Raw genomic sequence first — 115,343 nt, 5'->3', positions numbered from 1 at the left:
GGTCACCACAGATCCGTATGTTAGTGTGACGATGAAAAAGTTAGTTGTGACATTGGCAGAGCCGGTTCGGCAGAATGGTCAGCTTATCGGTGTTGTCGCATCGAATCTGGCATTGGATCAATTAATCAATGACGTCTTAAACATGAAAGTGTTGGGTGACGGTTATTCGATTTTGGTCAACAAGAAAGGGACGGTCGTTGCACATCCGAACAAAGAATTGATTCTCAAACCGATCAGCGAAGCGATCCCACAGTTGAACATTCAGTCGCTGTCTCAGGCCTCTGATTCAGGAAAGCCACTGTTCGTCGATATTGGTGGAAAAGATAAAGTGGTGATGGGGCAAAATATTGCACACACGGACTGGATGTTGCTGATGATTATGGATCAGGCAACACTGGAAAAACCGATGAATTCATTGCTGCTCAATCAAATCATCATCGCTATCGTGATCCTTGTCGTGATTGCATTACTCACATCCTGGGTTCTTTCCCGACAACTCAAAGCCATTGGTGATATTGGTGACGCACTGGCTGAAATTGCGGAAGGGAATGGCGACCTGACAAAACGACTGGACGTGGATCGTAAGGATGAAGTCGGCTTGCTGGCAGAACGATTTAACAAGTTTGTTGATCGGTTGCATACGATGGTCAAAAAAGTTCACGATGTGTCAATCGCGCTGAATCAGAAAGCAGACTCGGCTGCATCGGCGGCAACCACACGTAGTCAGCAACTGAAAACTCAGCAGGATGAAATCACGATGGTTGCGACGGCTGTGACGGAAATGGCTTCTGCAACCGCTGAGATTGCCGGTAATGCTGAAAACACGGCGAAGAGTGCCAACCAGTCGGTTGAGTTGGGTGCCGAGGGTTATGAGCAGATGCAAAAGAGCATGACATCGATTAACCAACTGGCCGAAGAATTGACTCGTGCTGCTGGGATTATTGGTGATCTTGAAGTACATGCGAATGAAATATCGACCATCTTATCGACCATTCGGGCGATTGCAGAACAGACGAACCTGTTAGCCTTGAATGCGGCAATTGAAGCGGCTCGTGCAGGTGAACAAGGTCGTGGGTTTGCGGTCGTGGCTGATGAAGTCCGGGTGCTGTCGCAAAGAACACATGCTTCTACAGAAGAGATTCAGTCGAAGATCGAAGGGCTGCAGAAAGTGACCAACAATGCTGTCAGCGTGATGCAGGCCAGTCATCATTTGGTTGAGAATAGTGTGCAAGACTTCAATCATACCGGTGACAAACTACAGATGATCAGTGAATCGATTACCATGATCAGTGATATGGCAACGCAGATCGCTTCAGCCGCAGAAGAGCAGTCTCTGGTGACAGCCGACATTAATGGCAATACTGAATCGGTCCGTGAAGTGAGTGACCAGATGACTCATGAAGCTCAGTTGGCGGCAGAAGAAGCCCAAGAGTTCCATCGTCTTGTCACCGATCTGGGCCGGGAGATCTCTCGTTTCAAACTCTGAAACAGGGTCAATCACGCCATGGCTGTTTGCTAATCCAAAGCCCTGATCATGTGTGATCGGGGCTATTTTTATCCATCGAATGGACATGCAAATAAGGTCGTTATAAAAAACGTCGTGATAAACACAATGATAGGGAAGTCAGAGATGAAAATTATTAATGCGCGTTTAAGAGACGCTGAAGGACTTTACACCATTCAAATTGAAGGTGGCATGTTTCAGAAGATTCAGTTGCAGCCACATCGGATTGATGACGTAGCTGATATTGATGCTATGGGAAAGTTATGTTGCGCGCCATTTGTTGAACCTCACATTCATTTAGATGCCGTTCTGACCGCTGGTGAACCGCGCTGGAATATGAGTGGGACGCTCTTTGAAGGGATCGAGTGCTGGGCGGAAAGAAAAGCGCTGCTGGATATCGATGATGTCAAACGACGCGTGCTGACTGCGGCTGAGTTGTTAATTGCTAACGGCGTTCAGTATGTTCGTACGCATGTGGATGTGACGGATCCTGAATTAACGGCACTGAAAGCGATCAATCAACTGAAACCTATCCTCCAACCTTATCTTGATTTACAAATTGTTGCGTTTCCTCAGGAGGGGATATTTTCTTACCCGAACGGCAAAGCATTAATGGAAAAGGCACTAGATATTGGTATTGATGTTGTCGGTGGGATTCCTCATTTTGAATTTACCCGGGAATATGGTGTTGAATCGATGCACTGGGTGGTCGATTTTGCCCGCCGCCACGGAAAACTGGTCGATGTTCATTGTGATGAAATTGATGATGAAAACTCCCGGTTTCTTGAAGTGCTGGCAACGGTAGCACTGGAACTGAATATGGGCCCTAAAGTGACCGCCAGTCATACAACCGCGATGCATTCATATAATAATGCCTACTGTTCGAAATTATTTCGGTTACTGAAAAAGTCACAAATTAATTTCGTCTCTTGTCCGACGGAAAATATGCATTTACAGGGACGCTTTGACGAATTTCCGAAACGGCGAGGAATCACCCGGGTCAAAGAACTTCATCGGGCGGGGATCAATGTCGCTTTGGCTCAAGACTCGATACAAGACCCGTGGTACACCTTGGGAAATGGCAAACTATTGCGTGAATTAGATTTTGCGATTCATGCTTGTCATATGATGGGATATGAGGATTTAGTGACTGCATTAAGCTTTATTACCGACCATGGTGCCAGAGTGCTGAATATTAGCGATCAATACGGAATTGCTGAAGGCAAGCCGGGGCATTTGATTATTTTAGATGGGACCGATGATGTTTCTGTTTTGAGAAATCAAAGTGAAGTGCTTTGGTCCGTCAGAGCCGGAGAAATTATAATTGAGCGTCAGCCTGCAATATTGAAACACAGCGTTAAAATGAATTCCTGTACTTAATATTGTTGATGATTTTCTAACCCAAACAAGTTAACCTGCTACAAATAAGAATATTCTTATTCAATAATAAACTGACAATCTACGTTCTATTACGACTCCTGCGAACACTGGGGAGCGGTTAAAAAATAATGCTAATATGATTTGAGAATTTGCGGCTATGAGTAGTGCTAATTCGCCTTTGGGAAATGAGCGACATTTATTGTGGATTATTCAACTGGCGCCAATATTTGTCGTTGGTTGTCTGGCACTGGTGCTAAATAGCTATCTGTATGAAGCGGACCGGCAACGATTAGCTGAAAATAGCAGTGCGCTGTACCATGAGATGATGCTTTCAGAGAAGTTGTTAACCCAACAACATGTCGCATTGATCCACAAAGAATTCGGCCGACAAAAGTCCTATCTGATGCAACATCTTCAGTTTCAGGTTCGTCAACGGGTTTATGACGCGTATGAACTCATCAGTCACCTCTATGATCAGGATAATGCCCTGTCTCCGGAAGAGATTAAACTTGCTGTGACACAGGCACTTCAATCTCAAGGTGAACTCCCTCGTTCCAGTTATTTTTTCATTCAGTCCCGTCACCAATCGGGCATGTTGAGTCAACCGCCTGAACATATTCAGGTTTTACCTGCCTCACTTCATCCCGATACGCCCGTCTCCGAAGATTTTTTAAAACAGATTGAACGTCAGGGAGAATCTTTTTTTCGCTGGGATGTACAGTCTCAGTTCCCTTCATCGTTATCGGAGTCCAGTCAGAGAGAGAAAATGGGATTCGGTAAGTATTTCTCTCCACTGGGATGGGTCATCGGAGCGGTCGAGAATGTTGCCGATATGGAACACAGCGTTCAACAGTCATTACTCAAATGGATTGATCAATATCCTTATGAACATGTTCGTCACCAAAGTGGTGGCACGTATATGATCTCGGTCGTTGACCAGAATGGGCGGGTGCTGGCCGATAATGAATCTATCTATGTCGGCAGACAGTTGAAAGATATCTTACTTCCCGAAGGGCATACCAATACCTGGCAATCATTCTCACAATCTCATCTGCCAAGTCGTTTTGTTCAGGGACGCATGGTATTCAGTCAAGGTTCGATGAGCGATGACTCGATGTTGTATATCGAGAGTCTGGGGGATTGGGGCTGGTATGTTGTCGCTGGATTTCCGATGGCGCGTTTTGACAGTTACTTCCAGCAGAAATTCGAACAGATCAAACAGAAAAGTGATCAAGCCTTGTCGAATATCGTTATTTTCAGCGTATTGTTTTCGGGGATCGTTTTACTGTTGTCTTTTTATATTGGCCGGCTGATCGCAGGCCGGTTCTACCGATATCAGGAAAAAATTCGTCAGCATATTGAGCATGTTGAAGATAGTCGGGATCAGATGCATTTTATGGCCATGCATGATGTGCTGACTTCGTTGCCCAATCGGATGATGTTCTTAAAAGGGATTAAAAAGGAAATTTTCAGGCTGCGCTCTCAATCCCAGATGCAATATCTGGTGATTGTGTTTGTTGATCTCGATGAATTCAAAAAAATTAATGATACATATGGTCATGCGATGGGCGATCAGTTGTTGATGAGTGTCGCAGAACGTTTCCGTCACTTACTGGGTAAACATGATTTGGTTTCGAGGTTCGGTGGCGATGAATTTGTCTTTTGCTTCTCGGCACTGAGCCAAAAATCGGATGCAGAACATAAAGTCTCACGGATACAACGGGTATTCGATGAGCCTTTTGAGCTGGGTGCCGTTCAATTACAAACAACATGTAGTATCGGTGCCAGTTTATATCCCGAGGACGGCAAATTAGCTGAAGAGTTATTAAATAAAGCGGATGTGGTGCTTTATCAGGCGAAGAAAAAGCAGCGGGGCAGTGTGGTGTTCTATAATCAGGAGATTCATGCTCATCTGCAACACTTTCTGGTGATTGAAGCCCAGTTGCAACATGCTTTGCGTAAACATGAAATGTTTATTTGCTATCAGCCATTAGTGCATGTCAAAACCTGGAATGTGCTCGGTGTTGAAGCTTTGGTTCGGTGGGATAACGATGTGCTCGGGGCGGTGAAGCCGGAAGAGTTCATCCATATTGCTGAAGATGTCGGTCTGATTTATACATTGGGCAACTATATCTTTGAACGGGCTTGCCGCGAGGTTTTAGCGCTGAGTCCGAATGGTCTTTATGCGTTAAGCCTGAATGTCAATGTTTCGGCAAAGCAGCTGCTGACCCCGGGATTTGTGAATGACATTACAGCAATCATTGAGCATGTCGGTATTGATATCAGCCGAATTCATATTGAAATTACGGAGAGTGCTTTTATTCGCGAATTTCAACAAGCCAGAGAGGTCTTATTCTCTTTGAGACGGGCTGGTCTTCGCATCTCGCTGGATGACTTTGGTAAAGGTTATGCTTCTTTGAGTTATCTCAATCAGCTGCCGATTGATGAAGTGAAAATTGATAAAAGTTTTATCGACAAGATGTTATGTAGTGAAGAGAGTTGCTCTCTGATCAAAACCATACTGGCGATAGGGCAGTCAGCACCTTTCCGTGTTGTGGCGGAAGGCGTAGAAACTTACGCACAATTGCTGGCATTGACCAATCATACGGCGACCGGCTGTCTGGTTCAGGGCTATTATTTTGACAAGCCAATGAGTGTCGAAATGATTCAGCAAAGAATGCGCTCTTCAAAACGTTGGGACTGCGGTATTCCGTCTGACTGAACGAAATCGATCAACAGCCCCTAGACAGCCGGTTCTCCTTGTAGCAAGATAAATTCGCATGTTATTGATATAAAATATGCTACTTATCAAAAGGAGAGTTCATGTATAGTCACATCGTCGTTGGTTCAAACGATATTGAAAAATCAAAAAAGTTTTATGATGCTATTTTGACGGTTTTAGGTTATCCGGCTGGCGTGATCGAAAAAGATCGCTGTATATATGCCAATGAGGAAGGGGTGTTTATCGTCACACCACCGGTTAATGGTGAGGAAGCGACTCACGGCAATGGCATGACCATCGGCTTTAAAGCTGCAAGCCCGGAACTTGCCGAGGCATGGCATCAGGCCGGTATCGAAAATGGTGGCGTTACCTGTGAAGATCCACCGGGCGTTCGTGAATATCCAACCCGGAAATTATATTTAGCCTATCTGCGGGATCCGGCTGGCAATAAACTTTGTGCGGTTCATCAGATTGCTTAATCTGCGTTTAAGTCCGCCTCATAAAATTCATCCCGGATGACCGGGATGAATTGTTTCCAACCAAAGATTGAGAGCACATCATTAAAAGGATGAATGGCCGAACGGACAAATCAAAGTACCGCTGCAATCGCTTTACACAGGGGTAACATGTTGTTCTTTGTCATCCCTGCGACACTGATTCGGCCAGAACCGACAATATAAATCCCAAACTCATCTTTTAGCTGTGCCACTTGCTCAGGATTCAGCCCGGAGAATGAGAACATACCGTTTTGACGGGCAATGAAACTAAAGTCTTGCTGCACGCCTTGCTCTTTTAAGGTCGCTACAAACAGATCGCGCATTTCCTGAATGCGATCACGCATTTCAGCGACTTCCTGAATCCACTCGGCATACAGTTCCGGATGACTCAGAATTGTGGTGACGACGGCAGCACCGTGCGCCGGTGGGTTTGAGTAGATTGCGCGAATAATACTCTTCACCTGAGAAAATGAAGTGGTGGCAACGTCTTTAGATTCAGCCACAAGTGTAAATGCGCCGACACGCTCGTTATACAGCCCGAAATTCTTGGAGAATGAACTGGCAACGAGTAGCTCTTGATTGTAACGGGCAAAGATACGCAGACCGGCGGCATCTTCTTCCACCCCTTTTGCAAAGCCTTGATAAGCAAAATCGAAAAGCGGAATCAGGCCTTTCTCTGCCACTAGCTTCGCGAGGGTTTCCCACTCTTCAGTGGTTGGGTCGATCCCGGTCGGGTTATGACAACAACCGTGTAATAAAACGATATCACCGGCATCGGCACCTTGCAGGTCGGCAACCATCGCTGAAAAATCTTTATCTTTGGTTTCTGCGTTATAGTAACTGTATTGAGCCGTTTCAAGGCCGGCTGCTTTGAAAACGCCATTATGGTTCGCCCAAGTCGGATTACTAATCCAGATTTTATTGCTGCTCAGGTGACGTTTGATGAATTCACCGGCAACGCGCAGTGCACCGGTTCCGCCCGGCGCCTGAGCGGTTTTGGCTCTTTGACTGGTGACAATGTCTGCATCAGCGCCAAACAGTAGTTTTTGTACTGCCAGTGCATAGTCAGCCATTCCTTCAATGGTAAGATAAGATTTGGTTTTCTCTGACTCGAGCAGTATGGCTTCCGCTTTTTTTACTGTCGCGAGGATTGGGGTTTGACCGGATTCATCTTTATAGATACCAACCCCGAGATTAATCTTCTCTGAACGGGGATCGCTTTTGAACTCTTCAGTGAGTCCGAGAATGGGGTCAGCCGGTGCTGCGACAACTTTTTCAAACATGTTTTTCATCCGTGTAAAATTGAAAGGAAATGGTGAATTTTTATGCCAGTTTCATGACATCGTCATGCAATTATTTATACATCTATGGCGATCTTGTTACAACCGTCCCTCGATGAAAAAAGTAAATAATTTCCGATTCTGTTTTTCTGGCATGGCAAAATGGTTTTGTGTCAGCAATCGCTGGAAATCCGTTGTAAGCAATGACAGGAAGGGATAATAAAAATGCCATCGTGATGATGGCATTTTCGGGCTGATGTAATTTCCGATACCAACTTGTTTCGGATTAGAAGTTCGCTGAACGCGGGGTTCTCGGGAATGGAATCACATCGCGGATGTTACCCATACCTGTGACATAAGAGACCAACCGTTCGAAGCCGAGACCGAATCCTGAATGAGGAACAGTGCCGTAACGGCGTAAGTCACGATACCAGTTCATACTTTCCGGTTCGATGCCCATATCGAGCATCCGCTGATCAAGAATATCCAAACGCTCTTCACGCTGAGAACCGCCGATAATCTCACCGATTCCCGGTGCAAGCACATCCATTGCAGCAACGGTTTTACCGTCATTATTCATCCGCATATAAAATGCTTTGATATCTTTCGGATAGTTTTTCACAACCACGGGTGCTTTGAAGTGCTCTTCCGCCAGATAGCGTTCATGTTCCGAAGACATATCGATGCCCCATTCAACCGGGAACTCAAACTCCTTACCGGAATCGAGCAGGATTTGAATTGCATCGGTGTAATCAACCTGTGCGAAATCTGACTCGACAAAGTTTTCAAGACGACTAATCACCTCTTTATCAATTCTTTGGGCAAAGAATTCCAGATCATCACGTCGCTCTTCAAGCACGGCTTTAAAGACATACTTCAGCATGTCTTCTGCAAGTTTGGCGATATCATCCAGCTCAGCAAAGGCCACTTCGGGCTCCACCATCCAGAACTCTGCTAAGTGGCGGCTGGTGTTTGAGTTTTCAGCACGGAATGTCGGCCCAAACGTGTAGATTTTGCTCAGGGCACAAGCATAGGTTTCACCGTTTAACTGACCTGAAACGGTCAGAAATGTCTCTTTGCCGAAGAAATCTTCATTAAAGTCTACATGACCTTGCTCAGTCAGCGGCAGGTTGGTCAGATCCAGTGTTGAAACCCGGAACATTTCACCGGCACCTTCACAGTCAGCGGCTGTAATCAATGGTGTTGAAACCCAGAAAAAGCCCTGTTCATGATAGAAACGGTGAATGGCCTGAGAAAGACAGTTTCGCACGCGAGCAACCGCACCAATCACATTGGTTCGAGGACGCAGGTGAGCCACTTCGCGCAGGTATTCAATCGAGTGGCGCGTTTTCGCCATCGGATAAGTGTCCGCATCTTCGACCCATCCAACGACTTTGACGGCTGTTGCTGCCAGTTCAAAATCCTGACCTTGTGCCGGAGATGCCACAATCTGACCGGTGACTTCAACGGAACAGCCGGTTGTCAGCTTTAAAACTTCGTCATTGTAATTATTGAGATTATTCGGGACCACGGCCTGAATCGGGTCGAAACAAGAGCCGTCATAAATGGCGAGAAACGAAATTCCGGCTTTGGAATCACGACGTGTACGGATCCAGCCGCGGACAGTCACTTCACTGTCAACTGCAAGCTTGCCGCTTAATACGTCAACAACAGGCGCGTACGTCATAGTAGTGTTTGTATCCTTTAGTTAATTAATTATTACAAATCAAAAAGTTATGCAGAAAGTGTTGGGGACGGTTTCTGACAGTCAGCGTTCTCCAGCACCAGTATCTCTTAACAATACACTAAAATTAGTGACTCTTGAATGGTTTAGGGTCAAGAAAGCCGGAGAAGCGTATCCTTTGATGACATTTTTAAGACATCTTGGACGATAATGGATGAACTTTGTGCAATCTTAGCGGGGGAAGGTTTCTATCCTCATGGTCAGTCATGCACGCATAGACTGACCGAACCATGACAGAGCGGCAGCAAGTTGTCTCGCCCTCTGCTATAAAATAGGGATAAAGAACTTATCATGGGTTGACTTTATTCCCTGTCTTGTCGATATCCGTGGTCAGGGGGCGTTTTAACGGGGGCCGTCATGGTCTGCACCGCGAATCATTCAGTATTCAATAAGGCCCGGACTTTTGTAGGAGCGAGTCATGAGTATCAGCGTATTTGATCTGTTTAAAATCGGGATAGGGCCGTCCAGCTCTCACACGGTCGGTCCGATGCGGGCCGCCAGCCTCTTTGCTGAAGCGCTGGTGAGTCAGCAACTGTTGGAGCGTGTTGAACGGGTTGAAATAAAATTATATGGCTCGCTCAGTGCTACGGGGATCGGCCATCGTACTGATAAAGCTGTCGTCATGGGACTGATGGGATATCAACCGGATACCATGGATCCCTCGACAATTGAACCGACCATCCAAGCGACGATCGATACAGGCACATTACAGCTGGCGAAACAGAAGACGATTACCTTCGACTGGCATACCGATTTACAGTTTATGGATGAAACCTTACCGTATCACCCTAACGCGATGTATCTGGCGGCTTACAGTCGGGATCAGACGGTTGTGACCGACAATACTTATTACTCGGTCGGTGGTGGGTTTGTGTTGGATGACGCGTCCATTCAGCAGGCGGAATATGTCACACCACAGATTGCACTCCCTTACGAGTTTACGACAGCGAAAGCGTTACTTGAGATTTGTCATCAGCACAAACTACGGATCAGTGAGTTGGTGATGAAAAATGAGCTATCCTGGCGAACGTTACCGGAAATCAATGCAGGGATTGCTCAGTTGTGGCAAGTGATGCAGGCATGTATTGCCAATGGGATCGCTCAGGAAGGGATTTTGCCCGGAGGACTTCAGGTGAAGAGACGAGCGGCCGCTTTATATCGTTCTTTGACCCAAACCGGTAATGACAATGTGATATACAGCTCATTGAGTGGTATGGACTGGGTCAATCTGTATGCGTTGGCGGTCAATGAGGAAAATGCTGCCGGTGGGCGGATGGTAACAGCTCCGACAAATGGTGCCGCAGGGATTATGCCCGCAGTATTGATGTATCACATGCGCTTTCATCCGAAGGCCAAGGCAGAAGATGTTCATCAGTATTTTCTGGCAGCCAGTGCGATAGGGGCTTTGTGTAAAATGAATGCTTCGATATCCGGTGCCGAAGTCGGATGTCAGGGGGAAGTGGGGTCTGCCAGCGCTATGGCTGCTGCTGGACTGACGGAGGTGCTTGGTGGTACTCCGGGGCAAGTAGAAAATGCTGCTGAAATCGCTCTGGAGCATAATCTGGGGCTAACCTGCGATCCCGTCGGAGGATTGGTTCAAGTCCCCTGCATTGAACGCAATGCAATTGCAGCGGTGAAATCCATCAATGCCGCCAATATGGCGTTACGTGGTAACGGAGAGCATTTTATTTCTCTTGATAAAGTGATCCGCACAATGAGAGACACGGGGCGGGATATGCAGGATAAATATAAAGAAACATCTCGTGGCGGATTGGCGGTCAACGCAGTAGACTGTTAAGCCATTGCACGCGACGGCTGAAGATTCACTTTCCATCATCGATGCAGGTGATACCTGTCAGGGCTGCCATGTCGCAGCCCGTTTTATCCGAGTCTATCAATCATGATATGCATGAAAGGGGATTTTGAACCCTGAACGGCATCAACTGACGATTATATTAGTTTGATCAACTTAGCATGTGACAAGAGCGCGTTTTCGCGTATAATAACTTGCTTGTTTTTATTTTAAGTTATTGATATTTATAGAGTTTAAGATGATCATATATAAAGAGTTTACATTTGAAGCCGCCCATCATCTGCCTTATGTTCCTGAAGGCCACAAATGTGGACGTCTTCATGGGCACTCTTTTCTGGTCCGAGTTTCCGTGGAGGGAGAGGTTGATCCTCAAACGGGTTGGGTGATTGATTTTGCCGAAATTAAGGCTGCATTTAAACCCATTTATCAACGCCTCGATCACTATTATCTGAATGAGATAGAAGGGTTGGAGAACCCGACCAGCGAAGTCATTGCGCGCTGGATTTGGCACGAATTGAAACCAAATCTGCCGTTGCTCAGTCAGATCGAAGTGAAAGAAACCTGTACGGCAGGATGTGTTTATCGCGGCGAGTAACTGCTAGCGAATAGATGAGAGCGTCTGACGAAAAACGCCCTTATGATAAAGGGCGTTTTTCATGGATGCGTCATTCGGGGGCAGCTCGGTGTCTGGTGTTGGCTTGCCATATCTTGGCAAGCCGCTTTGTTTAAGTCAGTTACCTTTGGCTTAGCAAGTTACTTTGACGGCCAGACCACCTTGTGAGGTTTCGCGATATTTGGCATTCATATCTTTGCCGGTTTCAAGCATGGTCTCGATGACCTTATCGAGAGAAACCCGGGGCGCAGAAGAACGTCGTAGTGCCATCCGTGTGGCATTGATGGCCTTCACCGCAGCAATCCCGTTTCTTTCGATACACGGAACTTGAACCTGACCCGCAACCGGGTCACAAGTCAGACCGAGGTTATGCTCCATCGCAATTTCTGCCGCCATGCACACTTGTTCCGGACTACCGCCCAATAGCTCGGCCAGACCTGCTGCGGCCATTGAACAGGCGACACCCACTTCGCCTTGGCAACCGACTTCTGCACCGGATATCGATGCATTACGTTTGTAGAGCCCGCCGATAGCGCCGGTGGTTGCCAGATAGCGAATGTAATCTTGTTCATGTACGGTCTGAATAAACTTATCGTAGTAGGCCAGTACCGCAGGGACGATACCGCAAGCACCATTGGTTGGTGCGGTAACGACGCGCCCGCCGGCAGCGTTTTCTTCATTGACGGCAAACGCATACATGTTGACCCAGTCAATGACCGCCATCGGATCGTTCGACGTCCGCTCTGATGTTTGCAGCTGCTGGTTGAGCGCTGCTGAACGGCGAGGGACGCGTAAGGGCCCGGGCAGAATGCCTTCGGTTTTCATGCCTCTGGCGATACAGTCTTTCATGGTCTGCCAGACTTTGCTCAGATGCGCATGAATCTCTTCTTCGCTTCGCAGTGCTTTCTCATTTTCTAACACCAGTGTACTGATAGATAAGCCCGATTCACGGCACTGACTTACCAATTCTGAGGCACTGATATAAGGGTAAGGAACTTCGTCAGAGGATTCGATCGACAGGCCAAAGTTTTCTTCATCGACAATGAACCCACCGCCGATTGAATAATAGGTCTTGGAGTAGAGTCGTTCATCGTTCTGCCAAGCGTGAATTTTCATCCCGTTCTCATGCAGAGACAGATTACTGGTATGAAACGTCATGCCATCCGCTTTGAGGAAATCAACCTGATGGTCATAGCAGGTGATCGGGAGTTTTTCCGTCTGTTCGACCTGACGGATAAAGTGGGGAATCTGATCGATTTCTACAGACTCCGGGCTATACCCAGCCAGTCCGAGAATGGTTGCAGTGTCGGTTTGGTGGCCTTTCCCTGTCAGTGACAGAGAGCCGTAAACATCAACCGTAATCTTGGTCACATTGGGTAAAATTGCTTTCTGGTATAGCTCGTCAATGAACTGTTTTCCGGCCTTCATTGGCCCTACCGTATGAGAGCTTGATGGCCCTATGCCGATTTTAAAAATGTCAAAAACACTAATCATAGATGGCTTACTCACAAACAGCTTATATTAACAAACAACAGTAAATGATCATTTCATCCTGTATGACGCAAAGCAACTCGGTCTGGGCAGGATGAAATTGCGGTGGGAGAGTACATGACTCCTCGGGTCTGCACAACTGATAATCTACTTAATCTGCGGTTATTTTTAGGATATATGAACGGCCTCAAAATGCTAAAAACTCAGCCCGATATATGCGCCATACATCTGGTATTCATTCTTACCGCTGTTTGCCGTTCGATAGTAGCGGGCGTAGGTTGCCAGTTTGAGATTGAACAGCGATAGTTCGACGCCAACCTCAGGATAAACCCCGACGGTCAGATCTGCATCACAATCGGTGTAATCATAGCGATTGCTGGTATTGTTATATTGTCTATCGCACATTTTATTCTGTCCGGCAAAAACGCCGGCACCCACGTAGCCTTTTAAAAACGGTGTGCCAGTCGTGAGGTTCATGCCTGCGTTAACGCCTTCATAAAGGTTTTGATCGTGGGCAAACCACATGGCTGCGACGTTCAATTCCGTAAACTGCGAAGTCGGGACTCGGACGCCAAGTTCAAAAACACCGCTCTGGTTGATATTTTCATGCAGATATCCCATGTAATACGTGCCTTTTTCTTCATTGGCATTGTTCTCTTCGGCTGCATTGGCATCGAGTGAGGCAAAACATAACAGGAGCAGTAAAACATACTTGTTGTTCATGGGGCGATTTCCAATTATCTGGATTAAATGAGTTTAATCATGCTTTCCAAAAATGAAAGTGTGATAGGTAACTTATTGATGTGCCGCAGTTTATACTATATATGCGCCTTGATTTCTACTAGAGATCAAATGATGAGTTGTTTTTGTAGAGCATGAACGATCTGAGCCGTCGCCCCCCAGATAAAATGCCGTTGGTAAGGGATCGCAAATACCCGGTGGCGGGCATTTTTCAGGACAAATGTGGCATGGTGAAGATTTCGGGGATGGAGTAAATAATCCGCCGGAACTTCAAAGACTTCTGCAACTTCATTGGGATCGATGGTGACTTGGTAGTGGGGAGAGGCAAACGCCACAACCGGTGTCACGGAAAAGCGGCTGACGGTTTTTAATTCCGGCAGGCAGCCAATTAATTCAACTTGCTGTTGAGTCAGACCGATCTCTTCATGTGCTTCCCGCAGCGCGGTTGCGTAGACTGATTCATCCCACTGTTCACATTTGCCGCCGGGAAAGCTGACCTGACTCGGGTGATGTTTCAGATGTGCCGCACGTTTGGTAAAAATGACATTTAATCCGGTGGGACGTTCAACGAAAGCAACCAATACCGCGGCTTTGCGTAAGTTTTGCCCGGAAAGATGTCTGGTCCGCGACAACGATTCTGAGGCATAGTCGCTGGGTTGACGGAGTTGAAAATCTCTTAAGATGGTTGTTCGGGTCAGGTGCATTTTTAGTCTCGTAATGGCAGATTATGACGATAAGACCGGTAATATTCGACTCAGTTTATCGAATGTTTCCTGATATTCGCTGGCAGGTTCACTATCGGCGACGATACCGCCACCGGCCCAGACGTAAAGTTGCTGGTTGGTCGCAATCAGGGTACGAATCGTAATGCTGGTATCCATCTGACCATCACGGCTGATATAGCCGATACTGCCGCAATACACACTTCTGCGCTGAGGTTCCAGTTCTTCGATGATTTCCATCGCCCGGATTTTCGGAGCTCCGGTAATCGATCCGCCCGGAAAACAGGCGCGCAGCAAATCTGCTGATGTATAACGTGCATCCAACTCGGCTTTGATGGTACTGACCAAATGGTGAACCGCCGGAAAACTTTCAATCGCGAATAAATGGGGAACATGGACACTGCCCGGTTTTGCCACCCGGCCAATATCGTTGCGTAATAAATCGACAATCATCAGGTTCTCGGACTGATTTTTTTCCGATGCGGCTAAGGTCTGCGCATACTGCTGGTCAAGGGCTTGATCAGCGCTGCGAGGCATCGTTCCCTTAATCGGTTTGGTCTCAATTACCGGCACTTTATAGTGTAGAAAACGCTCCGGAGAAATACTTAAAATGACCCCGTCTTCAATCCGAAGGTAAGCCGAAAACGGTGCACGATTTTCATGTTCCAGTCGTTGATAGGCTTGCCATTCACTGCCCGTATAACCAGCTTGGAAACGTTGCGTCAGGTTGACTTGATAGCAGTCACCGGCACCCAGATAGTCATGAATTGCGTTGATTTTATCGTGGTACTCATGCTCAGTCATGTTGGCTTGCCAGTCTGACGTCAAATGAAACGGGGACTGTTCTGTGGTTTGCTGTGCATCGAGCCATTGCTCAGCCGCGTCTGTTCCGATCCCAACCAATGCTGCCGTTTGCTGCTGATGATCAACAACCAGTGCCCAAGTATAAATACCCACGGCCATTTCCGGCAGGGGGATGTCCTGCACCGCCTGTGCGGGTAATTGCTCGATACGCCGCCCCAAATCATAGGCAAAATAACCCAGCGCGCCGCCAACGAAAGGGAAGACGGTTATTTCATCGAGCGCAGGGAGATATTGATTTTGGTAGCGTGTCAACAGCTCAAACGGATCATCGGGGGATTCGGTTTGACCGTCTTCAGTTTGAATCTCGGTCACCGCGCCGTATGTCTTTAACGTGGCAACGGGCCGGGCAACAAGAATATCGTAGCGACTATCGACATGTTCTGCCGGAGAACGCAGTAACATCGACCAAGGCAGATGCTCAATACGAGCAAAATACTCGATAGCGAGCCGGGGGTGATAGATGAGTGATTTGTGTTCAATATCTCGGTCAGTTGCATTCTTCATGGTTGTTCATTTGTATAAACTGTGACGAAAAGTCCGATCGTCGCATAGCTTGTTGGTGCAACCAAGAGTATCATAAAAAGCAGTAACTATAAGTAATATAAGCCCGTGAAATCTCCGGTAAATGACAGTTTTTGATGCGCGACAGTCTCATATTCTGTCGCCTGAAATGACTCCGGAAGCATAAATAAAATGAGGTAAGCAATGACGCTAATTCGAAAAGAAGATGTCATCAGTAGTGTGGCTGATGCGCTTCAGTATATCTCTTATTACCATCCGCTTGATTTTGTTCAGGCGTTAAAGAAAGCCTATGACCGCGAAGAAAGTCAGGCTGCGAAAGATGCGATCGCTCAAATTCTGATTAATTCGCGCATGGCTGCGGAAGGGCATCGTCCGATCTGTCAGGATACCGGTATTGTGACGTGTTTTGTCAATATCGGTATGAATGTTCAGTGGGAAGGTGATATGACCGTTCAGCAAATGGTTGATGAAGGGGTTCGTCAGGCATATACCAATCCGGAAAATCCACTTCGGGCCTCTGTATTGCACGATCCTGCGGGAAAACGGATCAACAGCCGTGACAACACACCGGCTGTTGTTCATATCAATATGGTTCCCGGTGATCAGGTTGAAATCCAGATTGCTGCCAAAGGCGGTGGTTCTGAAAACAAAACGAAAATGGTGATGCTCAATCCGTCAGATGATATTGCTGAATGGGTTGAAAAAACACTCCCCGCGATGGGCGCTGGCTGGTGTCCGCCGGGTATGCTGGGCATCGGTATCGGTGGGACGGCAGAGAAAGCGGCTGTACTGGCCAAAGAATCCCTGATGGAACATATTGATATTCAAGAGCTGATTGATCGCGGCCCGCAAAATGCCGAAGAAGAGTTGCGTCTGGATATCTTCAACCGGGTGAATCGTTTAGGTATTGGTGCGCAAGGTTTAGGCGGATTAACCACCGTTGTTGATGTGAAGATCAAAACTGCCCCGACTCATGCGGCATCGAAGCCGGTTTGTCTGATTCCGAACTGTGCGGCAACGCGTCATATCCATTTCACATTAGATGGCAACGGACCGGCTGAGTTTGTGCCACCAAAATTGGAAGACTGGCCGGATATTACATGGGAAGCCGGTGAAAATACACGTCGTGTGAATCTTGATCAGGTGACCAAAGAAGATGTCCGTCAATGGAAGAGTGGCGAAACCCTGCTGTTGTCCGGCAAAATTCTGACCGGACGCGATGCGGCCCATAAACGGATTCAAACCATGTTAAGCAATGGGGAAGGTTTGCCGGACGGGGTGGATCTGAAAGGTAAGTTTATCTATTACGTCGGGCCGGTTGATGCCGTGGGTGATGAAGTCGTCGGGCCGGCAGGGCCGACAACCTCAACACGGATGGACAAGTTCACGGATATGATGCTGGAAGATGTCGGCGTGATGGGTATGATTGGTAAAGCTGAGCGCGGTGCTGCTACGGTTGAATCGATCAAAAACCATCAGGCGGTCTATCTGATGGCCGTCGGTGGTGCCGCTTACTTAGTGGCAAAAGCGATTAAGAAAGCGCGGGTTGTGGCATTCGAAGACCTAGGGATGGAAGCCATCTACGAATTTGAAGTCGAAGATATGCCGGTGACTGTGGCGGTTGATTCACATGGTGTCAATGCGCACCAGACCGGTCCGGATGTCTGGAAAGTGAAAATCGCAGAAGCCGAGCAATAAACACTTTGCTGTCAGCAAAAAAAGCCTCTGAACTAAACAGAGGCTTTTTTTCGGGGGAGAACCCTGTTTCAAGATATATCACTCACATCGGAATGGTCAGATATTGCTGATATTGATTGACTTCAGATCCACTTGATTATTATTACCAGTGTAATCATCTTTGCTATCGGTAAATGTACCTTGGCTGAATACATCTTTACCGGGAATATAATCTGCACTGCTGACGCCATCACTGAATTCAATATTAAATGGGGTCGCACTGGAAATTTTATTCAGACTTTGTTTGACCAGCGGGGCGTCTGCATCGCTTGAAGTAAAGGCCCGGTTGATTCTGAATATCAGATGATTACTGACAAACGTATCGTTGAATGTGGTGAGTCTGTAGGAGACTGAGCCAATATCGTTGGTCAGAATATTACTCCCGCCCACAATAACACCGCTGTTTGGCCGTACGGACAAGATCGTTCCGGCTTTGTTATATTCGACAATAAAGTCACCGACAGTCCAGCCCGTCTCATAGTAAACATTGGGGATGCCTGATGTATTGCCGACTTTAATCCGAATATCGCCATCATCAAATGTGGAATTATTGTTAATGTCGAATGTGATCGTGGCATGGTCTTTTTCTATCTTGTCTTCATCCAACAGATTATATAAGTGAACGGTGATATCGAAGCCATCGGTGATATCACTGAATCCTGAACCATTGGACTGGTAATTGACGAGGGCGTTTTTACCATCCCCATCGGAGCCACCGCAGCCAACGAGTGAGACGATTAATATGGTACTGCCAATTATTTTTTTCATTTTTTATATTCCGTTAAATAATAACTTCGTAATTTTCGGAAGAACGATGTTGGATCATCTATTGATTAAAGAGTGTTGTAGTACTCGTTATTTATTGTACTCATCAATATGCTCAGGGATTTTATCATCTATATATCAATATCTGTTCAGTGAAAATACCTATGATTTAATTATAAAATGAGCAGTGTCAATAAGATGGACTATTGGTGGCTGGCTATGTGACAGATTGTGACAGGTTTTTCATAAAATCTGTGTCGTATCGTTGTCTGACATGACGAAACACTTTCAATTTTTATCCAGTTTGGTATGGTTTGCTACCGATTTTTATTTTACGAGAATAACCATGCAGTGGTTAAAAAAAATCATCCTGATTGCCGCGATTATTGCTGCCAGTCTCTATATGGCGAGCGTCGGATTTCTGACCTATCTGTTTTCTTCTGCTGACGATGATGAGTCACAAGAACAAGAGCAGATCTCTGAACAGGTGTCTGTTTCAGCACCCTCCGCAACATCCCATGACCGGTTATGGCTTGGCTAGTGATTGGATTTGTGTCTGAGCCTCATGGATGAGGGGGCGGGATCTGATAGACGGCTTCTTCGATCACCGCCGCCATATTGAGGAACGTTTCATAAGTCGAGCTCAACAAGAGTTTATTTTCCAGCCATAGCGGCATATGACCAGCAGCACTGCCCTGACCTTGATACGAGATCTGAGTCTGCTGGTGATTCAGTTGAATGGCTTGCCATTCTCCACTCACATGTTTCATGCGCACATAACCGCGTTCAAGAGGGTATTGCTCACCCACATCTTGTACGCTAATCGTGATTTTTCGGGCTTGCGGATCATAGTGAATGACGGAATCAATGACCATGTCCCGATCTTCAACAGGCCAAGGCGCACTGTAATAAACATGGATGATTCGTTCATGGTCGGACTTAGTTTCAATCACGACACGGCGGCAGTTGGCAATCCATTCGGGACCACGTTGTGCATCATGCAATAAGGCAACTAATGCACCGGGAATGGCTTGAACAACGGCGACAGCTTTGACTTCCAGATGGTCGGCTGCCGTTTTGTGACTGTATACTCTGACGTTGCCATGCTCTTTATAGATGGACCATGTCGCTGTCGCTGATTCTGTTGCATGAGTGAATGTGGGTAGGTTCAGTAACAACACAGCCAGGGCAATCAATCTCATAAGATGTCCTTGATGATCCTGAGGGATATCCTCCGCTTCGTGTTACCATCATAGCGATGCTGTCACCCGTTAGCGAGGGGAAAAATTCATATTCCCCTCACAAGGATATTGTTGGCAACGCATCGATGTTTTTTGCTGCAATGACGATCAGCACCGAGCGAGTCTGAGACGCTGTCCGAACAGATTAATCAGCGCACCGGAAACAATGAGGATGCCGCCGATCAACGTCCAGAGCGATGGAATTTCATCAAACACCGCGATACCGAGCAAGACAGAAATGACGATTTGTACATACGCAAATGCGGAGGCTCGGCCTGCATCTTGTGTTTGCATCGCTTTGGTCAGCCCGTATTGCCCCACCTGTGTGAACACACCGACTAAAATCAGCAAAATAGTGAGATTAAAATCAGGCCAGACAAAATCATCACCAATGAGTAAAGATGCGATTGGCAGTGCAACCAGCGGGAAATAAAAAATAATGACTGAGCTGTCTTCGGTCGGACTCAGTTTTTTGACAATAACATAAGCTACAGAACTGCCGAGTGCCCCCATGAGCGCGAATGCGACACTCAATAAAGGGAGCGGGGTCGACGACGCGGAAGACATATCGGACTGTAAGATAAAGTAAAGTCCGAGCAGGCAGGTCACAATACAGATGATCGTGGCCGGCTGAACCCGTTCTTTCAAGAAAAACACTGCTAACAGGGCGGTAAATACCGGATGGATATACTGTAAAATGGTTGCTTCAGCCAGAGGCAGGGTGGTCACGGAATAATAGACGCACATCAGTGCGACCGTACCGACAGCGCCGCGTGCAAACAGCAGCGGTTTATTGTGGCCCCAGACGGAAATTTTTTTACGTTTGACATCGGCATAACTGATGACCAGAGAAACCAGTGCCCGGGCAGCAACAATCTCGAAAACGGGAATGCCATACTGACTGGCTGATTTGACACATGCCGTCATCAGGGCAAATCCTAAAGCAGACAGAAACATAAATCGGACACCGATGGGAAAAATCGGTTGTTGGGATGATTTCATTTTTATAACAGCTTATATTGGTCAGAAGATTGGACAAAAGAGAGACATCGCATTTTAGCTTGGTTAGCGTGATTTGTCTCTCTTTTTGCTGGTTGATCGCCAATGGATAGCTGTTCAGTTTGAGATGTATTTTTTATGACTTTAGATGAGTACAATGCATTCTGTCATGCATTACCTGCGACGACTTATGTGGTGCAGTGGCACCATTCTCATGTCTGGAAGATCGGTGGGAAGGTGTTCGCCATCGGGAGTTTGAATCGCGAGGGGCAGCCGGCGTTTACGTTTAAGACCTCGGTGCTGAATTTTGATTTTTTAAGCGAGCATCCGGGATACAGACCTGCGCCTTACTTTGCTTCCCGCGGGATGAAGTGGATACAGCATGATCACAGTACAGCCGAAACGGATGAAGCGTTGCGTTATTATCTGACCGAGTCTTACCGAATCGTTTCATTGGGGCTGAGTCAACGCATGCAACGGGCGCTCGGACTGAACCAGTCCCCGTCATCCTGATTGTTCAGCACTGTATTTTAGATGGCTTGGGTCTGTCATTGTCGTTCATGAGAATTGTCGTTCATGAGGATTGACGCCAATGACGAACAGGCATGATTTGCAACAATCGCTTAAAAGAATAAAGGTGGTATCGATGCGACAGATTGGTCAGGATGTTTCGGAATTGATTCAGCGAGGGTTGGACGCGAATATCAAAATCGCGGTCACAGGATTGTCGCGGGCCGGAAAAACGGCTTTTATCACCTCATTGCTCAATCAAATTCAGTATCTTTCGACACATCGCCATTTGCCTTTTCTGGCTGCGAGTCAACAACAACGTATTATCGGCACCAAACGGATTCCGCAACGCAATTTGATGGTCTCTCGCTTTGACTATGAAAAGGCGATCTCTGCGATTCAGCACCAGCCTCCGTTTTGGCCGGAGCCTACCCGGGATGTCAGCGAAACAAGAGTTGCGGTTAAATACCGACCGGCAAAACGAAGTAAACGTCTTCTGGGTAAGTCGCTGACATTGTCGATTGATTTGATCGACTACCCGGGAGAGTGGCTACTCGATTTACCGTTATTAGAGATGAGCTATGAACAGTGGTCAGCACAGCAGATTCAACAGCTCAGCGGTCACAGAAATGCGTTGGCTGAGGCGTGGCTGGAACAGAGTCAGGCTCTGGATCTGAATGCCGAAGCCGATGAGCAACGACTGGCAGACATTGCAACCATATACACCACGTACCTGCACCGTTGTAAAGCGGAAGGATTTCACTGGGTACAGCCGGGGCGTTTTGTTTTACCGGGAGAACTGGCCGGTGCGCCGGTCTTGCAGTTCTTTCCGTGTTTCCCGCCCGAGGAACAGGGGGCTCGGCGTTCACGGTCACAACGGCATATCACCAACTATGACATGCTCAAAGCGCGTTACCACGAGTATCAGACCAAGGTGGTGCGCCACTTTTACCGGGAATATTTTTCCACGTTTGATCGTCAAGTGGTGTTGGTGGATTGCCTGAGTCCGCTTAACGCCGGACATGATGCATTTGTCGATATGCAACATGCGTTGGTACAGCTGTTGCAAAGCTTTAAATATGGCCGGAGTGGTTTGTTGTCCCGGCTGTTTTCCCCAAAAATCGATAAGGTGCTGTTTGCTGCCACCAAGGCCGATCATGTGACACCGGACCAACATGTCCATTTGCTGCATTTGCTGAATCAGATGATTCAGCCGGTCTGGCAGGATGTCGCTTATGACAATGTGGCGATGGAATGTATGACTTTAGCGTCTGTTCAGGCGACACAAGCTGGATATATCTCAGCACCGGAAGGGCGTATGCACGCGATTCAGGGGACGACACTTAGCGGAGACAATGTCACCCTGTTCCCGGGAGAAGTCCCGGACAAACTCCCATCCCCGGCATTTTGGCAATCACAGCAGTTTGATTTTACCGAATTCCGCCCACAGATATCTGACTCCCGGCAGCCGCTTCCTCATATTCGTCTGGATACGGTACTGGAGTATTTAATCGGAGATAAATTGCGATGACACCTTATCAACCGAAACGAGTCTTTCAACAAGATTTGGAATCCTCACATGACAAAACCGCATCGCTGTTGGCGCAACAGCAGTTTGATGAGGCCACATTTACACCTGAATCGGTGTCACCATCGTTACTGACTGAATCAGATGACGTCGATCTCGACACAGTGATTCGGCCCCGGAATCAATCCCCTTGGTTCTGGCGACTGAGTGGCAGTGCTTTTATTGGTCTCGTCGGTTGGCAAGCTGTTGACACGATTACGGCGGCATATCAGAACGGTGAATGGTTAACACTGGGATGGGCGGCGCTGGTGACAGCGATCGCCGGCGTTGGCCTCAGCCAGTTGCTGAAAGAGTGGTTCACGCTGCGCTCATTGCGAAAACACTTCACTCGCCAAGCGGAAGCCGAAGCCTTGATTCAGTCACAGCGTGTCGGTCAGGCGACGGAATTATGCCGTAAAATGATTGATGAGGCGGGCTCGAATGGTTCAGCGCCGGCGATTGAATCTCAGCATGTGGCTGAATGGGAAAAGCATCTGAATGCAGCGTACAACGATGGGGAAGTTTTGGCCTTATTTGATGTCTTTGTCCTCAAGCATCTTGATGACAAAGCGATCCAGCTGATTTCCCGCTATGCCACTGAATCTGCTGCACTCGTTGCGGTCAGCCCGTTGGCGATCACCGATATGTTGTTGGTGGCGTGGCGTAATCTGGCGATGATTAACCGGCTGTCTGATTTGTACGGCGTGCGGCTGGGTTATTGGTCACGGATCCGGTTATTGCGAACCATGTTTGTCAACATGGCCGCTGCCGGTGCCAGTGAAATTGCCATTGATGCCGGAACCGACCTGCTTTCGGCAGGACTGGCCGGAAAAATATCAGCCCGGGCCGGGCAAGGGGTCGGGGTTGGGATTCTTACCGCACGTCTAGGACTTCAGGCGGTCACACTACTGCGGCCATTGCCATGGGTTCCTGAGCGGAAAGCGAAACTGACCCGTGTCAGAAAAGCGATTGTTTCGAGAGTGCTTGCACTGGTGAAAAAGCCTTAATCAAATCATACGATCCGATCGATTGATGACCATCCCGGTCGTGCCCGGATGGTCATTTTATGATTGGTCATACCTTGCATTCGGTTGATCGACAAGCGATGTAATCAGGAAGCCTCCCTTGAAATTGTGATATTTATGCATCGATCTTTATCGGGGCATGTTTGTCACTTGACGGAGATTCAGTGTTGATAGAAACTACTGTCAACTTTTCCTTACACATTTGGGTTGCTTTTTGTGCGTCTAGAAGTCTTTTGTGAAGACCGGCTCGGCTTGACCCGAGAGTTGCTGGATATTCTGGTCTCCAGAAATATCGATTTAAGAGGGATTGAAATTGATATTTCCGGCATTATTTATCTGAATTGCCCGGATATTGATTTCGCGACGTTTAGTGAACTGATGGCTCAAATTCGGATGATTTCAGGCGTGAAAGATGTCCGGAAAATTCAGTTTATGCCAATGGAACGACATAACACGGAATTGGTTTCACTGCTGAATAACCTACCGGATGCCGTGTTGGCTATTGATTTAAAAGGCTTTGTCGATACGGCCAACCATGCCGCTTTATCATTGCTGAATAAGTCGCAAAACGAAGTCATCGGTCATGCCATTTCAACCTTGGTTCATGCCTTTAATTTTGCCCGTTGGCTTGAGGGGAGTAAATCCCGTCAGCGCGAGGACATTGTGCTGAATGGTCTGGACTATGTATTAGAAATCATGCCTGTTTACATTCAGAGTGAGTCGAAGGAGTCCATTCTGGCCAGCGCTATGGTGATCCTACGGGCGAGACAGCTCCATCATGAGATACAATATCCACAATTACCGATTCACAGTGAGCTGGGATTTGAACATTTCGTCGGAATTTCCAACCGACATAAGCATCTGATCAATCAGGCAAAAAAACTGGCAATGCTGGACCAACCTTTGCTGATTGAAGGCGAGACCGGTACCGGCAAAGAAATGCTGGCGAAAGCTTGTCATAATCGTTCGGAACGTTCATCGAGACCATTTCTGGTGGTGAGCTGTGCGTCGATGCCGGATGATGTCGCCGAAACTGAATTATTCGGTCATGCCCCGGGGTCTTTCAATCATCGTGAAGGGCACAAGGGCATTTTTGAGCAGGCGAATGGTGGCACCGTGTTTCTTGATGAAATCGGTGAAATGAGCGCACATCTTCAGATTAAGCTTTTACGTTTTCTTCAGGATGGGACATTCCGCCGGGTCGGCGAAGAACATGAAATTCACGTTGATGTCCGGGTGATCGCTTCAACGCGACATAATCTGGCGACTTTGGCCGAATCGGATAAGTTCCGTGAAGACCTGTTTTATCGCTTGAATGTGCTGACCTTGTCGATTCCGCCACTGCGTGACCGGCCCAGTGATGTGCAGCCATTGCTGGAACTCTTTATTGCCAAGCATGTCCGCCATATGGGAATGGCCAAACCTCACTACGATGAATCACTCATTGAACAGCTGTCCCACTATCAGTGGCCCGGTAACATGCGCCAGTTGGATAATATGGTGCTAAGAGCCTTGACTGAAATGCCGGATGACGAGTTAAAAATCGACTATTTCCATCTGCCCGGTGTGGAAGCCGTCAATGGCGGAATCGGACTGGTGAACCTCGATGGTTCTCTGGATGACATCATGAAAGACTATGAAGCCAAAGTGTTAGAGCGGCTCTATCAGTCATTCCCTTCAAGTCGCAAGCTGGCAAAACGATTGAATGTCTCTCATACCTCAATTGCCAATAAATTGCGGGATTACGATATTCGGAAACATTAATCGCTTCGGGATAGCAATTGCCTTGGATTGAGGCGGACTCTCCCGGAGCGACAAGCAACAAGGACGCGAAATAATTTATGTATAAACAAGTCTATGATGTCGATGGTGATATCGTGCTTCGTTCGGCCCGTATTGATGATGCCAGAACGATTGCCCGGTATTTCAATGTGAACCGTCGCTACCTGACACCGTGGGAGCCGAAGCGGGACGAGGAATTCTTTCTTGAGCAAGGCTGGGCACAGCGTCTGATTAAACTCCGGGAATTAGAAACGATGGCGCTTGGGTTTTATCTGCTGATTTTCGATATGTCTACCGATGAAATGGTCGGAACGATCTCATTTAGCCAAATTTCACGGTTTCCGGTTCATAGCTGCTATGTCGGTTATTCATTGGCTGAAAGTGCACAGGGCAAAGGGATTATGACCCGGGCATTAACCATGGCTTGTCGGTTTATGTTTGAAGCGCAGCACATGCACCGGATCTGCGCAACATACATGCCGCGAAATCAACGCAGTGAAGCTGTGCTGAAGCGGCTCGGGTTTCAGTATGAAGGAGAGATGAAAGATTTTCTGTTGATTAATGGTCAGTGGGAAGATCACTACCTGACCTCATTGATTAATCCTGACTGGAAAGCTAAACCCGCCGCCTGACCCCCATTGAGTGATCGCTGGATTGTTGAGCATGCAGGAACATATCATGGTTCAGCGTTGTTTATTTTCAGCGATTTTTTATCCCTCCTTTGCTCTGTTGGGTATTGACCATAACAGAGCAATCAAGACCATCTCTTGCGGTCAGTCAAATTTTGTATTGCACAGCTCTCAGTTTCATTTTTTCGCATCATTCATATCCACTCATATCCATTCACACCAGTAACGATTGACTTGATCGGTACCTGACCTGTCCGTGATGTCGATATGCATATAAAGTCGATGAATTCGGTTATATTGTTGACAATTTTTAGCGGGTGTGTGTTTGCTTAAAATTATCTTATTGTTTTTATTTAATTTATGCATCTCGTTATTTTTGTATCAAATAATAATGGTTAGACATTAGTCTAAATTGTCAACAATTTGCTTGCGCTCAGGTCCGTGATTCGGCTATTTTTTAGGCATGTTCAGTTAAAAGACCTCATCAAAAGCGAGATAACAGTGGATCAAGCGACCGATTTAATTCAGCCAGAGAAAGACAATACCAAATCAGAACATCTGACGGATTATTTGATTGAAGCGATTGTTCAGGGTGAGATTGCCCCCGGCAGTAAAATCTCCGAACCCAGCCTTGCCCGCCAGTTTCAGGTGAGCCGTGGCCCATTGCGGGAAGCATTAATGCGACTGGAAGGGCTTGGCCTGATCGAACGGATCCCGCATGTCGGGGCGAGAGTGATTGCACTGTCTTATGAAAAATTGATTGAGCTGTATGCGGTGCGGGAAGCCCTCGAAGGCATGGCCGCCCGACTTGCTGCCCGATATATGACTCCGGCGGAGTTGATCAATTTAGAAGCACTGTTAGAAAAACATGCGCAACATCTCAGTCACATCGAAGGTGCATCCTATTTTCATCAGCATGGCGACTTCGATTTCCATTATTGCATTATCAAAGCCAGCCGTAATCAACAGCTTATCCGACTATTGTGTGATGAGTTGTACCATCTATTACGCATGTTTCGTTATCAATCGCCCCGTGCTCACAGTCAGCCCGAAGAAGCGCTCGGGGAGCACCAGTTTATCCTGAAGGCAATCCGGGAAGGGGATGAGGAGTTGGCGGAAATGTTGATGCGGCGTCATATCGCGGGCAGTCGGAAACTGATTGAAGTCCATATGCTGTCCGAACAGGGAGAACCATCATGAAGAGTCCGGGTAACAAATTCAGAGCCGCCGTCAGGGACAACCAGCCGTTGAAAATCGTCGGTACGATTAATCCGTATTGTGCCATGATGGCGCAACAAATCGGACATCAGGCGATTTATCTTTCCGGTGGCGGTGTTGCCAATGCATCTTACGGAGTGCCCGATCTCGGGATCACGACACTCAATGATGTGTTGGTCGATGTTGAACGGATTACCAATGCAAGTGATTTACCGCTGCTGGTGGATATCGATACCGGATTCGGCGGCGCGTTCAGCATTGCCAGAACCATCCGGGCGATGGAAAAAGCAGGGGCCGCGGCAGTTCATATTGAAGACCAAGTGCTGCAAAAACGATGCGGGCATCGCCCCAATAAAGCGATAGTCAGCTGTGATGAGATGGCCGACAGAATTAAGGCCGCAGTGGATGCGCGTACCGATGATGATTTTGTCATCATGGCGCGAACCGATGCTTTAGCCGTTGAGGGGATGGAAAAGGCGATTGAACGGGCGATCGCTTGTGTTGAAGCCGGTGCCGATATGATTTTCCCCGAAGCGATGGTCGAACTGGGGCAATATGAACAGTTCGCGACGGCACTGGAAGATGCCGCAGGCAGACCGATTCCGATTTTGGCGAATATCACCGAATTTGGCCAGACACCACTGTATGACTGCGACGTATTAGCCGGGGCAAAAGTGAGTATGGTGCTTTATCCGTTGAGTGCATTCCGGGCCATGAATCAAGCGGCAGAAATGGTGTATCAACATCTGCTCACAACCGGCAATCAGCAGGCCTTACTGCCGCAGATGCAGACCAGACAGGCGCTGTATGACTATCTGAATTATCACACTTATGAGGACAAGCTGGATCAGCTGTTTTCTGACCGGCATCCGTAAATTTATATCCATCACGTGAAATTAACCCGGCCGACTGAATCATGGCCCCGTGCGGGGACAATAATTATCCGTCAGAGAGCAGCGGCAGGGAACATAAGGAGCTCAACATGCCAAACAAGCAATTGGGAGGCGCAGGGTTGCGGGGGCAGAGTGCTGGCACGACTGCTTTATGTACTGTCGGTAAAACCGGAACCGGGTTAACCTACCGGGGTTACGATATTACAGATCTTGCCAATCATGCGCAGTTTGAAGAAGTGGCGTACCTGCTACTGAAAGGTAAGCTGCCAAACCAACAAGAGTTGGATGCCTACACCACCCACCTGATGCAGTTACGCGGATTGCCGCAGGTACTCAAAGACGTTTTAGAGCGTTTACCCGCCGAAACTCATCCGATGGATGTGATGCGCACCGGCTGCTCGGTACTGGGTAATCTTGAGCCTGAGACTGACTTTTCACAACAATTATCCGCCACTGAACGACTATTAGCCTGCTTCCCGGCGATCATCTGCTACTGGTATCGTTTTAGTCACGATGGGGTGCGAATCAATACGGAAGATCGGTGTGAAGCATCGATCGGGGGCTACTTTCTGAAGATGCTGTCGGACCGCGAACCCGATGAGCTATCTCGTCAAGCGATGCATTGTTCCCTGATTTTATATGCTGAGCATGAATTCAATGCCTCTACATTCAATGCCCGGGTGTGTGCTTCGACGCTATCGGATCTCCACTCCTGTATTACGGGAGCGATTGGCACGCTTCGCGGTCCGTTGCATGGCGGTGCCAATGAAGCGGCAATGGCGATGATTTCACAGTGGCAGACTCCTGAACAGGCAGAAGCCGGTTTATTGGAAAAACTGGCCCGGAAAGAAAAAATCATGGGGTTCGGGCATGCCGTTTATCGGGAATGTGACCCCCGTAATGCATTGATTAAACAGTGGGCGCAACGTCTTTCTCAACAAGTCGGAGATCGCCACCTGTATGCCGTTTCAGAGCGGGTAGAAGCTGTGATGAAACGGGAGAAAGGACTGTTTTGCAATGCCGACTTTTATCATGCTTCCGCTTATCACTTTATGGGAATTCCGACGCCACTGTTTACGCCGATTTTTGTCATCAGTCGTTTGACCGGTTGGGCCGCTCATGTTTTCGAACAGCGGGACAATAACCGGATTATTCGTCCGAGTGCCGATTATCAAGGCCCGGAACATCAGCATTGGATTCCGATTGAACAGCGTTAACCAAGGACAGACTCATGAGTCAGAATGTAGATTTTAATCAACGGCAACAACCCGATGAACTCTTGGTACAAATTGCCGATTATGTCGATCAGCAGCCCATCACGTCACCTGAAGCATATCAGACCGCACGCAATTGCCTGATCGATACGCTGGGCTGTGGCTTGCTCGCATTACGTTTTCCTGAATGTACCAAGCATTTAGGTCCGACCGTGCCGGGAACGACCGTTGTCAATGGTGCCCGGGTGCCGGGGACCTCCCATGAACTGGATCCGGTCACCGCCGCCTTTAACATTGGGTGCATGATTCGCTGGCTGGATTTCAATGACACATGGCTGGCTGCCGAATGGGGCCATCCCTCCGATAATCTGGGAGCCATTCTTGCCACCGCCGATTATCTGAGCCGCGTCGCCGTCTCTCAAGGAAAGCCGCCACTGGTGATGAAAGATGTGTTAACCGCGATGATCAAAGCCCATGAGATTCAAGGTGTTCTGGCCTTGAACAATAGCTTTAACCGGGTCGGGCTAGACCACGTACTTTTGGTACGTGTTGCCTCCGTCGCTGTGGTGACAAAAATGCTTGGCGGCAGTCGGCAACAGATTATTGATGCACTGTCTCAGGCCTGGGTCGATGGCGGGGCATTGCGAACCTATCGTCATGCACCGAATGCCGGTTCCCGCAAATCCTGGGCTGCCGGAGATGCGACTTCCAGAGCGGTTCGGCTGGCGATGATCACCATGAAGGGCGAAATGGGGATCCCGACCGTTCTCTCCGCGCCGCAGTGGGGCTACTATGATGTGCTGTTTAAAGGTAAAGCATTTGAGATCCCCCAACCATTCTCCAGTTATGTGATGGAAAATGTGTTGTTCAAGATATCCTTTCCGGCGGAATTTCATGCGCAGACCGCAGTGGAATGTGCCGTACAATTACATCCGCATGTCCGGGATCGGATCGACGATATTGATCGTATTGAAATGACAACCCATGAGTCGGCGATTCGCATCATCTCCAAAGTGGGTGAACTGGCAAACCCGGCCGACCGTGACCACTGTCTGCAATATATGACGGCCGTACCATTACTGTATGGTGATTTAGTGGCGGAATACTATGAAGACAGTTTCCATCAGCGCGATCCGCGCATTGATCAGCTCCGGGAAAAAATGGTGATTCAGGAAGACCCGCGTTATAGCCGCGAATATCTCGAATCTGATAAACGTTCGATCGCCAATGCCATTCAGGTTTTCTTCCGTGATGGTTCCTGTACCGAAAAAGTTGAGGTGGCGTATCCGATTGGTCATCGCCGGCGCAGAGAAGCCGGGATTCCCATCCTCGAGCAAAAGTTCATCCGTAATTTACAGACCCGTTTTCCTCAGAGTCGTGTTGCAGCGATCACGACACTCTGTCTGGATCAGGCGCGTCTGGAGCGGACACCGGTTGATGAATTTATGGCCTTGTTTGTGATCAATTAATGGGTGATCAACTAATTCGTGACCAATGAATCCGAGATCAATGCATTGGTGATCAACAACGGATGTGAAATTAACTTCCCAAAGTCGCGGGTATCGGTCTGATACCGGCCACTGACAATGGGGGAAATGATGCTTACATATGAACGAGAGTATCAATTTGCCAAAGATTATCCAGAGAGCTTCTGGGGTGAACAGGCAGATAAACTGGATTGGTTCCAGAAACCACAAACCATTCTGAGTGTCGATGAACATCAGATCGAGCGCTGGTTTTCTGATGGGGTGATGAATACTGCATGGATGGCACTGGACTACCACTGTCAGCAAGGGCGGGGTGAACGGACAGCGTTGATTTATGATTCTCCGGCGACGGGGATTCAAAAGCAGTGGAATTATCAGGCGTTACGGGATGATGTGGCGCGTGTCGCAGGCATGTTGGCTGCTCAAGGCGTCACCAAAGGTGATCGGGTGGTACTGTACATGCCGATGATTCCAGAAGCGGTGATGGCCATGTTAGCTTGTGCTCGTCTGGGGGCGATTCACTCGGTCGTATTCGGTGGTTTTGCGCCGAATGAGTTGGCGGTCAGAATCGAAGATGCCGAGCCGAAAGTGCTGATCACGGCCTCATGCGGGATCGAGTTCAATAAAATTATTCCTTATAAGCCGCTGGTTGATAAAGCGATTATGGACAGTCGCTGGAAACCGGAACATGTTATTGTCGTACAACGTCCGGCGCATTCGGCTGAGCTGAATCAAGCCAGAGACCGGGACTGGCAACATCTGTTTGAGGGCGCGATACCGCACGAGTGCGTGCCGGTGCGGGCCACCGACCCGTTATATATCCTTTATACGTCGGGAACGACGGGCAAACCCAAAGGTGTGGTGCGGGATAATGGTGGTCATGCTGTCGCGATGAAGTATTCGATGTCTGCGATCTACAACATGCCGCAAGACGGGGTGTTCTGGGCCGCCTCTGATGTTGGCTGGGTTGTCGGTCACTCCTATATTGTCTATGGGCCGTTGATTCATGGTTGTACGACGATTCTTTATGAAGGTAAACCGGTACGGACACCGGATCCGGGTGCATTTTGGCGAGTTTGTGAACAGTACCATGTCGATGTGCTTTTTTCGGCACCGACGGCGTTCAGAGCGATTAAAAAAGAAGACCCGCACGGAGCATATATCCGGCGTGATGCGCTCCGGTCATTGCAGGCGATCTTTATGGCCGGAGAACGGCTTGATCCGCCGACACTGGAATGGGTTCAGTCCCACACGGATAAACCGGTGATCGATCACTGGTGGCAGACGGAAACCGGCTGGGCCATTGCCGGTAACCCGTTAGGAATTGAAACGATGCCGGTCAAACCGGGGTCATCAACCAAAGCAACACCGGGTTATGTGGTCGAGATCCTCGATGAGCAAGGTGAGCTTCAGGTGTGTGGTCAACAAGGCTATGTCGCTCTGAAGCGGCCGCTGCCGCCCGGTTGTCTGCCGACGATTTGGCGTAATCATGATCGGTTTGAGTCGGGTTATCTCAGTCAGTTTCCCGGTTACTATGTATCCGGTGACGGCGGATATGTCGATGAACAAGGGTATCTGTTTATCATGGGGCGAATCGATGATGTGATTAACGTGGCCGGTCACCGGTTATCGACCGGAGAAATGGAGGAAGTTGTCGGCGCACATCCGGCGGTGGCAGAATGTGCAGTCGTCGGGGTACATGATGAGTTGAAGGGGCAGCTTCCGTTGGGCTTGGTGGTGCTGAAAAATGGCATGAAGGTCGATACCCATCAGTTAGAGCTTGAGTTAGTCGGACAGGTGCGTGACAAAATCGGAGCGATTGCCTGCTTTCACCATGCGGTTGTGGTTGAGCGGCTACCCAAAACGCGTTCAGGTAAGATTCTACGCCGGGTGATTCGGCAGATTGCTGACGGGGAAAACTATACGGTTCCTTCAACCATTGACGATCCACTGAGTCTGTCTGAGCTTGAACAGATATTATTACGTGATGAGAACTCATAATACGATGTGAAATATCACCGGTAAGATAGAGTGATTCATTCTGCTGCAAAAGGGGACGGACAAACGATATCCCTTTTGTGGCTTGATTTCGATGTTATTTTTTTACCTGAGAGTGTGTCAGGTATAAACTAGCCATATTCCTATCTCTTGTCTGAGGCAGCTATGGCTAATATTCGGTTGGCGAAATCGTCGGATCTCCAGGTTCTTGAACTAATGATGTATGAGTTACACAATGAGCATCACTTGGCTTGTCCGCAACACTTCAAGTCGGCACAGGCGGTGATGCAAGAGAAGCGAATTACTGATTATTTAGATTCCCCGGAAGGATTAGTGTTTATCGCTCTTAGTGAACATCACTGTATCGGTTTTGTCTCGGGTCATTTTGCCGATTTAGTTTCTTCCGTCAGCAAACCGGTATTGATGGGCAGTATTGACGAATTTTATGTGTTTCCCTCCTATCGCGGACAGGGGATCGGCAGTCAGCTGTTACAGCGTATAGAGCGAGAATTTGATGACTATGGCGTGCAACAAGTTTTTGTTGAAGTGTGGGATTTTAATCAGCCAGCCATCAAACTCTATCAGAAGCTCGGATTCAGCCACCACATTCACTGTCTGAGAAAGGGAATTCGCTAAAAAACGCCGGAGATAAACCCTCTCCGGCGTTTTGATGGTTCACTCAAATCTATGCCCTTCAGCGATGATTCGTAGGCATTGGCTTAGCTGCGGCGGTGGACTATGTGGCAGATGAGTATTTACGCCAGCACAAACTTTTCAATCGCTTGTGCCACACCGTCTTCATCGTTGCTCGCGGTAATGTAGTCGGCAATTGCTTGGGTTTGCGGCATGGCATTACCCATCGCAATCCCGAGACCTGCATATTCGAGCATGTGATGATCATTTTCGGCATCCCCGATACACATCACCTGTTGTGCCGGAATCCCTAAACGTTCGGCTACCGCCTGAATGCCCAATCCCTTATTACTCTGCGGGTTCAGAAACTCAAGAAAATGAGGTGCGCTTTGCACAATGGTAAATCGTTCGACGACAGCCTGAGGTAAGTTTTTATAGGCTTGAGCCAGCTTTTCCGGTGCATCCACGATCATCGCTTTAATCATCGGATGATCATCATCCAGTGTCTCAAAATCGACTTCATGAATATCGATACCATTGATTTGTGCTTCGAGACGGGTGTATTCAGAGCTTTTCGGTGTAATCAGCCCCAGTTTTTGGCTGAAAGCATGCGTATTGACATTGAGTGCCTGAGCCGTGCGGCCAATCATTTTAACATCGGCAGCGCTGACAACTTGTTGGCGAATGATTTCCCCGGTCAGCACATTTTCGACAAACGATCCGTTGTAATGAACCACATAGTCGTTCTCGCGGTTCAATCCGAGCAGATCAAGATAAGCACGCAGCCCTTCAATCGGCCGACCAGAGGACAAAACGATTTGGACACCTTGGTCTTTGGCTGCTTTTATAGCAGCTTGAGTGCGGGCTGAAACTTGTTTTTGACTGTTTAGCAGGGTGCCATCCATGTCGAGTCCAATCAATTTATACATGCTTTATCACCAGTAACTTCAGAAAATGTGGGACTAAAAATAAAAAGTGGTTTGGGGTTCTGTCCATGGGATGAATCCCCCGAGATGCACCAATATGAGGGAGTTTCCGAACAAATACAAGTATAACCTCAGGTATAATTTGACCTTCTGACAAGCTTCTATTAAGGTCTGCGACTCGCATAATATGACCGCTGAATTAGGATTCATTTTGAGTATTTATAGAGTCAATGAAATCTTTCAAACTATCCAGGGTGAGGGTGTCTTTACTGGGGTGCCTGCTGTTTTTATCCGGTTACAGGGATGCCCGGTGGGATGTGCCTGGTGTGATACCAAGCAGACCTGGGAAACGGAGCCGCAGGATCAACGTGCCGTTGAAGAGATTATCGTTAAAACTCAGGATAATCCGCTTTGGTGTCAAATGAGCGCAGCAGCGATGGTTGATTGCTATCATCAGCAAGGCTATACCGCGAAACATATTGTGATTACCGGCGGAGAACCGTGTCTTTATGATCTGACGACGTTAACCGCAGCTTTTGAAGCTATCGGATGTCAGTGTCAGATTGAAACCAGCGGCACGGCTGAGATTCGGGCATCAGCCCAGACATGGGTGACCGTGTCCCCTAAAATTGCGATGAAAGGTCGCTTGCCTGTACTGGAGAGCGCGCTTCTGCGAGCGAACGAAATAAAGCATCCTGTCGGCACCCGTAAGGATATTGAGCAGCTCGATCATTTACTGCACCAGACTCCGGTTGCCGATGATACAATCATTGCTTTACAACCGATTAGCCAGAAACCACGAGCGACTGAGTTATGTATTGAAGTGTGTATCGAGCGCAATTGGCGTTTATCGATTCAGACGCATAAGTATCTGTGTATTGCCTGAGGAATTGTTATGAAAAAAGCTGTTGTTGTATTCAGTGGCGGACAAGATTCCACCACTTGCCTGGTTGAAGCGCTGCAAACTTATGATGAAGTTCATGCGATTACTTTTGATTATGGACAGCGTCACCGGCTTGAGATTGAGACCGCACGTCAATTAGCGGATCAGTTAGGTGTGAAAGCCCATAAAGTGATGGATGTCGGCTTGCTGAATGAATTAGCGATCAGTTCACTGACACGAGACGATATCCCGGTTTCGCATGAGTTACAGGACAATGGCTTACCCAATTCATTCGTGCCCGGCCGCAATATCCTGTTCCTGACGTTGGCAGGCATTTATGCCTATCAGATTGGAGCTGAATCAGTGATTACCGGTGTGTGTGAAACGGACTTCTCAGGTTATCCGGATTGTCGTAACGAATTTATCCAGACGATGAACCGGGCGCTGGTTCAAGGGATGGATCGAGAGATGAAAATTGTCACACCGCTCATGTGGCTCAATAAAGCAGAAACATGGGCAATGGCCGATCATTATGATGCATTGGCGCTAGTCAGAAGTCAGACACTGACATGTTATAACGGTGTGATAGGGGATGGTTGCGGTGAATGTCCGTCCTGTCACTTAAGACAAGCCGGATTGGATGAATATCTGAACAACCGAGATTTAGTCCAACAAGCCTATTTAGACAAGCGAGCCACGCCGACGCCGCGATAATCACGGGCGATCATGAGTGCTGCTACCATGATGGTCGTGATCGTCATTGTCGCGATAGTCATTGTCGTGTCGTAATGGTTAGAGCGCGATGTGTTGTCATTGACGCTCTGACATCAAAGTCAGTGAGCGGTGAATTTTCTCTGTTCATGCCTCTTTCTCAGTCGCATCCCCACCGGAAAGGTCAGGCACATCTTGCTGAATGGTCAAACTATCCTTCCTGAGTATCTGTTATTTCATCGTCTGACTTGTCATATTTTGAAACAATTTCATGATGTTCGATGGGCAAAATAAAATAACTAACAAAATATTTATTTTCATATCGAGAGGGACTGAATTATAAAAGTGAGTCAAAATATATTTTTATATTAAATCTTGTATCAATAATATCATGGATTACTACATAGCAATTTATAAGCCATCTGGTGGGTGTATAAATATATTGTCGAAAGTCTCGCGCTTATTTAGTGAGATAAAATAACATTGATGGTTTAGACGGGACATATATACGATTATCGAGTTCATGGCGTTATTATTGGTGGTTTTATTCAATTGTTTTTAGCGATGTAGGGCGTTATTTTATATAAACAATAAAGAAAAGCGTCAGTTTAATCAGTCATGTAGTGAACGATTTGACCCATAATCTGAATATTGTCTATTTGGTAATAATACAATTTTCATATTTCGTTATCTGAAATAAGTTGACCTGCTTGCTATATTCATTGCACTGAATATTCATGGGGAGCCCAGATTCGGTTCGATAGCATGATTGTTGCGTGTGACAAGGGTTAGTTGCCGATATCGACAACAAAACCGCTGTGATTTGGGATTGTTTGAGTCATGTCCTCCGTATGAGCCGACCCGGCCCATCAACAGTTGAAATACAGGGGTAGGTAAAAATTATTATTTTTATAATCAAAAAGATATTTATCAAAGGGCATGTAAATATTGAGTGAGTCATATTATAATAATTCATGCATTTAGATTTCATATTGAATCGGTGAATATTATTATTCATAGCATTATAAACAGTATTTCGAATAGAGTTGGATCATCATCTCATTTTTCAATTCATTTATTATTTTTATACAACAAATGATCGGTTATGCATTGTGATGCGTATATTTTCATCCATAATATATTTGCTTGCCTGTTTTATATCGGCTTTATTTATTCTTTGGTTAGAATAAAAATATAGAATGACGGCAGGTGTTAGAAAGTCAAAAAATATTAAATTGTATTCAGTCTGTTGATCGTTGAAAAATTCGCTGTGACCGGTATTTGAGTCACTGGTGATTATTTCATATATGAACATTCTGATTTAATTTTATTTTGTCTTTCATAATTGAATCGAAATGAATGTTAACAAAATTAGCCTATAAAAACGGAAGAGAATATTATGAAATTAACACCTTTATTTGCAGCGTTAATCGCATCAGTTGGTATCAGTAGTCAAGTGGCAATCGCATCGTCACAAGAGCATGCATCTGCAACTCAAGCGCCGACAGTCGCCAGTTGTACACTCCCTGACTGGCTGATCGCTTCAGGAAGTCTCTCGCCATCAACGGTTGTTGCGGGTGGCGAAGTCTCGGTTGTGACGACAGTTGCCACATCTTGTCCGCAGACATCGGGGCCTGCACCAACGTTAGGTATTTTGCTTGCCGATACGAATGGTCAGCCGTTGGGTGTTTTCGGTGAACTTCCGATTGCACTCCCATATGGTTCGAAATATAGCTTCACGCTTCCTATCCCTGAGTCACTTCCTGCAGATGATTATCTGATTGTTTTATATGCTGATTATCGTCAGGTCGTGAAAGAGAGCAATGAGGATAACAACATTGCAGCGGCAAGGCTGACGGTTGTTAACAGTGCGGCAGAAGTGGCTGATGCACAAAAAGAACAGTCTTCGCAACTCAGCATCAGTGGTCCGGTAAGTTATATGGATCGCAGTACCTTGAGTGCCGATATCTTCACCGGGGCTGGCGTACCTGAAATCAAAGGCATGACGGTTCTCGAAGAGGACACCAAAGTTGTAGAAGAGTTACTCAAACGTCATTCAGTCAAATAAGATCTTGATTGATTCCGGGCGAATGATTTCGCCCGGGTTTTGCCGATCGTGAACGTGAAAGCCCGTTCGGTTGATGTTTGCCTCACTCCAACCATGACTCATTTCTGTGTCGTGGCAATGATTATGTAGCCCTTTGACTTACTGAATTAAACGCAAGCCACTCGGCAAGGTTTCACCGAAGATCCGTTTCGAATCACTCTCTGAGACCGCACTCATCTCATCAAGCAGGGCCAACCAGCTTTCCGGTGCTTTACTTTGTTTCAGTTTTACGGACACTGACTCGCGCAGGTCATCGGCAATATCCACTTCCCGATCTCCGGTTTTCCGGGACATCATCATTGCGGCAAAACCGATCATCGGTTCTTGTTTCCAGTCTTGTTGCAGTAATTCCGGCAGCCATTGATTGAGTTGGGCCTTCGGGATCACTTTATGCCGGCTGCCATAGAGTAACACTCTCGACGCCAGACGACCGACAGCCCACCAATGCGCCTGAGCATATTGAGGCTGACTCAAGGCTCGTTTGATAAACCAGTTACCGAGTAAGTTTTTATCTTCTGGTTCGAGATGTTCCAGTGAAGCCGCTAAACGAACCATGGACTCATAGCCTTTGTCTTGAGCGGCTTTCGCCTGTTGACTGTTGTGATGAGCACCGGGATGGAGGTATTTGGCAATATCGGCCAGCAGTGTCTCTTGTTGCGCCTGATTGAGGCCACCGCAGACCCGCCGCCAGAAGGTCCACCAGTCGTTCCAGCTTTGGCGGGTCTGAAACTGAATCCCCTGTTGGTAGAGCGGCCAGACTTGATCAATACGCCATCCGTCGACCGGATCGCCAAATCCCGGACGCAGCGTGAACCCGGCAAACCGTAGCCAGTTATTTTCATGGGCTTCGGAGCGACGGCGTCTTTTTTTACCTTGTGCGAATCGGTCAAATAACTGCCGGTTCGTGGCGATATCCCAATCATCTTTGTCACCGAGCAACCGTGCCAGAGATTTGTTTAAGGTGCGCGGGTTGGCCTGAAGATCACTGTTTTTGTTGCCACTGTATAAGCCAGTAATCAGCTCACCGGCTTGTTCAAGCCCCGGTACATCAGATGATGCGGTGTTTGTATGATGGGCTTGATGACGGATTTCAAATTCTAACTGCCAGCGCTGCTGCTCGTTGCCGACCTGTACACATTCGAGCTTTAAGGTGCCCACCGGTGTCAGCTGGGTAGACAGAAAAACTTCAGCACGCTCTTTTTGATTGGCGGCCAGCGTCTGTTCAGAGGTCCGTTCCAGCGAGGTAATGTAAGGGGGCAGGGGGGAAAACTGTTCCGGTTCTACATCGATCAGCTGCCCGTTTTGAATCGGAGATTCTCCATCAAGGCTATCTTGGCGTGTGGTCAGCAGATTAAAGCGAACTGGCTCGCCGAGCGTGAGCGAAAAGCGGCGACTCGACAAACGGATCTCATGGCCTTCTTCGGTGCCTTTGGCTAATAAACAGATTGCCTGAGCGGATTGCTGTTTACGCTGTTCTAAATGCAGAAAGTAAGAGCGTGCAGCGCCGCCGCCGATTTTGAGCTGTGAGCCCCGGCAGGCTTTGAGATAACCGACCGACCCCAGCGCTACCGCAAAATCGGGGTGAGGGTTGTCGAGGTGAATGACCGGTTGTCCGGTCCAGTCTGACAAAATATCGATCAGCCGCTGCTGGATCAAATCACTGTTGAATACGCCGCCATTGAGCAACAGCCCCAGCGGTGCCGGGGTGTCTTGGGCCGTTCGGGTTAGAGCCGGGTGCTGTGCCAGAAAAGCAGCAATATGTTTGGTAATCGCCGGATCGGCAGCATAAGGCAGGCCGAATTCAAGCACGGCTCCTTTTCTTTGTGCGGGCAGGGTATCAGCCGTGGTATGCGGGAAAAAACCATCTAAGGCGACTTGCTGAACTTGGGTTTTATCAAGGGTAATACTTTGGGTGCCCCCCAGTAATTTTGAACCACTACCCAGTACCGTAATTTTAGCCGACTCGGGGGAGCGTGTTGTGAGGAGACTTTCTTTGGTTTTGCGCGTTTGCTGGATCAGTTTGCTCAGGCGGGCGGTGGTTAACTTCTGGCGTTGCTGCGTCAACTGTTGCTCGGCAAGATGGGCCAGTGCCAGATCGATATTATCGCCCCCCAGCATCAGGTGTTCTCCGACTCCGACCCGATCTAATTGCAATGTATCCTGTACTAATGTGGCGGCAATCAGACTGAGATCGGTTGTGCCGCCCCCGACATCACAAATCAGAATGGCAGAGACATCTTTGAGTCGGGCTGTTGCTTGTGCCTGATAACAGTTATACCAGTCATAACAAACCGCCTGTGGTTCCTCAAGGAGTCTGACATGAGGTAATCCCGCCAGCGAAGCTGCTTCTAAGGTAAGCTTGCGGGCGCTTTCATCAAATGAAGCCGGGACGGTGACAACGATGTCCTGTTGTTCGAGCGGGTCAGCCGGATGATGATAGTTCCACGCCTGACGAATATGATTGAGATAACTGGCACTGGCGATCAGGGGGGAAACTTTCTCGACATCCTGCGCGGCTGACCAGGGCAGAATTGCATCGTAGCGATCAACCGCCGGATGCGATAACCAGCTTTTGGCACTGACGACCTGACGCCCTTCGACTTGCGCGCCCAGCTCCCGCGCCCATTCACCGATAATCACCGGGGTGAAATCCCCGGCAACAGGCTGATGTGTCCAAGGCAAAGAGGCATCGGTCGGATGATATTGCCCGGCTGCGGGATGAAACCGGAATGAGGGCAGGGTTGGTTTCCGGGCGACTTCTCCCGGGCCGATCAGCTGATCAATGTCAAACAATTGAATCGGACAATCGGATAAATCGGGGCCGTTTTCACAATAGGCGACAACCGTATTGGTTGTGCCTAAATCGATGCCGACTAAATAATGTTGGGTCGCCATAGTTATCCTTCGCGTACATCAAACTCAACATGCCAGGTTTGGCCGTTATCCGTGGCAATCGCTTCCAGATACAGGGTGCCCACTTCGGTTACCCGGGCGGCAAGGGTTACGGGCACAATCTGACCGTTTTGGCGGCCTTCGGTGACCGGTAAAGTCACCTGAATTTCAGGGAGTTCCTGTAATTCATCCGCAGACCAAGTCTCGAGATGTGTCCCTGCGGCGTCTTCACGTCGCACGGTAGAACCGAAGAACTGGAAGTTGACCGGCTGACCGATCACCAAGCCAAATTCACGCTGACTGATGGCAACACTCGCGCCTTCTTCCATACCGAAGGGAGCAACACACATCGCTTCCAGCGGGGGAGCCATCCCCGGAATCGCGGGCATGGCACTTTCAATCCCGACATAATAAGCACTGGCTAATCCACCGCGAATTTTGACGCCGCTGCCCTGACGGACGGCACCGTAATATGCAGCGCCCTGAGACACCGCCAGATCAAGATTAATCCCGGTCAGGGTGCGGGCGGATTCAGCGCCGGCATCGGTCAGCCAGCGGTTGATGGTTGCCAGTAATCGCTCTGCAAGTAGTGTTGATTTGAGCACTCCGCCATTAAGTAAAATTGCACTGGGTTGGATAAACGCCGGTGTTTCGGGGGGATCCATTCCGGGAATTGTGCCAAATGCCATCATCGGATCGGCATCGGTAGTGCCTCCCGCTTGTTTGGTTAAAAATGCGGCAATGTGGCGGGTAATGCCGGCATCTTGTGCATAGGGCAGTCCCATTTGGGTCAGAGCGCCACGGGCGCGTTGCTGAGGCAATTCATCGATACCGACTTGAGGGAAGAAGCCATCAACCAGCGTCTGGCGGACTTCTTGCTGGGTGAGTTCGGTTTTTAATGTTGCACCAAACAGTTTTGAGCTGCGGCTCGGTACAATAATCGGCACCGCGGCGAGGTCGGTATCATGAAGCAAGGCTTCTTTGGCATCGCGGCAAGCGTGCGTCATTGCCTGAATTTGCCATGCTTGCAGCGTTTGACCATTTTGTGCCAGCTTCATTTTCAAACGATAAGCCAGGGCGAGATCCATATTGTCACCGCCCAGCAGAATATGCTCACCAACGGCAACTCGCTCTAAAACTAACTGACCGTCATTTTCTTTGACTTCGACCAGCGACAGGTCGGTTGTGCCACCCCCGATATCGACCACCAGCACCACATCACCGACTGTGACGCGGTCACGCCATGCTTCACCATTGGCATCAATCCAGTTGTAGAGTGCGGCCTGCGGTTCTTCGAGCAGTGTCCGGCGGCTCAGACCGACGTTTTTGGCGGCTTCTGCGGTCAAATCACGGGCGGCGGGATCAAATGACGCCGGAATGGTAATCGTGACATCCTGCTCCGCTAAGGGGAATTCTGGGAACTGGTGGTTCCAAGCGTTTTGTAAGTGCTCGAGATACAATTCGCTGGCCTGTAGCGGCGACAGTTTACTAACATCATCCGGGCTGCCAGCCGGCAGAAATGCATCACGGCGATTGATGCCGCCATGACAGAGCCAGGATTTGGCACTGGCGATGAGGCGAATCGGGGTTTTACTGCCCAAATTGCGGGCGATTGCACCAACCAGCGCCTGAGGTTCATCACTCCAGGGAAGAATCCGGGCGCTGGAAGACATTTCATGCTCATGGGGCTGATAAACAAATGAGCCTAACTGAGGCAGGGATTCAACCGTGCCCGGCGCGGTCATTTGCGGGATCGACAATACTGTCACTTGTGGGGTTTCTGCATGCATATCCACATAAGACAGCACGCTGTGAGTGGTGCCGAGATCGATGCCGACACAGTAACGCGCATGTTGTTCCATTACAGCTCTACCTCTGCCGGCGCGACAATCGAGACATCATAGTCCGGCGCGATTTGAGGAAGGTTGATTGCTGTGACCTGCCAGCCTTTGTGCACCAGCAGTCCCTGATAAGGGGCTTGACCGGTGACATGGCCTGTCAGTCGAATGGCCTGCGGATTAAAATCGGCTGCAACGGTGATCCGGGTTTCTTCTGCTTCATCGCGAATCGGTTGCAGATGCAAATAGTCATCCAGCACTTTTTTTCCACCGCTATGGATCACCCGAGCTGCCGCACCGACCTCTTCATCAGAGTAATGGATAATCTCTTCATTGAGAAAATCGATCAGGCGGGCTTCTTTCTGCAACAGGGCAAGGAGTTGTAATGCAGCGTCGGTTGATGCGGTGGCCAGTTTAGATTCGACAACTTTCTCGACAACTTTTTCTACTTCAACGACTTTTTCCACCTCGACAATCTTTTCAACCGGTTTTTCAACGATTTTTTCGACTGGCTTCTCAACAATTTTCTCAACCACGGTTGCCCGGCGGCTGATCACGACAATCAATAGAATGATGGCACACAGGGCCAGAATGGCATGAAGCATGTCGAAACTGGTCGGCATGGTGTTTAGATCGAAGGTCATATGCAATTCTCTGCTACATTAAAAAATAATGGCGCAAATATTAACACAAAAGGCCATAAGTCCATGTATCAGGCATTGGATTTACAGCCATCAGACGCTTGTTCGCTGAATATTTGTGCATCCTGTTCTCGGGGGTGTATCCGGGATTCGCTTTTTGTGATGATTCGATTATGATCACCGGTTTGAGCGAAAGACGGGATAGATAGGTTATGAACTGCAATCGTGTGGTCTGTTTCGATCTGGAAATGTGCTGCTGGCATGAAAACGGGGTCGGGACAACCGGAGAAATTATTGAAATCGGTTTGGCAGAAATCGCACTGGATCAGGGAAAAATCGTCAAAAGAGCCCAGTATTATGTTCAGCCGGAACAGGATGAAGTGTCGCTGTTTTGTGCCGAATTGACCGGTATCACGCCGCGCAAACTAGAAAAACAGGGGCGGCCACTGGCAGACGTGATTCAATCGATGATCAAAAACTTTGGCTCAACCAATAAAGTTTATCTGGCGTGGGGCAGAGATGATCTGATCTTACGGCAAGAGTGTGAACAAAAAGGGATTGCGTCACCGATTCATGAGTTTATTAATCTGGCAACCTTGTATCGGATTCAGCATCGAATGAAAGAACGTCGCATCGGACACCGGACGGCTCAAGAAGCGGCAGGAATCGCATGGGAAGGACGCCAGCATTCCGGTTATGTTGACGCCTATAATCTCGCGAAACTGGCATTGACCATGTTATAGGTTTCTCACAGGGTCGCGACGGCAACCAGAATCACACTGCCGACGATCATGCTGCCACCGATCCATTGTTGCAATGTCATCTGTTCATTAAAACGCCGTTTGGAAAAATATAGCGTCCCGAGAATTTCGATTTGTCCCAGCGTTTTGACCAGTGCCGGATTGATCAGGGCAAATCCGGTAAACCAACCAATCGATCCCAGTGAGCTGAGAATCCCGACTTTAGTGCTGAGCCGGAAAGAGCGCTTTACTGGCGCGAAGCAATCACGGCTGCGATAAATTTGCAGGCTACACAGAAGCACGGATTGTAAGGCGAGCACATACCAGATAGTCACGCCTGCACTGGTAATAATCGAGCCTTGCAGTGAATGGCTTGCCAGTGACGCTGTCACCGATGTGACGGCAAAACACAAGCCGCTGCCCAATCCGGCAAGCAGTGATATATCTTTGTGCATATGTCGTAAATTGCTCAGTCGTACACTCATCACTAACGTGCCGATCACCCCGAGTGCAATCCCGCTCCACGCGGTGAAATTCAATGAATTATGCAGTAGCGGGATCCCGATCAGCGCTGCCAGAACCGCTTCGGTTTTCGCCAGCAGAGTTCCCAAAGCAAAACTGCCGGACTGAAACACCCGGAGCATCAGATAAGTCGCGAGGATTTGCGCAATCGCACAGACCGATGCATAGCCCAGAAACAGCCCGAGAGAAGGCCATGTGACGGCACCGATAACATGCCAGCAAATGAATAGATAGACACTCACGAGCGGTAAGCCATATAACGAGCGGGCCATCGTTGCGTGTAAAAATCCTTGCTCTTGAGAGAGCGTTTTTTGATAAGCGGTTCGGAGAGATTGGCAAGTTGCCGCAAAGAGGGTCACAAGAATCCACATCTTCAGGAATCCTTCTTTTATAAGGAAAAGAAAAAAAGAAAAAGCAGCATAGCGCCTGTTGCTGCTTTTGTAAAAAGAATCATTCTTGAGTAAAACGATTACGCTATCGAGGGGGAACCGCCCTCAAGGCTGAGAAAAATCTGACGACGTTCTCAGCCTCCCGGCGCTTAGGGGTTGTCGCTGATTCAGTTTATTCAGCGAGCAGACTGCCCCACAGATCATATTCGTCAGCATGTTCAATCGTGACCGTGACCAAATCTCCCGGCTTGACTCGGGTTTCACCGTTGAGATAAACCACACCATCGATTTCCGGGGCATCAGCATAAGTACGGCCAATCGCACCTTCCTGATCGACTTCGTCAATCAGTACTTGCATCTGATGACCGATACGCTCTTGTAGCTTGGCGGTACTGATAGCTTGTTGTAATGCCATAAAGCGCTCATAGCGGTCTTGTTTGACGGATTCTGGCACCTGCTCAGCCAGCTCATTAGCGGTTGCACCTTCAACCGGTGAATATTTAAAACAGCCGACGCGATCAAGTTGTGCCGCTTGCAGCCAATCCAATAAGATTTGGAAATCTTCTTCTGTTTCTCCGGGGAAGCCGACGATAAAGGTGGAACGAATCACCAGCTGCGGACAGATTTCACGCCACTTATGAATCCGTTCCAGCGTACGTTCGGCCTGACCGGGACGTTTCATCATTTTCAGAACACGCGGGCTGGCATGTTGGAACGGAATGTCGAGGTAGGGCAGAATTTTTCCTGCTGCCATCAATGGAATGATGTCATCCACATGCGGATAAGGATAGACATAATGCAGTCTGACCCAAATGCCTAATTGACTCAGTTGTTCACTCAGCGCTTTGATATTTTGTTTCACCGGCGTCCCGTTTGAGAACCCCAGACTGTGTTTGGTATCGACACCATAGGCACTGGTATCCTGACTGATCACCAGTAACTCTTTCACGCCAGCGTTTTTCAGCCGTTCCGCTTCACCCATGATTTCACCGACCGGGCGGCTGACTAACTGACCGCGCATGGAAGGGATAATACAGAACGTACAGCGATGGTTGCAGCCTTCTGAGATTTTCAGATAAGCGTAGTGTTTCGGTGTGAGTTTGACGCCGTGATCCGGTACCAGACTGATATAGGGGTTGTGGGTTGGGCGAGGCACAAACTGATGCACATGTTCGAGTACATTTTCGTAAGCGTGCGGGCCGGTAATCCCTAACACATTCGGGTGCACTTCCCGGATTTCATCTTCCCGGGCGCCGAGACATCCGGTCACGATGACTTTGCCATTTTCATTGAGCGCTTCACCAATCGCATCCAGTGATTCCTGAACAGCACTGTCAATAAAACCACAGGTATTGACGATGACAAGATCCGCATTCTGATACTGGCCGACAATGTCATATCCTTCGGTGCGTAACTGGGTCAGAATGCGCTCGGAATCAACCAGATTCTTCGGGCATCCGAGAGAGACAAATCCGATTTTGTTGCCTGACACCGATTGATTCATGGTTTCTTGCTGCGTCAGCGTCTTCTGCGCTGTATCCAGAGTCGTGGTTTGATTTGGCGTATAAGTATTGACTGTCATTGCTTTATTTTGCTACCTAATCGTCTGTTATCGATGGTCATCGCTGTCACACTGCGATGTGACCAATCACGGTTCAAATCGTGGCTTTCTATGGATTCTGAATGAGCGGAAAATCCACCGTATTGTCATCCAGTGATCAAAGGGGACACATTATAACGGACGTGTAGAAATTGAACAGAAGAAGTCGCTTCGGTTGTCCGACTTCTGTCCGTTGATAAATATCGGTGGATGGCATTGATCGTGATAAGAATGTGGCCATCAATCACGGGCGATAACGCGCCAAGGTATGACACGCTAAGATTTATGCTCGGTGACACTTAATTTTGCCCGGATGAATTCACTGTGATCGACATATAGCAGTTCTGCGGTTTTACGAATCACTGCATCTTCAAACGGATCGATATAGTTATCGGCATTGGCAACTTCCCACATCGCGTGAATCAGTTCAAAACGTCTTTCCTGCGATAACGTTCTCAGTTGAGATGTAAAATCATAGAGGGAAGCCGATTCTTTGACTTGTTGTGCTGCCTGCTTTAACAGATTGTCAGCTTCAGGTTGAGTTAACTGACACAGTTTGATCAGCAGCTGAGTTTGCGCATCTTTTTCTGGCTGAGAGATATCGTGATCAGCACCGGATACTTCCGTCAGCAGGCAAGCAATAGCCAGTTGCGGACTGTCTTCATGATGACCGAGATCCTGACCTTCAAGGAGTTCTTTAAAAAGCGATGTAATGGTATTAAACATATTTTCCTCACAGAAGCGCTTGATTATCAGCCGTAAGAAATATCATAGGATCATGCGAAAATAAATGTGATCCCGTCGATATTGATTGTTTTATAGCCAAGTGGATTTGGGCAAGGTCAGCAATGTCATCCTAAATCATGTCATCTGACGCAATATCATCCGGTCGGTTGGTCACGGTTGACAAGGTACGTCACGGTTAACAAGGTACATTGAAGCCTCTTTTTTTATTTTGACCACCGGCGGGCGATCCGGTTCATTTTCAGCGTTTCCGACATCGGTAGCTGGTTTACTGTATCGAGGATGACAACGGGAAGTCTAGGGTGGTACCTAAATGGGAATAATTCTCAATCATATATCAGTTGACGAAGACCGTGATCTTGGATTAATTTAGAGTGACTAGTCACTCTAAAGATATTGTTTTTGATGAACACCAAGAAACTTCAGCTTATTGAAGCTGCGATTCGTTTGTTTGCGCAAGAGGGCGTCGGGGTCTCAACGGCGGCCATCGCCAAAGAAGCCGGTGTTTCCAATGGCACGCTGTTTAATCATTTTGAAACCAAGCAAATGCTGATTGATGATGTTTATCTCTTCATTAAACGCAATATGGCAGATGTGATCTTGAGCCATGTCGATTTCTCTGCTTCAGTCCGCGATGTCTGTTTTACCCAATGGCTGACTTTTGCCAATTGGTCCTATGACCATTTGACAGAATATCGGGCTTTGGATGTGTTGAATTCTTCTCAACTATTAGGTGAAACCGCACGTCAATATGCAGAAGAGCTATGGGAGCCGATGATCGAAAAACTGAGTGATGCTCAGGAGAACGGCATCCTGCATCCGTTGCCGCCTGAATTGCTATGTATCAATGCACAAAGTTATCTGCATTCGCTCGTGGTTTATACCAATCGCAAGCAATATTCACGGCATGAGATGGAAATGATATTTCGGGAGGCATTTCGTGTGTATTGGCGCGGAATTGCAACGTCTTTATCCAGTGTAGATGAGATCAATTAAATCATGTATCGCATTGACCGAAAATCACCGGTATTGGTAACCGGCGCCACAGGATATGTGGCGGGATGGCTGATTAAACGCTTACTTGAATCCGGCGTGACAGTACACGCGACGGTTCGGAATGTGCAGGATCAGGACAAACTCAAACATCTCAATCGGATTGCCCGGACTGCGCCGGGCACCATTCGCTATTTTCAGGCTGATTTACTCGATGACGGCTCTTACGCCGAGGCCATGCAAGACTGTCGGGTGGTTTTTCATACCGCGTCACCATTTCGACTGTTGGTCGATGATCCGCAAAATGAACTGATTGCGCCTGCCGTTCAGGGGACACGAAATGTTTTGACGCAAGCGACGTTAACCCCTTCGGTGCAACGGGTTGTGCTGACCAGCAGTTGTGCCGCCATTTATGGCGACAACGCCGATTTGTCTGATTTAGAGCATGGTGTGGTGACAGAAGAAGTCTGGAACCGTTCCAGCTCTCTGAATCATAATCCATATTCTTATTCCAAAACCGAAGCTGAAAAAGAAGCATGGTGTATCGCGCAGAATCAAAAGCAATGGACGTTGGTTGTCATTAATCCTTCTTTAGTCATGGGACCTTCGATTAATCCTCATATGACCTCTGAAAGTTTTCATATCATTCGTCAGATGGGGGATGGCACCATGAAAGCCGGTGTGCCGGACTGGGGGATAGGTGTGGTGGATGTCCGGGATGTCGCTGAAGCGCACCTCTCTGCCGCCTATACCGCCCATGCGCAAGGTCGGTATATTATCTCCGGTTACAATACGACTTTCCTTGAAATGGCCCGACAACTCCAGCCCAAGTATGGCAAGCATTATCCCTTGCCGAAACGGGTGCTGCCGAAGTTTCTGGTCTGGCTCGTGGGGCCGATGCTCAACCCGGCAATGACCCGAAAAACGATTGCACAGAATGTGGGGTACACCTGGAAAGGCAACAATACCAAAAGTATTGGCGAACTAGGGCTTAAATACCGGCCGCTGTCGGTGACGATGAATGATTTCTTTGCTCAGTTGATTGAAACAGGGCAACTGGAGCGCTAGCCCCACATGCCGCTGACAGGGGATTAAATGTCTTGATCGCTTTCCTGTAAACGACTTTCTTGCAGACTGAGCTGTTCAAGCATCTCGACAACATCGGATGAAGAGTGCTCGTGGGCATAAAGAATCAGAGCCAGAATGGCATCTCGCTTATGTTCCAGCGGGGCTTTTTCGAGAAAGATCTGCATGATATGACTTTTTAGCAGTGTCAGTTCATGGTCGACGAATCCTCTGCCTTCTTCTTCACCCTCAATCTCTTCCGGGGCATTATCAAACTGACAAAATAACAAATCGTCGAGATAGGAGACCTGTAATAAACGCTCCGGTAGCCACGTTTCTCCGGTCACGATTTCCGGATCATTGGGCAGGGCATTAAGTATATGAATGAATTCAGAAGCTTTCACGTTATCTAAGGTCTCATCCTGCATGTCTGACATCAAACGAAATATACATCAAAAATGGTAAGCCTGCATCAGATTGGATTGAGAACTGTCTGGTCAGACGGGTGATGAAAATCAAGGAGTTTTTGGTGTCATGGCCTGACAGTGATACAATCCGGCCAGTTTTAATCAAGTATACAGTAGGATTCGCTTTGACCTCGTCACAGCCACATACCCAACCGCCTCAGGCACAGCCTAATACCCCGGAAACACTGCGTCATGCATTGAACGAATGCATGCTGAAAGATCGCTTCCGCCTGAACAAACGGATTCAGGGCGCCCGTAATATCAAGAATTCCAACGCCAAACAGGCTGTTTTTGATGAAATTGCGCAGGATATTGCCAAATCGATGATGGCTGCCGAGCTGCGTAAACAAACCACCGCGGTGTTAGATTACCCGGAAATTCTGCCTGTCAGCCAGAAACGAGATGATATTGCACAAGCGATTGAAAACCATCAGGTCGTGATTGTCGCGGGGGAAACCGGTTCAGGAAAAACCACCCAGTTGCCGAAAATCTGTGCAGAACTGGGGCGTGGTACTTACGGGGTCATTGGTCATACGCAGCCGCGTCGCTTGGCCGCTCGTTCGGTTGCGACCCGAATTGCTGAGGAGACCCAAACCTCACTGGGAGATTTTGTCGGCTATAAAGTGCGGTTTAATGATCAAATCTCCGATCAGACACAGATTAAACTGATGACTGACGGGATACTGCTGGCGGAAATTCAGCATGATCGATTCCTCAATCAGTATGACACGATTATCATTGATGAAGCCCACGAGCGTAGTCTGAACATCGATTTCATTCTCGGTTATCTAAAGCAGTTGTTGCCAAAGCGCCCTGACCTGAAAGTGATTATCACCTCCGCAACGATCGATCCTGAGCGTTTCTCTCAGCATTTTGACGGTGCGCCGATTATTGAAGTTTCCGGCCGGACCTATCCGGTCGATACCCGTTATCGCCCCTTAGCCGGAGAAGATGACAGTGATCGTGATCAGCTTGAAGGGATTTTTGAAGCGGTCGATGAACTCAGTGATGAGGGGCCGGGGGATATTCTGATCTTTATGAACGGCGAGCGCGAGATCAGAGATACGGCAGATGCTTTGAGTAAGCGCAATCTGAAACATACCGAAATTGTGCCGTTGTATGCGCGTCTTTCCGCCGGTGAGCAGAATCGGATTTTTCAGCCCCATAGTGGCCGCCGGATTGTCTTGGCGACCAACGTCGCTGAAACTTCTTTAACCGTTCCGGGCATCAAATACGTGATTGACCCGGGAACCGCCCGGATCAGTCGTTATAGTTACCGCACTAAAGTCCAGCGGTTACCGATCGAACCCATTTCTCAGGCCAGCGCCAACCAGCGGAAAGGACGTTGCGGCCGGGTTGAAGCCGGGATCTGTATCCGCCTTTATGCCGAAGACGATTTTCAGTCGCGTCCGGAATTTACCGACCCGGAAATCCTCAGAACCAATCTGGCATCGGTCATTTTGCAGATGACCGCCTTAGGGCTTGGTGACATTGAAGCATTTCCTTTTGTTGAAGCCCCGGATAAACGCAATATTCAAGATGGTGTCCGTCTTCTTGAAGAGTTAGGCGCGATTCAGGCCCAGTCTCAGGAACGCAAAAAGCGCCTGACCGCCATTGGGCAAAAACTCTCGCGTCTGCCGATTGATCCACGTTTGGCCCGTATGGTGCTCGAAGCACCGCAGTGGGGCTGTCTCAAAGAGGTGATGATTATTGCCTCAGCCTTGTCAATTCAGGATCCCCGCGAGCGCCCGGCAGACAAACAGCAGTCTGCCGATGATAAACATCGCCGTTTTTACCATGAAGATTCTGATTTCCTGACCTTTGTGAATTTATGGGATTACATCAAGCAACAGCAGAAAGCGCTGACCGGAAACCAGTTCCGACGCCAGTGTAAGAGTGATTATCTGAACTATCTGCGTATTCGCGAATGGCAGGATGTCTACTTCCAGTTGCATCAGAGTATGCATGATCTGGGGCTGAAGCTGAATGACGAGCCCGGCAGTTATCAGGGGGTACATACCTCGATTTTAGCGGGATTATTGTCTCATATCGGGATCAAAGATCAGGAAGAGAAAGAGTACCACGGTGCGAGAAATGCGCGGTTTCATATTTTCCCGGCTTCCGGTTTATTTAAGAAGCAACCGAAATGGGTGATGTCAGCCGAGCTGGTGGAAACCTCAAAACTCTGGGCCAGAGTGGTCGCAAAAATTCAGCCGGAATGGATTGAACCGCTGGCACAACACTTGATCAAACGCAGCTACAGTGAGCCGCACTGGTCGAAAAAACGTGCGGCGGTGATGGCTTATGAAAAAGTCACCTTGTTTGGTGTACCGATTGTTGCCAAACGGCTGGTGAACTATGGAACGATTGATGCGACTCTGAGCCGGGAAATCTTTATTCGCAGCGCTTTGGTTGAAGGAGAGTGGGAAACCAAACACGCGTTCTTCAAGCAAAACCGCAAGCTGTTACAAGAAGTTGAAGAGCTGGAGCATAAATCGAGACGCCGGGATATTCTGATCGATGATGAGTCCTTGTTTCAGTTTTATGATCAGCGCGTCGGCACCGAGGTGGTTTCCGGCCGCCATTTCGATACGTGGTGGAAAAAGGCCAGCCGGGAGAATCCCGAGTTGCTCCATTTTGAAAAAGAGATGTTATTCAAAGGCGATGCCAGCCATGTGACTGAGCTCGACTACCCGAATTTCTGGCATCAGAATGGTATAAAACTCAAGCTCAGTTACCAGTTCGAACCCGGTGATGATAGTGACGGTGTCACGGTTCATATTCCACTGCCGGTCTTGAACCAGATTGAGCCAGTGGATTTTGACTGGCAAATTCCGGGGCTACGGCACGAGTTAGTGGTTAATTTGATCAAATCGTTGCCGAAAACATTGCGCAAGAATTTTGTCCCGGCACCGAACTATGCGGATGCTTTTTTAGCCCGGACAACACCGATGGAACTACCATTATTGGACGCATTGGAAAAAGAGCTGAAGCGAATGAGCGGTGTGACGATTCTGCGGGAAGACTGGCAGGTTGACCAGATCCCGGATCACCTGCGAATCACATTCCGAGCGGTTGACCATCGGCATCGAAAATTACGAGAAAACAAAGATTTATTTGCGCTTAAAGAGAGCCTGAAAGACAAAGTGAAAGAAACCCTCTCGCAGGTGGCTGATGATGATATCGAACAGCAAGGTCTGCATACCTGGAGTTTTGGGGAGTTACCTCAGGTTTATCAGCAGAAAAAAGGTGGCTTTGAGGTGCGCGCCTATCCGGCTCTGGTTGATGAAAAAGACAGTGTCGCGATTCAGCTCTTTGAGACTGAGCAGGAGCAGCAACGCGCAATGCGCGCCGGAGAGCGACGCTTAATTTTGCTTAATGTGCCGTCACCCGTGAAATATCTGCATACCAATCTACCGAATAAATCCAAACTCGGGCTCTATTTCAACCCATACGGCAAAGTATTGGATTTGATTGATGATTGTATTGCCTGTGGCATCGACAAACTGATTGATGAGCAGGGCGGATTGGTCTGGCAGGCTGAGTCGTTTGAAGCGTTGAAAGAGTATGTGCGTGCTGAGTTGGGCGATACGGTGGTTGATATTGCCAAGCAAGTGGAAGAAATTTTGACCACAGCGTACCAAATCAACAAAAAGCTGAAAGGAAAAGTTGATTTTACGATGGCGTTTGCACTTTCTGATATCAAAGCACAGATTGAGGGCTTGATCTTCAAAGGCTTTGCCACGGAGTGTGGTTGGAAAAAGCTACCGGATATCCTAAGGTATATGAAGGCTATCGAGCGCAGATTGGAAAAACTACCCATTGATCCGAACAAAGATCGCCTGCATATGCTGAAAATCGAATCGGTGACACAAGATTACCGGGAGTTACTCAACAAAATTCCGAAAGGTGCGCCGATTCCTGAGTCGGTTAAGGCTATCCGGTGGATGATTGAAGAGTTAAGGGTGAGCTTCTTTGCGCAACAACTTGGTACGCCTTACCCGGTATCTGATAAGCGAATCATCAATGCAATCAGTGAGTGTTAATTCAGGTTCGATTTTTGCATATGACAAACTATTATAGAAAATCCTGTTGATTTTTTGACGAGCATCGGCAATTTTATACCGCTTGAGTCATGATCACTGATGGTATTGATTATATTTGATTGTATGGTCACCGATGAAAAACAGTAGAGAAGGTTCATCATGAAAAAAACATTAATTGGATTGGCACTGTTGGGTGCATCAACGTCTGCTTTTGCAGATTCATGGATTTATGGCGGTGCTTCCGTTGGACAATCTGACTTTAAAGGTGAACATGGAACCGCCTACAATATTCACCTCGGGACTGGGATCCTGCCATTGATTGGTGTGGAAGGTGGGTTTACCAAATTTGAAGAAATTGATGTTTCCCCGGCCAATAAAACCAAGGCGACATCTGCTTATCTCGCTCTGAAGCCCAGCATTGATTTTGGTCCGCTGCATATTTATGCCAAAGGTGGCTTGCATTTCTGGGATGAAAAAGTCAATGGTGCCAAAGTGGATGATGGTGTTGACATCATGTACGGTGTCGGTGCGGAATATTTCCTGATGGGGCCGGTTTCCTTTGGTGCAAGCTATCAGACTTATGTCATGGGTGATGATGACATGAAAACTTTCAATCTGAATGCAACATTCCATTTTCTTTAAGTTTTCCCCATTCTTGATTGATCAAGTTAAGCCAGCATTTTGCTGGCTTTTTCTATTTCAAATTCCGACAATTTGAAATCCCGACAAATAGAGGAGAGAGAGCAGATGGCATTGCCATATAACGCAGTTATTTTTGATATGGATGGGGTATTAATTGACTCAGAACCCTTTTGGCGGCAGGCGCAGATTGAAACGCTGGCGACATATGGTGCTGAGATTACGGTCGAGGAATGTATTCAGTACACCATGGGAAAACGTTTGGATACCATCGCTGCCATTTGGTGCCAGCGCTGTCAGTTAGAGGTAGACCCTGCGATTTTAGCACAGGAAATCATACAAAAGCTGATTGTGCAGGTCAGAGAGCATGGCCGTGCAATGCCCGGTGTTCATCAACTGTTATCGACATTACAACAGGCCGGGTATCGTATCGGACTGGCTACATCATCGGGGCCGGAAATTATTCAGGCCGTGCTTGAGCGTCTGGAAATCAAAGATTATTTCAGTCAAATCTGTAGTGCCGATCATGAAGCATATGGCAAACCGCATCCTGCAGTTTATTTAAGTGCAGCCCATAAACTCGACGTTGCGCCTCAGCAGTGTTTGGTCATTGAAGACAGTGTCACCGGGATGATCGCCGCTAAAGCCGCTTCGATGACCACATTTGTGGTGAACGAGCACCATCCGGACCCTCGTTTTACACTCGCCGATCAATGCTTTCATTCATTGGAAGAAATCATACCGTTGATCAACTGAATCTTCGCCCAATAGAAAATCCGCCTTATCTCTGTGACCGAACCGAATCGGTGACCACAGAGGTAGGGCGGACAGGCAGTGTTGTATTAATTTAGAACCGATAGCTATTTATTTAGACAACAAATTTATTTAGACAACAAATTTATTTAGACAACAAATCGCTATTTAGACAGATAGCTAGTTAGAAGAGATATTTGACTCGCAGACGTAAACCACTATCGGTTTTGTCTGAGTCTTTTACGTCCGAATAATAGCCGCCAGCGTACAGCGCGAGGTCTTCCACATCCATAATATTGGCGAACTTATACGAGGAATAGACCGTGGTGCTTTTCGAAGTTTTTCCCGTATCGGTTTCGCCATAGACATAAGCAATAAAGAAATTCTGATACTGAGCGTTCACACCGTAAGTGGTATCTTCTTGGTTGGTGGTGTCATCAAAGTCACGAGTCGCATAGCTCACGTTCATATTGAAATCGCCCGTTGTATAATTCAGGGTTGCACCATAACCGGAAAAATCGTTGGCTGCATCTTCGGCATCAGCCGTTACATTCACTTCTGCACCGACGGCTAATTTGAGTGAGTCAGTCAGTGCGGCCGCGACGACCGGGCGAAGAAATACGGCATTATTTCTTGCGTTTTTATTGGTGTCATCATTGGCCATAAAGTTGGTGCTAAGTTCGAAGTAGACACGTTCAGTCGTTTTGGAAAGATTAATCTGGCCGTTATCACTGCGTCCCCGGGCATACTTAGTCATATAGACATCTTGCGCGTAATTCACAAACGTATCCTGACCCGCCGGGAATAAGTCATATGCTTCAAAACGGCCCATTTTAATTTCCCAATCGGCTTTCTCACCAATGGCAATCCAGGCATCATCGGCAGTAATATCGCCATCCAAATGCAGTAAGGTTTCCGCATTTGCATTGATATAGCCATTACTGCCCACATCCCGCGTACCGGAAACACCAATCAAAAGGCGGCCATTTTGATCATAAGTGGTTGTGTCGGGCCCCGTTGTCTCTTGGTTACGATAGTCATTATTAAACTCGACATCACCGTGGATCGCAAAGGTTCCCATTTCATTCGTCACGCTGGTTCCTGCATAAACATTGAGGGCTGCAGAAGTGAATAGGGCAACAGCTGATAGTTTCAAAATACCACTTGTTTTCATCGTTATACTCCGTAAAAAGTTCAAATTTTTCATCCCCATGAGTGGTTTAGCCACACTTATTCTTTGCTGGGGGATCCAATCATTGATTGAATATTTTGTTTCATCTTGGTGATGAATCTAGAGATTACATTGACTGTTTGAATGAAAAATTCGGTTGGATCACTTTTTGGTATCGTTCCCTATTTAAGTGTCGGTAATTTTGACTTGCTTCATACTATTGACTTTGTCGTTAGTAATTTTGAGGGGTTATCTATAAAGTTGATCGATTTTACTCATGATTTATCGAGATTTTAGTCAGTTCATTGGATGAATTGGTTGATATGTAGTCATTGTTAATATTGGGAACGTTTTCTTTTTGTGGGAATGGTTGTTAGTCTGACAAGGCAACTGCCTTCCATCAAAGATATGCTTTGATCGTAACGATGAGATGGAATATGTGAACTGAATGTGATGTAACAATATGGTTTACATTGAGATCTTGCTTCAAAAATTACTATCGGTGCTAAAAATATACTCATCATATTCAGTTTGTTTCAATACGATAGTACGCAATTCATTTTAATCAGTGTGATTACAAATAAAACATCAAAGGTTTCTGCATGGCAACGTTAGGTTTCAGGCTCACGATCAATGGGGTCAATGATACGTCATTGGTGGTGCGTGACTATCAGGGATTTGAATCCGTTTCAGCATCGGTGGACGCCGGCGGGCATCCGGTTTACGGCTATCGTTATCAGATTGAACTCGCCAGTCGCAACAGTGACTTAACTTTTGAGCAAATGGTCGATACCACGGCGCTGCTCGAAGTGCTGCGTAACGGTCAAGTGGTGCAAAAGGTGCACGGCATCATCCGTAATTTCAGCCGCGGCGATACCGGCCACCATCACACCTTTTATTCTCTGACGCTGGTGCCGTCGCTTGAGCGGCTCTCGCTGCGCCACAACAGCCGTATTTTCCAGCAAAAAAGCGTGCCGCAAATCCTCTCCGTTCTGCTACAGGAAATGAACATCACCGATTATGCCTTTTCCACCAAACGGGAAAGTCAGCCGCGTGAATTCTGCGTGCAATACCGCGAAACCGATTTAGATTTCTTCCACCGTCTGGCGGCTGAAGAAGGGCTGATGTACACCTTCACCCATGACTCCGACAAACATACGCTGGTGGTGACCGATAATTCGGAAGGCTTTACCCGCCTCGGCGGGACGGTGCCGTATAACGTGCTGTCCGGCGGCGTCTCTGAGACGCCGTATGTTTCTGCAATGACGGCGCGCAAGCAGTCAGAGGTCAGCGCGGTGTGGTTGCAGGACTACAGTTTTAAAAAGCCGACCTACAGTTTTAAACAGAGCGTTGAAGGCAGCAATCTCGATTACCAGCTCACCACGTACGAGCACTTCGATGCGCCCGGGCGCTATAAAGATGACGCGACCGGCAAAGCATTCAGCCAAATCCGCCTTGATGCGCTGCGGCGTGAGGCGCATACCGCCCGCGGTCAAAGTAATCAGGCGATGCTTCAGGCCGGAGTACGGTTTGAACTCAGCGAGCACCTTGATGCGGCGATGAATCAGAGCTGGCTGGTGGTACAAATTGCCCATCAGGGCAGTCAGCCGCAGGCACTGGAAGAGTCCGGCGGCAGCGGCGCCACCACCTATGCCAACCAGTTTACCGCCATTCCCGGTGAGAGTTTGTGGCTGTCACCGGTAGAGAATAAACCCCGGGTGGACGGCCCGATGGTGGCGACCGTGGTCGGCCCGGCCGGTGAAGAAATTTACTGTGACGAGCATGGCCGGGTGAAACTGCATTTTCCGTGGGACCGCGAAAGCAACGGCGATGAGCTGAGCTCATGCTGGGTGCGGGTGTCACAACAGTGGGCGGGCAGTCAGTACGGCATGGTTGCCGTGCCGCGCATCGGCCACGAAGTGATTGTGGATTTCCTCGACGGTGACCCGGACCAGCCTCTGGTGACCGGGCGGGCTTACAATGCCACTCAGGTGCCGCCTTACCCGTTGCCCGAGCACAAAAGCAAAACCGTGCTGCGCACTGAAACCCATCAGGGCGAAGGCTTTAACGAGCTGAGTTTTGAAGACCAGTCCGACCGTGAAAAAGTCTATATTCATGCCCAGAAAGACACCGAAGCGCTGATTGAAAACGATGCCACCACGCTGATTCGTCACGACAGCCATTTCACGGTGGAAAACGACCGTTATGAACACATCAAGATGAATGACCATCTCACCATTGATGGTGAGCAGCGCCTGAAAATCACCCAAGACCAGACCCACGATATCGGCGGCTCGCTGGCGCAGCAAATCGGCAGCCTGACGGCGGTCGAGACCGGCAGTGCCATTACTCTGAAAAGCGGGGCCAAAATCGTCGCCGAGGCGGGCTCCGGTTTAACCTTATCCGCCGGGGGTAGTTTTATTAGCATCGACAGCGGCAGTGTCAACCTCTCCGGCCCGGCGATTAACCTCAACGCCGGCGGCAGTGCCGGCAGTGCGGTGGCATATGGCGGGCAAGCCGCGCAATTACCCGATGAAATCACCACCAAGCCGGATAACCCGGCGCCTATCCTGACTCCGGCGCAGATTGCCACGATGAAAGCTGCGGCACCGTTCTGTGAAGAGTGTGAAAAATGTAAGGATGGCGCATGTGCGATTTAAACCAGCAACTGACCCCGGATTTAAACTGGTACGTCATTCTCAATGAAACCAGTGACGGCCAGCCGCAGCGCTGGTTTTACCTCAATGGCGGCAGTGATGCGCAGGGCATCTGGCTGAGCACGCCGTATGCCGAATGGCGCGAAGTGATGCCGAATCTCGCGCAGATTACCCCTGAGCACCCGTTTCTTGACTGGATTGAACAGGCGTCATGCGAGGACTGGGGTATCCTGGTCGGCAGTCATGCCGATTTTGCCACCGTTCAGGCGCATTTTCGCAGCCTGACCCATGTGTGGCTGCCATCCGGCGAGCATGTGTTTTTCCGCTTCTACGACCCGCGTTTCGGGCTGGATGTGGCGACACTGTGCGATGACGAGCAGCGCATCGCTCTGATGGGGCCGACCCAATGCTGGCTGCGCTTATCGGCTCAGCAAACACTGACCCGGGTAGAAAACCCGGCCCCCACTGCGCCAGCCGATTTTCAGGAGCGGCCTTTCCCGTGGTGGCAAGTGCCCGAGGCGGTGCTGGCAGGGTTGAGCGAAGACCCGGGTGTATTGGTCAATAATCTCCTTCAGGGATTAAGTGAGTATCAGCAGGCTTGGTATGACGCCTATCCTGAGCCGGTTTTACGTCAGAAAACCGAGCGTTTTGTCGCGCGTTATCAGGGAGAGCAAGACGGTTATCTCGCGGCTTTCATTCAATTGATAGAACAAGAACAACAACGGTTAGGGATGCTCTCATGAGTGAACAACAGGCATTTTATCATTATATCAATCAGCAGTTGAACAGCTTTCCTGATTTGCTGACCGAATATCGGCAAATGACTAAGAAGTGGTATTTCGAACTCGCAGATAAAGCCACAGCAGCGATGGATCGCCCTGCTCTTTTTGCGATGGATAAACAGCTCAAAGTCAGTGGCGAGAGTACCACGGTCGGTAAAGATGATGATAATTACAAAACCACCGTGCAATGTCCGCTCAGTGGCAAGCTGGAAATCGAAAGTGTGTTCCAGTCGATTTATCATGTGCCGCTCGGGAATATTCAGGCGATTGTCAAAGCAGAAGACGGCAGCGATACGCGGGAAGTGATGCTTGATGAGCAGGGTAAAGCCACTGTCACCGGTCTGACACCGGGCAAATATTACGAGGTCTTTATCGACCATAAGCCGACACCGGCAGAGATGGACTCGCTGTTTTCCCATTATGATACGTTGAGCAGTGATTTGTCGGGTTGGCTGAATCAAAAATGGCAAGGGTATCAGCCGCAGTGGGACAGTTATTTTAACAGCTCGGCCGCGCAGTCAGTCTTGACCGTGATTTCGAATTTTGCGGATGGGATCTGGAGTGGTTTGAAAGCGCTCTGGAGCGGCATTGAAGAGCTTTATGAGATGCTCAAAGACCCGGTCAAAACACTGAAAGATTTGGGTGAAGGCGTCGCTGATATTATCAATACGATAAAAGAGACTGCCAGCAGTGCGCCGGGGATGATGGAAAAGGCCTTGCTGTTCGCCTCGGATGAAGCCGCGATGTATCTGTTTGTGCGTGGCATCATGACTTATATCTCGATGGTACCGATGACCACGATACTGAATAAGCTCGCCAATTGTAGCGGTCAGGTGATTGTGGATGTGTTACTGGGGCTGCTCGGTGGGTTGATTATCTCTTTTATTGCCACCCCGGCAACCGGCATGGCCTATGCTGTGCTGCGGTCGATGAAAACAGCTGGCAAACAGATTTTTGAAGCGATTAATTCGCTGGTAGAAGTTGTCAAAGAGATTTTCACCTTTGCTAAAAACTTGATTAACAAGGCCAGCGATACCTTCAAACGTCTGGCCATCAACAAAGGCGGGCAGGGCGTTTACCGTAATGGCCGACTTGAATTTGTGGCCGATAATCGTCGTACTACCACCTTGCATCATGAACGCGATACACTGCCGGATGACAGCCGTGCAGCGACGAATGAATCAGGGCGCTCGACACAAGACAGTGAAGCCACGGTGTGCGACAAAGACCCGATATCGATGGCAACCGGTGAAGAGCTGCTGTCACTGACGGACGGCCACCTGATTGGGCTGTTGCCGTTTGAGTGGCAACGATTGTACCGGACCGGGGCGGTGGAAACCAATGTCGGGCTCGGTTATGGCTGGTCGCATTCATTGTCACACCAGCTGACGGTGGACGGTGATACGGTGGTCTGGCGTGACGGCGAAGGCAAACTGACCCGCTTCCCCAAACCGACAGCACAACTGCCGGCGATTACCAACCGCATGGCCGGAGCCGCCGCCTTTTTAGGCCGGGATAAGCAACACATCATCATTGCCAGTGGTGAGCGGTTTTATACCTTTCAGATGCGCGGTGACAGTGGCAGGCTGACCTCGATAAAAGACCCATATGACCATACACTGAGTCTCAGTTATGACCGTCAGCACCGTCCGGTGCGGATTTCAACCGAGACCAATCTCAGATTTGAGCTGGTTTACGAGCATGACCTGATTGCCCGGGTGGATTTGTATGCCTATCTGGCCGAGCAGGATGAATGGCAGTTTGTCCAGACGCAGGTCAGTTATGGCTATAACGCGCAGTCGCAGCTTATCACGGCCACCAATGCCAGTGGTGAGACGGAGCGCTACACCTACGATGCGCAGCATGTGATTCAGTCGCGCGAGCTGGCCGGCGGGGCGATATTCCGCTGGGAATGGCAGGGCGAAGGAAAGCAGGCCCGGGCGACCCGTCAGTTCAGTAACCTGACGCAGGTGGATACCCGCTATGAATGGGATGAAGATGCCGGCACGGTGACGCTGACCAACAGTGACGGCTCACAGCAGGTGTACCAGCATGACGGCAATGCCCGGCTGATTAAAGAAGTTGACGGCAGTGGCGGTGAATACCTCAAGGCCTACGATGACAAAGGGCGGCTGATTCAGGAGACCGATGCGCTCGGCAATGTCACCGAATCGGTGTATAACGATGCCGGTGAGCTGGTCGCAAAAATCGCGCCCAATGGTTTAACCACCCATTTCAGCTATAAAAACGGCCTGCTGAGTCAGGTGCAGCAGGACAAGGCCATCTGGCGTTACCGTCATGATGCGTGGGGACATATTATCGAGCAGACCGACCCGCTCGGTCACACCACCCGATATGACTACAATGACCACGGCCTGATTGAGCGCATCATCTACCCGGATGGCGGCCTGCACCAGCTGACATGGAACCGCAATGGTTATCTGGTCGATGAGACCACACCACAAGGGGAGGTGATTCGTTATCGCTACGATATTTTGGGGCGGCTGCGGCTGCGCCATGACAGTCAGGGGGTGACGGAGCTTGCTTATGACCGCAGCGGGCGTCTGACCAAACAGGTGTTGCCCGGCGGACAGACCCGGTGCTATGAATACAACGCTTACAACAAGGTGACCCGATTCACCGATGAGCAGGGGCGGGTCACCACCTATGACTATGAATTCCCGCTGCATCTGGTGACGCAGAAAACCAACCCGGACGGCAGTACGGTGCAGTACCGTTATGACAACCCGTTCCACTTTGTCAGCGCCATTATCAACGAGCGCGGTGAGCGCTACCAGATAGACTATACGCCGACCGGCCATGTGCAGCGGGAAGTGACTTTTGACGGGCGTCAGTTCGTCTATGAATATGACAGTCACACCCAACTGACGGCGAAAACCGAAATCGGCCGGGAAGGCGGGGAGCTGACCACCCGTTATGCCTATGATGCGCAGGGCAAATTGATTGAGAAAACCCTGCCGGATGAATCCACTATCAGCTATCACTATGACTTGTCGGGCAATCTGACCGGGGTGGATGACGGTCAGTGGCCGCTGGCGTATGCCTATGACGTGATGGGTCGGCTGACGGTTGAGCATCAGGGCTGGGCGAGTGCCGGTTACCGTTATGATGCGATGGGCCACTTAACCGCCCATCTGTTACCGGACGGTCAGCAGATTGATTATCAATTTCAGCACGGGCGGTTGCAGCAGGTCAGCCTGAACGGGCATTGCCTGACGCAACACCAATATCAGGTGAGCGGTCTGGAAACCCGCCGGACACAGGGCGCGTTAACCAGTCATTTTCAGTATGACGAGCTGGGCCGGTTGAGTGAGCACCGGGTGAGTCAGGCGCAGCAACAGACGTTATTCCGCCGTTACCAGTACAACCGCTCGGGTAACCTGACGCAGGTGGAAGATAACCTGCGCGGGGTGACGCAATATCACTACGACCCGTTAGACCGCCTGACACAGGTGCGCGGCAATATCAGCGAGAGCTTTGCTCATGACCCGGCCGGTAACCTGATACAAGACCGACTGAGCAATGTGTCCGGCAACCAACTGCTGTTTCAGGGGGACTGTCATTATCAGTATGATGAGTTCGGTAACCTGATACAGGAAGCGCGGGGCACCCAGCAGTCTCTGGTCACAACCTATGCATATGACTGTCAGCACCGGCTTATCAAAGTTGAAAAGCCTGACGGCAGCAGCGCTGAATATCGATATGACGCGTTCGGCAGACGGATTCATAAAGCGGTTACCGACAAAACCGGGCAGACCCGGCAAACTGAATTTCTGTGGCAGGGAGATAAACTGCTGGCAGAGTCGGGAGAGCATCACTACCAGACTTATCTGTACGAGTACGGCAGCTTTAAACCGCTGGCACTGGTGACCGGTGAAGGGGCAGACAACGCCACACCTTATTTCTATCACCTTGACCAGATTGGCACACCACTGGAAATTACCGATGCAGAAGGCCGTGTTACCTGGTCGGTGGATTACCACAGTTACGGCAATGTGGCTTATCAGCGCAAGGCAGAAATCGTCAGCCCGCTGCGTTTTCAGGGGCAGTATTATGATGCAGAAACGGGTTTACATTACAACCGTCACCGTTACTATAGCCCGAGCACCGGACGCTTTATTACCCCCGACCCGATAGGGCTTGCAGGTGGTTTAAACAACTACCAGTATGTAAAAAATCCGACGGGATGGATTGACCCGCTGGGGTTAAGCCAAAAGCCATGTTGTGGGCCTGGTGTTTCTTATGCCCCTCGAAAATTTAAGGATGGGGAAGATTTAATTCATTATGAAAAGCATGGGAAAGAAATCGCCACAACATTAGGAGAGCCTTCTTACTCTTTAGAACAATATGTTAGTGATGCAAACTCTGTAATTCAAAATGGCCAGTTTGTCCCTGAAATGAATGGTTATGTTTCTATTCCTGGAGGACAAGGTGGGGCTAAGGGATTATTTGTGGGATTAGACAGAGCTACAGGTGAGATTACAACAATGCACCTTAAACCCGTTTCCTTTTTTGAGCAGAAAGCACCTAGCTTAGGATGGTCAGCTAAGCCTAAAACTGAATTAACGGATTTAGTTGGAAGCAGACCAGAGCTAGGTTGGAAAGCTCCTTATCGCTATGCAGATGAATAGGTTATGAAAATAGAAAAAATTAATTGGATATCTGAAATTGCTCAAGAAGCTGAAGTATTTTTGACAGACGGCGAATATAAGTGTATGGCATTTTGCCAGCCATGTAATTATGACGTGGGTATGTCTATCAGTACTGCTCTTCACTCATTTATGACAAAAAATATTATGCTTTCTTATAGTGAAAACTGCTTATTGAAGCAGATAGATAGTGAGAGATTTCCTCATAAATGCACAGCTATTGTTAAAAATGTTAGTAGCTCATTGGTTTCTGTGGGAAAGTTTGTTATTGAATTAGATAGTATAATTCCTGCAGGTGTTAATGATGGTGATATCATAGATTTTGAGTGTGCCAGAATAGATCTTTGGTAGTTATTAGGCTCTGTTTTAGCTATGTTATAGTTCAAGATGAGCCGTGAGCGCGGCTCACAAAGCAACAGTCGGCCTAAGAATTTGGTGGTTCACTCAACCGATGTTGGTGGTAAGCACAATGCTTCCCCAGTGATGTTGATGGTGATTGATCTCCATCTCGGCTTCCGCAGCCATTTACCCTTGAGATGAATATCCGGGGTAGCAGTATCGCCTTGGTCAGAGACGTAGACGAGTTACACCTTATATTCCAAAACGAGCCGCAACCGCGGCTCGAAATCCAAATAGACCCATTAATTACACCAAATTCTCCCCGTCAATCTCTTGATAGTAGCGCACATAATGAGTGGTAATCAGATTATTCAGATACAGCAGTACGTTGCGTAGCTCTTGACTGTTGTGCCGCTGTTCGGCTTCGAATATTTCTTCTAACTGACGCAAATATTCACGGGCTTTTTGGGCGAACTCGGGATTATAAGGGATGGTTTCGTACATAGTTAATTCCTTGGAGAATGATGAAAATAAACTCACCACAAGAGTTCCTACACTCGGGTGGTGAACTGGAACAAGGTGTAGGAATACCGCTCTCCAAGACACGGTCAGCCAAGGCTGCCTTGCCCAGCTCACCATAATTCAGATGTGCTGAGGCCGCATATAGTAAAAAACCAACGTAAAGTTAGCAACCTATAATACTTGGAGTCTTGTGAGCGGGTTCCTACGCCCGGCACCGGATTTTGCCAGTGCAGGGCGTAGGTTATCTGTTTTTGGGAAAATAAAAGTATGAAAAAAGTATGAGATTTTGGGTGTGGGTCCTAAAAATAATCAGCCGATGATTGTCTGAAATTGATAAAATTTGATCCAGTTGCAGCACTTTGGAAAGATGATTTTTGTTCTTTAAAATGTTGGTAGATTGTTAATGATGAAATTTGACCTTCGACGGGCGTCAGTTCGTCTATGAGTATGACAGTCACACCCAACTGACGGCGAAAACCGAAATCGGTCGGGAAGGCGGGGAGCTGACTACGCGTTACGCCTATGACGCGCAGGGCAAATTGATTGAGAAAACCCTGCCGGATGAATCTACTATCAGCTATCACTATGACTTGTCGGGCAATCTGACCGGAGTGGATGACGGTCAGTGGCCGCTGGCGTATGCCTATGACGTGATGGGTCGGCTGACGGTTGAGCATCAGGGCTGGGCAAGTGCCGGTTACCGTTATGATGCGATGGGTCACTTAACTGCCCATCTGTTACCGGACGGCCAGCAGATTGATTATCAGTTTCAGCACGGGCGGCTGCAGCAGGTCAGCCTGAACGGGCATTGCCTGACGCAACACCAATATCAGGTGAGCGGTCTGGAAACCCGCCGGACACAGGGCGCGTTAACCAGTCATTTTCAGTATGACGAGCTGGGCCGGTTGAGTGAGCACCGGGTGAGTCAGGCGCAGCAACAGACGTTATTCCGCCGTTACCAGTACAACCGCTCGGGTAACCTGACGCAGGTGGAAGATAACCTGCGCGGGGTGACGCAATATCACTACGACCCGTTAGACCGCCTGACACAGGTGCGCGGCAATATCAGCGAGAGCTTTGCCCATGACCCGGCCGGTAACCTGATACAAGACCGACTGAGCAATGTGTCCGGCAACCAACTGCTGTTTCAGGGGGACTGTCATTATCAGTATGATGAGTTCGGTAACCTGATACAGGAAGCGCGGGGCACCCAGCAGTCTCTGGTCACAACCTATGCATATGACTGTCAGCACCGGCTTATCAAAGTTGAAAAGCCTGACGGCAGCAGCGCTGAATATCGATATGACGCGTTCGGCAGACGGATTCATAAAGCGGTTACCGACAAAACCGGGCAGACCCGGCAAACTGAATTTTTGTGGCAGGGAGATAAACTGCTGGCAGAGTCGGGAGAGCATCACTACCAGACCTATCTGTACGAGTACGGCAGCTTTAAACCGCTGGCACTGGTGACCGGTGAAGGGGCAGACAACGCCACACCTTATTTCTATCACCTTGACCAGATTGGTACGCCGCTGGAAATTACCGATGCCACCGGTGCCGTGGCATGGTCGGTGGATTACCACAGTTACGGCAATGTGGCTTATCAGCGCAAGGCAGAAATCGTCAGTCCGCTGCGTTTTCAGGGGCAGTATTATGATGCAGAAACGGGTTTACATTACAACCGTCATCGTTACTATAGCCCGGGCACCGGACGCTTTATCACCCCCGACCCGATAGGGCTTGCGGGTGGTTTAAACAACTACCAGTATGTGAAAAACCCGACGGGATGGGTGGATCCGCTGGGGTTAACGCAGTGTGTGGGGGATTGTCCGGGTGGAAAAGTGCCTTTGACACAAGGACAGATAGATGAAATTCGTTCTATTCCTCATGGTGAGAGACCAGACCCAAGCAAATATTTATCAAAAGATTATATAGATTCTCATCTTTCCCAATTTAATGATGGAGCTAGTTATTTTGTCCCAACCGATATATTAGATAGCTATGGAAGAGGGCTACTAGGTTTTCCAGATAATACCCAGTTTGTTATGCCGACTAAACAGTTGAACGAAGTTATAAAAGAATCAGGTGGTGATATCGCTAAGCTAGAAAAAATAATGGGGATACCTGAAGGTTCTTGGCAGGGACGGAAAATATCGGTTATTGACATTCCAGAACCTGTTACTTTGAATCTTCGAATGCCAAGTGGAAATGAAATGGGAGCCAACTCAGAATGGATACCTGGTGGTAAGTTACCTACTGGTCGTTCAGAAGCAATTGTTGATAGAATTCCAGAAAGAAAATTTAGTGAAAGGAAGTTTGAATGAAGGTTATATCTAGCGAGCCTTATAATTATAGACTAGTTTATGAGCAGGATTCATATTTCTTGTTTGTAGTTTGTGGGGCAAGTGCTGCAATTTATGAAAAGAAAATAGAGTTATCAGAAGATGAAGTAAATAAGATAAAAGATGATCATGAATATCTTAAAAATTTATTACAAAAAATTAGATTAGAGTAATAAATTAACAGGGATACGCTAACCCGAACCACAAATCCAGCTCCCTTAGCAGCCGGGCTAAACATAGTCCCGGTTGTTTTCATTCATATCAACTGATATCGGGGACAAGCACAATTCAGTCCGCAGTGATGTTGACGGTGCCCGGCCTCGCGCAGCCATTTACCCTTGAGATGAATATCCGGGGTGGCGGTATCGCCCCGGTCAGGAACGTAGCCGACGAGTTACACCTTATATTCCAAAACGAGCCGCAACCGCGGCTCGAAATCCAAATAAACCAAATAACTACACCAAATCCTCCCCGTCAATCTCTTGATGGTAGCGCACATAATGAGTGGTAATCAGATTATTCAGATACAGCAGTACGTTGCGTAGTTCTTGACTGTTGTGCCGCTGTTCGGCTTCGAATATTTCTTCTAACTGACGCAAGTATTCGCGAGCTTTTTGGGCGAACTCGTGATTATAAGGAATGGTTTCGTACATAGTGCAGAGACTCCGTGAGTGATTTTGAAATACCGCCACACAAAGTTCCTACGCTCTGAGTGGCGAACTGAAACAAGGTGTAGGAATACCGCACTCACGATACGGCCAGCCAAGGCTGCCTTGTCCAGCTCACCATAATTCAGATGTGCTGAGGCCGTACATAATAGAAAACCCAAATGATGTTGGCAATCCATATGCTGTGAGTTGTTGCGGGTTCCTACGCCCGGCACCGGATTTTGCCAGTGCAGAGGGTAGGTTATCTGTTTTGGGGAAAATAAGAGTATGAAAAAAGTATTAGGTTTTGAGGGGGCGATCACGGTAATTTAATGGTGGCTTAACAATAAATTGGACAGAAGTGAGTTACAAATGATGATTCACTAATCACTACACATTTGATAAGTATTCAGTTCTTCTTTGAGCTCCTGCCTAAAAGATTCGTTTATCCCCTCAAACATATCAGTAATGGAATATCAATTGACTAGATTCAATGCAATTTAAATGTCTTAATACTAAATTTATCAACTTTGCATAACAAGATAAATGCATAGAATAAAATTGCTCTACGTCAATGTTGTATCAAAAAGTAGCATATATGGCTTTTGTACCGATTGACCTACTTTTTTTGATGATCAATTATAATCATGGTTTTATAGAAAGGAGTGGAATATGGTTTACAAAAAACCAGTAGTTTTAGCACAAAGCACTACACATATGGCTCAATGTCGTCCTAATAGTAAGCCGAGCGGAAGACCTTGTAACCCACCTGGACCAAGTGGCCGTTAAGGTGTCATTAATAGCGACAATGTTGTGGAGCCGCATTCGTCGCTTTCTTCAATAAGGCCATAATTATGTTTTTTAAGCAAAAATCAAATGTTCTCTTTAGAAATTATAATACATTTGGCTATATTACAGATAATAGAAATTTTGGATATGAAAAAGTAAATAATATCGGAGATAAGATAATATCTCAAAGTGGTGCCATATTTTTTTCTATTCTGAAAAAAGAACCGCAAGAAATAAATGTTCTTGCAAGAAGAATAAGTAGTATATTTCCAGATGTAGACATTGATGATATTAAAAATGATGCAATTGAATTTTATTCTATGTTAGAAAAAGAAGGATTTATTACATCTGGAAGTACATTAGAAGAATGTAACGAAAAAGATATAGGTTTTTCTTACGAACATCCAGAAGACTTTCGGGGTAAGAGACGTTTCTCTCCTGAAAATATTCACCCTAACAAATCCACACAAGATTTCTTCGAAGAAATCTTTAAAAATAAACCTCAACTTACAAGTCTTCACATAGAAATTACGAGTAAGTGTAACGAGAGATGTGTGCATTGTTATATTCCTCATGATAATAAAATGAAAAATATTGAATCTGATTTATTTTATGATATTTTAAATCAATGCTATGATATGAATGTGTTACATTTAACATTAAGTGGTGGAGAGCCTTTGCTACATAAATGTTTTTGCGATTTTTTGAAGAAATGTAGAGAATACGATTTTTCAGTAAATATACTCAGTAATCTGACTTTACTTGATGATACATATATTGAAGAGATGAAGAAAAATCGTTTATTAGGCGTTCAGGTTTCATTGTATTCAATGAAACCTGATGTTCATGATAAAATAACAAAAATGAAAGGTAGTTTTGAAAAAACAAAAAGATCAATTTTAAAGCTAGTTGAAAATAATATTCCACTGCAAATAAGTTGTCCTATAATGGAGCAAAATAAAAATTGTTATCTCGATGTTATCGAATGGGCAAAAGAATACAACATTCCCGTAGGAGAAGATTACGCATTAATAGCAAGATATGATCATAACACAGAAAATTTGGATAATCGTCTATCAGTTAATGATATTAAAAACATCATTAATAATAGAATTAATTGTGATGATGAGTATTTGAAAGATATTATAAATAAAGCAGAAGAAAAGAAAGAAATTACATCAGATGATATCGTTTGTAGTATCTGTTATTCATCAATCTGTATATCAGAAAATGGTAGTGTATATCCTTGTGCAGGCTGGCAAGATTATACTGTTGGCAATATAAAAGAAAACTCTCTGAAGGAGATTTGGTATAACTCTAAAAAAGTACAATATTTGAGAGGTTTGAGAAAAAAAGATTTTCCTAAATGCATACAATGTGGAGAAAAAGAGTTTTGCACCATGTGCATGGTTAGAAATGCAAATGAGAATTCTCAAGGCGATCCACTAGTAGTTAATGAGTATTTTTGTAACATAGCAAAACTTAATAAAAGTATTGTTCTTTCAAATGAAAAAAAATCATAATTTTGTTAAGAATTTTCCTCTTGGAGATTCTACGGGTCTAACAATATGTAAATTATTTCGGGCATAGCAAAAATTTTCAAATAGCGTATCCAGTGTCACTGGTACAATTCATACTCAATCCATTACCTAACCCTACCTCTTTAAGTCTCTACTACCCACCGCCTGTGCCGGCAGTACGGTGCAGTACCGTTATGACAACCCGTTCCACTTTGTCAGCGCCATTATCAACGAGCGCGGTGAGCGCTACCAGATAGACTACACGCCGACCGGCCATGTGCAGCGGGAAGTGACTTTTGACGGGCGTCAGTTCGTCTATGAATATGACAGTCACACCCAACTGACGGCGAAAACCGAAATCGGCCGGGAAGGCGGGGAGCTGACTACCCGTTACGCCTATGACGCGCAGGGCAAATTGATTGAGAAAACCCTGCCGGATGAATCCACTATCAGCTATCACTATGACTTGTCGGGCAATCTGACCGGGGTGGATGACGGTCAGTGGCCGCTGGCGTATGCCTATGACGTGATGGGGCGGCTGACGGTTGAGCATCAGGGCTGGGCGAGTGCCGGTTACCGTTATGATGCGATGGGTCACTTAACCGCCCATCTGTTACCGGACGGCCAGCAGATTGATTATCAATTTCAGCACGGGCGGCTGCAGCAGGTCAGCCTGAACGGGCATTGCCTGACGCAACACCAATATCAGGTGAGCGGTCTGGAAACCTGCCGGACACAGGGCGCGTTGACCAGTCATTTTCAGTATGACGAGCTGGGCCGGTTGAGTGAGCACCGGGTGAGTCAGGCGCAGCAACAGACGTTATTCCGCCGTTACCAGTACAACCGCTCGGGTAACCTGACGCAGGTGGAAGATAACCTGCGCGGGGTGACGCAATATCACTACGACCCGTTAGACCGCCTGACACAGGTGCGCGGCAATATCAGCGAGAGCTTTGCCCATGACCCGGCCGGTAACCTGATACAAGACCGGCTGAGCAATGTGTCCGGCAACCAACTGCTGTTTCAGGGGGACTGTCATTATCAGTATGATGAGTTCGGTAACCTGATACAGGAAGCGCGGGGCACCCAGCAGTCTCTGGTCACAACCTATGCATATGACTGTCAGCACCGGCTTATCAGAGTTGAAAAGCCTGACGGCAGCAGTGCTGAATACCGATATGATGCGTTCGGCAGACGGATTCATAAAGCGGTTACCGACAAAACCGGGCAGACCCGGCAAACTGAATTTCTGTGGCAGGGAGATAAACTGCTGGCAGAGTCGGGAGAGCATCACTACCAGACTTATCTGTACGAGTACGGCAGCTTTAAACCGCTGGCACTGGTGACCGGTGAAGGGGCAGATAACGCCACACCTTATTTCTATCACCTTGACCAGATTGGCACGCCGCTGGAAATGACCGATGCCACCGGTGCCGTGGCATGGTCGGTGGATTACCACAGTTACGGCAATGTGGCTTATCAGCGCAAGGCAGAAATCGTCAGTCCGCTGCGTTTTCAGGGGCAGTATTATGATGCAGAAACGGGTTTACATTACAACCGTCACCGTTACTATAGCCCGGGCACCGGACGCTTTATCACCCCCGACCCGATAGGGCTTGCCGGTGGTTTAAACAACTACCAGTATGTAAAAAATCCGACGGGGTGGATTGACCCGCTGGGGTTGATGATGAAGGCATGTCAAGGGCTTTGTAAGCTTGGCGTAGCTCAGCATGCTAAGACATCGAAAGGGCTTTATCATAACGCATGGAATGAATTTCAGAAAGATCATGCAGGCCAATTTAAAACTAGGGCTGAAGCGTCGAAAGCATATCAGGATTTGATTCAGAACGAGTCGCCTTGGCCTTATGGATATACTCCAGCACAAAGAACAATTCAACCAGGGGAAACATTTAATATGGCTGTCGCCCCTATGCAACCAGTAACGAGTCCTGGAGGTTTTGGTACAATAGATACTATTCCAAACTCTAATTATGTCTGGAATGAACTTGCAGTTAAGCGGTCATGGAAACCTCAAGGTGTTGATCGGGTCGTTACATATAAAGTTGATAAACCTTTTGAAGTTCTCGAAGGTCCTGTTGGCCCTCAAGTCGAGGTTCTTTCAGATGGTAAGAAGAGATATATCCCGGGTGGAGGAAGTCAACTCCAACTTCTGTTACCAAGAGATGTCAGCTTAAAAATGAAATACTTAAGAGTAGAGGATACGGTGAAGATAAAATGATTGTTGAAAACTCTGAAAATTTTGATTGGAGTCGTTGGTTAATTGACGGTGAATATTTCTATATTAGATATGAAAATCTAGGCTGTGCTGCATATAGTCCACATTATGATATGATTGTCAGTATGGAATATGGAGGAAAGGAAAATGTTCAAGCTACAGTATTTTCCATTCAAGGTGAAATATTAGGGGAAATAGCCAATTCAGATGAAGATATTTATTATCAGTACCTATCTGAAAACCCAGCAGCTAAGAGTAACATATCTGTTATTGGATCTTATGATTCTATTGTCAACAATTTTCAAGACTGGCAGTTTGAAATTGATTTGGATGATTTCAAAGTAGGAAAACGCTTATCACCAGCATATTAATAATTAATAAACATGCTAATCTGATTCACACATTCAGCCATCCTCAAAAAAACAGTCGGGCTAAAAATAGTCCCGGCTGTTTTCATTCAAATCAACTGATATCGGGGATGAGCACAACCGTACTACTATCACCTTGACCAAATCGGCACACCAACAGAAATCACCGATGTGGCCGGGCAGAGTGTGTGGGCAGTGCAGTATCGCGCTTATGGCAGCGTACTGACTCAGCAGGTTGAAGAAATTCAGAGCCCGCTACGTTTTCAGGGCCAGTATTACGATGCAGAAACGGGTTTACATTACAACCGACACCGTTACTATAGCCCGGAGACTGGACGTTTCACCACCGCAGACCCGATAGGTTTAGCGGGCGGGTTGAATAACTATCAGTATGCGCCGAATCCGACGGGGTGGATTGACCCGTTGGGGTTGGTAAATGAGTTGATAGATTGTCCGGGGAGTGCTACTGCAAAATTAGGGAAAAATTCTTATAAGAATTTTGTTGATGATCCTCTTAAACCTTCATCTTTAAATCCGCAAGATATCCGCTATATGCAGAGTAGTATTAAAAATACTACGGGTGATTATACTGTACTTGGCAATGCTGAAGCTCTGAAGAGTGGGGCCCTGAAGGCTGAAAATTTAACTACGATTAAAGTGTGGAAAGATACAGAAGGAAATATTTGGTCTCTGGATCATAGACGGTTAGCTGCATTTAAGGAATCGGGTATGAATAGTATACCTGTTGAGTGGGCAACTGCTGATGAAGTTAAAGCTCAAGCTTGGAAAATGACGACTAAAACGAGTGGCGTGACGATAAAACTAAAGCTTGGAGATGGTCAAAATATAACTTTGGGAGCGAAATGAAAGGCATTATTATGAAAGATAAAGAGTTAGATATAGTATTCGATGAGTTGTGCTTTGATTTTGTGCCAATGGAGAAAGTCTTCTATGATGCGAATAAGGGATCGTTGGAAATTTCAGCGGAACTAGAGGATGGTTCTAAAGCTACTATATATTTTAATCGAGTTGATAGTTTTTCTCTCGAAAGTAATGAAGGATTTGATATGAATGCCTTTTGTCCTAATGACTTTTTTGTTGTTAACTTATATAAGGTACAGGATGAAAATATATATTTTTTCCCCACGGAAGAAAATGTATGGAAGATATATTCGTCTTCCTCCCCAGTTGTAAATTAACAGGGACATTCTACCCAGTGAATAAATCCACATCCTCAAAACAGCAGCCGGGCTAAAAATAGCCCCGGCTGTTTTTTTTCATCAACTGATATCGGGAACGAGCACAATACAGTCTGCGGTGATATTGACGATGATCTTCGTCCAGACGTAATCGTGGTGTTGATAGATTTTGGCGAGAAGAAAAGAAAAGACTTAAAAATGGTCAACCGGGAACCAGAAATTGGGATGAGGCTCAAACAGAAGCTATAGTGAATGGCAAAAGGCCTAAATTTGAGGGTGAGAAAATGGAAGCACACCATCGATATAATGCTTTATCTTATCCTCATCTTGCGGATAATCCTGTGAATCTGTATCCCGCAACAAGATATGAACATTTATATCGTTGGCATGGTGGAAACTTTAGAAATGAAACAAGTGGAAAACCATTGAATGTTAATGTGAAAGAGGAATTTTAATGTCTAAAATATCTATATCAGTTAGTCAACCATTGGATAATATTGATGCTGCGAAATTTCTACATAAAACTTTAGGGATGTCATTAGTCGCAGCTAAAAAGACATTGGGATATGGTTATGAAGGTGTTTTTTTTACAGCAGAATTGTTCTTAAATGATTACCCTCAAGTTGCAAAGAAAATTCGTAGTATTCTTAAATATTTTGATTCGATTGGTGTAGAGTTGTACATCGTTGAAATATCCCCAGAAGAAGATTGGGAAGGTAAGATTAATGACGATAACAGAATATCTAGAGATGAGCTGATTCATATTCTGGATGAATCCGAAGGTAACTATGAATGATTTTTATGCTCATTAAAACGAGCTGTGAAAGTTAATAGAAACAGACCGCTACCTGATTCACAAATACAGCCTCAGATGTTGACGGTAGTCTTCGCTCTGATCGAGTGATGTAGCTGTAGCTGAGGTAGTGTTCAAAATTCTGTGTCATTTCTGTAAACTGAACCAAAAAGGAAATGACACTTTATGTCTGACGATAAATTCGAAATCGATATTCGGTAGTGTTCAAAATTCTGTGTCATTTCTGTAAACTGAACCAAAAAGGAAATGACACTTTATGTCTGACGATAAATTCGAAATCGATATTCAGGCCTTTGCCAAAGCTCTCCAATCTGGACAAGGACTGAACGGCAAAGATGGCCTGCTCACGCCGCTGATTAAGCAAATCACTGAAGCTGCTCTCGGCGCTGAAATTGACCAGCACCTTGCTGATGAACCCGATAATCGAAAAAATGGTAAGTCCCGGAAAAATATCAAAACCTCATCCGGCGAATTTGAACTCGAAACTCCCCGTGACCGCAATGGCTCTTTTGACCCGCAAACTGTCAAGAAGCACCAGACCCGGCTGACCGATGAGATGGAACGCAATGTCCTTTCCTTGTTTGCCCTTGGCAACAGCTATCAACATATCCGCGAATATCTGCTGGATATGTATGGTATCAGCGTTTCCAATGGCACGATTAACGCCATCACCGACCGTCTTATTCCTGAGCTCAGAGCATGGCAGGAGCGCGATTTAGACCCCGTCTATCCGGTCGTATGGCTCGATGCCGTTCACTACAAAATCAAGGAAAACGGCCGCTTTGTTTCCAAAGCTATTTACACCATCCTTGCACTCAATATCGAAGGAAAAAAAGAGCTGCTGGGCATTTATCTCTCTGATGCCGAAGGCGCGCATTACTGGCTCAGTGTCCTGACCGACTTACAAAATCGCGGTGTCAAAGATATCTGTATTTCCTGTGTCGATGGTCTCAAAGGATTCCCAGAAGCGATTGAAACCATTTATCCGCAAACCGAAGTTCAGCTCTGTGTTATCCATCAAATCCGCAACTCGATGAAATATGTCGCCAGCAAAAATCAGAAAGCTTTTATGGCAGATTTAAAGTGCGTCTATAAAGCTGCGACGCTCAAGGCTGCCGAGCACGAACTTGATGAGCTGGAAATCAAATGGGGGCAACAATATCCGTTGGTGATTCAGTCATGGCGCAATAAATGGGAGAACCTATCGGTATATTTCAAATATCCCGAGCAGGTTCGCAGAGCTATTTACACCACCAATGCGGTTGAGGCGGTACATCGGCAGTTCCGCAAGCTGACCAAGACCAAAGGTGGCTTCGCCAATGAAACCAGCTTGCTCAAGCTATTGTATGCAGGTATGTTGAAAGCCAGTGAAAAATGGACGCATCCGGTGCAAAACTGGAACCTGACGCTGTCTCAGCTCAGTATCCACTTTGAAGGTCGACTCACCCCATACCTGGATTTATAAAAATGGGCGTGACACAGAATAATGAACAGTCTCCGATATTCAGGCCTTTGCCAAAGCTCTCCAATCTGGACAAGGACTGAACGGCAAAGATGGCCTGCTCACGCCGCTGATTAAGCAAATCACTGAAGCTGCTCTCGGGAGATTGTTCATTATTCTGTGTCACGTTTCCCGCAGCCACTTACCCTTGAGATGAATATCCGGGGTGGCAGTATCGCCTTGGTCAGAGACGTAGCCGAGTTACACCTTATATTCCAAAACGAGCCGCAACCGCGGCTCGAAAACCCAAATGATGTTGGCAATCCATATGCTGTGAGTTGTTACGGGTTCCTACGCCCGGCACCGGATTTTGCCAGTGCAGAGGGTAGGTTATCTGTTTTTGGGAAAATAAAAGTATGAAAAAAGTATGAGATTTTGGGTGTGGGTTCTAAAAATAATCAGCCGATGATTGTCTGAAATTGATAGAATTCAATTCAGTTGCAGCACTTTGGAAAGATGATTTTTGTTCTTTAAAATGTTGGTAGATTGTTAATGATGAAATTTCTTTTTATTGATCAATAATCTATATTTGGAGTGTTCCCCGTACACACGGGGATGAACCGACTGGTATCTCTATCGCTCGAATGAATCCAGCGTGTTCCCCGTACACACGGGGATGAACCAGTCTTGATTATCAATTTCAGCACGGGCGGCTGCAGCAGGTCAGCCTGAACGGGCATTGCCTGACGCAACACCAATATCAGGTGAGCGGTCTGGAAACCCGCCGGACACAGGGCGCGTTGACCAGTCATTTTCAGTATGATGAGTTCGGTAACCTGATACAGGAAGCGCGGGGCACCCAGCAGTCTCTGGTCACAACCTATGCATATGACTGCCAGCACCGGCTTATCAGAGTTGAAAAGCCTGACGGCAGCAGCGCTGAATATCGATATGATGCGTTCGGCAGACGGATTCATAAAGCGGTTACCGACAAAACCGGGCAAACCCGGCAAACTGAATTTCTGTGGCAGGGAGATAAACTGCTGGCAGAGTCGGGTGAGCGCCACTACCAGACCTATCTGTACGAGTACGGCAGCTTTAAACCGCTGGCACTGGTGACCGGTGAAGGAGCAGACAACGCCACACCTTATTTCTATCACCTTGACCAGATTGGTACGCCGCTGGAAATTACCGATGCTACCGGTGCCGTGGCATGGTCGGTGGATTACCACAGTTACGGCAATGTCGCTTATCAGCGCAAGGCACAAATCGTCAGCCCGCTACGTTTTCAGGGGCAGTATTATGATGCAGAAACGGGTTTACATTACAACCGTCATCGTTACTATAGCCCGGGCACCGGGCGCTTTATCACCCCCGATCCGATTGGGCTTGCGGGTGGTTTAAACAACTACCAGTATGTGAAAAATCCGACGGGGTGGGTGGATCCGCTAGGGTTGATGATGAAGGCATGTCAAGGGCTTTGTAAGCTTGGCGTAGCTCAGCATGCTAAGACATCGAAAGGGCTTTATCATAACGCATGGAATGAATTTCAGAAAGATCATGCAGGCCAATTTAAAACTAGGGCTGAAGCGTCGAAAGCATATCAGGATTTGATTCAGAACGAGTCGCCTTGGCCTTATGGATATACTCCAGCACAAAGAACAATTCAACCAGGGGAAACATTTAATATGGCTGTCGCCCCTATACAACCAGTAACGAGTCCTGGAGGTTTTGGTACAATAGATACTATTCCAAACTCTAATTATGTCTGGAATGAACTTGCAGTTAAGCGGTCATGGAAACCTCAAGGTGTTGATCGGGTCGTTACATATAAAGTTGATAAACCTTTTGAAGTTCTCGAAGGTCCTGTTGGCCCTCAAGTCGAGGTTCTTTCAGATGGTAAGAAGAGATATATCCCGGGTGGAGGAAGTCAACTCCAACTTCTGTTACCAAGAGATGTCAGCTTAAAAATGAAATACTTAAGAGTAGAGGATACGGTGAAGATAAAATGATTGTTGAAAACTCTGAAAATTTTGATTGGAGTCGTTGGTTAATTGACGGTGAATATTTCTATATTAGATATGAAAATTTAGGCTGTGCTGCATATAGTCCACATTATGATATGATTGTCAGTATGGAATATGGAGGAAAGGAAAATGTTCAAGCTACAGTATTTTCCATTCAAGGTGAAATATTAGGGGAAATAGCCAATTCAGATGAAGATATTTATTATCAGTACCTATCTGAAAACCCAGCAGCTAAGAGTAACATATCTGTTATTGGATCTTATGATTCTATTGTCAACAATTTTCAAGACTGGCAGTTTGAAATTGATTTGGATGATTTCAAAGTAGGAAAACGCTTATCACCAGCATATTAATAATTAATAAACATGCTAATCTGATTCAGACATTCAGCCATCCTCAAAAAAACAGCCGGGCTAAAAGTAGTCCCGGCTGTTTTCATTCATATCAACTGATATCGGGGACAAGCACAATTCAGTCCGCAATGATGTTGACGGTGCCCGGCCTCGCGTAGCGACTTCCCCTTGAGATGAATATCCGGGGTGGCGGTATCACCCCGGTCAGGGACATAGCCGACTAGTTACATCTTATATTTCAAAACGAGCCGCAACCGCGGCTCGAAATCCAAATAAACCCATTAACTACACCAAATCCTCCCCGTCAATCTCTTGATGGTAGCGCACATAATGAGTGGTAATCAGATTATTCAGATACAGCAGTACGTTGCGTAGCTCTTGACTGTTGTGCCGCTGTTCGGCTTCGAATATTTCTTCTAACTGACGCAAGTATTCGCGGGCTTTTTGGGCGAACTCGGGATTGTAAGGGATGGTTTCGTACATAGTGGAACTCCTTGTGGTTGTTGAGATATGAACACCACACGAAATTCCTACGTTTCGGGTGGTGAACTGGAACAAGGTGTAGGAATACCGCTCCACAAGGTTAGCAGCCAGCCGAAGCTGCCTTGCCCAGCCCACCATAATTAGGCGAGCTAAAGCGTAACATAGAAAAATACCAGTATAAACTGACATTTATCATGCCTTGTGGGGAAATGCGGGTTCCTACGCCCGGCACCGGATTTTGCCAGTGCAGAGGGTAGGTTATCTGTTTTTGGGAAAATAAAAGTATGAAAAAAGTATGAGATTTTGGGTGTGAGTTCTAAAAATAATCAGCCGATGATTATCGAGACTGTTCATTATTCTGTGTTACGGTCATTGTTATAAATCCAGATATGGGATGATTCGGCCTTCAAAGTGGATGTTGAGCTGAAGCCGCATCATTTCAGCGGCAGCTATCGCCTTTCTTTTTCTACCACTTTCGATGATACTCTTGCACATGATTATTTAGCTGGAAAACGGCATGCCTCAAGCAAATTCCGTGGTCGTACTTGACTTTGAAACCACTGGCCTCTCTCCTCATCTTGGTGACCGCGCAATCGAGATTGGTGCGGTTAAACTCGTCGATGGTGAGGTTGTCGATAGTTTTCAGCAATTGATGAATCCGGGCTTCAGGGTGAGCTCATTTATTGAAAGCTATACTGGCATCACCAATCACATGTTACGTACAGCACCAAGCTGTGATGAAGTGATGGCATCGTTTAGTGAGTTCATTACCGGTGAGAACCTGATTGCTCACAACGCTTCGTTCGATAAACGATTTTTAGACGCAGAGCTTGAGAGAATCAACCGTGGTTATTCAGGCGAGTTTGCCTGCTCTTTACTGGTGGCAAGGCGACTGATTCAAGATGCACCGTCACACAAACTCGGTGCGCTTGTTCGCTACAAAAATATCGACAATGACGGTGTATTTCACCGGGCATTAGCTGATGCACAGATGACAGCCAAACTTTGGCTTCAAATGGTAGAGGACTTAGAGCAATCGGGAATCGTCAAGCCAAGCTTTCAGCTTATGCAAGCCATTGGTAAAACAGCAAAAGGGAAAGTGAACCTACTCCTCGCTAAACGTCGTGCTTAACACACGCTTACTCAAACAATTCTTTATCAAAGGTTGGATCTGAGAGACGCCACATGCTGTAAAGCATCGAAGCCGCATCGACTTCATTATGCACATACTTCCAGTTTCCAGAAAGCCGACAAACTCTTTGATATCACAATCCGCGCTAACATCTGACCGGCAAGTCACTTGGTTTGTGGCAGCTTCATTCCTGATTTAAATGCATTGCACGTATGTGCAATGCATTCATATTTCTGTCATCTGACTCTTTTAAGGTAATCAGCATCAACACCTCAGAAGGAGCGCATTGTGTCTGGATTACCAACTTGTTCTGCGCCAATGCAAACAAGTGCATTACACAAAGCAAAACATCGTTTTGCGGTTGCTAAGCAAGAGCCGGCGAACCTGTTAGCGTTATTGCTATTGATGTTTTTCGCTTATTTAATTGTTGCTCCGGTGCTGTCCATTGCAACTGACGCATTCGTTGTTCAGTCCGGGGATGAAATACGTACCCATCAAACAGAAGGTGCAACGACAAGTTATTACCTGAGTCGGGCACTGACTTCTCGGATGTCACAACTCTTATTGTGGCAACCGTTGCAGCACACGCTCAGTGTCGCCGCACTGACCGTATTTTTCGCTTTGTTACTGGGTGTGGCGCTGGCGTGGTTGGTTAACCGTACCGATATGTTCGGCAGGAAATGGTTTGCGACGGCCTTGATTGTGCCATTTATGTTGCCTTCATGGACTTTCGCCTTGGCGTGGACAACCATTTTCAAAAATCGCACCATTGGCGGTCAGCCCGGATGGCTCGAAGCCATGGGTGTCACGATGCCGGACTGGATCGCCTATGGCTTTTTCCCGATGGTTGTGATTCTGGTGATTCACTATGTGCCGTTGGTTATTTTGATTGTCGGTAATGCACTGCGCCGTTTTGACTCTCAATTAGAGGATTGCGCACGCATTCTGGGGGCTAAACGTAAGACGATTACTCTAAAAATTATCCTCCCTTTGATTCGTCCGGCTCTGCTTTCTGCGGCATTACTGATTTTCGCCGATTGTATTGGTGAGTTTGCGATTCCTTATATCCTTGGTTTGCCTGTCAATTTTAATACGCTGTCGACCAGCCTGTATCGTGCCTTAGATTCCCGGCAAAGTGGCGTAGCTGCTGTGGTCGCGCTGGTAATCATGTTGATTGGTATCGTCACACTGATCATTGATATGCGCATGATGAAAGAAGCCCGCCGCTTTATTACCGTCGGTGTGAAAGGGCAAATGGAACGAACCAACCGGCTCGGGATTATGCGTGTACCGGCAACCGGACTGGCAAGCCTGTTTGTGATGATTGGGGTTGCAATCCCGCTGATTACTTTATTCCTTTCTACGATTATGATTCTGCCGGGGCGCTTTAATCCGGAGAATTTTACCTTTGACTATTGGATTGGTGAAAACCTCGATACCTTAGCCCTGCATAGTGGCATTCTGTTTACGCGGGAGTTCTGGGATGCCGTCTGGAATACCGTCATGATCGTCGGAAGTGCCTCCCTTATTTCAGGTGTGTTAGGACTATTGGTCGGTTATGCGGTTATACGCTGTACGATTCCTTGGGTCGGACAGTTTCTCAAACAAGTCACATTTATGCCGTACTTAGTTCCCGGTATTGCCTTTGCTGCTGCGTTTCTTTCTCTGTTTGCCGTTTCACACGGGCCCATTCCTGCGCTTTATGGCTTACCGGTTTTACTGATTATTGCGCTGATTGCTGAACAAATGCCATTCGCCAGTCGTTCCGGCATCGCTGCGATGACGCAACTCGGTAAAGAGCCCGAAGAAGCCGCCCGAATCGCGGGGGCCAACTGGTGGACCCGCCTAATGCGCATTATCGTGCCGATTCAGGCTGCACCTTTGGCCACGGGAATCTTATTACCTTTTATTTCCGGAATTAAAGGGGTCAGCCTGTTTATTATTCTCGCGATTCCCGCGACCGACGTCTTAACAACCTATTCACTACGTCTGATTGACTATAACTATGACCAAGCCGCGAATGCTGTGGTACTGATGATTGCGCTGGTTGCCTGGGGAGGCACGGTACTCATTCAACGTATTTCAGGCACCGGACTGGCACAAGGATTGGAGAGTTAATATGCCAACCATCACTTTATCTCAATTACAGAAAACTTATCCGGGCGCCAAAAGCGCAGCGGTAAAAGGGTTGGATTTAACCGTCAAAGAAGGTGAATTCATGTGTTTGCTCGGTCCTTCTGGTTGTGGAAAGACCACTATCTTACGGATGATCGCCGGGATAGAGCATACAACCGGCGGCTCTCTTTCAATTAATGATCAACTGATGGATTCCGTCGAACATGGCTGTTTTGTTCCACCGGAAAAACGCGGTATCGGGTTAGTTTTTCAGAGCTACGCCTTATGGCCCCATATGACGGTAGAAGAGAATGTCGCCTTCGGTCTGAAACTGCAAAAAATCGCCAAAGATGAACGATTACAACGCTGTCAGGATGTGATGGAAAAGCTGAGAATTGCCGGTTATGCCAAGCGTTACCCTGCACAGCTATCCGGCGGCCAGCAACAGCGCGTCGCGCTGGCCCGCATGCTGGTCGTGAATCCCAGTGTACTTCTGCTGGATGAACCATTGTCGAACTTAGATGCGGCACTGCGTCTGGAAATGCGTGCGGAACTCCGTCGAATTCATCAAACCTTCGGCACAACGATTGTATTTGTCAGCCACGATCAATGGGAAGCCATGACACTGGCAACCACCATTGCCGTGATGAGTAACGGAGAACTCCAGCAGGTTGGTACCCCGGACGATATCTATGCTACACCCGCCAACCGTTTTGTTGCTGAATTTATCGGGACACCGAAACTGAACATGATCGATTTTACCGATAGCGCCAATAGCAAAAGTGATATCAAACGTGAAATTGCCCGCCGTTATCCCGATATCGATAAAGTTGCACACTGTGGTATTCGTCCCGAAGCGTTGGTACTACACCAAAGTTCAGTGATGAACAGTGCTGAAATGGTGGTTGAATCCATCATGCCGACAGGTGGCAGTTGGGTGATTGAACTGGTGAGCGGGCAAGACCGACTCTTTCATTCAACCCAGTTACGACCGACCTATCAAGCCGGAGACATGCTCTATTGTGAACTGCCCGATGAAGCTCTGCACTTTTTTACACCGCATGGCGAACGGGTCGAGCTCTTACCATTTCGCATCAATTCTATCTGGCCTGACGTGACAAATGCTTGTGCTCATTTAGCTTAACTCAACCTGAAACACAGTGATTGACAATTCCCATGAAGGAAATGGAGATGAAGATGAAATATAACTTGCTTGCGCTGTCGATTGTGACTGCAGGGCTATCATTCGCGACACACGCCAATGAATCATTTGATTTGAATGCATTAGTTGCTGCTGCGCAACAAGAAGAAGCGATTACGGTGTATGCTCCGACCGGTAAAATTGTTCAGCAAACAAAAGATTTCACTGCTAAATACGGCGTTAAGGCGGTTGGGATCAAAGCGAAAGCACCGAATATTATCGAGATCATCAGTCGCGAAGCGCAGGCCAATAATGTTAAAGCGGATGTTGCACTCATCGAAGATGCACCGGCGACCCAAGTTCAGCTCTTAGATAAAGGTTATGTTTTCAGCTGGGTACCCGATGATATGAAACAAGATATCGCTACCGATTATCAAAATCCATTGACGGTCGTGCTTGCATCCAATGTTTGGGCCTATAACACCGCACAGTACCAAACTTGTCCGCTCACCAATATCTGGCAACTGACTGAACCGAAATGGCGTCATAAAATCGCAATGCAGGATCCGCTGATTAAGCCACTTTATGCCGATACTTTTAATCAAATGGCGACCCACTATGATGATCAAATGGCCAAAGCGTATCAGGATCTTTATGGTCATCCCCTCAAAACGGAGGAAGGCTCTGCCACGGCCGAATTTGTCAAACGTCTGGCCCAGAATGGCCCGTTACTCACCAAATCCGACGGCGATGCCGCGCAGGCAATCGGTGCGCCTGATGTCAAAGACAGCTTTGTCGGACTGATCAGTACCGCTAAATTCCGAGAAAATAAAAACGGGATGAAACTGGGCATTTGTGCCGGAATGAAGCCATTTATCGGTGTGCTATATCCGTCCCCGGGGGTGATCACCACCAAAACCAATAGCCCGAACGCTGCTAAACTATTTATTCATTATCTGATGACGGCTGAAGGCATTAAATTACAGGGTATTGATGGCAAAATCTCTACGAACCAGAAAGTGGCTTTACCGGCAGAAGAAGCATCCGGTATTCAGCAATACCGCGATCAACTGATGATGTATAAGATGACGAGCCTAAATTCAGACTGGCAAAAACGTCAGGACTGGATGGACTTGTGGAGCCTCAATTACCAACGCTAATTGACTCTGCCCCTAGTTTATAGGGAACCTAGTTAGAGAACCTGGATACAGAACGACCAACTCACTTGCTGCGCAGAAACCCTGCGCAGTTTAACCGGACAGAATTTTTTGAACGCATTAGCATTAGACGCCAGAGAAACAACTCTGAAAGAAATATTACAGCAAGCCGGGGCGCTTGCGCTTGCCCATTTCAAATCTCGTCGCCCGGGGGAATATACCCTGAAAGGTGCTCAGGATTTTTTAACCGAATCCGATACGATGGTTGAACAGTATATTCGCCACAAACTCAAAGCGGCTTTTCCGGATGATGGTATTTTAGGGGAGGAAATTGGCGGGCAGGCAGACAATTCCCAGCTTTGGATCATTGATCCGATTGACGGTACGGCCAACTTTGCCCGGGGTATTGAGCACTTTTGTGTGGTACTCGCATTCGTGAAAGATGGCGTGACTTTGTTGGGGGGGATATTTAATCCGGCCACTGATGAGCTTTATCTTGCACGGAAAGGTGTGTATGTGGAGAAAAATGGTATGCCGCTGCGTGTGGCAACAACATCCGAATTACAAGCCACCTCATTTGAGCTGGGCTGGTCAAACCGAGTGACGCAGCAACGTTATCTGGATGTTTATACTGCGCTGCTGGCGTCCGGTGTTAATATCCGGCGCGGCGCTTCCGGTGCATTAGCCTTAGCTTGGGTTGCCGAAGGTCGCACGGATGGTTATGCCGAACTCCATATGAATGCGTGGGATTGCCTTGCCGGGCTCTTGATGGTTGAAGAGGCGGGGGGCATGATTTGCTGTTTTCCTAAAAAACACGCCGATATCGCTCACGGAGGGGCTGTCCTTGCCGCAACGCCTTACATCGCCCCGGCATTATCTGAAGCCACTCAGATCGAACTCAACCCCCTCGTTAGCTATTAAAATCGGGAAATCAATGATGACCACAAACCTGCCTCATTATACTCGTCCGCCGATTAGTCTGATCGAGCGTCATATGCCTGTATGGGATGTCGATATTTATATCGGCGGCTCGACCGGAGCTGCGGACATCGAGCTGCTGCGCCAACATAACATTACTACGGTCCTCAATTGTGCGGTGAATCTGGATATAGACTGGGTGGAACAGCTTGATCCTCAGCATACCGAATCCCTGTCGCAATTTGGCTGGGGGCCGGTTCGGTATTATAAAATCGGCTTGATCGACGGCCCGGGAAATCCCGAATCCATGTTGCTCGCGGGATATCACTTAATGCGTTCGTGTTTAAGCCAGCGGATACCGGAAAAACCATCATACAAAGTGAGAGAACAAGGGAATATTCTGGTTCACTGCCGTGGTGGCCGAAGCCGTTCTGTCACCGTTGTCGCAATTTTTCTCCATTTAGAATGGCCAGAAAAATACCCGACATTAGACTCAGCGATTGCTCATATTCGTGATAAACGTCAATTGCATCCGGATGAATGGTTCGAAACACCCAAACCGATGCTCATCGAACTTGCGCACCGCGTGATTAAAATGGAACATCTTTTACGTCAGGCTGGCTTTGGTCAAGCGCGATAGCATTCAACTTTGTGAGTCATTCAACATTAATTTTATGAGTAATTCGAAACAAAAAATTGTAGCAAGTGCAGCAGAAGTGGCACGTTTAGCCGGCGTTTCACGCTCAGCGGTTTCACGCACTTTTACCCCGGGAGCCAGTGTATCGGAATATACCCGGCATAAGGTGTTAGAAGCCGCGAAGACGCTCAATTATCATGTCAATCATCTGGCGCGGGGGCTGTCCAATGAACGTAGCCGACCGGTTTGTCTGCTCGGCGCTAACCTCAATGCGCCTTATCAGGCTCGTTTACTGGATGCCTTAACCCTAAAACTGCAGCAAGCAAGTCGTGCTGTGATGGTGATTAATACTTCAGGTGGTGAAGCTGATGCCGATGCAGCGTTACGGCAAACGCTGAATTATCGGGCTTCAGCGACTATCGTCTTATCAGGAACACCGCAGGCGTCTCTGGTCGAAACTTGTGTGAATAGTGGCCAACACGTCATTCTGGTCAACCGTGAAGGACAATTCGAGGGTGCCGATCATATCTCTCTGGATTATGCCAATACTATGTATGATGCGTTGTACATGTTGAAGCAAGCAGGGTGCCAAAGGCTTGCCGTTATTTCTTCCACAATCCAGTCACCCAGTTTATTGAAAAGAGAACAACTTTTCTTCGCAGCAGCTGATGAGAGTAATATCGAATGTACCGTCTACCGCTGCGGGCCGACAAGTTATCAGACCGGCGTTGAAACCGCGCGACAAATTCTGCCTTCGCGCCAGCGTCCTGATGGTGTGTTCTGTGTCACCGATTTAATTGCATGTGGCTTTATGGATGCAGCCCGACAGGAATTTAAACTCAATATACCGGAAGATCTTTGTGTGATTGGTTTTGATAATATTGAACAGGCGGGTTGGTTAAGTTATCAACTGACCACCTTCGGCCAACCTTTAGATGAAATGACCAATGCCATCATCGACCGGTTGGAAAAAACCGAAGGCGCGGAACAAAGTGCTGAGAAGTTGCTGTTCACGGCACCCTTAATCTGGCGTCAATCCGTGCGTTTAACGCCTTCATCTTGACGGATAGTGAATTTTTGAAGACGCCCCTCATCATTGAGGGGCGAGGGCAGTGATTGGGTGTGAGTTATTCGAGAAAAGCATCCAGCGCCTGAGTCGGGCGGCGTGTGTCCGGATTCCATGCGCCCAAGGTATAGCCTTGCCAATTATATGCCTGTGGCTCCCAGTAAAAAATCCCAATTCCTTTGTTTTGATTGACTTGCCGGACTTTGTGGATCATGTCTGCAACAATCGTTTTTGATTCAGGATCATCCCAAGGTACCCCGATTTCAGTGATCATCACTTCGGTCCCGTAGCGCTTGACCATATCATTCAGATTATTAAGACAGCGGCGGTTTGCTTCTTGCCAGCTCATGCCCGTTGCATTTTTAGGGTAAGATGATGCGCCAATCACATCCCACCACGCACTATTGGCCTGTAAGCCATCCAGGATCCAGCGAAAATTGGCGTTGTCATGGCAGTTCGCTAAGTGAACAATGACTTTTGCATTCGGGAAGACTTCTTTCGCAGCGTTGCGTCCGCTATTAAACAACCATGCATAATTGCGCATGTTGCTTGATGCCATGCCGTCATTCCACAACATACCGTTATTGGTTTCATTTCCGACCTGAATCCACTTGGGGGTAATACCGGCCGCTTTGAGCGTATTGAGTGAGTCACGGGTGTAAGACCAGACCCGGGCCATTAAATCGTCAAAACTGAGTTGCGCCCATGCCGCTGGCTTCCATTGATTGCCCGGATCTGCCCACGTATCGCTGTAGTGGAAATCAATCATCACATCCATATTGGCGGCTTTCGCCCATTTGGCTTTGGTGATGACGTCTTGCAGTGAATTGTAATAACCATCGCGAGGGTTGACCCACACCCGTAAACGGACAGCGTTCATGCCATGGTCGCGCAATATTGACAGGACATCTTGCCGATAGCCCCAATCGTTGTAGAACTCGTAGCCATTGTCTTCCATTTGCGTAATCCAGCTAATATCCGCGCCTTTAATCAGCGCGTGAGAATAGCCCGATACGACGATTGAGCCGAAGATAGCGAGTATTTTCAGAGTATGATTCATCATTTCACCGTTGTTATTGATTCACGTTATCGTCACGTCATGACGTCAGAAACAGAATAGCAACGGATTTTAAAATGGATGTGATTAATAAATAGATTCGGGATGTCGGAATCAAGTATTTTATCGGGTTGTGATTCTCAATGAATTGTCACAGTAAATTTACTTCGGGCATTGTGAGGCAGATCCTTGCCCAAATGAATGGCACCGATTCGATGCGCCATCGTGTGATTGCAAATAAAAACCGACCCGTATTTATTTGCGTTATTTATTTGCGTTGAAAACTGTCCCGCCAGATAAATTCATGACCAAATAAAACGGTCTTTTTATACTTTCTGCCTGCCATTTTCTCAAGGAACATATCGATAGCGACTTCTCCCATTTCAAAGGGAAACAGTCTCATGGTCGTCAGGCTGGGGCTCATATGTCGGGCGGACGAAATATCATTGGTTCCGATGACTTGTATATCTGCGGGAATGGTTAATCCGCTCTCGTAAATTGCGCGATAAACCCCGACGGCGACCATATCGGTTGCCGCGTAAACGACATCCGGCAGCTCATCGCGTTGGAGCATCTCTTTCATCGCCTGATATCCCGATTCGATGCAATATTCTTTACTGACTTTGCATAATGCCTCGTGATATAGGCCGTGTTCTTTGGTGACTTTACGAAAGACATGCAGGCGTTCCTCATTATTGCCGATAAAAGCAGGGCGTTTGCAGTGGTTATTTAATACATGCTGCATGACTTCATTGGATAATGCGAGCCGATCAATTAACACAGCATCGGTTTTACTGCCCAAGGGATTAGAATCGACAAAAATAATATCGGGGTTCGTCTGATATAAAGTATCGACAACGGATTGAGAGAAATGTCCGACTGCAATCAGGGCCGGGGCATGTTTGATCAGTTTTAGACTGGTATCAACTTGATCCAAATGCAGTGTTTTTAAATCGATACCTTTTTCTAAACAACGATTTTGAATCCCGGCCCGAATCGACGTGAAATACGGATCATCAATTTCTTGGGTCGGCGTTAAAAAATTCAACATCACCACATTTTGTTCACCAACCGGCTCAGTGGTTTTGGTTATTTCATGATGAACAAACTGTTTTTTACTCCGTTTCGGGGATTGATAGCCCAGCGACTCAACCGCCTCTAAAATCGCGCGCTTTTTATCCTCACTGACCGATAATGTCGGATCTTCGTTCAGAAAGCGCGAAATTGTGGACGTTGAGATGTTCGCTCTTTGTGCAATGTCTTTAAGTGTCGCCAAAAGATTACCCTATATGATTTTTATCGGACTCATTCGATGTTGCCAAAATATGTATTGCCAAAGTACAGACCGAACGCACTTTGGCGTGAATGCATTTTTTGTGAATACATTCTTTTGCGTCAATAAATCTAATGCGTTGATTGTACAGAATCAAATTGAATAACATTTCCATCGGGGTCAAAAATGTGTAAATGGGAAGGTGATGTAAATAACGAAACTGATTCACCCGGCTGTATTTGGGTATCCCCATGATGAAGATATTTAAAATCATCCACGCCACCACATTGACCAAAAATGTAGGTCATGCCACCGAGTCGTTCGATCACTTCACACTGGAATGTCAGCGTTATGATATCCGTAGTGGTCGAGAGGTGTTCTGGCCGAATTCCTAAGGTCAGTCTTTGACCAGCCTCAAGCCGCGCAGTTTTGATGGGCAAGGTGATTGAACGGCCGACATCCAGACTGACGGTTAAGCTGGTTTCATCCCACATTTCAACGGTGCAGGGGAGAAAGTTCATTTTGGGTGAGCCGATAAATCCGGCAACAAACCGGTTGACCGGATGATGGTACAGATCCATCGGAGAACCGACTTGCTCAACTTTACCGTCACGAAGCACAACAATTTTATCTGCCAGTGTCATGGCTTCGACTTGATCGTGGGTCACGTAAATCATGGTTGATTTAAGCTCTTGGTGTAATTTGGCAATATGCAGACGCATATCTACCCGCAATTCTGCATCAAGATTTGAGAGCGGCTCATCAAACAAAAAGACTTGCGGATCTCTGACGATTGCCCGGCCGATGGCAACACGCTGACGCTGTCCGCCTGAAAGCTGAGCAGGTTTGCGATCGAGCAGTTGTTCCAATTGCAGGGCTTTACTGACCAGACGGACTTTCTTCTCCAGCTCTTGTTTGGGCACTTTGTTGACTTTTAACGAGTACCCCATGTTTTCTGCAACCGTCATATGCGGGTAGAGCGCATAAGACTGGAATACCATTGCGACGCCGCGTTCTGATGGCGGTGTGTCGTTGACCACATTGCCTGCTATCGATATCGCTCCGTCACTGATCTCTTCCAGACCGGCAATCATGCGCAAAAGTGTCGATTTCCCGCACCCCGACGGCCCGACAAACACCACAAATTCTCCTTCTTCTATTGATAAGTTCACGTTGTGGATCGTTTGGGTATCGTCAAAACGTTTTACGACATTGGATAGTTGAATCGAAGACATTTTCAGTTCCTCATAAATGATAATAAATAAAAAGTGTGTGATCTAATTCGTCTTTTATTTAGTAAATTTTATTTTTACTTGCTTGTTTTATCACAATAAACAATTGCTAAAGTGACTTATATCACGTTGAAGAATTACTTCTATGGAAAAAATAACATAAAGGGGCATATTTGCACCATAAATTTTATTTTTTACCAAAAACAAAGGCGTGAAATTTTATGAATAATAATAAATTTAGTAAAAAATTAGCTGCGTTTGCAGTGACAGCTCTATTGTGTTCGCCAATGGTACTGGCACAACAATCCTTATTAGTCTGGGAAGACATCCAAAAGTCTTTTGGTAATGAACAGGCGGTTGCCGAATTTGAAAAACAGCATGATGTCAAAGTGAAAGTGCTGGAAATGCCATACGGTGGTCAGATCGAATCGCTGCGAATGGATGGCCCGGCAGGCACTGGTCCTGATGTGGTGTTGATTCCTCATGATCAGATTGGCGGGGCAGTCATCCAAGGTTTACTGGCACCACTTCAGATTGATAAAGCGGTGACCGACACATTCAGTCAGTCTTCGATTGATGCTTTGACATACAAAGGTGTTCTCTACGGCTTACCCAAATCTGTTGAAACCGTATTTATGGTTTACAACAAAGATCTGATTTCTGAGCTGCCTCAAACGATGGATGAAATATTTGCATTATCGGAGAAGTTCCGTGCAGAAAATAAATATGGCTTGCTGGCTAAGTGGGATGAACTTTACTACGCCTATGGCATTTTAAATGGCATGGGCGGCGATGTTTTTGGCAAACAATCCGACGGTGCTTACAACCCCAATCAAATATTACTGAACACTCCGGGAGCGATTGAAGGCGCGAAATATATTCAGAAGTTCTATACGTCTAAATTATTTCCCACCGGCATTATTGGTAATAACGGACTGAATGCGATTGATTCACTCTTTACCTCGGGCAAAGCCGCAATTGTTGAAACGGGCCCTTGGTCACTGCAACCCTATAAAGAAGCGGGCATTAACTACGGTGTTGCACCACTGCCAAAATTACCCTCCGGTCAACCGATGGGATCATTTATGGGGGTGAAGAGTTATAGCATTTCCACCTTCTCGAAAAATAAACCTCTCGCACAGGAATTTATTACCTTCATTAATAATTACGAGAATGCCAAGCGCCGCTTTGAACTGACAGGTGAAGTCCCGGCGGTGAAAAAACTGGTTAACGATCCTGTGATTAAAAATGATCCGGGTGCCAGTGCGGTTGCGATGCAATCCCTTCACGCGACGTCGATGCCTTCCATTCCTGAAATGAATGAAGTCTGGGGCCCGGCGAACAGTGCATTGCAATTGATTGCCACCGATAAACAAGATGCGAAAAGTGCTCTCGACGCCGCGGTAGAAAGCATTCATATGCAAATCGAAGCCAATCACGCCATGATGGGGCAATAAGTTTATGCCGATGGTTCTGGCAAAAGTTGTTGCTGGCCCGGTGTCTCTGTTGTTGCCCCGGGCTGGTCGATGCCAGACGTTTTCCCAGCTGTTTTCCCCAGATGTATTCAGAAGCGGAGTTTATCAGTGATACCTGACATGAGTGGACATTTCAAGCACGACAAGGGACGCTATCGATCCCACCGGTTGACCGCCGCCTTACTGGCATTCATTCCCGGCTTTGGTCAGTTCTATAACCGACAGTTTGTCAAAGGCATGATGTTTTTCATCTTGCTCACAAGTTTTTATACGGTGACTCGTGATTTTATTTCTCACGGTCTGTGGGGGCTGGTCACGCTGGGGGAAAAGCTACCTGAAGACAATTCTGTTTTCTTACTTGCTAAAGGGATTATTGCTGCGCTTGTGGTGGGATTCGGTTTAGCGGTTTATGCACTGAGTATTCATGACGCGTACAAAAACGGTCAGTTGTCCGATCAAGGTCGTCCGCTGAACTCATTACGTGTTCAGTACCGCAATGTGATCAATGCTGGCTTTCCTTACCTGATGATCAGCCCGGGATTTATTTTGCTGGTCTTTGTGGTGGTGTTTCCGATTATCTTCGGCTTTGCGATTGGCTTTACCAACTACAACTTATACAACTCGCCACCGGCAAAACTGGTTGACTGGGTCGGACTAAAGAACTTCTTTAACATTTTTCAAATTAACCTGTGGCGCAATACGTTTCTCGATGTATTGCAGTGGACGGTCGTCTGGACGCTTGTTGCATCGACATTGCAATGTACCGTCGGCGTGCTGCTGGCGATTCTGGTCAATCAGAAAGACCTCAAATTTAAGCCGCTGATCCGGACCATCTTTATCCTGCCTTGGGCGGTTCCCGGTTTTGTCACCATCCTGATTTTTACCGGGATGTTTAACGACAGTTTCGGGGTGATTAACAACGTGATTCTTAATAGCTTTGGGATTGAGCCGAAAGCTTGGCTGACCGATCCGTTCTGGACCAAGGTCGCGTTGATTATGATTCAGACCTGGCTCGGTTTCCCGTTTGTTTTTGCGATGACGACCGGGGTGTTACAGGCGATCCCAAGTGATCTGTATGAAGCGGCGACGATGGATGGTGCCAGTAAATTCCAGCAGCTCAGGACGATTACCTTACCGTTGGTGTTGTATTCCATTGCCCCGATTTTGATCACCCAATACACGTTTAACTTTAACAACTTCAATATTATTTATCTGTTTAACAATGGTGGTCCGGCGGTCATTGGCAGTAACGCTGGCGGAACCGATATTTTAGTGTCATGGATTTATAAATTAACGATGTCTTCATCGCAATACGGCGTGGCCTCGGCAATCACCTTATTACTGTCGATTTTCGTGGTGGGCATTGCGCTCTGGCAATTCCGGATGACCAAGTCATTCAAAGAAGAGGCGAGATAACCCGATGATGAATAAGTATCAAGCTATGAGTATGAAACGATGAGTATTAAACGTAGTAATCGCATTCGCCTGACTTTGAGTTACGGCCTGATCCTGTTGGTCGCGGTGATCATTATTTACCCATTAGTCTGGACCGTAGGGGCATCGTTCTATCCGGGCAACAGTATCATGGGGGAGTCGATTTTCCCGGATAAACCAACCTGGAGTCACTATGCCACCTTGTTTGCCAATGACAAAGTCGCCTATCTGACTTGGTTCTGGAATAGCCTGAAAATCAGCTTTCTGACCATGGTACTGACGTTGATCTGCGTGTCATGTACCTCATATGCCTTCTCACGATTTCGTTTTAAGGGCAGAAAAAATGGGCTGATGCTGTTCCTGCTGTTGCAAATGATCCCGCAATTTTCAGCGCTCATTGCGATCTTTGTGCTGGCACAGATGCTGGGTCTGATTAACAGCCACCTGGCACTGGTGCTGGTGTATGTCGGGGGCATGATTCCGATGAACACTTATTTAATGAAAGGCTATCTGGACGCTATACCGAAAGATTTGGATGAATCGGCCAAAATGGATGGTGCCAGTCATATCCGTATTTTTCTGGAAATTATATTGCCGATTTCCAAACCAATTATTGCCGTCGTCGCCTTGTTTTCTTTCACCGGGCCACTGGGCGATTTTATTCTCGCGACAACGATTTTAAGAACGCCTGAAAATTATACCTTGCCGATTGGTTTATATAATTTGGTCGTGGAAAAAATGGGCGCAAGTTATACCACCTATGCAGCAGGTGCGGTGCTGATTTCAATCCCGGTCGCGCTGCTTTATCTGTCCTTACAAAAATACTTTGTATCTGGCTTAACCGCCGGCAGTACCAAAGGCTAATACGAGAGAAAGAGATGAACCGAAAATTTAAAGTTGCACTGCTGAGTGCGGCAGTGGCTCTGGCTGGCTGTCAATCCGTTAATTCATCGGCTCATGGTCATGCAGAGAACCAGACCGGGGCGGGAGATGTGGCGATGCCTTCGCCGCAACTCAGAGCCGATTTCATCCGGGGAATGGATATTTCCATGCTGCCGGAAATAGAACAGTTAGGCGGCAAATATTATCAGGATGGTCATGCCCAAGATCTGCTCCACATATTAAAAGAGAATGGGGTGAATTCGATCCGTGCCCGTTTGTGGGTCGATCCGATGTCCGCCAGTGGCGAGGTATTTGGTGGCGGCAATAATACTCTGGCGCGGGCTATTGAACTTGGTCAACGCGCACAGCAAAACGGCATGTCATTCCTGCTTGATATCCATTACAGCGATTTTTGGGCAGATCCGAAGAAGCAACAAAAACCAAAAGCGTGGCAGCAACTGACATTTGAGAACCTCAATCAGAAAGTCTACGACTATACCGCATCGGTGATGAAAACCCTGCATGCGGCTGGCGTTGTGCCAGACATGGTGCAGATCGGGAACGAGTTAAACAGCGGGATGCTATGGCCCGACGGAAAAAGCTGGGGACAGGATGGCAAAGAATTCGACCGCCTGTCACGCCTCTTAAAATCCGGCATTCAGGCGGTGCATGACAATGACAGTGGTCAAGATATCAAAATCATGCTGCACCTCGCTGAAGCGGGAGATAACGGCCTGTTCCGCTGGTGGTTTGATGAAATCACCAAGCGCGGTGTCGATTTTGATGTGATTGGCATGTCTTACTACCCGTGGTGGCACGGCCCCATCGCCAAAGTCAAAGCCAATATGAATGATGTGATCAGTCGTTATCACAAGCCGATCGTCTTGGTGGAAACCGCGTTTCCGTTTACCACGAAAAATGGAGATTCACTCAGTAACAGCTATGCCGGGGCGGGCCCGATTGAAGGGTACAGCGTTTCAGTCAACGGTCAGGCGCAATATCTGACTGACATCATGACTCTGCTGAATGAACTGCCTGATCACCAAGGTTTAGGACTCTATTACTGGGAGCCGGCATGGTTACCGGTGAAGGGGGCGACTTGGTCAACCCGTGCCGGCATGCACTATAGCGGCGATAAAGGGGACATGGGGAACTCGTGGGAAAACCAAGCGTTGTTTGATTTCGAAGGCAATGCCTTACCGTCATTGAAAGTATTTAAAGGTCAATAATGAATTATAAAAAACAGATTATTCCCAAGATAAAAGGCTTACTTCACGGCGCAGATTACAACCCTGAACAATGGTTAGATCGGCCGGATATTCTTGCCAAAGATATTGAACTGATGAAGCAGACTCGATGCAACGTGATGTCTGTCGGGATATTCAGCTGGTCTACCCTTGAACCGGTGGAAGGTGAGTTTCAGTTTGAATGGCTGGACAAGGTGCTGGATAACTTGGCAAATCATGGGATCTCGGTCTTTCTGGCAACCCCGAGCGGCGCTCGCCCGGCGTGGTTGTCTGAGCGATACCCGGATGTGCTGCGAGTCAACAGTGCCCGGGTCAGACAATTGCATGGCGAACGACATAATCATTGTTACAGCTCCCCGAACTATCGGGAGAAGGTGACCATCATCAACACCAAACTGGCAGAGCGTTACAGCCAACACCCGGCGGTGATCGGCTGGCACGTTTCCAATGAATATGGGGGGGATTGTCACTGTCACTATTGTCAGGCTGAGTTTCGGGAATGGCTGAAAAATAAATATGGTTCTCTGGAGCGGCTCAATCAGCTGTGGTGGAGTACCTTCTGGAGTCACACCTATACTCGCTGGGAACAAATTGAGTCACCATCGCCGATCGGGGAGAACTCAATTCACGCGCTGAAGCTGGATTGGAAACGTTTCTGTACCGATCGGGCCGCCAACTTCTGTGCGCATGAGATTGCTCCGTTAAAATCGATCAATCCTGATCTGCCGACTACGGCAAACCTGATGGAGTATTTCTACGACTACAACTATTGGGAACTGGCAAAATCCATTGATGTGGTGTCTTGGGACAGTTATCCGCTGTGGCATCGGGACAGTGATGAAGTGGCGCTCGCCTGTTATACCGGCATGTATCATGATTTGATGCGCACGCTGAAAAACCAGCCGTTTTTACTGATGGAATCAACTCCGAGCCAGACCAACTGGCAGCCGATCACCAAGCTGAAAAAAGACGGTGTGCATCTGCTTTCTTCTTTACAGGCGGTGGCTCATGGCTCGGATTCTGTCCAATATTTCCAGTGGCGTAAAAGCCGCGGATCGGTCGAGAAATTTCATGGTGCCGTCATCGATCATGTCGGTCATGCCAATACCCGTACCGGCCGGGAAGTGACCGCCGTCGGCGAGTATCTGCAACAGATCAATGCTGTGGCAGGCTCGGGGACGCCAGCTGAAGTCGCGATTATTTTTGACTGGGAAAACCGGTGGGCTATCGATGATGCGTCCGGGCCTCGCAACGAGGGCATGCATTATGAGCAAACCGTATGTGATCACTACCGTGGCTTCTGGCAGCAAGGGATTAGCTGCGACATTATCGAGCAGCTTTGTGATTTTACACCTTACAAAGTCATTGTTGCGCCGATGCTGTACCTGTTGAAACCGAATGTCGCAGAGCGTCTGGAAGCGTTTGTTGCGCAGGGCGGGACGCTGGTCGCAACGTATTGGAGTGGCATTGTTGATCACAATGACCTGTGCTTCTTAGGTGGTTTTCCCGGTGGGGAAGGCAGCCCGTTACGCCGTACTTTGGGGATTTGGGCAGAAGAGATTGACTCACTCTATGACCATGAGCGGGTACGGTTTGACGTGGATACGAATGCCGGTCTTGGCTTCGGTGGTGAATTTAAAGCCAAACACTTAATGGAACATATTCATTTAGAGACGGCTCAGGCACTGGCTTATTACCGCGAAGACCTCTTTGACGGGTGTCCGGTCATCACCAAGAACCATCTCGGTCAGGGGTGTGCTTACTACATTGCAGCCCGCACCGGGACTGAATTCAATACGTTATTTTATTCCGCGCTGGCGGATTTGCACGGCCTTCATAAACCGATGGCGCATGTACCTGATGGCGTGTCCGTGACCACCCGTGAAGATCAACAGTCTCGCTACTTATTTATTATGAACTTTATGAATGAGCCGCGAGATGTAACCGTTCCGCCCGGCACATGGGTCAATGAAAATACAGGCGATGCCGTTGAGGAGAATATGATGATTCAACCTTATCAGGTGATTGTCATCAGCAGTCAAAAATAACGAAACCGATATCCATAATCCTGCCGCCTAATTATTTAGGCGGCGATGAATGATGAAATTAAAAAAATGAGATGACATTCATCTCACGGGTCACTATTGCCTGAATTTATGTCACGGCGATATTGACCCAGCCAATAACGCACAATAATACAAAAGGAAATAAAGATGAAAAAAACAATATTGACAGTCGCAATTTTAGGCGCTTTATCTGCCACTCAAGCTTTTGCGGTCGATTTCAATGGTTATGTCCGGGCTGGCTTAGGCGCCAGTTCCGACGGGGGCGGCACCAAAGGCGGGGATGAATTTAATAAAACTAAATTAGGTCGTCTGGGCAATGAATTTGATACATATTCCGAAATTGGTTTAGGTCAGGAATTATTTAATGCCGACGGCCGTTCGATGTATTTTCAAAGCATGATTGAAATGTCATCCAACGGGAATCTTGAATCTGAAAATAGTAAAGATGACAGCGCCAACTTTGGGATTAAACAGTTAAATATTCAGGCGAAGGGCTATATTCCGTCTCTGCCGGATGCGGTGATCTGGGCCGGTAAACGTTTTTATCAGCGCCATGATATTCATATTATCGATACCAAATACTGGAATGTATCCGGTTACGGCGCAGGGATCGAAAACATCAAGTTCAATACCGGTGCCATGTCAGCGGCAGTGATCCGGGCCGACAACGAATTAGCGACGTGGGACGGAAGCGGTAAGAAAACCAGCCACGGTGATCTCAATACATATTTCTTAGACTTACGTTATGCGGGATTCAGCCCGTGGGAAGGCGCGTGGACGGAGTTCGGTGTCGATTATGCAATCGTTAATCCAACCGATAAACAAGAAGATTTGGCTAAAAATTTCGATAACGGTTTGATGTTAACTGCAGAGCTGAGCCAGAAATTTTCATTGGGTTATAACAAATTTGTCCTTCAATACATGGACAAAGGGCTGGCACAAAATGCGATCTCGCAAGGCGGGGGATGGTATGACATCTGGAGTGGTGATGTTAGTCATGCCAAAGGTTTCCGTTTGATCAGTACCGGTGATTTGAACTTAAGCGACAACGTCGTGATCAATCATGTTTTCACTTACGGCAATGCCAAAGATCATGGCGACGGGCTGGATAAGGAAACCATGGTCTCATTTGTTGCCCGTCCGACTTATATCTGGTCGCCGTACAACAAAACCATGTTAGAGGTCGGCTATTTTGACCAAGACAAAACCAAAGACTCCGGCAGTGAAGATCAGTTTAGCGGCACAAAATTCACTCTTGCTCATGCAATTTCTGCCGGTGAATCTTTCTTCGCTCGTCCGGAAATCCGCTTCTTCGTGACTTACCTGAAAGACAATGAAGGTCATTCATTTGACAACAACAAGCGCAACAACACGTTTAACTACGGTGTGCAAATCGAAGCTTGGTGGTAATGAGCGTGGGTTAATCCGACGGTTAGGCCAGTGTGGTGCCACACTGGCCGATACATCGAAAAATTTTTATTGGTTTTTGAGGCAATTTATATTCAGCCGGAAGGGATGGCGAATATGTCTGTATTGCACTTTTTCAGCATTTTGATTTGGACTGACCTATGAAATCTCTGTCGTTAAAAAATAAGATCATTACCTTATTTGGGGTGTCATTAATGATGACCATCATCACGGCTTATTTTAGCGTTAAATCTGTGATTGGTGACTATATTAATCAAAGTTACGACAGTCGTATGGTGAGTAATGTCAGTTTGATTAGCAGCGAAATCAGGCAGTCGATCGAACGGGAAATATCGGTGATTGAAAGCCTTGATTTCGGAATCATTGGTATTCGGGATACGAAGCAAAAGCTCGGCTATGAACAAGTTGTTAAGCTGATTAATAAAACTGCATTGAGTGATAAAGGCAGTTTGGATAAAGCACAGTCTCAATACTATATCGATCTGGCTCGTGACCACGCCGATGGTATTAAAATCACGCAAGTTTTCTCTGACAGTGGTCAGGCAAAAGTGATCATCTCGAAGAAGAAAAATGGCGTCGTCGATTTTTTCACGATCAATCTGGGACTGATTGGTGAATTAATTGAACGGTATAGCGTGCCCGGTGTTTATTTTGAGTTGTTGGATGAACAGGAGAATTCTATTTATTCAACCGGAAAGTCAAACTTAGCACTCACCCAAGTGGATACAATTACCGTTGCGGGTTCACATTGGTATTTACGCTCGTATATTGACTATGGCTATGTCAATCAAATCATCGATAAGATCAATCAGGATATTACGAAGTATCTGTCACTGTGTGCATTTATGATGCTGGCGATAAGTCTGATTATTCTTAATGTTCAGTTAAACCCGTTATCAAAATTAAAGAAATTAGTGGAAAACCTGTCTGGCAGTGATGCAGACCTGACCCAAAGAATTAATCTGAACCGTCAAGATGAAATTGGTGATATCTCGAATTCTGTCAATTGTTTTATCGATAATTTACAGGCTCTATTTAAAAACATCTCAGGGTCAAATCAGGCGTTGAATGAAGCCAGAGCCGCGCTTGATGTGCAGGTCGGACGAAATATTGCCTCGGTCGCGAGTTATAACAAGCAAAGTGAAAACTTGTCGCAAGCTATCAGTGATATTCGACAGTCATCACTGGATATACAGCAACAAACCCGTCAGGCAATGGCACTCGCTGAACAAGTCAGCCATCAGGTCAGTCATGCCGCAGATAAAGGCGTTGTGGCTGAGAATATGGTCATCGCCTTAGATGAGAACACCCAAAAAATATCTTCATCAATTGATGTGATGGAAACGGTCTCGCAGGGAATCAGTTCCATTCTGAGTTCCATTCAGAAAATAGCCGATCAAACGGATCTACTCGCGTTAAATGCTTCGATTGAGGCCGCACGAGCCGGTGAATCCGGAAAAGGGTTTGCTGTGGTTGCTGAAGAAGTTCGGGCACTGGCGTCGAAAACCCGCAGCAGCACGATTGAAATTGATCAGTTTCTTATTCAGTTTTCCAACTCATCAGATCAAATTACCGGACAAATGTCTCAGGTTCAGAAGAGCAGCGAGTTAAGCCGCAACAGTACATTAGAAGTGATTGAACAAATTCAGTTGGTTGAGAAAGCAGTTGATGAAATCAATACCATTAATTCATGTATATCGAAGGCGTCAGATAGCCAGTGCGCCATGATGGAGACGCTGAACTCAGAGATCGAGCACTCTGATGCTTTGAGTGAAGACATTACCCGGAGTGCAAATGAGATTGCCAGTGTTCAGGGGGATATTCGCCGGGTTTCCTCAGCATTAACGAAAGACGTGGCAATTTTCAAAGTTTAACGATGCAGCAATGGTCTCAAATAGCAATGGTCTGAAATAAGGCAAGGAGAATCAACTATGAAGGTTTTGGTTACAGGCGGGATGGGATACATCGGCAGTCACACCTGCGTCCGACTGATTGAAGCGGGGATGACCCCCATCATTATCGATAATTTGTGTAACGCCAATATCGCAGTATTAAGCCGCATTGCAGCACTCACCGGGAAACAGCCTCTGTTTTATCAGGGGGATATTCGTGATGAAGCCTTTTTAGATTCGGTTTTCGCCAACCACGCGATTCAGGCTGTCATTCACTTTGCCGGTCTTAAGGCGGTCGGTGAGTCCGTTGCAAAGCCCTTGGAATACTATGACAACAACGTCACCGGCACTTTGGTACTGGCGCGTTGTATGCGGAAAGCGGGGGTGAAAAGTCTGGTATTTAGTTCTTCGGCAACCGTATACGGCGATCCTGACAGGGTGCCGATCACCGAAGAATCACCAACCGGTGCCACCACCAACCCTTACGGGCGCAGTAAATACATCGTGGAGCAATGTCTGAGCGACTTATTTGCCGCCGAAGGGGATTGGAGTATCACTTTGCTGCGTTACTTTAATCCGGTCGGGGCACATCCGTCCGGCACGATGGGAGAAGATCCGCAAGGGATCCCCAATAATCTGATGCCGTTTATTGCTCAGGTCGCAATCGGCCGCCGGGAGAAACTGTCGGTATTCGGTCACGATTACCCAACCCCGGACGGCACCGGTGTGCGCGACTATATTCACGTCATGGATTTAGCCGACGGCCATATCGCCGCGCTCAAAGCTGTGGGTGAAAAGTCAGGGCTACACATTTATAACCTCGGAACAGGCAAAGGCTCGAGTGTGCTTGAAATGGTCGAAGCCTTCGGCAAAGCCTGCGGTCATCCGATACTTTATGAGCTGTGTCCGCGTCGTCCGGGTGATATCGCCGAATGCTGGGCAAGCACAGCTAAAGCCGAACGTGATCTGGGCTGGAAAGCCACACGCACCATTGAAGAGATGACAGCCGATACTTGGCACTGGCAACGCAATCATCCACAAGGTTATGCCCGCCAATTGGACGGGGAAATACCACAAGAAAAATTTAACCGTTGAGTAAGTAAGATGCCGAACATTGAATTTAACCCGGTGGATCACCCACATCGTCGTTACAACCCACTGACGGGTCAATGGATTTTAGTTTCCCCTCATCGTGCCAAACGGCCTTGGTGTGGCGCGGATGAGCAACCCGCACTTGATGCGTTACCCGGCTACGATGAGACCTGTTTTCTCTGCCCGACAAACAAACGCGTTTCTGGCGATGTCAATCCGGACTATCAGGGCACGTATGTGTTCGATAATGATTTTGCCGCGCTGATGGTTGATTCACCCGATGCGCCGGTATCCGACCATCCGTTGTTTCAAACCCAAGGGGTTCGCGGTTTGAGCCGCGTGATCTGCTTTTCTCCGGATCACAGCAAAACCTTGCCGGAGCTGACGGTGGGTCAAATCCGTCATGTGATTGATACCTGGAATGATCAGATTGAAGCTCTCGGTAAAGACTACCTCTGGGTACAAGTATTTGAGAACAAAGGTGAAACGATGGGGTGCTCACAGCCGCATCCGCACGGCCAGATTTGGGCGAATAGCTTCTTACCGAACGAGATCGCGCGTAAAGATCATTATCAAAGAGCCTATTACCAAGCGTATGGCCGTCACTTGTTGGTGGACTATGTGCAAGCTGAGCTTAAAGATGGCTCGCGGATGGTGGTTGAAACTGAGCACTGGATCGCGCTGGTGCCTTATTGGGCCGCATGGCCATTTGAAACCATGCTGCTGCCTAAAACACATATTCGCCGTATGAGTGAACTGAGTGAAGCGCAGCGGGATGATCTCGCCGTAGCAATCAAAAAACTGACCAGTCGATACGACAACCTGTTCCAATGTTCTTTCCCGTACAGCATGGGCTGGCACTATGCGCCATTCTTTACCGACGCGGATGCGGAAGGGGAGAGCATCGAACACTGGCAATTACACGCGGTGTTCTATCCGCCGCTGCTCCGCAGTGCCACGGTCCGAAAGTTCATGGTGGGCTATGAAATGTTAGCTGAGGCGCAACGCGATCTCACCGCAGAACAAGCCGCGCAGCGTCTGCGTGAGCTGAGCGATGTGCATTATAAAGCACAGTAACCCGGCAAATTCGGTGAATCCCGGTCACGGGATAATGCAACTGACGACTCACAGGCAAGTGGCAATGTGTTATCCCGATCCCCATTTTCATGTTTAAGAGAGTGTTTCTATGTCTGATTGTATCCACAATGTGAATCAGGGCCTTGTAAAACAGGGTCTTGTAAAACAGAGCTTTGTAAAACAGAGCTTTGAACAGGTGTTGGGCTATGCGCCCAGCCATATCATTCAAGCCCCCGGGCGGGTGAACCTGATTGGAGAACACACTGACTACAATGATGGCTTCGTATTGCCCTGTGCGATTAACTATCAAACGGTGGTCGCTGCCGCGAAGCGCCATGACAATCTGGTGCGTGTCGTTTCTGTGGATTATGGCAACGCCGTCGACGAGTTCGATATCCGTCAGGCCATTACTTTCCAGCCAGACAAAATGTGGGCGAACTACATTCGGGGCGTGGTGAAGTGCCTGCTGGCCCGCGGTTATCCGCTCGGCGGCGCAGATATCACCGTCAGCGGTAATGTCCCGCAAGGTGCAGGATTAAGCTCGTCTGCGGCACTTGAAGTGGTGATCGGACAAACCTTTAAAGCGCTCTTCAATCTGGATATCAGTCAGGCGGAAATTGCATTAAATGGTCAGCAGGCGGAGAACGAATTTGTCGGCTGTAACTGCGGCATTATGGATCAAATGATTTCGGCACAAGGGCGTGAAAACCACGCCATGCTACTGGATTGTCGGAGTCTGGAAACAACGGCGGTATCGATGCCGGAAAACGTGGCTGTACTGATCATTAACTCCAATAAAAAACGCGGCTTAGTCGACAGTGAATACAATACCCGTCGTCAGCAGTGTGAAGCAGCCGCGCAAGTGTTTGGTGTCAAAGCGCTGCGTGATGTCAGTATCGAGCAATTCAATCAAAGACGTGCAGAACTGGACCCAATCGTTGCGAAACGGGCCCGGCATGTTATCACCGAAAATGCCCGGACGCTTGAAGCGGCAGAAGCGCTGGGCGCCAATGATATGCGGCGGATGGGCAGATTAATGGCGGAATCCCATGTATCGATGCGTGATGATTTTGAAATCACCGTACAAGAAATCGACCTGTTAGTTGAGATGGTGAAAGCCGTGATCGGTGATGAAGGCGGCGTGCGCATGACCGGCGGTGGTTTTGGTGGCTGTGTCGTTGCGCTGATACCTTCAACATTGGTTGAATCCGTCACAGCAACGGTCGAAGCCCGATATGAACCAGAAACCGGCCTCAAAGCCTCGATTTATGTGTGTCAGGCGAAAGCGGGTGCTGGTGTCATGGCAAGCGATGTTGATGATGTCACACCGCGTTGACGCTGCATCCCGCTTCGTTTATTGATGTGCTTCAGGCTCAGAGAGCAAACGGCCCTGTTCGTCCAGAATTTGCTCTCCATCTTCCTTGAAGTACGGGCCCGCCGGCCAGTTGTCGAGTAAAGCCAGCACCGCTTCACTTGGCCGACATAATTTGACGCCTTTTGGCGAACAGACGATGGGCCGATTGACTAAAACCGGGTGCTCAAGCATGGCATTGATGAGCGTTTCATCGGTGACATTTTCATCGAGTAATCCCAGCGCTTTGGCCGGGGATTTACTCGTTCTCAGCGCTTCCCGCGGTGTGATGTTCGCCGCGGCAAAAAGCCCCAGAAGCTGATTTCGTGTCCATCCGTCTTGTAAGTATTCGATGATAACCGGTGTATATCCTGCATCCTCAATGATCTGCAAAACATTTCTCGATGTACCGCACTCAGGGTTGTGATGTATCACAATCATAACGTTACCTTATTTTTTTCATTGAACATCCGGCATCCCCAACTCAGACGCAGGTGACAGTGAGAACACTGAATCCGTCAGCCAGTCAGCGAATTGGGCGAATAATTGGGTGAATACTGCTGCAAACATGTTTACGCTCCGAACCAATGCCGTGTGCGGTTCGCAAACCACACCAGCGACAGCATCACGGGAACTTCCACCAACACGCCGACCACTGTGGCCAGCGCTGCGCCGGAATGCAGGCCAAACAACGAAATTGCGACGGCAACGGCCAGTTCAAAGAAGTTCGATGTCCCGATCATGCAGGCGGGAGCGGCGACGTTATGGGGTAACTTCATCTGTTTCGCCAGAAAATAAGCAATCGCAAAAATGCCGTAAGTCTGGATCAGCAGCGGAATAGCAATCAGCACGATCGCTTGCGGTTTCGCAATGATCGTTTCCGACTGAAAGCCAAAGAGTAAAACAACCGTTGCCAGTAAGCCGATGATTGACCAAGGCTTCATCGTCGCTAAAAACTGATTCAATCGTGAATGGTCATCGGCCTTATCCAGCTTTTGGCGGGTCACCGCACCGGCAATCAGCGGAATCAGCACATATAAGATGACCGACAGAAATAATGTATCCCACGGCACGGTAATATCGGTGACGCCTAACAGCATTCCTGCAATCGGTGCGAAGGCAAAGATCATGATGATGTCGTTGATAGAAACCTGCACCAGTGTGTAGTTTGCATCGCCTTTGGTCAGTTGACTCCAGACAAACACCATGGCGGTACAAGGTGCAACACCCAGTAAGATCATGCCGGCGATATATTCGGTTGCCGTTTGTGGATCCACCCAGTCTGCAAACAGCCCCTTGAAGAATAACCAGCCAAGGAAAGCCATCGTAAACGGCTTGATTAACCAGTTAATCACGATGGTGAGAGCGAGACCTTTAGGTTTCTTACCGACGTCTTTCAATGAAGAAAAGTCAATCTGTACCATCATTGGATAAATCATCAGCCAGATGAGTACCGCAATCACCAGATTGACATGTGCATATTCGAGGCTGGCGATGGCAGAGAAAGCGTCAGGGACAAGACTGCCAAGGAGAATACCAACGACAATGGCAATCCCCACCCACACAGATAAATAGCGTTCAAATAATCCCATATTTCCCCCTCAAATCGAACGCTGATTGACACGCTGGCTTAACTGATCAGCCGACTCAACACGTTCAGAATATCTGTCTACGAAATAGTCTTTATTGCTCCGCAGCAATAAAGTGAACTTCATGAGCTCTTCCATCACATCCACAATCCGATTGTAATAAGAGGAAGGTTTCATCCGGTCGTTTTCATCAAACTCAAGAAAAGCTTTCGCCACACTGGATTGATTCGGGATAGTGACCATGCGCATCCAGCGGCCAAGAATCCGTAACTGATTCACCACATTGAATGACTGTGAACCCCCGCAGACCTGCATCACCGCTAACGTTTTGCCCTGCGTCGGCCTTACGGCCCCGATGCTCAGCGGTACCCAGTCAATCTGGCTTTTAAATATGCTGCTCATGGTGCCGTGACGCTCTGGTGAACACCACACTTGTCCTTCTGACCACATCATTAATTCCCGGAGTTCTTTCACCTTGGGGTGACTTTCATCTTCGGTATCTGTCTGTGGCAGACCTTCAGGGTTGAAGATTTTTACTTCAGCGCCCATTTGCGTGAGGAGGCGAGCACATTCTTCGACCACTAAGCGGCTGAATGAGCGCTTTCTTAACGAGCCGTAAAGTAAAAGGATGCGCGGCGCATGGTCAGCCGGTGTGCTCTGACACTGATCAAATGTTGGAATCTCAAACTGCGACTCATCAATATTCGGCAGGGTAATATCTTGACGCATACCTACAGCGCTCCTAACTTCGCCAATTCCGCTTTGAGTTCGGCAGGGGAGAGGTCTTGTGCTGCGATGGGGAGTAATTGGTTAACCCGCGCTGTGATTTCAGCAATACAGGCGCGAAACCCTTGGGCTTTCTCTGCTTCACTGCCTTCAATTTTAGAAGGGTCGGCTAATCCCCAATGGACTTTAACTGAATTACCAAACCACACAGGGCAGGCTTCTCCGGCAGCAGAATCACATACGGTCACAACCACATCGGGTTGGAAATCTTCAAACTCATCCCAAGACTGGCTTTGCAGACCTTCAACAGAAATATTAGCTTCTTTCAGGTACTGAACAGAAAGCGGATGCACCATCCCTGAAGGCTGGCTCCCGGCACTTTTGGCAATAATCCGTTCTCCGGCCACATGATTGGTGATGGCTTCAGATAAGATACTGCGACAGCGGTTGTGGGTGCAGATATACAGAATTTTCATGGTGATTCCTCTTGATTAGCAGCAAGAAGCTTGCTGTTTCGCTGCTTTCAGTTTTGACAAAGCATCAGCAAAGTAGTCGGGATTGCTATCAGCCGTTTGACGGATAACCGCTTTTGCCCAGTCAGGCAGTTGTTCGTGTAGTTGGTAATACACCCACTTACCACGGCGCTCATCTCGCAAAATATTACATTTGCGTAGCTCGGCTAAATGGCGTGAAACTTTCGGTTGGTCAAGCTCAAGTGCAGCCATGAGGTCACACACGCAAGCTTCTTCGAGTTGATGAATAATCAAAATCGACTTGAGTCTGGTGTCATCAGACAAGCATTTGAAAAATTGTAATGGTGTCATGTTTCACATCTCTTAAAACCAATATATATGAAATATAATATATGTGTTTTTCCATATGTCAATTTTGTAAGCAGAGCTGTCAGCGGAATGTCGCAATGTTTGCTGACTTTGTGGCAAGCCCGGCATCAGATTTTGTCAGTGCAGGCGTCAGGTTATCTGATTGTGGGGAAGGAAAAGTATGGAAAAAGTATGAGATTTTGCATGCTACTTTGTAATAAAAAGATCAGTTTTCAATGCTTACTTTTTCCGGCCATGCCAATCCCCCTTGGTTTAAGGAGGGGGAGCACTTTTGAAGATTAGCGTTTATGATGGCATTTCTGTGAAGCGTATTAGACGGGGTAAATTGGCCTGATATCATTCGAGTCATTTACTATATAAGGTAGAAAATGAAGCAAAATATTGTACACATTGCATTGGTAGTGAAGGACTACGATGAAGCGATCGATTTTTATGTGAATAAGCTTCAATGATGACCGAAATATGGTTGTGGGGGGGATTTCAGCAACATGTCGAAAATCTTCAATCTATTGCTCAGTACGTTTTTTATCATGTAAAAAAATAAAGGAGAAAGACCATGCAAAAACGACTCAGCTACACCGACATCGCACCGAAGGCAATGGACATCTTGTATGCTCAGGAAGCGTATTTCCATGAGCAATTCCGTCAATCTGACACCATGAATATGATCATATGGGAACTGGTCAAGTTGCGTGTTTCGCAAATTAATCAGTGTGCATTTTGTATCGATATGCACAGTAAAGACGCACTTAAACTGGGGGAGAAGCCTGAACGGATATGGGGGCTTAGTGCGTGGAAAGACATGTACTTCTACAGCGATGCAGAACAAGTTGCGTTGGGTTGGGCTGAATTACTGACGGCCGGTCTGCCGGTCGATGATGATACCTATCAACTGACTTTAGATACCTTTGGTGAAAAAGCGATGGTCAACCTGACGATTGCGATCAACGCCATCAATAGTTGGAATCGAATCGTGAAGGCATTTAAGCCTCAGGTGGGGGTATACCAGCCCAAATAATTGCACTCGGGTTAATCGAATCGGGACTTGACTGTTTATACTTTCACTGAAGACGAAAAAGAAAGAGTATCAATGGATACGATGTTCTTCTCGAGTCGTGGTTAAATCAGTTGTGGTTAAATAGGATAATTCGTTTGAGTTTAGACTTTGAGATATTTAAACCTCAGGGAAAGTTAGCCGGCCATATTCAGGCAATCTGGTCGGTTTCCGTCGCGCCTGACATGGTGCAAACGGTGCGTAAGGAATTACTCAGTGATGCCGGAACCGGTGTGACGTTCATTTTGCAAAATGAGGTGCAGATGGACGGCGAGTGGCAGAGCCCGGGGGTTTTGTTACTGCCCGTCAGCACGCTGGCGCATCAGGTTTGCCTGCCGCCCGGTACGGTTATGGCCGGGGTGCGCTTTCATCCGGCTGTCGGTTATCAGTTGTTTGGTCAACGCTTAGCACAGCCGTTGCGAATCGAGGGGGATCATCCGCTCGCCTCTTTGGCGCTTGCGACATTCGCATCTCTGCAAACCGCGCGTTCGCCGTCAGCGAGAATGGTGGTGTTATACCGCTGGTGCCAAGATCTGATTGCAGCATGTGCGCCTCAGGATGTCAGTCATATTATTGACCAAGAGCGAGCAACGATCAGTCAGCGCCAGAGAGAGCGTCAGTTTCAGAAATGGCTGGGGATTACTCCGAAACATTATCAGCGCATCACCCGGGTGAGACAGACTTTAGAGCAGCTTCGGGCACAGCCTGACATCTCTTTGTCGGATCTGGCGCTGGCGCAGGGCTTTGCCGATCAGGCCCATATGACCCGGGAATGTAAGCAGATTGCGCGGATGACACCCAAACAGTTTGTGCGGAAGAGAAAAAAGCCGAACTGGCCTTAATTGAGCGGCGATTAGGCGGTGTCAGCTCGTGACATGAAAGTCAAAAAGCGGAACGAATTCCGCGAAGCATGTGTCCCACACAAATGTTTAGACATGTGTTAAACAGTTTTAGTCGGGTCAATATTCACTATCACTGTATCTCTAGAAAGAGATCCCGAGTCAATGCCACCCATATCTTTGATATCACCAACAGTAATTTTAACCTTTGGCTCGTAATAAGGTTTGCCAGTGTCTGCAATGTTAACCAAGGCTAACTTAGCTACCACAATATCTTTAAGAACACCCCACGCCGAAGTCCAAATATACTTACCACTATGCATTGCTGATGAATCACTACCCTTGAGGTTGTTTTCAATAGACCTGCCTTCACCAGAGCCAATACCCATCACGTTACATAGCACCACGTATCGCAATGTTTTGCCATCTTGAGTTATCGTTTTTTCGTAACCAATTGCACTTTTTTCGTCAGATGCAGCCGAACGAATAATTTGTGGTGAAGTAAAACTCGACATTTTAAAACCCAAAAGTGGCTCACTAGGATAAGTACTGCTTCTGGCAGCATTATTCATATGGTTAGTCAGCTTAGTCATGCATTCACTCATCGCTAAGTCCATTTTTAATCGCACCTCAGAACTTTTCAGCAAATTGGCCTTAACGTTGGTGTTAGTTAACTCATCAGTATAGGTGTCATAAGGCGTACCGTCAGGATATTTGGCGTCATACCATTGAGCTACCATTGATGGAGCATGATTACTCTTCCATTCCAATCGGTTGTAAACCACATTTTTAGTCGAAGAGCCATGTGTGAGCAATTTCCACGTTTCGCCAAAACAAGCCGATCTATTTTTTAACGCGGTTGTTACTGTGGCGGACATAGGGTGAGTATCTGTGGCTTTGTTCATGTTTGAAGGATTCAATGCTTCTGTTGGCTCTACATCGACAATCATGTAGACATCATTATTGCCACCACTGGCACTACCGCTGTTAAGTCTTAATGCTTTATGTAATCCAAAAGCCCGCAATAAACCATAAGGAATAGTAGCCAACCTTTCTCTACGGCTGCCAAGAATGGCAGTATTATATTCGCTGGCATCACCAGAAGGGTTGCTAATGGGCTGCAATGCTGAAGTTTCTTTATTTAATAACCATGCACTGAAATCAATACAATAACGAATATCTTTGCTCTGGCCGAATGTATCTAATTTTTTAATCAATGATTGTTCAAATGAGCCAATTTCCCAATGACGCATTAAAGGATTGTTTAAATGCAAATGTACCAGTAATTCAGTATTCGTGTATTTAGAATCATCATTTTCACGGGCTTTTAAAAATACATCAGTCCACTCTTGCATTGCCAGCAAACCATAAGAAATACGATTAGAAATAATCAAAATCGTACATACTTTATTCGTTGGGTTGGGGCCAGAGGTTTTACCAAAATTTTTACTCACATGGGTTTGAACCAAAATACCTGATGTATTTGAATTAGAATAATGCTCAAGGCTTGGGCACTTTGACAACATGTAGTCATTAACTAATTTAGTATAATGACTATCGGAATGAATAGGACTAGAAAGAGAAACAGACAATTTATTCACCAATGACGATTTATAAAAGATAGCCACATCATAGGGCGAAAAAAATCTTCAAACACAGTGAGTGTTATGAAAAAAACTGTTTTATCGCTTTACCATAAACCGACTAGGTTGAGAAAGATATATTTTGGCGCCGTGATGATTTGAGCGGTGGTGTATCATCAAGGTTATATGATTCTGGATAAGGGAAAGCATGAAATTCTGGGGGCTATTTTGTAAAATGTTCGTCTTTCATTTTTTGAAAGACGAACGGTAACTAATTGATAATGTAAATAAAATTAAAAGACTTCATTGCGGTTCATAAGCTTGGTTTAGTGACTGGTAATATAGTTATTATGACCTTAAACCAAGATAGCTTAACCGAGGTAGCGACTTTCAAGATGAGCTTTAAAGTGCGCCGGATTCAATGTTTCCTCCGTTGCCTGTTTTACCAGTTCATCGGTGGTGAATAAGCTGCCTTTACTCCAGATATTTGCTGATAGCCAATTGAAAATTGGTGATAAGTCACCAGAGCGTATCGCCCCGTCAACATCCACAGTTTTCTTCATTGCCGCCATAAATTGCGCGGCATACATCGCACCAAGCGTATAAGACGGGAAGTAGCCGAATGAGCCATCGGTCCAGTGAATATCTTGCATACAGCCTTGGCGATAATTGCCTTGAGTGGACAGCCCGAGATAATGCTGCATCTTTTGATCCCATAGTTCAGGGACATCGCGGAATTCGATTACACCATTCATCAGATCACGTTCGATTTCGTAACGCAGAATGACGTGCGCAGGGTAGGTGAGTTCGTCGGCATCGACCCGGATAAAGTCTTTATTGACTCTGGTGTACAGTTTTTGCAGGTTCGCTTCTGCAAATACCGGATCATTATGAGCGTTGAAATGCCGGGCAGCCAACTCCGCCAAATGAGAAATAAATTGAGGATTGCGGCCAATCTGCATTTCAAAAAAGAGTGACTGTGACTCATGAATCCCCATCGAGCGTGCTTCTCCGGCTGCTGTTCCGGCATAGGCTTTCGGTAAGCCTTGTTCGTAGCGGGCGTGGCCGGTTTCGTGGACGATGCCCATCAGTGACTGGACAAACTCTGCCTCGCTGTAGCGGGTTGTAATGCGCACATCGCTCGGCACACCGCCACAAAACGGGTGGGTACTTTCATCCAGTCTGCCGTGATCGAAATCGAATTGCAGGAGTTGCATGACGGCTAATCCCAGTGATTTTTGCGTCTCACTCGGATAATTACCCCGTGGGAGCTGCACCGATTCATGCGATTGTTTCTCAATCACTTGGTCAATCAGCGATGGCAGCCAAGATTTCACATCATCAAATAAGCGATCCAGCGTTTGGGTGGAGGCACCGGGTTCATACAGATCAAGCATCGCATCATAAGGCGTTTTGCCAGTGGCGGCAGCGCGGATCTGGGCTTCTTCCCGTGAGAGTTTGACCACTTCTTCCCAGTTGGCTGCAAACCCTGCCCAGTCATTATCTTGTTTTTGTTGCCGCCAAGCGTGCTCGCAGCGGGCACCGGCGATTGATTTGGCCTGAACGAGCGATTCAGGCAATACCGTATTTTGTTGCCAGCGCCGTTTCATTTCCCGCAGGACGGCTTGTTGTTCGGTAGTCAGCGGGGCTTGTTCTGCCTGAGCAAACCATTCAGCAAGCTGAGGCTGGTTCATCAACTGGTGAATATGCACATGTAGTGCTGCCATGGCCTCGGCTCGTGCTGGTGCACCGCCTGTCGGCATCATCGCGGCCTGATCCCAGCCACAGATTGCAGCAAGATGTTCAAAGTGAGAGATATTTTTTACATGCTCAACCAACTGATGGTACGCGTTCATAGTTTCAACCTCTGTTTAAGTGGTAGCAAATGAACTCAAGGGTATATCAAGATGCGCGGAAACACACGATGGTTTTTGCTTTTTATGACTCATTGATTTGTATGTATTTTTTATTATTAATTTTATTTGTTAAGTGACTCCCAAAAGTGATCTAAATTGCAAAATGCAATCGTCAAGATGACAAAAAGGTTGATAGAATTATTTTCAAGCTCATTTGAGTTGTTACTTTGACTTAAATGAGTTAATTCGTATGATAAACAGTTCGTTGCATTCGCAGCGGATTTAGCAGCGTCGATTTTCGTCGATATAAAAGGAATGATCATGACAGTCACTTGTGATGCTTTTATCGGTTATTTTGTCCCTATTTTGAACAGGCCTGCTCACTTGCCTGATCACCTTCGTACGGATGGTCTTGAGCGATGACTATGTATCAATCTGAATCCATAACAGACTTGATTCCCTTTGGGGCGGACGATCATCTCTACCTGTTTGTTGACGGGCGTCAGCTGCCGCCTTATTGCCAAACCCATTTTCCTGATGATCCGATTGTTGAATCGGCTGCGGTGTATCTTTACGAGTCAGATGATGAAAGCTCTCCCTATTTATTAGCGGTGAATCGTTCGGTGAAGCTCTGGTTTTTGAAACATCAGCACGGGGCAGAAGGATTTTTCTTCAGTTCATTGTGGTCGATTGAGGCACTTGCTGAACATTTCAGGCAGCAGATACAGGTGTTGTCTCCTTATGGGACGACCAGTTATCTCAATATGGCACATGCCGATGTGGCATGGACGTTACTCAGTGCGTCGTGTCACTGGTTCTGGTTGCCAATCGATAAGGCTTGGCTGCCGACGTCTCTGGGCTGGCAAATCATGGTCCGGGCCGATTTTGAGCCGATGGTGTTTTTTGAATTGCCACTGCAATTCACTCCGGAGCAATGGCAGCAGATGAGCCATATAGCATGGCAGAGTCTATTAGAAGCGATTTATCATCACATGCAACGTGACTTTCCTGAGATATTATTCCAGCAGGAGCGGGGGGATCTTTGGGTAGAAGCGCATGCGCAAATTGCCCGTCAGAAAGGATTTGTCACCCGTCAGGATCAGTTGAATTACTTCAACATTATGGGGTGGCTGGGCGAGCCAGCGGTGACCGGCGAGTCGTACCCGGACATTTATCAGCTGATTCACTTTCCCTCAGCTGAAAGTACACCGACCCAGCGCATTCGTCAGGCGGCTCGTTTGGCGAAGCAGTATGCACTGAATCGGTGATGGCCGG

Annotated in this window: 94 protein-coding genes and 3 pseudogenes (1 of these 97 running past the window's edge); 65 read left to right on the top strand and 32 right to left on the bottom strand. The window is 47.4% G+C overall.

The window, feature by feature from the left end; translation table 11 throughout:
* The 4 genes from OCV37_RS08100 to OCV37_RS08085 all read left to right on the top strand — a co-directional run.
* Positions 1-1,486, top strand: the 3' portion of a protein-coding gene (locus OCV37_RS08100) for a methyl-accepting chemotaxis protein (protein ID WP_038179747.1). The gene continues 404 nt to the left of window position 1, outside the view; 1,486 of the gene's 1,890 nt are visible here — the last part of the coding sequence; its start codon lies off the left edge, out of view; it ends in the stop codon at positions 1,484-1,486.
* A 144-nt stretch (positions 1,487-1,630) separates the two neighbouring features.
* Positions 1,631-2,884 carry a cytosine deaminase gene (gene codA / locus OCV37_RS08095; RefSeq protein ID WP_038179750.1) on the top strand — a complete coding sequence of 418 codons (1,254 nt, stop codon included), beginning with the start codon at positions 1,631-1,633 and terminating at the stop codon, positions 2,882-2,884.
* Positions 2,885-3,041: 157 nt separating this feature from the next.
* Positions 3,042-5,606 carry a bifunctional diguanylate cyclase/phosphodiesterase gene (locus tag OCV37_RS08090; protein WP_084717441.1) on the top strand — a complete coding sequence of 855 codons (2,565 nt, stop codon included), beginning with the start codon at positions 3,042-3,044 and terminating at the stop codon, positions 5,604-5,606.
* A gap of 101 nt (positions 5,607-5,707) precedes the next feature.
* A complete protein-coding gene (locus tag OCV37_RS08085) occupies positions 5,708-6,085 on the top strand; it encodes a VOC family protein (RefSeq protein ID WP_038179755.1) in 378 nt (125 codons plus the stop codon).
* A gap of 110 nt (positions 6,086-6,195) precedes the next feature.
* Here the strand turns inward: OCV37_RS08085 and OCV37_RS08080 are convergent, their stop codons facing one another.
* Positions 6,196-7,386, bottom strand: a complete 1,191-nt coding sequence (locus tag OCV37_RS08080; RefSeq protein ID WP_038179757.1) for an amino acid aminotransferase — start codon at positions 7,384-7,386, stop codon at positions 6,196-6,198.
* Positions 7,387-7,669: 283 nt separating this feature from the next.
* On the bottom strand, positions 7,670-9,070 hold the full coding sequence (gene asnS, locus OCV37_RS08075) for an asparagine--tRNA ligase (RefSeq protein ID WP_038179759.1): 1,401 nt from the start codon (positions 9,068-9,070) through the stop codon (positions 7,670-7,672).
* Between the two features lie 475 nt (positions 9,071-9,545).
* Here asnS and OCV37_RS08070 point away from each other — a divergent pair, with 475 nt between their 5' ends.
* Positions 9,546-10,925, top strand: coding sequence for an L-serine ammonia-lyase (locus tag OCV37_RS08070; protein WP_038179761.1), 1,380 nt, complete (start codon positions 9,546-9,548; stop codon positions 10,923-10,925).
* A 253-nt stretch (positions 10,926-11,178) separates the two neighbouring features.
* Positions 11,179-11,535 carry a 6-carboxytetrahydropterin synthase QueD gene (gene queD, locus OCV37_RS08065; protein WP_038179763.1) on the top strand — a complete coding sequence of 119 codons (357 nt, stop codon included), beginning with the start codon at positions 11,179-11,181 and terminating at the stop codon, positions 11,533-11,535.
* A gap of 150 nt (positions 11,536-11,685) precedes the next feature.
* Here the strand turns inward: queD and OCV37_RS08060 are convergent, their stop codons facing one another.
* The 4 genes from OCV37_RS08060 to pabB form a co-directional block, all read right to left on the bottom strand.
* Positions 11,686-13,047 carry an L-serine ammonia-lyase gene (locus OCV37_RS08060; RefSeq protein WP_038179766.1) on the bottom strand — a complete coding sequence of 454 codons (1,362 nt, stop codon included), beginning with the start codon at positions 13,045-13,047 and terminating at the stop codon, positions 11,686-11,688.
* Between the two features lie 192 nt (positions 13,048-13,239).
* On the bottom strand, positions 13,240-13,767 hold the full coding sequence (locus OCV37_RS08055; protein WP_038179768.1) for a hypothetical protein: 528 nt from the start codon (positions 13,765-13,767) through the stop codon (positions 13,240-13,242).
* 125 nt (positions 13,768-13,892) lie between these two features.
* Positions 13,893-14,489 carry a CoA pyrophosphatase gene (locus tag OCV37_RS08050; RefSeq protein WP_038179771.1) on the bottom strand — a complete coding sequence of 199 codons (597 nt, stop codon included), beginning with the start codon at positions 14,487-14,489 and terminating at the stop codon, positions 13,893-13,895.
* 21 nt (positions 14,490-14,510) lie between these two features.
* A complete protein-coding gene (gene pabB, locus OCV37_RS08045; RefSeq protein ID WP_038179773.1) occupies positions 14,511-15,875 on the bottom strand; it encodes an aminodeoxychorismate synthase component I in 1,365 nt (454 codons plus the stop codon).
* Between the two features lie 201 nt (positions 15,876-16,076).
* Here pabB and OCV37_RS08040 point away from each other — a divergent pair, with 201 nt between their 5' ends.
* Complete coding sequence (locus OCV37_RS08040; RefSeq protein WP_038179774.1) at positions 16,077-17,591, top strand: fumarate hydratase; 1,515 nt, start codon at positions 16,077-16,079, stop codon at positions 17,589-17,591.
* A 96-nt stretch (positions 17,592-17,687) separates the two neighbouring features.
* Here the strand turns inward: OCV37_RS08040 and OCV37_RS08035 are convergent, their stop codons facing one another.
* On the bottom strand, positions 17,688-18,398 hold the full coding sequence (locus tag OCV37_RS08035; RefSeq protein ID WP_038179776.1) for a hypothetical protein: 711 nt from the start codon (positions 18,396-18,398) through the stop codon (positions 17,688-17,690).
* Positions 18,399-18,741: 343 nt separating this feature from the next.
* Here OCV37_RS08035 and OCV37_RS08030 point away from each other — a divergent pair, with 343 nt between their 5' ends.
* A complete protein-coding gene (locus tag OCV37_RS08030) occupies positions 18,742-18,936 on the top strand; it encodes a hypothetical protein (RefSeq protein ID WP_038179778.1) in 195 nt (64 codons plus the stop codon).
* Positions 18,937-18,958: 22 nt separating this feature from the next.
* Here OCV37_RS08030 and OCV37_RS08025 read toward each other — a convergent pair whose 3' ends face one another.
* Positions 18,959-19,597 carry an SRPBCC family protein gene (locus OCV37_RS08025; RefSeq protein WP_038179780.1) on the bottom strand — a complete coding sequence of 213 codons (639 nt, stop codon included), beginning with the start codon at positions 19,595-19,597 and terminating at the stop codon, positions 18,959-18,961.
* Between the two features lie 147 nt (positions 19,598-19,744).
* On the bottom strand, positions 19,745-20,638 hold the full coding sequence (locus OCV37_RS08020) for a DMT family transporter (protein ID WP_038179782.1): 894 nt from the start codon (positions 20,636-20,638) through the stop codon (positions 19,745-19,747).
* 135 nt (positions 20,639-20,773) lie between these two features.
* Here OCV37_RS08020 and OCV37_RS08015 point away from each other — a divergent pair, with 135 nt between their 5' ends.
* The 11 genes from OCV37_RS08015 (at position 20,774) to OCV37_RS07965 (ending at position 33,594) form a co-directional block, all read left to right on the top strand.
* Positions 20,774-21,148 (top strand): MmcQ/YjbR family DNA-binding protein, encoded by a 375-nt coding sequence (locus tag OCV37_RS08015; protein ID WP_038179784.1) that lies wholly within the window; start codon positions 20,774-20,776, stop codon positions 21,146-21,148.
* A 133-nt stretch (positions 21,149-21,281) separates the two neighbouring features.
* On the top strand, positions 21,282-22,676 hold the full coding sequence (locus OCV37_RS08010) for a YcjX family GTP-binding protein (protein ID WP_038179786.1): 1,395 nt from the start codon (positions 21,282-21,284) through the stop codon (positions 22,674-22,676).
* A complete protein-coding gene (locus OCV37_RS08005) occupies positions 22,673-23,719 on the top strand; it encodes a YcjF family protein (RefSeq protein WP_038179788.1) in 1,047 nt (348 codons plus the stop codon). The genes OCV37_RS08010 and OCV37_RS08005 overlap by 4 nt, the downstream gene beginning before the upstream one ends.
* Before the next feature lie 234 nt (positions 23,720-23,953).
* Positions 23,954-25,501: a transcriptional regulator TyrR gene (tyrR, locus tag OCV37_RS08000; RefSeq protein ID WP_038179839.1), complete on the top strand. Its 1,548-nt coding sequence runs from the start codon at positions 23,954-23,956 to the stop codon at positions 25,499-25,501.
* Positions 25,502-25,578: 77 nt separating this feature from the next.
* Positions 25,579-26,151, top strand: coding sequence for a ribosomal protein S5-alanine N-acetyltransferase (rimJ, locus tag OCV37_RS07995; RefSeq protein WP_038179790.1), 573 nt, complete (start codon positions 25,579-25,581; stop codon positions 26,149-26,151).
* Between the two features lie 480 nt (positions 26,152-26,631).
* Positions 26,632-27,348, top strand: coding sequence for a GntR family transcriptional regulator (locus OCV37_RS07990; RefSeq protein ID WP_051680447.1), 717 nt, complete (start codon positions 26,632-26,634; stop codon positions 27,346-27,348).
* Complete coding sequence (gene prpB / locus OCV37_RS07985) at positions 27,345-28,241, top strand: methylisocitrate lyase (protein ID WP_038179792.1); 897 nt, start codon at positions 27,345-27,347, stop codon at positions 28,239-28,241. The genes OCV37_RS07990 and prpB overlap by 4 nt, the downstream gene beginning before the upstream one ends.
* A gap of 107 nt (positions 28,242-28,348) precedes the next feature.
* Positions 28,349-29,476: a bifunctional 2-methylcitrate synthase/citrate synthase gene (prpC, locus tag OCV37_RS07980; RefSeq protein WP_038179793.1), complete on the top strand. Its 1,128-nt coding sequence runs from the start codon at positions 28,349-28,351 to the stop codon at positions 29,474-29,476.
* 14 nt (positions 29,477-29,490) lie between these two features.
* The gene (locus OCV37_RS07975; RefSeq protein WP_038179794.1) at positions 29,491-30,942 is read left to right on the top strand and encodes a bifunctional 2-methylcitrate dehydratase/aconitate hydratase; all 1,452 of its coding nucleotides are present in this window, start codon (positions 29,491-29,493) and stop codon (positions 30,940-30,942) included.
* Between the two features lie 129 nt (positions 30,943-31,071).
* Positions 31,072-32,961, top strand: a complete 1,890-nt coding sequence (locus OCV37_RS07970) for a propionyl-CoA synthetase (RefSeq protein ID WP_038179842.1) — start codon at positions 31,072-31,074, stop codon at positions 32,959-32,961.
* Between the two features lie 162 nt (positions 32,962-33,123).
* On the top strand, positions 33,124-33,594 hold the full coding sequence (locus OCV37_RS07965) for a GNAT family N-acetyltransferase (protein WP_038179795.1): 471 nt from the start codon (positions 33,124-33,126) through the stop codon (positions 33,592-33,594).
* Positions 33,595-33,713: 119 nt separating this feature from the next.
* On the opposite strand, the gene OCV37_RS07960 is transcribed toward OCV37_RS07965, so the two are convergent.
* Positions 33,714-34,520, bottom strand: a complete 807-nt coding sequence (locus OCV37_RS07960; RefSeq protein ID WP_038179796.1) for a Cof-type HAD-IIB family hydrolase — start codon at positions 34,518-34,520, stop codon at positions 33,714-33,716.
* 214 nt (positions 34,521-34,734) lie between these two features.
* Here OCV37_RS07960 and queE point away from each other — a divergent pair, with 214 nt between their 5' ends.
* From queE to OCV37_RS07945, 3 genes are all read left to right on the top strand, one after another.
* Positions 34,735-35,403 (top strand): 7-carboxy-7-deazaguanine synthase QueE, encoded by a 669-nt coding sequence (gene queE / locus OCV37_RS07955; protein ID WP_038179843.1) that lies wholly within the window; start codon positions 34,735-34,737, stop codon positions 35,401-35,403.
* A 9-nt stretch (positions 35,404-35,412) separates the two neighbouring features.
* The gene (queC, locus tag OCV37_RS07950) at positions 35,413-36,114 is read left to right on the top strand and encodes a 7-cyano-7-deazaguanine synthase QueC (RefSeq protein WP_038179798.1); all 702 of its coding nucleotides are present in this window, start codon (positions 35,413-35,415) and stop codon (positions 36,112-36,114) included.
* Between the two features lie 1,396 nt (positions 36,115-37,510).
* Positions 37,511-38,179: a hypothetical protein gene (locus OCV37_RS07945; protein ID WP_038179802.1), complete on the top strand. Its 669-nt coding sequence runs from the start codon at positions 37,511-37,513 to the stop codon at positions 38,177-38,179.
* 138 nt (positions 38,180-38,317) lie between these two features.
* On the opposite strand, the gene OCV37_RS07940 is transcribed toward OCV37_RS07945, so the two are convergent.
* Genes OCV37_RS07940 through OCV37_RS07930 form a run of 3 tightly spaced genes read right to left on the bottom strand, consistent with a single transcriptional unit; the run spans position 38,318 to position 43,592 of the window.
* Positions 38,318-41,113, bottom strand: coding sequence for an Hsp70 family protein (locus OCV37_RS07940; RefSeq protein WP_038179804.1), 2,796 nt, complete (start codon positions 41,111-41,113; stop codon positions 38,318-38,320).
* A 2-nt stretch (positions 41,114-41,115) separates the two neighbouring features.
* Positions 41,116-42,972 carry an Hsp70 family protein gene (locus OCV37_RS07935; protein ID WP_038179806.1) on the bottom strand — a complete coding sequence of 619 codons (1,857 nt, stop codon included), beginning with the start codon at positions 42,970-42,972 and terminating at the stop codon, positions 41,116-41,118.
* On the bottom strand, positions 42,972-43,592 hold the full coding sequence (locus OCV37_RS07930; protein ID WP_038179808.1) for a DUF2760 domain-containing protein: 621 nt from the start codon (positions 43,590-43,592) through the stop codon (positions 42,972-42,974). The genes OCV37_RS07935 and OCV37_RS07930 overlap by 1 nt, the downstream gene beginning before the upstream one ends.
* Positions 43,593-43,801: 209 nt before the next feature.
* Here OCV37_RS07930 and OCV37_RS07925 point away from each other — a divergent pair, with 209 nt between their 5' ends.
* A complete protein-coding gene (locus tag OCV37_RS07925) occupies positions 43,802-44,332 on the top strand; it encodes a 3'-5' exonuclease (RefSeq protein WP_038179810.1) in 531 nt (176 codons plus the stop codon).
* Positions 44,333-44,337: 5 nt separating this feature from the next.
* Here the strand turns inward: OCV37_RS07925 and OCV37_RS07920 are convergent, their stop codons facing one another.
* The 3 genes from OCV37_RS07920 to OCV37_RS07910 form a co-directional block, all read right to left on the bottom strand.
* Positions 44,338-45,222: a DMT family transporter gene (locus OCV37_RS07920; protein WP_038179811.1), complete on the bottom strand. Its 885-nt coding sequence runs from the start codon at positions 45,220-45,222 to the stop codon at positions 44,338-44,340.
* A gap of 190 nt (positions 45,223-45,412) precedes the next feature.
* Positions 45,413-46,822: a 30S ribosomal protein S12 methylthiotransferase RimO gene (gene rimO / locus OCV37_RS07915; protein WP_038179813.1), complete on the bottom strand. Its 1,410-nt coding sequence runs from the start codon at positions 46,820-46,822 to the stop codon at positions 45,413-45,415.
* 294 nt (positions 46,823-47,116) lie between these two features.
* Positions 47,117-47,566 carry a tellurite resistance TerB family protein gene (locus OCV37_RS07910; RefSeq protein ID WP_038179814.1) on the bottom strand — a complete coding sequence of 150 codons (450 nt, stop codon included), beginning with the start codon at positions 47,564-47,566 and terminating at the stop codon, positions 47,117-47,119.
* 423 nt (positions 47,567-47,989) lie between these two features.
* On the opposite strand from OCV37_RS07910, the gene OCV37_RS07905 reads away from it, so the two are divergent.
* Positions 47,990-48,580, top strand: coding sequence for a TetR/AcrR family transcriptional regulator (locus OCV37_RS07905; protein ID WP_051680444.1), 591 nt, complete (start codon positions 47,990-47,992; stop codon positions 48,578-48,580).
* Between the two features lie 3 nt (positions 48,581-48,583).
* A complete protein-coding gene (locus OCV37_RS07900) occupies positions 48,584-49,645 on the top strand; it encodes an NAD-dependent epimerase/dehydratase family protein (protein ID WP_038179816.1) in 1,062 nt (353 codons plus the stop codon).
* Positions 49,646-49,668: 23 nt separating this feature from the next.
* Here OCV37_RS07900 and OCV37_RS07895 read toward each other — a convergent pair whose 3' ends face one another.
* Positions 49,669-50,046 (bottom strand): VC1380 family protein, encoded by a 378-nt coding sequence (locus OCV37_RS07895; protein ID WP_038179847.1) that lies wholly within the window; start codon positions 50,044-50,046, stop codon positions 49,669-49,671.
* 188 nt (positions 50,047-50,234) lie between these two features.
* Between OCV37_RS07895 and hrpA the strand changes: the two genes are divergently transcribed.
* From hrpA to hxpB, 3 genes are all read left to right on the top strand, one after another.
* A complete protein-coding gene (gene hrpA / locus OCV37_RS07890) occupies positions 50,235-54,155 on the top strand; it encodes an ATP-dependent RNA helicase HrpA (RefSeq protein ID WP_038179849.1) in 3,921 nt (1,306 codons plus the stop codon).
* A gap of 159 nt (positions 54,156-54,314) precedes the next feature.
* Positions 54,315-54,797, top strand: coding sequence for an outer membrane beta-barrel protein (locus OCV37_RS07885; RefSeq protein WP_038179817.1), 483 nt, complete (start codon positions 54,315-54,317; stop codon positions 54,795-54,797).
* A 105-nt stretch (positions 54,798-54,902) separates the two neighbouring features.
* Positions 54,903-55,550, top strand: coding sequence for a hexitol phosphatase HxpB (hxpB, locus tag OCV37_RS07880; RefSeq protein ID WP_038179819.1), 648 nt, complete (start codon positions 54,903-54,905; stop codon positions 55,548-55,550).
* Positions 55,551-55,731: 181 nt separating this feature from the next.
* Here the strand turns inward: hxpB and OCV37_RS07875 are convergent, their stop codons facing one another.
* Positions 55,732-56,721, bottom strand: a complete 990-nt coding sequence (locus OCV37_RS07875) for a carbohydrate porin (RefSeq protein WP_038179821.1) — start codon at positions 56,719-56,721, stop codon at positions 55,732-55,734.
* Positions 56,722-57,320: 599 nt separating this feature from the next.
* Here OCV37_RS07875 and OCV37_RS07870 point away from each other — a divergent pair.
* From OCV37_RS07870 to OCV37_RS07855, 4 genes are read left to right on the top strand one after another with little or no spacing between them, the layout of a single operon-like run.
* On the top strand, positions 57,321-59,378 hold the full coding sequence (locus tag OCV37_RS07870) for a type VI secretion system Vgr family protein (protein ID WP_261888067.1): 2,058 nt from the start codon (positions 57,321-57,323) through the stop codon (positions 59,376-59,378).
* Positions 59,366-60,118, top strand: a complete 753-nt coding sequence (locus OCV37_RS07865; RefSeq protein ID WP_038184609.1) for a DUF4123 domain-containing protein — start codon at positions 59,366-59,368, stop codon at positions 60,116-60,118. The genes OCV37_RS07870 and OCV37_RS07865 overlap by 13 nt, the downstream gene beginning before the upstream one ends.
* Entirely contained in the window at positions 60,115-64,809 is a 4,695-nt protein-coding gene (locus tag OCV37_RS07860; protein WP_261888066.1) for an RHS repeat protein, read from the top strand. Before OCV37_RS07865 ends, OCV37_RS07860 begins: the two co-directional genes overlap by 4 nt.
* Positions 64,810-64,812: 3 nt before the next feature.
* Positions 64,813-65,178, top strand: a complete 366-nt coding sequence (locus tag OCV37_RS07855; RefSeq protein ID WP_038181721.1) for a hypothetical protein — start codon at positions 64,813-64,815, stop codon at positions 65,176-65,178.
* 294 nt (positions 65,179-65,472) lie between these two features.
* Here the strand turns inward: OCV37_RS07855 and OCV37_RS07850 are convergent, their stop codons facing one another.
* Positions 65,473-65,670 (bottom strand): hypothetical protein, encoded by a 198-nt coding sequence (locus tag OCV37_RS07850; protein ID WP_261888065.1) that lies wholly within the window; start codon positions 65,668-65,670, stop codon positions 65,473-65,475.
* A gap of 431 nt (positions 65,671-66,101) precedes the next feature.
* Between OCV37_RS07850 and OCV37_RS07845 the strand changes: the two genes are divergently transcribed.
* Together OCV37_RS07845 and OCV37_RS07840 are read left to right on the top strand one after the other, a co-directional pair.
* Positions 66,102-68,012, top strand: a complete 1,911-nt coding sequence (locus OCV37_RS07845; protein WP_261888064.1) for an RHS repeat domain-containing protein — start codon at positions 66,102-66,104, stop codon at positions 68,010-68,012.
* Entirely contained in the window at positions 68,009-68,203 is a 195-nt protein-coding gene (locus tag OCV37_RS07840) for a hypothetical protein (RefSeq protein WP_038181654.1), read from the top strand. Before OCV37_RS07845 ends, OCV37_RS07840 begins: the two co-directional genes overlap by 4 nt.
* Before the next feature lie 83 nt (positions 68,204-68,286).
* On the opposite strand, the pseudogene OCV37_RS19815 reads toward OCV37_RS07840, so the two are convergent.
* Together OCV37_RS19815 and OCV37_RS07835 are read right to left on the bottom strand one after the other, a co-directional pair.
* Positions 68,287-68,385, bottom strand: a pseudogene (locus tag OCV37_RS19815) (hypothetical protein); the annotation flags it as partial.
* 100 nt (positions 68,386-68,485) lie between these two features.
* Positions 68,486-68,683: a hypothetical protein gene (locus OCV37_RS07835; RefSeq protein ID WP_038181651.1), complete on the bottom strand. Its 198-nt coding sequence runs from the start codon at positions 68,681-68,683 to the stop codon at positions 68,486-68,488.
* 848 nt (positions 68,684-69,531) lie between these two features.
* Between OCV37_RS07835 and OCV37_RS07830 the strand changes: the two genes are divergently transcribed.
* The 10 genes and pseudogenes from OCV37_RS07830 (at position 69,532) to OCV37_RS07785 (ending at position 79,424) form a co-directional block, all read left to right on the top strand.
* Positions 69,532-70,989 carry a radical SAM/SPASM domain-containing protein gene (locus OCV37_RS07830; RefSeq protein ID WP_038181649.1) on the top strand — a complete coding sequence of 486 codons (1,458 nt, stop codon included), beginning with the start codon at positions 69,532-69,534 and terminating at the stop codon, positions 70,987-70,989.
* A gap of 178 nt (positions 70,990-71,167) precedes the next feature.
* A complete protein-coding gene (locus tag OCV37_RS07825; protein WP_261888063.1) occupies positions 71,168-73,225 on the top strand; it encodes an RHS repeat-associated core domain-containing protein in 2,058 nt (685 codons plus the stop codon).
* Entirely contained in the window at positions 73,222-73,593 is a 372-nt protein-coding gene (locus OCV37_RS07820) for a hypothetical protein (RefSeq protein ID WP_038179233.1), read from the top strand. The genes OCV37_RS07825 and OCV37_RS07820 overlap by 4 nt, the downstream gene beginning before the upstream one ends.
* 192 nt (positions 73,594-73,785) lie before the next feature.
* On the top strand, positions 73,786-74,457 hold the full coding sequence (locus OCV37_RS19755; RefSeq protein ID WP_315973426.1) for an RHS repeat-associated core domain-containing protein: 672 nt from the start codon (positions 73,786-73,788) through the stop codon (positions 74,455-74,457).
* The gene (locus tag OCV37_RS07810) at positions 74,454-74,789 is read left to right on the top strand and encodes a hypothetical protein (RefSeq protein WP_038181683.1); all 336 of its coding nucleotides are present in this window, start codon (positions 74,454-74,456) and stop codon (positions 74,787-74,789) included. Before OCV37_RS19755 ends, OCV37_RS07810 begins: the two co-directional genes overlap by 4 nt.
* Positions 74,790-74,992: 203 nt before the next feature.
* A pseudogene (locus OCV37_RS07805) lies at positions 74,993-75,244 on the top strand (hypothetical protein); the annotation flags it as partial.
* Positions 75,244-75,585 (top strand): hypothetical protein, encoded by a 342-nt coding sequence (locus OCV37_RS07800; RefSeq protein ID WP_038181685.1) that lies wholly within the window; start codon positions 75,244-75,246, stop codon positions 75,583-75,585. The pseudogene OCV37_RS07805 and the gene OCV37_RS07800, both read left to right, overlap by 1 nt.
* Positions 75,586-75,859: 274 nt before the next feature.
* Positions 75,860-77,068, top strand: a complete 1,209-nt coding sequence (locus tag OCV37_RS07795; RefSeq protein ID WP_261888062.1) for an IS256 family transposase — start codon at positions 75,860-75,862, stop codon at positions 77,066-77,068.
* Between the two features lie 740 nt (positions 77,069-77,808).
* Positions 77,809-79,056 carry an RHS repeat domain-containing protein gene (locus tag OCV37_RS07790; protein WP_261888061.1) on the top strand — a complete coding sequence of 416 codons (1,248 nt, stop codon included), beginning with the start codon at positions 77,809-77,811 and terminating at the stop codon, positions 79,054-79,056.
* Complete coding sequence (locus OCV37_RS07785) at positions 79,053-79,424, top strand: hypothetical protein (protein ID WP_038179233.1); 372 nt, start codon at positions 79,053-79,055, stop codon at positions 79,422-79,424. Before OCV37_RS07790 ends, OCV37_RS07785 begins: the two co-directional genes overlap by 4 nt.
* Before the next feature lie 285 nt (positions 79,425-79,709).
* On the opposite strand, the gene OCV37_RS07780 is transcribed toward OCV37_RS07785, so the two are convergent.
* Entirely contained in the window at positions 79,710-79,907 is a 198-nt protein-coding gene (locus OCV37_RS07780; RefSeq protein ID WP_038179236.1) for a hypothetical protein, read from the bottom strand.
* A gap of 517 nt (positions 79,908-80,424) precedes the next feature.
* On the opposite strand from OCV37_RS07780, the gene OCV37_RS07775 reads away from it, so the two are divergent.
* The 7 genes from OCV37_RS07775 to OCV37_RS07745 all read left to right on the top strand — a co-directional run bounded on the left by OCV37_RS07775 (position 80,425) and on the right by OCV37_RS07745 (position 88,070).
* Positions 80,425-81,039, top strand: a complete 615-nt coding sequence (locus OCV37_RS07775; RefSeq protein ID WP_038179238.1) for a 3'-5' exonuclease — start codon at positions 80,425-80,427, stop codon at positions 81,037-81,039.
* A 288-nt stretch (positions 81,040-81,327) separates the two neighbouring features.
* Entirely contained in the window at positions 81,328-83,157 is a 1,830-nt protein-coding gene (locus OCV37_RS07770; RefSeq protein ID WP_211252037.1) for an ABC transporter permease, read from the top strand.
* Between the two features lies 1 nt (position 83,158).
* Positions 83,159-84,298 carry an ABC transporter ATP-binding protein gene (locus OCV37_RS07765; RefSeq protein WP_051680395.1) on the top strand — a complete coding sequence of 380 codons (1,140 nt, stop codon included), beginning with the start codon at positions 83,159-83,161 and terminating at the stop codon, positions 84,296-84,298.
* A gap of 53 nt (positions 84,299-84,351) precedes the next feature.
* Positions 84,352-85,455, top strand: coding sequence for an ABC transporter substrate-binding protein (locus tag OCV37_RS07760; RefSeq protein WP_038179408.1), 1,104 nt, complete (start codon positions 84,352-84,354; stop codon positions 85,453-85,455).
* A 108-nt stretch (positions 85,456-85,563) separates the two neighbouring features.
* Entirely contained in the window at positions 85,564-86,373 is an 810-nt protein-coding gene (locus tag OCV37_RS07755; RefSeq protein ID WP_038179239.1) for an inositol monophosphatase family protein, read from the top strand.
* A gap of 13 nt (positions 86,374-86,386) precedes the next feature.
* On the top strand, positions 86,387-87,010 hold the full coding sequence (locus OCV37_RS07750; protein WP_261888060.1) for a dual specificity protein phosphatase family protein: 624 nt from the start codon (positions 86,387-86,389) through the stop codon (positions 87,008-87,010).
* A gap of 34 nt (positions 87,011-87,044) precedes the next feature.
* Positions 87,045-88,070: a LacI family DNA-binding transcriptional regulator gene (locus tag OCV37_RS07745; protein WP_038179244.1), complete on the top strand. Its 1,026-nt coding sequence runs from the start codon at positions 87,045-87,047 to the stop codon at positions 88,068-88,070.
* Between the two features lie 64 nt (positions 88,071-88,134).
* On the opposite strand, the gene OCV37_RS07740 is transcribed toward OCV37_RS07745, so the two are convergent.
* From OCV37_RS07740 to OCV37_RS07730, 3 genes are all read right to left on the bottom strand, one after another.
* A complete protein-coding gene (locus OCV37_RS07740) occupies positions 88,135-89,136 on the bottom strand; it encodes a glycoside hydrolase family 53 protein (protein ID WP_038179246.1) in 1,002 nt (333 codons plus the stop codon).
* Between the two features lie 262 nt (positions 89,137-89,398).
* Complete coding sequence (locus OCV37_RS07735) at positions 89,399-90,406, bottom strand: LacI family DNA-binding transcriptional regulator (RefSeq protein ID WP_038179248.1); 1,008 nt, start codon at positions 90,404-90,406, stop codon at positions 89,399-89,401.
* Positions 90,407-90,534: 128 nt separating this feature from the next.
* Complete coding sequence (locus tag OCV37_RS07730; RefSeq protein ID WP_038179250.1) at positions 90,535-91,638, bottom strand: ABC transporter ATP-binding protein; 1,104 nt, start codon at positions 91,636-91,638, stop codon at positions 90,535-90,537.
* Positions 91,639-91,856: 218 nt separating this feature from the next.
* Between OCV37_RS07730 and OCV37_RS07725 the strand changes: the two genes are divergently transcribed.
* The 10 genes from OCV37_RS07725 to galK all read left to right on the top strand — a co-directional run bounded on the left by OCV37_RS07725 (position 91,857) and on the right by galK (position 105,564).
* Positions 91,857-93,092 carry an extracellular solute-binding protein gene (locus OCV37_RS07725; protein ID WP_038179252.1) on the top strand — a complete coding sequence of 412 codons (1,236 nt, stop codon included), beginning with the start codon at positions 91,857-91,859 and terminating at the stop codon, positions 93,090-93,092.
* Between the two features lie 138 nt (positions 93,093-93,230).
* Complete coding sequence (locus OCV37_RS07720; RefSeq protein WP_038179253.1) at positions 93,231-94,526, top strand: sugar ABC transporter permease; 1,296 nt, start codon at positions 93,231-93,233, stop codon at positions 94,524-94,526.
* A gap of 39 nt (positions 94,527-94,565) precedes the next feature.
* Complete coding sequence (locus OCV37_RS07715) at positions 94,566-95,408, top strand: sugar ABC transporter permease (RefSeq protein ID WP_038179255.1); 843 nt, start codon at positions 94,566-94,568, stop codon at positions 95,406-95,408.
* A gap of 14 nt (positions 95,409-95,422) precedes the next feature.
* The gene (locus tag OCV37_RS07710) at positions 95,423-96,655 is read left to right on the top strand and encodes a glycoside hydrolase family 53 protein (RefSeq protein WP_038179257.1); all 1,233 of its coding nucleotides are present in this window, start codon (positions 95,423-95,425) and stop codon (positions 96,653-96,655) included.
* Complete coding sequence (locus tag OCV37_RS07705; RefSeq protein ID WP_038179259.1) at positions 96,655-98,721, top strand: beta-galactosidase; 2,067 nt, start codon at positions 96,655-96,657, stop codon at positions 98,719-98,721. Before OCV37_RS07710 ends, OCV37_RS07705 begins: the two co-directional genes overlap by 1 nt.
* 165 nt (positions 98,722-98,886) lie before the next feature.
* A complete protein-coding gene (locus OCV37_RS07700) occupies positions 98,887-100,149 on the top strand; it encodes a maltoporin (RefSeq protein WP_038179261.1) in 1,263 nt (420 codons plus the stop codon).
* 212 nt (positions 100,150-100,361) lie between these two features.
* Positions 100,362-102,041: a methyl-accepting chemotaxis protein gene (locus OCV37_RS07695; protein ID WP_169739351.1), complete on the top strand. Its 1,680-nt coding sequence runs from the start codon at positions 100,362-100,364 to the stop codon at positions 102,039-102,041.
* A 57-nt stretch (positions 102,042-102,098) separates the two neighbouring features.
* Entirely contained in the window at positions 102,099-103,154 is a 1,056-nt protein-coding gene (gene galE, locus OCV37_RS07690; RefSeq protein WP_051680396.1) for a UDP-glucose 4-epimerase GalE, read from the top strand.
* Positions 103,155-103,163: 9 nt separating this feature from the next.
* Positions 103,164-104,228: a UDP-glucose--hexose-1-phosphate uridylyltransferase gene (locus tag OCV37_RS07685; RefSeq protein WP_038179265.1), complete on the top strand. Its 1,065-nt coding sequence runs from the start codon at positions 103,164-103,166 to the stop codon at positions 104,226-104,228.
* 109 nt (positions 104,229-104,337) lie between these two features.
* On the top strand, positions 104,338-105,564 hold the full coding sequence (galK, locus tag OCV37_RS07680; RefSeq protein ID WP_084717428.1) for a galactokinase: 1,227 nt from the start codon (positions 104,338-104,340) through the stop codon (positions 105,562-105,564).
* 18 nt (positions 105,565-105,582) lie between these two features.
* Here the strand turns inward: galK and arsC are convergent, their stop codons facing one another.
* The 5 genes from arsC to OCV37_RS07655 form a co-directional block, all read right to left on the bottom strand.
* On the bottom strand, positions 105,583-106,020 hold the full coding sequence (gene arsC, locus OCV37_RS07675) for an arsenate reductase (glutaredoxin) (RefSeq protein ID WP_038179267.1): 438 nt from the start codon (positions 106,018-106,020) through the stop codon (positions 105,583-105,585).
* Positions 106,021-106,151: 131 nt separating this feature from the next.
* On the bottom strand, positions 106,152-107,171 hold the full coding sequence (arsB, locus tag OCV37_RS07670) for an ACR3 family arsenite efflux transporter (protein WP_038179268.1): 1,020 nt from the start codon (positions 107,169-107,171) through the stop codon (positions 106,152-106,154).
* A 9-nt stretch (positions 107,172-107,180) separates the two neighbouring features.
* A complete protein-coding gene (gene arsH, locus OCV37_RS07665; protein ID WP_038179270.1) occupies positions 107,181-107,897 on the bottom strand; it encodes an arsenical resistance protein ArsH in 717 nt (238 codons plus the stop codon).
* 2 nt (positions 107,898-107,899) lie between these two features.
* On the bottom strand, positions 107,900-108,370 hold the full coding sequence (locus OCV37_RS07660) for an arsenate reductase ArsC (protein ID WP_038179272.1): 471 nt from the start codon (positions 108,368-108,370) through the stop codon (positions 107,900-107,902).
* Between the two features lie 15 nt (positions 108,371-108,385).
* Entirely contained in the window at positions 108,386-108,718 is a 333-nt protein-coding gene (locus tag OCV37_RS07655) for a metalloregulator ArsR/SmtB family transcription factor (protein ID WP_038179274.1), read from the bottom strand.
* 386 nt (positions 108,719-109,104) lie between these two features.
* Between OCV37_RS07655 and OCV37_RS07650 the strand changes: the two are divergent.
* The 3 genes and pseudogenes from OCV37_RS07650 to OCV37_RS07640 all read left to right on the top strand — a co-directional run.
* Positions 109,105-109,185 (top strand): annotated as a pseudogene (locus OCV37_RS07650) (VOC family protein); the annotation flags it as partial.
* A 107-nt stretch (positions 109,186-109,292) separates the two neighbouring features.
* Positions 109,293-109,754, top strand: coding sequence for a carboxymuconolactone decarboxylase family protein (locus OCV37_RS07645; protein WP_038179276.1), 462 nt, complete (start codon positions 109,293-109,295; stop codon positions 109,752-109,754).
* A gap of 134 nt (positions 109,755-109,888) precedes the next feature.
* Positions 109,889-110,632, top strand: a complete 744-nt coding sequence (locus tag OCV37_RS07640) for an AraC family transcriptional regulator (RefSeq protein WP_038179278.1) — start codon at positions 109,889-109,891, stop codon at positions 110,630-110,632.
* 98 nt (positions 110,633-110,730) lie between these two features.
* Here OCV37_RS07640 and OCV37_RS07635 read toward each other — a convergent pair whose 3' ends face one another.
* Entirely contained in the window at positions 110,731-112,221 is a 1,491-nt protein-coding gene (locus OCV37_RS07635; RefSeq protein WP_157634898.1) for a hypothetical protein, read from the bottom strand.
* Between the two features lie 362 nt (positions 112,222-112,583).
* Complete coding sequence (locus OCV37_RS07630) at positions 112,584-114,068, bottom strand: carboxypeptidase M32 (RefSeq protein ID WP_038179280.1); 1,485 nt, start codon at positions 114,066-114,068, stop codon at positions 112,584-112,586.
* A gap of 425 nt (positions 114,069-114,493) precedes the next feature.
* Here OCV37_RS07630 and OCV37_RS07625 point away from each other — a divergent pair, with 425 nt between their 5' ends.
* On the top strand, positions 114,494-115,336 hold the full coding sequence (locus OCV37_RS07625; RefSeq protein WP_051680398.1) for a DUF4123 domain-containing protein: 843 nt from the start codon (positions 114,494-114,496) through the stop codon (positions 115,334-115,336).
* The last annotated feature ends 7 nt before the right edge of the window (positions 115,337-115,343 follow it).

This window comes from Vibrio rhizosphaerae, from assembly GCF_024347095.1.
GTDB lineage: Bacteria > Pseudomonadota > Gammaproteobacteria > Enterobacterales > Vibrionaceae > Vibrio > Vibrio rhizosphaerae.
This window is presented reverse-complemented; position numbering and strand designations above follow the sequence as displayed.

Excerpts from the sequence above, each read along its gene's own strand:
- OCV37_RS08085 (WP_038179755.1), top strand. The coding sequence starts at position 5,708 with ATGTATAGTCACATCGTCGTTGGTTCAAACGATATTGAAAAATCAAAA.
- prpC (WP_038179793.1), top strand. The coding sequence starts at position 28,349 with ATGCCAAACAAGCAATTGGGAGGCGCAGGGTTGCGGGGGCAGAGTGCT.
- OCV37_RS07855 (WP_038181721.1), top strand. The coding sequence starts at position 64,813 with ATGAAAATAGAAAAAATTAATTGGATATCTGAAATTGCTCAAGAAGCT.
- OCV37_RS07945 (WP_038179802.1), top strand. The coding sequence starts at position 37,511 with ATGAAATTAACACCTTTATTTGCAGCGTTAATCGCATCAGTTGGTATC.
- OCV37_RS07935 (WP_038179806.1), bottom strand. The coding sequence starts at position 42,972 with ATGGAACAACATGCGCGTTACTGTGTCGGCATCGATCTCGGCACCACT.
- OCV37_RS07830 (WP_038181649.1), top strand. The coding sequence starts at position 69,532 with ATGTTTTTTAAGCAAAAATCAAATGTTCTCTTTAGAAATTATAATACA.
- OCV37_RS07965 (WP_038179795.1), top strand. The coding sequence starts at position 33,124 with ATGGCTAATATTCGGTTGGCGAAATCGTCGGATCTCCAGGTTCTTGAA.
- OCV37_RS07970 (WP_038179842.1), top strand. The coding sequence starts at position 31,072 with ATGCTTACATATGAACGAGAGTATCAATTTGCCAAAGATTATCCAGAG.
- OCV37_RS07625 (WP_051680398.1), top strand. The coding sequence starts at position 114,494 with ATGTATCAATCTGAATCCATAACAGACTTGATTCCCTTTGGGGCGGAC.
- OCV37_RS07835 (WP_038181651.1), bottom strand. The coding sequence starts at position 68,683 with ATGTACGAAACCATTCCTTATAATCACGAGTTCGCCCAAAAAGCTCGC.
- OCV37_RS07710 (WP_038179257.1), top strand. The coding sequence starts at position 95,423 with ATGAACCGAAAATTTAAAGTTGCACTGCTGAGTGCGGCAGTGGCTCTG.
- OCV37_RS08005 (WP_038179788.1), top strand. The coding sequence starts at position 22,673 with ATGACACCTTATCAACCGAAACGAGTCTTTCAACAAGATTTGGAATCC.
- OCV37_RS07975 (WP_038179794.1), top strand. The coding sequence starts at position 29,491 with ATGAGTCAGAATGTAGATTTTAATCAACGGCAACAACCCGATGAACTC.
- OCV37_RS07930 (WP_038179808.1), bottom strand. The coding sequence starts at position 43,592 with ATGACCTTCGATCTAAACACCATGCCGACCAGTTTCGACATGCTTCAT.
- OCV37_RS07900 (WP_038179816.1), top strand. The coding sequence starts at position 48,584 with ATGTATCGCATTGACCGAAAATCACCGGTATTGGTAACCGGCGCCACA.
- OCV37_RS07715 (WP_038179255.1), top strand. The coding sequence starts at position 94,566 with ATGAGTATTAAACGTAGTAATCGCATTCGCCTGACTTTGAGTTACGGC.
- pabB (WP_038179773.1), bottom strand. The coding sequence starts at position 15,875 with ATGAAGAATGCAACTGACCGAGATATTGAACACAAATCACTCATCTAT.
- OCV37_RS08015 (WP_038179784.1), top strand. The coding sequence starts at position 20,774 with ATGACTTTAGATGAGTACAATGCATTCTGTCATGCATTACCTGCGACG.
- OCV37_RS08020 (WP_038179782.1), bottom strand. The coding sequence starts at position 20,638 with ATGAAATCATCCCAACAACCGATTTTTCCCATCGGTGTCCGATTTATG.
- arsB (WP_038179268.1), bottom strand. The coding sequence starts at position 107,171 with ATGGGATTATTTGAACGCTATTTATCTGTGTGGGTGGGGATTGCCATT.
- OCV37_RS08060 (WP_038179766.1), bottom strand. The coding sequence starts at position 13,047 with ATGATTAGTGTTTTTGACATTTTTAAAATCGGCATAGGGCCATCAAGC.
- OCV37_RS07760 (WP_038179408.1), top strand. The coding sequence starts at position 84,352 with ATGAAATATAACTTGCTTGCGCTGTCGATTGTGACTGCAGGGCTATCA.
- OCV37_RS07730 (WP_038179250.1), bottom strand. The coding sequence starts at position 91,638 with ATGTCTTCGATTCAACTATCCAATGTCGTAAAACGTTTTGACGATACC.
- OCV37_RS07705 (WP_038179259.1), top strand. The coding sequence starts at position 96,655 with ATGAATTATAAAAAACAGATTATTCCCAAGATAAAAGGCTTACTTCAC.
- OCV37_RS07695 (WP_169739351.1), top strand. The coding sequence starts at position 100,362 with ATGATGACCATCATCACGGCTTATTTTAGCGTTAAATCTGTGATTGGT.
- OCV37_RS08080 (WP_038179757.1), bottom strand. The coding sequence starts at position 7,386 with ATGTTTGAAAAAGTTGTCGCAGCACCGGCTGACCCCATTCTCGGACTC.
- OCV37_RS07820 (WP_038179233.1), top strand. The coding sequence starts at position 73,222 with ATGATTGTTGAAAACTCTGAAAATTTTGATTGGAGTCGTTGGTTAATT.
- OCV37_RS08090 (WP_084717441.1), top strand. The coding sequence starts at position 3,042 with ATGAGTAGTGCTAATTCGCCTTTGGGAAATGAGCGACATTTATTGTGG.
- hxpB (WP_038179819.1), top strand. The coding sequence starts at position 54,903 with ATGGCATTGCCATATAACGCAGTTATTTTTGATATGGATGGGGTATTA.
- OCV37_RS07630 (WP_038179280.1), bottom strand. The coding sequence starts at position 114,068 with ATGAACGCGTACCATCAGTTGGTTGAGCATGTAAAAAATATCTCTCAC.
- OCV37_RS08025 (WP_038179780.1), bottom strand. The coding sequence starts at position 19,597 with ATGAGATTGATTGCCCTGGCTGTGTTGTTACTGAACCTACCCACATTC.
- OCV37_RS07850 (WP_261888065.1), bottom strand. The coding sequence starts at position 65,670 with ATGTACGAAACCATCCCTTATAATCCCGAGTTCGCCCAAAAAGCCCGT.
- OCV37_RS07725 (WP_038179252.1), top strand. The coding sequence starts at position 91,857 with ATGAATAATAATAAATTTAGTAAAAAATTAGCTGCGTTTGCAGTGACA.
- rimO (WP_038179813.1), bottom strand. The coding sequence starts at position 46,822 with ATGACAGTCAATACTTATACGCCAAATCAAACCACGACTCTGGATACA.
- rimJ (WP_038179790.1), top strand. The coding sequence starts at position 25,579 with ATGTATAAACAAGTCTATGATGTCGATGGTGATATCGTGCTTCGTTCG.
- OCV37_RS07775 (WP_038179238.1), top strand. The coding sequence starts at position 80,425 with ATGCCTCAAGCAAATTCCGTGGTCGTACTTGACTTTGAAACCACTGGC.
- OCV37_RS07920 (WP_038179811.1), bottom strand. The coding sequence starts at position 45,222 with ATGTGGATTCTTGTGACCCTCTTTGCGGCAACTTGCCAATCTCTCCGA.
- OCV37_RS08030 (WP_038179778.1), top strand. The coding sequence starts at position 18,742 with ATGCAGTGGTTAAAAAAAATCATCCTGATTGCCGCGATTATTGCTGCC.
- OCV37_RS08010 (WP_038179786.1), top strand. The coding sequence starts at position 21,282 with ATGCGACAGATTGGTCAGGATGTTTCGGAATTGATTCAGCGAGGGTTG.
- OCV37_RS07860 (WP_261888066.1), top strand. The coding sequence starts at position 60,115 with ATGAGTGAACAACAGGCATTTTATCATTATATCAATCAGCAGTTGAAC.
- OCV37_RS07745 (WP_038179244.1), top strand. The coding sequence starts at position 87,045 with ATGAGTAATTCGAAACAAAAAATTGTAGCAAGTGCAGCAGAAGTGGCA.
- OCV37_RS07960 (WP_038179796.1), bottom strand. The coding sequence starts at position 34,520 with ATGTATAAATTGATTGGACTCGACATGGATGGCACCCTGCTAAACAGT.
- arsC (WP_038179267.1), bottom strand. The coding sequence starts at position 106,020 with ATGATTGTGATACATCACAACCCTGAGTGCGGTACATCGAGAAATGTT.
- OCV37_RS07740 (WP_038179246.1), bottom strand. The coding sequence starts at position 89,136 with ATGATGAATCATACTCTGAAAATACTCGCTATCTTCGGCTCAATCGTC.
- OCV37_RS07785 (WP_038179233.1), top strand. The coding sequence starts at position 79,053 with ATGATTGTTGAAAACTCTGAAAATTTTGATTGGAGTCGTTGGTTAATT.
- OCV37_RS07660 (WP_038179272.1), bottom strand. The coding sequence starts at position 108,370 with ATGAAAATTCTGTATATCTGCACCCACAACCGCTGTCGCAGTATCTTA.
- OCV37_RS07700 (WP_038179261.1), top strand. The coding sequence starts at position 98,887 with ATGAAAAAAACAATATTGACAGTCGCAATTTTAGGCGCTTTATCTGCC.
- OCV37_RS07720 (WP_038179253.1), top strand. The coding sequence starts at position 93,231 with ATGAGTGGACATTTCAAGCACGACAAGGGACGCTATCGATCCCACCGG.
- OCV37_RS07765 (WP_051680395.1), top strand. The coding sequence starts at position 83,159 with ATGCCAACCATCACTTTATCTCAATTACAGAAAACTTATCCGGGCGCC.
- OCV37_RS07875 (WP_038179821.1), bottom strand. The coding sequence starts at position 56,721 with ATGAAAACAAGTGGTATTTTGAAACTATCAGCTGTTGCCCTATTCACT.
- OCV37_RS08050 (WP_038179771.1), bottom strand. The coding sequence starts at position 14,489 with ATGCACCTGACCCGAACAACCATCTTAAGAGATTTTCAACTCCGTCAA.
- OCV37_RS07800 (WP_038181685.1), top strand. The coding sequence starts at position 75,244 with ATGTCTAAAATATCTATATCAGTTAGTCAACCATTGGATAATATTGAT.
- OCV37_RS07925 (WP_038179810.1), top strand. The coding sequence starts at position 43,802 with ATGAACTGCAATCGTGTGGTCTGTTTCGATCTGGAAATGTGCTGCTGG.
- OCV37_RS07940 (WP_038179804.1), bottom strand. The coding sequence starts at position 41,113 with ATGGCGACCCAACATTATTTAGTCGGCATCGATTTAGGCACAACCAAT.
- OCV37_RS07685 (WP_038179265.1), top strand. The coding sequence starts at position 103,164 with ATGCCGAACATTGAATTTAACCCGGTGGATCACCCACATCGTCGTTAC.
- OCV37_RS07865 (WP_038184609.1), top strand. The coding sequence starts at position 59,366 with ATGTGCGATTTAAACCAGCAACTGACCCCGGATTTAAACTGGTACGTC.
- OCV37_RS07795 (WP_261888062.1), top strand. The coding sequence starts at position 75,860 with ATGTCTGACGATAAATTCGAAATCGATATTCAGGCCTTTGCCAAAGCT.
- OCV37_RS07645 (WP_038179276.1), top strand. The coding sequence starts at position 109,293 with ATGCAAAAACGACTCAGCTACACCGACATCGCACCGAAGGCAATGGAC.
- galE (WP_051680396.1), top strand. The coding sequence starts at position 102,099 with ATGAAGGTTTTGGTTACAGGCGGGATGGGATACATCGGCAGTCACACC.
- OCV37_RS07655 (WP_038179274.1), bottom strand. The coding sequence starts at position 108,718 with ATGACACCATTACAATTTTTCAAATGCTTGTCTGATGACACCAGACTC.
- OCV37_RS07870 (WP_261888067.1), top strand. The coding sequence starts at position 57,321 with ATGGCAACGTTAGGTTTCAGGCTCACGATCAATGGGGTCAATGATACG.
- OCV37_RS08040 (WP_038179774.1), top strand. The coding sequence starts at position 16,077 with ATGACGCTAATTCGAAAAGAAGATGTCATCAGTAGTGTGGCTGATGCG.
- OCV37_RS07810 (WP_038181683.1), top strand. The coding sequence starts at position 74,454 with ATGAAAGGCATTATTATGAAAGATAAAGAGTTAGATATAGTATTCGAT.
- OCV37_RS08070 (WP_038179761.1), top strand. The coding sequence starts at position 9,546 with ATGAGTATCAGCGTATTTGATCTGTTTAAAATCGGGATAGGGCCGTCC.
- OCV37_RS08035 (WP_038179776.1), bottom strand. The coding sequence starts at position 18,398 with ATGAAAAAAATAATTGGCAGTACCATATTAATCGTCTCACTCGTTGGC.
- OCV37_RS07840 (WP_038181654.1), top strand. The coding sequence starts at position 68,009 with ATGAAGGTTATATCTAGCGAGCCTTATAATTATAGACTAGTTTATGAG.
- queD (WP_038179763.1), top strand. The coding sequence starts at position 11,179 with ATGATCATATATAAAGAGTTTACATTTGAAGCCGCCCATCATCTGCCT.
- codA (WP_038179750.1), top strand. The coding sequence starts at position 1,631 with ATGAAAATTATTAATGCGCGTTTAAGAGACGCTGAAGGACTTTACACC.
- OCV37_RS08055 (WP_038179768.1), bottom strand. The coding sequence starts at position 13,767 with ATGAACAACAAGTATGTTTTACTGCTCCTGTTATGTTTTGCCTCACTC.
- prpB (WP_038179792.1), top strand. The coding sequence starts at position 27,345 with ATGAAGAGTCCGGGTAACAAATTCAGAGCCGCCGTCAGGGACAACCAG.
- galK (WP_084717428.1), top strand. The coding sequence starts at position 104,338 with ATGTCTGATTGTATCCACAATGTGAATCAGGGCCTTGTAAAACAGGGT.
- arsH (WP_038179270.1), bottom strand. The coding sequence starts at position 107,897 with ATGCGTCAAGATATTACCCTGCCGAATATTGATGAGTCGCAGTTTGAG.
- OCV37_RS07885 (WP_038179817.1), top strand. The coding sequence starts at position 54,315 with ATGAAAAAAACATTAATTGGATTGGCACTGTTGGGTGCATCAACGTCT.
- queC (WP_038179798.1), top strand. The coding sequence starts at position 35,413 with ATGAAAAAAGCTGTTGTTGTATTCAGTGGCGGACAAGATTCCACCACT.
- OCV37_RS07905 (WP_051680444.1), top strand. The coding sequence starts at position 47,990 with ATGAACACCAAGAAACTTCAGCTTATTGAAGCTGCGATTCGTTTGTTT.
- asnS (WP_038179759.1), bottom strand. The coding sequence starts at position 9,070 with ATGACGTACGCGCCTGTTGTTGACGTATTAAGCGGCAAGCTTGCAGTT.
- OCV37_RS07780 (WP_038179236.1), bottom strand. The coding sequence starts at position 79,907 with ATGTACGAAACCATCCCTTACAATCCCGAGTTCGCCCAAAAAGCCCGC.
- OCV37_RS07750 (WP_261888060.1), top strand. The coding sequence starts at position 86,387 with ATGATGACCACAAACCTGCCTCATTATACTCGTCCGCCGATTAGTCTG.
- OCV37_RS07910 (WP_038179814.1), bottom strand. The coding sequence starts at position 47,566 with ATGTTTAATACCATTACATCGCTTTTTAAAGAACTCCTTGAAGGTCAG.